The sequence below is a fragment of the Microbulbifer maximicatervae (SeqCode) genome, from assembly GCF_052467385.1.
The window spans coordinates 206,636-321,978 of record NZ_CP174311.1; the positions used below are offsets into that span (position 1 = coordinate 206,636).

The 115,343-nt window shown below is 48.2% G+C and carries 110 protein-coding genes, 1 other RNA gene and 1 pseudogene (2 of these 112 running past the window's edge); 40 read left to right on the forward strand and 72 right to left on the reverse strand.

The features are described 5' to 3' along the window. Positions 1–160, forward strand: the 3' portion of a protein-coding gene (locus ACJJIR_RS00955; RefSeq protein ID WP_413663643.1) for a SpoIIAA family protein. 227 nt of this gene lie to the left of the window's left edge; 160 of the gene's 387 nt are visible here — the last part of the coding sequence; its start codon lies beyond the left edge, outside the window; it ends in the stop codon at positions 158–160. Between the two features lie 89 nt (positions 161–249). Then, positions 250–1,008 carry a TerC family protein gene (locus ACJJIR_RS00960; RefSeq protein ID WP_444906988.1) on the forward strand — a complete coding sequence of 253 codons (759 nt, stop codon included), beginning with the start codon at positions 250–252 and terminating at the stop codon, positions 1,006–1,008. Positions 1,009–1,070: 62 nt separating this feature from the next. Here ACJJIR_RS00960 and ACJJIR_RS00965 read toward each other — a convergent pair whose 3' ends face one another. From ACJJIR_RS00965 to ACJJIR_RS01005, 9 genes are all read right to left on the reverse strand, one after another. Further along, positions 1,071–1,523 carry a phosphate-starvation-inducible PsiE family protein gene (locus ACJJIR_RS00965; RefSeq protein ID WP_282930894.1) on the reverse strand — a complete coding sequence of 151 codons (453 nt, stop codon included), beginning with the start codon at positions 1,521–1,523 and terminating at the stop codon, positions 1,071–1,073. A gap of 55 nt (positions 1,524–1,578) precedes the next feature. Continuing rightward, positions 1,579–2,106: a lipase family alpha/beta hydrolase gene (locus ACJJIR_RS00970; protein WP_444906989.1), complete on the reverse strand. Its 528-nt coding sequence runs from the start codon at positions 2,104–2,106 to the stop codon at positions 1,579–1,581. Between the two features lie 282 nt (positions 2,107–2,388). Next, the gene (locus ACJJIR_RS00975) at positions 2,389–3,318 is read right to left on the reverse strand and encodes an alpha/beta hydrolase (RefSeq protein ID WP_444906990.1); all 930 of its coding nucleotides are present in this window, start codon (positions 3,316–3,318) and stop codon (positions 2,389–2,391) included. Between the two features lie 100 nt (positions 3,319–3,418). Beyond that, entirely contained in the window at positions 3,419–4,246 is an 828-nt protein-coding gene (locus ACJJIR_RS00980; protein WP_444906991.1) for a DUF5694 domain-containing protein, read from the reverse strand. A gap of 246 nt (positions 4,247–4,492) precedes the next feature. After that, positions 4,493–4,954 (reverse strand): YccF domain-containing protein, encoded by a 462-nt coding sequence (locus ACJJIR_RS00985; RefSeq protein WP_282930898.1) that lies wholly within the window; start codon positions 4,952–4,954, stop codon positions 4,493–4,495. Between the two features lie 214 nt (positions 4,955–5,168). Then, positions 5,169–5,693, reverse strand: a complete 525-nt coding sequence (locus tag ACJJIR_RS00990; RefSeq protein WP_444906992.1) for a nuclear transport factor 2 family protein — start codon at positions 5,691–5,693, stop codon at positions 5,169–5,171. A gap of 292 nt (positions 5,694–5,985) precedes the next feature. After that, positions 5,986–6,216: a hexameric tyrosine-coordinated heme protein gene (locus ACJJIR_RS00995; RefSeq protein WP_444906993.1), complete on the reverse strand. Its 231-nt coding sequence runs from the start codon at positions 6,214–6,216 to the stop codon at positions 5,986–5,988. Between the two features lie 88 nt (positions 6,217–6,304). After that, entirely contained in the window at positions 6,305–6,682 is a 378-nt protein-coding gene (locus ACJJIR_RS01000; protein WP_282930901.1) for a PH domain-containing protein, read from the reverse strand. Positions 6,683–6,919: 237 nt separating this feature from the next. Continuing rightward, positions 6,920–7,840 carry a LysR family transcriptional regulator gene (locus ACJJIR_RS01005; RefSeq protein ID WP_444906994.1) on the reverse strand — a complete coding sequence of 307 codons (921 nt, stop codon included), beginning with the start codon at positions 7,838–7,840 and terminating at the stop codon, positions 6,920–6,922. Between the two features lie 161 nt (positions 7,841–8,001). On the opposite strand from ACJJIR_RS01005, the gene ACJJIR_RS01010 reads away from it, so the two are divergent. The 3 genes from ACJJIR_RS01010 (at position 8,002) to ACJJIR_RS01020 (ending at position 11,867) form a co-directional block, all read left to right on the forward strand. Next, a complete protein-coding gene (locus tag ACJJIR_RS01010) occupies positions 8,002–9,447 on the forward strand; it encodes an NAD-dependent succinate-semialdehyde dehydrogenase (RefSeq protein ID WP_444906995.1) in 1,446 nt (481 codons plus the stop codon). Positions 9,448–9,573: 126 nt separating this feature from the next. Next, complete coding sequence (aptA, locus tag ACJJIR_RS01015; protein ID WP_282930904.1) at positions 9,574–10,887, forward strand: omega-aminotransferase AptA; 1,314 nt, start codon at positions 9,574–9,576, stop codon at positions 10,885–10,887. Between the two features lie 395 nt (positions 10,888–11,282). Further along, entirely contained in the window at positions 11,283–11,867 is a 585-nt protein-coding gene (locus ACJJIR_RS01020) for an HdeD family acid-resistance protein (protein ID WP_282930905.1), read from the forward strand. A 95-nt stretch (positions 11,868–11,962) separates the two neighbouring features. Here the strand turns inward: ACJJIR_RS01020 and ACJJIR_RS01025 are convergent, their stop codons facing one another. Then, positions 11,963–14,701, reverse strand: coding sequence for a M1 family metallopeptidase (locus ACJJIR_RS01025; protein WP_444906996.1), 2,739 nt, complete (start codon positions 14,699–14,701; stop codon positions 11,963–11,965). Between the two features lie 129 nt (positions 14,702–14,830). Further along, positions 14,831–16,381, reverse strand: coding sequence for a CocE/NonD family hydrolase (locus ACJJIR_RS01030; protein WP_444906997.1), 1,551 nt, complete (start codon positions 16,379–16,381; stop codon positions 14,831–14,833). Between the two features lie 326 nt (positions 16,382–16,707). On the opposite strand from ACJJIR_RS01030, the gene ACJJIR_RS01035 reads away from it, so the two are divergent. Next, complete coding sequence (locus tag ACJJIR_RS01035; protein ID WP_444906998.1) at positions 16,708–18,210, forward strand: hypothetical protein; 1,503 nt, start codon at positions 16,708–16,710, stop codon at positions 18,208–18,210. Positions 18,211–18,437: 227 nt separating this feature from the next. Beyond that, positions 18,438–20,645, forward strand: a complete 2,208-nt coding sequence (locus tag ACJJIR_RS01040; protein ID WP_444906999.1) for a transporter substrate-binding domain-containing protein — start codon at positions 18,438–18,440, stop codon at positions 20,643–20,645. A 76-nt stretch (positions 20,646–20,721) separates the two neighbouring features. Here ACJJIR_RS01040 and ACJJIR_RS01045 read toward each other — a convergent pair whose 3' ends face one another. The 8 genes from ACJJIR_RS01045 to ACJJIR_RS01080 all read right to left on the reverse strand — a co-directional run bounded on the left by ACJJIR_RS01045 (position 20,722) and on the right by ACJJIR_RS01080 (position 32,039). After that, the gene (locus ACJJIR_RS01045; protein WP_444907000.1) at positions 20,722–21,783 is read right to left on the reverse strand and encodes a Kelch repeat-containing protein; all 1,062 of its coding nucleotides are present in this window, start codon (positions 21,781–21,783) and stop codon (positions 20,722–20,724) included. A 26-nt stretch (positions 21,784–21,809) separates the two neighbouring features. Beyond that, positions 21,810–22,271, reverse strand: a complete 462-nt coding sequence (locus ACJJIR_RS01050; RefSeq protein ID WP_444907001.1) for a GNAT family N-acetyltransferase — start codon at positions 22,269–22,271, stop codon at positions 21,810–21,812. A gap of 266 nt (positions 22,272–22,537) precedes the next feature. Continuing rightward, positions 22,538–25,231 (reverse strand): aminopeptidase N, encoded by a 2,694-nt coding sequence (gene pepN, locus ACJJIR_RS01055; protein WP_444907002.1) that lies wholly within the window; start codon positions 25,229–25,231, stop codon positions 22,538–22,540. Positions 25,232–25,370: 139 nt separating this feature from the next. Further along, positions 25,371–26,711: an omega-aminotransferase AptA gene (gene aptA / locus ACJJIR_RS01060; protein WP_444907003.1), complete on the reverse strand. Its 1,341-nt coding sequence runs from the start codon at positions 26,709–26,711 to the stop codon at positions 25,371–25,373. A 233-nt stretch (positions 26,712–26,944) separates the two neighbouring features. Beyond that, on the reverse strand, positions 26,945–27,508 hold the full coding sequence (locus tag ACJJIR_RS01065; RefSeq protein WP_413663623.1) for a phosphoribosyltransferase: 564 nt from the start codon (positions 27,506–27,508) through the stop codon (positions 26,945–26,947). A gap of 11 nt (positions 27,509–27,519) precedes the next feature. Continuing rightward, complete coding sequence (locus tag ACJJIR_RS01070) at positions 27,520–28,881, reverse strand: NCS2 family permease (protein WP_413663622.1); 1,362 nt, start codon at positions 28,879–28,881, stop codon at positions 27,520–27,522. Between the two features lies 1 nt (position 28,882). Continuing rightward, entirely contained in the window at positions 28,883–29,668 is a 786-nt protein-coding gene (locus tag ACJJIR_RS01075; RefSeq protein ID WP_444907004.1) for an outer membrane protein OmpK, read from the reverse strand. Positions 29,669–30,431: 763 nt separating this feature from the next. Beyond that, entirely contained in the window at positions 30,432–32,039 is a 1,608-nt protein-coding gene (locus tag ACJJIR_RS01080) for an ABC-F family ATPase (RefSeq protein WP_282930917.1), read from the reverse strand. A gap of 502 nt (positions 32,040–32,541) precedes the next feature. On the opposite strand from ACJJIR_RS01080, the gene ACJJIR_RS01085 reads away from it, so the two are divergent. Then, the gene (locus tag ACJJIR_RS01085; RefSeq protein WP_444907005.1) at positions 32,542–32,958 is read left to right on the forward strand and encodes a VOC family protein; all 417 of its coding nucleotides are present in this window, start codon (positions 32,542–32,544) and stop codon (positions 32,956–32,958) included. Positions 32,959–33,033: 75 nt separating this feature from the next. Here ACJJIR_RS01085 and ACJJIR_RS01090 read toward each other — a convergent pair whose 3' ends face one another. The 4 genes from ACJJIR_RS01090 to ACJJIR_RS01105 all read right to left on the reverse strand — a co-directional run bounded on the left by ACJJIR_RS01090 (position 33,034) and on the right by ACJJIR_RS01105 (position 37,747). Further along, positions 33,034–33,954: a DMT family transporter gene (locus ACJJIR_RS01090; RefSeq protein WP_444907006.1), complete on the reverse strand. Its 921-nt coding sequence runs from the start codon at positions 33,952–33,954 to the stop codon at positions 33,034–33,036. Beyond that, positions 33,951–34,541 carry a cysteine hydrolase family protein gene (locus ACJJIR_RS01095; protein WP_444907007.1) on the reverse strand — a complete coding sequence of 197 codons (591 nt, stop codon included), beginning with the start codon at positions 34,539–34,541 and terminating at the stop codon, positions 33,951–33,953. The genes ACJJIR_RS01090 and ACJJIR_RS01095 overlap by 4 nt, the downstream gene beginning before the upstream one ends. A gap of 87 nt (positions 34,542–34,628) precedes the next feature. Next, positions 34,629–36,155 carry a cryptochrome/photolyase family protein gene (locus ACJJIR_RS01100; RefSeq protein WP_444907008.1) on the reverse strand — a complete coding sequence of 509 codons (1,527 nt, stop codon included), beginning with the start codon at positions 36,153–36,155 and terminating at the stop codon, positions 34,629–34,631. 32 nt (positions 36,156–36,187) lie between these two features. Then, positions 36,188–37,747 carry an ABC-F family ATP-binding cassette domain-containing protein gene (locus tag ACJJIR_RS01105; protein ID WP_444907009.1) on the reverse strand — a complete coding sequence of 520 codons (1,560 nt, stop codon included), beginning with the start codon at positions 37,745–37,747 and terminating at the stop codon, positions 36,188–36,190. Positions 37,748–38,096: 349 nt separating this feature from the next. Here ACJJIR_RS01105 and ACJJIR_RS01110 point away from each other — a divergent pair, with 349 nt between their 5' ends. Next, positions 38,097–38,780, forward strand: coding sequence for a glycine-rich domain-containing protein (locus ACJJIR_RS01110; protein ID WP_444907010.1), 684 nt, complete (start codon positions 38,097–38,099; stop codon positions 38,778–38,780). Between the two features lie 39 nt (positions 38,781–38,819). Here the strand turns inward: ACJJIR_RS01110 and ACJJIR_RS01115 are convergent, their stop codons facing one another. From ACJJIR_RS01115 to ACJJIR_RS01130, 4 genes are all read right to left on the reverse strand, one after another. Beyond that, on the reverse strand, positions 38,820–40,016 hold the full coding sequence (locus ACJJIR_RS01115) for a CaiB/BaiF CoA transferase family protein (protein ID WP_444907011.1): 1,197 nt from the start codon (positions 40,014–40,016) through the stop codon (positions 38,820–38,822). A gap of 53 nt (positions 40,017–40,069) precedes the next feature. Next, entirely contained in the window at positions 40,070–41,218 is a 1,149-nt protein-coding gene (locus ACJJIR_RS01120; protein WP_413663612.1) for an acyl-CoA dehydrogenase family protein, read from the reverse strand. Between the two features lie 105 nt (positions 41,219–41,323). Next, positions 41,324–43,480 carry a 3-hydroxyacyl-CoA dehydrogenase NAD-binding domain-containing protein gene (locus ACJJIR_RS01125; protein WP_444907012.1) on the reverse strand — a complete coding sequence of 719 codons (2,157 nt, stop codon included), beginning with the start codon at positions 43,478–43,480 and terminating at the stop codon, positions 41,324–41,326. Positions 43,481–43,490: 10 nt separating this feature from the next. Further along, a complete protein-coding gene (locus ACJJIR_RS01130; RefSeq protein ID WP_444907013.1) occupies positions 43,491–44,699 on the reverse strand; it encodes an acetyl-CoA C-acetyltransferase in 1,209 nt (402 codons plus the stop codon). 385 nt (positions 44,700–45,084) lie between these two features. Between ACJJIR_RS01130 and ACJJIR_RS01135 the strand changes: the two genes are divergently transcribed. After that, complete coding sequence (locus tag ACJJIR_RS01135; protein ID WP_444907014.1) at positions 45,085–46,329, forward strand: OmpA family protein; 1,245 nt, start codon at positions 45,085–45,087, stop codon at positions 46,327–46,329. Between the two features lie 93 nt (positions 46,330–46,422). Here the strand turns inward: ACJJIR_RS01135 and ACJJIR_RS01140 are convergent, their stop codons facing one another. After that, the gene (locus tag ACJJIR_RS01140) at positions 46,423–47,457 is read right to left on the reverse strand and encodes an AraC family transcriptional regulator (RefSeq protein ID WP_282930930.1); all 1,035 of its coding nucleotides are present in this window, start codon (positions 47,455–47,457) and stop codon (positions 46,423–46,425) included. Between the two features lie 364 nt (positions 47,458–47,821). On the opposite strand from ACJJIR_RS01140, the gene ACJJIR_RS01145 reads away from it, so the two are divergent. After that, the gene (locus ACJJIR_RS01145) at positions 47,822–48,154 is read left to right on the forward strand and encodes a helix-turn-helix domain-containing protein (protein ID WP_413663608.1); all 333 of its coding nucleotides are present in this window, start codon (positions 47,822–47,824) and stop codon (positions 48,152–48,154) included. Positions 48,155–48,179: 25 nt separating this feature from the next. Here the strand turns inward: ACJJIR_RS01145 and ACJJIR_RS01150 are convergent, their stop codons facing one another. From ACJJIR_RS01150 to rpiA, 3 genes are all read right to left on the reverse strand, one after another. After that, positions 48,180–48,557, reverse strand: coding sequence for a DUF4168 domain-containing protein (locus ACJJIR_RS01150; RefSeq protein WP_282930932.1), 378 nt, complete (start codon positions 48,555–48,557; stop codon positions 48,180–48,182). Positions 48,558–48,870: 313 nt separating this feature from the next. Further along, positions 48,871–49,497, reverse strand: a complete 627-nt coding sequence (locus ACJJIR_RS01155) for a transglycosylase SLT domain-containing protein (protein ID WP_282930933.1) — start codon at positions 49,495–49,497, stop codon at positions 48,871–48,873. 17 nt (positions 49,498–49,514) lie between these two features. Beyond that, complete coding sequence (gene rpiA / locus ACJJIR_RS01160; RefSeq protein ID WP_282930934.1) at positions 49,515–50,186, reverse strand: ribose-5-phosphate isomerase RpiA; 672 nt, start codon at positions 50,184–50,186, stop codon at positions 49,515–49,517. 207 nt (positions 50,187–50,393) lie between these two features. On the opposite strand from rpiA, the pseudogene ilvA reads away from it, so the two are divergent. Then, positions 50,394–51,911 (forward strand): annotated as a pseudogene (gene ilvA / locus ACJJIR_RS01165) (threonine ammonia-lyase, biosynthetic); the annotation flags it as partial. 244 nt (positions 51,912–52,155) lie between these two features. Continuing rightward, on the forward strand, positions 52,156–52,293 hold the full coding sequence (locus ACJJIR_RS01170; protein ID WP_192879435.1) for a hypothetical protein: 138 nt from the start codon (positions 52,156–52,158) through the stop codon (positions 52,291–52,293). Between the two features lie 92 nt (positions 52,294–52,385). Here ACJJIR_RS01170 and ACJJIR_RS01175 read toward each other — a convergent pair whose 3' ends face one another. The 4 genes from ACJJIR_RS01175 to ACJJIR_RS01190 all read right to left on the reverse strand — a co-directional run bounded on the left by ACJJIR_RS01175 (position 52,386) and on the right by ACJJIR_RS01190 (position 53,791). Further along, a complete protein-coding gene (locus tag ACJJIR_RS01175) occupies positions 52,386–52,964 on the reverse strand; it encodes a 5-formyltetrahydrofolate cyclo-ligase (RefSeq protein ID WP_444907015.1) in 579 nt (192 codons plus the stop codon). 28 nt (positions 52,965–52,992) lie between these two features. Beyond that, positions 52,993–53,173: non-coding RNA, 6S RNA (gene ssrS, locus ACJJIR_RS01180), on the reverse strand. 85 nt (positions 53,174–53,258) lie between these two features. After that, a complete protein-coding gene (locus ACJJIR_RS01185) occupies positions 53,259–53,588 on the reverse strand; it encodes a cell division protein ZapA (protein WP_413663605.1) in 330 nt (109 codons plus the stop codon). After that, positions 53,588–53,791: a TIGR02449 family protein gene (locus ACJJIR_RS01190; RefSeq protein WP_108734784.1), complete on the reverse strand. Its 204-nt coding sequence runs from the start codon at positions 53,789–53,791 to the stop codon at positions 53,588–53,590. The genes ACJJIR_RS01185 and ACJJIR_RS01190 overlap by 1 nt, the downstream gene beginning before the upstream one ends. 208 nt (positions 53,792–53,999) lie before the next feature. On the opposite strand from ACJJIR_RS01190, the gene ACJJIR_RS01195 reads away from it, so the two are divergent. The 11 genes from ACJJIR_RS01195 to ACJJIR_RS01245 all read left to right on the forward strand — a co-directional run bounded on the left by ACJJIR_RS01195 (position 54,000) and on the right by ACJJIR_RS01245 (position 64,319). Beyond that, on the forward strand, positions 54,000–54,554 hold the full coding sequence (locus ACJJIR_RS01195; protein WP_413663604.1) for a UPF0149 family protein: 555 nt from the start codon (positions 54,000–54,002) through the stop codon (positions 54,552–54,554). Continuing rightward, positions 54,554–55,906 carry an aminopeptidase P N-terminal domain-containing protein gene (locus ACJJIR_RS01200; protein WP_444907016.1) on the forward strand — a complete coding sequence of 451 codons (1,353 nt, stop codon included), beginning with the start codon at positions 54,554–54,556 and terminating at the stop codon, positions 55,904–55,906. Before ACJJIR_RS01195 ends, ACJJIR_RS01200 begins: the two co-directional genes overlap by 1 nt. A gap of 64 nt (positions 55,907–55,970) precedes the next feature. Continuing rightward, positions 55,971–57,209, forward strand: coding sequence for an FAD-dependent monooxygenase (locus ACJJIR_RS01205; protein ID WP_444907017.1), 1,239 nt, complete (start codon positions 55,971–55,973; stop codon positions 57,207–57,209). Between the two features lie 50 nt (positions 57,210–57,259). Beyond that, on the forward strand, positions 57,260–58,498 hold the full coding sequence (locus ACJJIR_RS01210) for a UbiH/UbiF/VisC/COQ6 family ubiquinone biosynthesis hydroxylase (protein WP_282930941.1): 1,239 nt from the start codon (positions 57,260–57,262) through the stop codon (positions 58,496–58,498). A 148-nt stretch (positions 58,499–58,646) separates the two neighbouring features. Further along, entirely contained in the window at positions 58,647–59,588 is a 942-nt protein-coding gene (locus ACJJIR_RS01215) for a rhomboid family intramembrane serine protease (RefSeq protein ID WP_444907018.1), read from the forward strand. A 5-nt stretch (positions 59,589–59,593) separates the two neighbouring features. After that, positions 59,594–60,709, forward strand: a complete 1,116-nt coding sequence (locus ACJJIR_RS01220) for a CNNM domain-containing protein (protein ID WP_444907019.1) — start codon at positions 59,594–59,596, stop codon at positions 60,707–60,709. Between the two features lie 268 nt (positions 60,710–60,977). After that, a complete protein-coding gene (gcvT, locus tag ACJJIR_RS01225) occupies positions 60,978–62,066 on the forward strand; it encodes a glycine cleavage system aminomethyltransferase GcvT (protein WP_444907020.1) in 1,089 nt (362 codons plus the stop codon). A 66-nt stretch (positions 62,067–62,132) separates the two neighbouring features. Then, positions 62,133–62,519 (forward strand): glycine cleavage system protein GcvH, encoded by a 387-nt coding sequence (gene gcvH, locus ACJJIR_RS01230; protein WP_282930945.1) that lies wholly within the window; start codon positions 62,133–62,135, stop codon positions 62,517–62,519. Positions 62,520–63,218: 699 nt separating this feature from the next. After that, positions 63,219–63,365 carry a hypothetical protein gene (locus ACJJIR_RS01235; RefSeq protein WP_444907021.1) on the forward strand — a complete coding sequence of 49 codons (147 nt, stop codon included), beginning with the start codon at positions 63,219–63,221 and terminating at the stop codon, positions 63,363–63,365. Positions 63,366–63,381: 16 nt separating this feature from the next. Further along, positions 63,382–63,858: a type II toxin-antitoxin system YafO family toxin gene (locus ACJJIR_RS01240; RefSeq protein ID WP_444907022.1), complete on the forward strand. Its 477-nt coding sequence runs from the start codon at positions 63,382–63,384 to the stop codon at positions 63,856–63,858. Beyond that, on the forward strand, positions 63,852–64,319 hold the full coding sequence (locus ACJJIR_RS01245) for a hypothetical protein (RefSeq protein WP_444907023.1): 468 nt from the start codon (positions 63,852–63,854) through the stop codon (positions 64,317–64,319). Before ACJJIR_RS01240 ends, ACJJIR_RS01245 begins: the two co-directional genes overlap by 7 nt. 665 nt (positions 64,320–64,984) lie before the next feature. On the opposite strand, the gene ACJJIR_RS01250 is transcribed toward ACJJIR_RS01245, so the two are convergent. From ACJJIR_RS01250 to ACJJIR_RS01285, 8 genes are all read right to left on the reverse strand, one after another. Then, positions 64,985–65,644: a hypothetical protein gene (locus ACJJIR_RS01250; RefSeq protein ID WP_444907024.1), complete on the reverse strand. Its 660-nt coding sequence runs from the start codon at positions 65,642–65,644 to the stop codon at positions 64,985–64,987. Positions 65,645–65,814: 170 nt separating this feature from the next. Continuing rightward, complete coding sequence (locus ACJJIR_RS01255) at positions 65,815–66,207, reverse strand: DUF7674 family protein (RefSeq protein WP_444907025.1); 393 nt, start codon at positions 66,205–66,207, stop codon at positions 65,815–65,817. 72 nt (positions 66,208–66,279) lie between these two features. Next, positions 66,280–66,438, reverse strand: a complete 159-nt coding sequence (locus ACJJIR_RS01260) for a hypothetical protein (RefSeq protein WP_444907026.1) — start codon at positions 66,436–66,438, stop codon at positions 66,280–66,282. 649 nt (positions 66,439–67,087) lie between these two features. Then, on the reverse strand, positions 67,088–67,825 hold the full coding sequence (locus ACJJIR_RS01265) for a DUF1963 domain-containing protein (RefSeq protein ID WP_444907027.1): 738 nt from the start codon (positions 67,823–67,825) through the stop codon (positions 67,088–67,090). Positions 67,826–67,885: 60 nt separating this feature from the next. Beyond that, positions 67,886–68,848 carry an alpha/beta hydrolase gene (locus ACJJIR_RS01270; protein WP_444907028.1) on the reverse strand — a complete coding sequence of 321 codons (963 nt, stop codon included), beginning with the start codon at positions 68,846–68,848 and terminating at the stop codon, positions 67,886–67,888. Positions 68,849–68,887: 39 nt separating this feature from the next. Next, positions 68,888–69,301, reverse strand: coding sequence for a hypothetical protein (locus ACJJIR_RS01275; RefSeq protein ID WP_444907029.1), 414 nt, complete (start codon positions 69,299–69,301; stop codon positions 68,888–68,890). A gap of 88 nt (positions 69,302–69,389) precedes the next feature. Further along, positions 69,390–69,554, reverse strand: coding sequence for a hypothetical protein (locus tag ACJJIR_RS01280; protein WP_444907030.1), 165 nt, complete (start codon positions 69,552–69,554; stop codon positions 69,390–69,392). A 2-nt stretch (positions 69,555–69,556) separates the two neighbouring features. After that, positions 69,557–70,000 (reverse strand): hypothetical protein, encoded by a 444-nt coding sequence (locus ACJJIR_RS01285; RefSeq protein WP_444907031.1) that lies wholly within the window; start codon positions 69,998–70,000, stop codon positions 69,557–69,559. A gap of 1,099 nt (positions 70,001–71,099) precedes the next feature. Between ACJJIR_RS01285 and csrA the strand changes: the two genes are divergently transcribed. Continuing rightward, positions 71,100–71,288: a carbon storage regulator CsrA gene (gene csrA, locus ACJJIR_RS01290; RefSeq protein ID WP_444907032.1), complete on the forward strand. Its 189-nt coding sequence runs from the start codon at positions 71,100–71,102 to the stop codon at positions 71,286–71,288. Positions 71,289–71,381: 93 nt separating this feature from the next. On the opposite strand, the gene ACJJIR_RS01295 is transcribed toward csrA, so the two are convergent. From ACJJIR_RS01295 to ACJJIR_RS01305, 3 genes are all read right to left on the reverse strand, one after another. Then, positions 71,382–71,744, reverse strand: a complete 363-nt coding sequence (locus ACJJIR_RS01295) for a hypothetical protein (protein ID WP_444907033.1) — start codon at positions 71,742–71,744, stop codon at positions 71,382–71,384. A 93-nt stretch (positions 71,745–71,837) separates the two neighbouring features. Then, entirely contained in the window at positions 71,838–72,638 is an 801-nt protein-coding gene (locus ACJJIR_RS01300) for an MBL fold metallo-hydrolase (protein WP_444907034.1), read from the reverse strand. 281 nt (positions 72,639–72,919) lie between these two features. Next, positions 72,920–73,090, reverse strand: coding sequence for a DUF6500 family protein (locus ACJJIR_RS01305; RefSeq protein ID WP_444907035.1), 171 nt, complete (start codon positions 73,088–73,090; stop codon positions 72,920–72,922). Positions 73,091–73,466: 376 nt separating this feature from the next. Between ACJJIR_RS01305 and ACJJIR_RS01310 the strand changes: the two genes are divergently transcribed. Continuing rightward, a complete protein-coding gene (locus ACJJIR_RS01310; RefSeq protein ID WP_444907036.1) occupies positions 73,467–74,408 on the forward strand; it encodes an IS110 family RNA-guided transposase in 942 nt (313 codons plus the stop codon). 37 nt (positions 74,409–74,445) lie between these two features. On the opposite strand, the gene ACJJIR_RS01315 is transcribed toward ACJJIR_RS01310, so the two are convergent. Then, a complete protein-coding gene (locus ACJJIR_RS01315) occupies positions 74,446–75,495 on the reverse strand; it encodes an ankyrin repeat domain-containing protein (RefSeq protein WP_444907037.1) in 1,050 nt (349 codons plus the stop codon). A 398-nt stretch (positions 75,496–75,893) separates the two neighbouring features. On the opposite strand from ACJJIR_RS01315, the gene ACJJIR_RS01320 reads away from it, so the two are divergent. Further along, the gene (locus ACJJIR_RS01320; protein WP_444907038.1) at positions 75,894–76,835 is read left to right on the forward strand and encodes an IS110 family RNA-guided transposase; all 942 of its coding nucleotides are present in this window, start codon (positions 75,894–75,896) and stop codon (positions 76,833–76,835) included. Positions 76,836–77,346: 511 nt separating this feature from the next. Here ACJJIR_RS01320 and ACJJIR_RS01325 read toward each other — a convergent pair. Then, complete coding sequence (locus tag ACJJIR_RS01325; RefSeq protein ID WP_444907039.1) at positions 77,347–78,138, reverse strand: hypothetical protein; 792 nt, start codon at positions 78,136–78,138, stop codon at positions 77,347–77,349. 110 nt (positions 78,139–78,248) lie between these two features. Next, the gene (locus tag ACJJIR_RS01330; protein WP_444907040.1) at positions 78,249–78,779 is read right to left on the reverse strand and encodes a hypothetical protein; all 531 of its coding nucleotides are present in this window, start codon (positions 78,777–78,779) and stop codon (positions 78,249–78,251) included. A 336-nt stretch (positions 78,780–79,115) separates the two neighbouring features. On the opposite strand from ACJJIR_RS01330, the gene ACJJIR_RS01335 reads away from it, so the two are divergent. Further along, complete coding sequence (locus ACJJIR_RS01335) at positions 79,116–80,057, forward strand: IS110 family RNA-guided transposase (protein WP_444907041.1); 942 nt, start codon at positions 79,116–79,118, stop codon at positions 80,055–80,057. Between the two features lie 28 nt (positions 80,058–80,085). On the opposite strand, the gene ACJJIR_RS01340 is transcribed toward ACJJIR_RS01335, so the two are convergent. The 13 genes from ACJJIR_RS01340 to ACJJIR_RS01400 form a co-directional block, all read right to left on the reverse strand. After that, positions 80,086–80,619, reverse strand: coding sequence for a hypothetical protein (locus tag ACJJIR_RS01340; protein WP_444907042.1), 534 nt, complete (start codon positions 80,617–80,619; stop codon positions 80,086–80,088). A 122-nt stretch (positions 80,620–80,741) separates the two neighbouring features. Next, entirely contained in the window at positions 80,742–81,020 is a 279-nt protein-coding gene (locus ACJJIR_RS01345; protein ID WP_444907043.1) for a hypothetical protein, read from the reverse strand. Positions 81,021–81,157: 137 nt separating this feature from the next. Then, on the reverse strand, positions 81,158–81,607 hold the full coding sequence (locus ACJJIR_RS01350; RefSeq protein ID WP_444907044.1) for a hypothetical protein: 450 nt from the start codon (positions 81,605–81,607) through the stop codon (positions 81,158–81,160). Between the two features lie 129 nt (positions 81,608–81,736). After that, positions 81,737–82,225, reverse strand: coding sequence for a hypothetical protein (locus tag ACJJIR_RS01355; RefSeq protein WP_444907045.1), 489 nt, complete (start codon positions 82,223–82,225; stop codon positions 81,737–81,739). A gap of 157 nt (positions 82,226–82,382) precedes the next feature. Next, positions 82,383–82,805 carry a hypothetical protein gene (locus tag ACJJIR_RS01360; protein ID WP_444907046.1) on the reverse strand — a complete coding sequence of 141 codons (423 nt, stop codon included), beginning with the start codon at positions 82,803–82,805 and terminating at the stop codon, positions 82,383–82,385. A 97-nt stretch (positions 82,806–82,902) separates the two neighbouring features. Next, on the reverse strand, positions 82,903–83,310 hold the full coding sequence (locus ACJJIR_RS01365) for a hypothetical protein (protein WP_444907047.1): 408 nt from the start codon (positions 83,308–83,310) through the stop codon (positions 82,903–82,905). A 140-nt stretch (positions 83,311–83,450) separates the two neighbouring features. Beyond that, positions 83,451–83,777, reverse strand: coding sequence for a hypothetical protein (locus ACJJIR_RS01370; RefSeq protein ID WP_444907048.1), 327 nt, complete (start codon positions 83,775–83,777; stop codon positions 83,451–83,453). Positions 83,778–83,825: 48 nt separating this feature from the next. Further along, positions 83,826–84,314 (reverse strand): hypothetical protein, encoded by a 489-nt coding sequence (locus ACJJIR_RS01375; protein ID WP_444907049.1) that lies wholly within the window; start codon positions 84,312–84,314, stop codon positions 83,826–83,828. Positions 84,315–84,462: 148 nt separating this feature from the next. Further along, complete coding sequence (locus ACJJIR_RS01380) at positions 84,463–84,792, reverse strand: hypothetical protein (RefSeq protein ID WP_444907050.1); 330 nt, start codon at positions 84,790–84,792, stop codon at positions 84,463–84,465. Positions 84,793–84,895: 103 nt separating this feature from the next. Beyond that, a complete protein-coding gene (locus ACJJIR_RS01385) occupies positions 84,896–85,234 on the reverse strand; it encodes a hypothetical protein (protein WP_444907051.1) in 339 nt (112 codons plus the stop codon). Between the two features lie 900 nt (positions 85,235–86,134). Next, positions 86,135–86,428, reverse strand: coding sequence for a DUF5076 domain-containing protein (locus ACJJIR_RS01390; protein WP_444907052.1), 294 nt, complete (start codon positions 86,426–86,428; stop codon positions 86,135–86,137). Between the two features lie 638 nt (positions 86,429–87,066). Continuing rightward, positions 87,067–89,319 (reverse strand): phosphoenolpyruvate--protein phosphotransferase, encoded by a 2,253-nt coding sequence (gene ptsP / locus ACJJIR_RS01395; protein WP_444907053.1) that lies wholly within the window; start codon positions 89,317–89,319, stop codon positions 87,067–87,069. A gap of 108 nt (positions 89,320–89,427) precedes the next feature. Further along, complete coding sequence (locus tag ACJJIR_RS01400; protein ID WP_413665896.1) at positions 89,428–89,934, reverse strand: RNA pyrophosphohydrolase; 507 nt, start codon at positions 89,932–89,934, stop codon at positions 89,428–89,430. Between the two features lie 338 nt (positions 89,935–90,272). Between ACJJIR_RS01400 and ACJJIR_RS01405 the strand changes: the two genes are divergently transcribed. Further along, entirely contained in the window at positions 90,273–90,941 is a 669-nt protein-coding gene (locus ACJJIR_RS01405; protein ID WP_413665895.1) for a histidinol-phosphatase, read from the forward strand. Positions 90,942–90,983: 42 nt separating this feature from the next. Then, positions 90,984–92,168: an imelysin family protein gene (locus ACJJIR_RS01410; RefSeq protein WP_413663580.1), complete on the forward strand. Its 1,185-nt coding sequence runs from the start codon at positions 90,984–90,986 to the stop codon at positions 92,166–92,168. Between the two features lie 68 nt (positions 92,169–92,236). Here the strand turns inward: ACJJIR_RS01410 and mepK are convergent, their stop codons facing one another. The 5 genes from mepK to ACJJIR_RS01435 form a co-directional block, all read right to left on the reverse strand. Beyond that, positions 92,237–92,770, reverse strand: a complete 534-nt coding sequence (gene mepK, locus ACJJIR_RS01415) for a peptidoglycan L,D-endopeptidase MepK (protein WP_282930973.1) — start codon at positions 92,768–92,770, stop codon at positions 92,237–92,239. An 861-nt stretch (positions 92,771–93,631) separates the two neighbouring features. After that, complete coding sequence (locus tag ACJJIR_RS01420; protein ID WP_444907054.1) at positions 93,632–94,810, reverse strand: L,D-transpeptidase family protein; 1,179 nt, start codon at positions 94,808–94,810, stop codon at positions 93,632–93,634. A gap of 56 nt (positions 94,811–94,866) precedes the next feature. Further along, positions 94,867–96,090: a L,D-transpeptidase family protein gene (locus ACJJIR_RS01425; protein ID WP_444907055.1), complete on the reverse strand. Its 1,224-nt coding sequence runs from the start codon at positions 96,088–96,090 to the stop codon at positions 94,867–94,869. 187 nt (positions 96,091–96,277) lie between these two features. Continuing rightward, positions 96,278–98,230: a L,D-transpeptidase family protein gene (locus ACJJIR_RS01430; protein WP_444907056.1), complete on the reverse strand. Its 1,953-nt coding sequence runs from the start codon at positions 98,228–98,230 to the stop codon at positions 96,278–96,280. A 414-nt stretch (positions 98,231–98,644) separates the two neighbouring features. Continuing rightward, complete coding sequence (locus ACJJIR_RS01435) at positions 98,645–99,466, reverse strand: NRDE family protein (RefSeq protein ID WP_444907057.1); 822 nt, start codon at positions 99,464–99,466, stop codon at positions 98,645–98,647. 88 nt (positions 99,467–99,554) lie between these two features. Between ACJJIR_RS01435 and lgt the strand changes: the two genes are divergently transcribed. From lgt to ACJJIR_RS01485, 10 genes are all read left to right on the forward strand, one after another. After that, positions 99,555–100,406: a prolipoprotein diacylglyceryl transferase gene (gene lgt, locus ACJJIR_RS01440; protein ID WP_444908395.1), complete on the forward strand. Its 852-nt coding sequence runs from the start codon at positions 99,555–99,557 to the stop codon at positions 100,404–100,406. 6 nt (positions 100,407–100,412) lie between these two features. Beyond that, the gene (locus ACJJIR_RS01445) at positions 100,413–101,246 is read left to right on the forward strand and encodes a thymidylate synthase (RefSeq protein WP_444907058.1); all 834 of its coding nucleotides are present in this window, start codon (positions 100,413–100,415) and stop codon (positions 101,244–101,246) included. 9 nt (positions 101,247–101,255) lie between these two features. Further along, entirely contained in the window at positions 101,256–101,765 is a 510-nt protein-coding gene (locus ACJJIR_RS01450) for a dihydrofolate reductase (protein ID WP_444907059.1), read from the forward strand. Positions 101,766–102,052: 287 nt separating this feature from the next. Further along, the gene (locus ACJJIR_RS01455; RefSeq protein WP_413663573.1) at positions 102,053–102,835 is read left to right on the forward strand and encodes a DUF3450 domain-containing protein; all 783 of its coding nucleotides are present in this window, start codon (positions 102,053–102,055) and stop codon (positions 102,833–102,835) included. Next, positions 102,832–104,202 (forward strand): MotA/TolQ/ExbB proton channel family protein, encoded by a 1,371-nt coding sequence (locus tag ACJJIR_RS01460; protein ID WP_444907060.1) that lies wholly within the window; start codon positions 102,832–102,834, stop codon positions 104,200–104,202. Before ACJJIR_RS01455 ends, ACJJIR_RS01460 begins: the two co-directional genes overlap by 4 nt. A 14-nt stretch (positions 104,203–104,216) precedes the next feature. After that, on the forward strand, positions 104,217–104,744 hold the full coding sequence (locus ACJJIR_RS01465) for a MotA/TolQ/ExbB proton channel family protein (RefSeq protein ID WP_108734755.1): 528 nt from the start codon (positions 104,217–104,219) through the stop codon (positions 104,742–104,744). Between the two features lie 112 nt (positions 104,745–104,856). Continuing rightward, complete coding sequence (locus ACJJIR_RS01470) at positions 104,857–105,258, forward strand: ExbD/TolR family protein (RefSeq protein WP_413663571.1); 402 nt, start codon at positions 104,857–104,859, stop codon at positions 105,256–105,258. Positions 105,259–105,263: 5 nt separating this feature from the next. After that, a complete protein-coding gene (locus tag ACJJIR_RS01475) occupies positions 105,264–105,881 on the forward strand; it encodes an energy transducer TonB (RefSeq protein WP_444907061.1) in 618 nt (205 codons plus the stop codon). 12 nt (positions 105,882–105,893) lie between these two features. Beyond that, entirely contained in the window at positions 105,894–107,246 is a 1,353-nt protein-coding gene (locus ACJJIR_RS01480; protein ID WP_444907062.1) for a tetratricopeptide repeat protein, read from the forward strand. A 224-nt stretch (positions 107,247–107,470) separates the two neighbouring features. Then, positions 107,471–108,115, forward strand: a complete 645-nt coding sequence (locus ACJJIR_RS01485) for a TonB family protein (protein ID WP_444907063.1) — start codon at positions 107,471–107,473, stop codon at positions 108,113–108,115. Between the two features lie 42 nt (positions 108,116–108,157). Here the strand turns inward: ACJJIR_RS01485 and ilvD are convergent, their stop codons facing one another. The 5 genes from ilvD to ACJJIR_RS01510 all read right to left on the reverse strand — a co-directional run. Next, entirely contained in the window at positions 108,158–109,990 is a 1,833-nt protein-coding gene (gene ilvD, locus ACJJIR_RS01490) for a dihydroxy-acid dehydratase (RefSeq protein WP_444907064.1), read from the reverse strand. A gap of 127 nt (positions 109,991–110,117) precedes the next feature. Next, entirely contained in the window at positions 110,118–111,440 is a 1,323-nt protein-coding gene (argA, locus tag ACJJIR_RS01495; protein ID WP_444907065.1) for an amino-acid N-acetyltransferase, read from the reverse strand. 59 nt (positions 111,441–111,499) lie between these two features. Then, the gene (argE, locus tag ACJJIR_RS01500) at positions 111,500–112,663 is read right to left on the reverse strand and encodes an acetylornithine deacetylase (RefSeq protein ID WP_444907066.1); all 1,164 of its coding nucleotides are present in this window, start codon (positions 112,661–112,663) and stop codon (positions 111,500–111,502) included. Further along, a complete protein-coding gene (locus ACJJIR_RS01505; RefSeq protein WP_444907067.1) occupies positions 112,641–113,564 on the reverse strand; it encodes a carboxylate/amino acid/amine transporter in 924 nt (307 codons plus the stop codon). The genes argE and ACJJIR_RS01505 overlap by 23 nt, the downstream gene beginning before the upstream one ends. Before the next feature lie 107 nt (positions 113,565–113,671). Then, positions 113,672–115,343: the 3' portion of a thiamine pyrophosphate-binding protein gene (locus tag ACJJIR_RS01510; RefSeq protein ID WP_444907068.1), read on the reverse strand. It continues 20 nt past the right edge of the window; the window shows 1,672 of its 1,692 coding nt (coding positions 21–1,692); the start codon falls outside the window, past its right edge; it ends in the stop codon at positions 113,672–113,674.

A 115,343-nucleotide genomic window follows, 5' to 3' on the forward strand; every position in this document is an offset into this window, starting at 1 on the left:
GGGTATTGAATACGGTCGGGAGTTTAACCGGGTTGCCGTACTTTCAGATAAACGCTGGCTAAAAGTTGCCGGAAAAGTAGGTAGCTGGTTTATCGGTGGTGAATATCGAACATTTGAATCAGAAACTGAGGCGAAAGCTTGGCTGGAGGAAGATACCTAGATTTTTAAGTGATAAAGCCAGAATAGAAAAATAAAATATTTGTCCATTAAAGGCTTATTAAATAATAAATTATATAAGGATTAGACCGTATGTTTGAGTGGATAGCCAGCCCTGAGGCCTGGATAGCACTGGCCACATTGGCTGCCCTGGAGATAGTGCTGGGCATCGATAATATTATCTTTATCTCCATTTTGGTTGGACGGTTGCCTCCAAAACAGAGAGAGCCCGCGCGCTTTATCGGTCTTACCCTGGCAATGGTGACCCGGTTGGCTCTGCTTTTCTCTATTGTATGGATTATGGGCTTGGTCGAGCCACTATTTAGCATCTATGGCATGGAAATTTCAGGTCGCGATATTATTTTGGTTGGCGGAGGGCTGTTCCTAATCGCTAAAGCTACCCATGAAATTCACAATAGTCTCGAGGGCGAGGAGGAGAGTGCATCCTCTCTCGGTAGTGCGGGATTTTGGATGGTGCTACTACAAATTGCACTATTGGATATTGTCTTTTCCTTGGATTCTGTAATTACCGCTGTCGGATTGGTCGACGAGATCTCAATCATGGCAATAGCGATTATTCTGGCGGTAATCGTTATGTTGGTAGCGGCTAAACCAATCGGGGATTTTGTTGATCGTCATCCTACCGTGAAAATGCTGGCACTATCCTTCTTAATTATGGTGGGCTTAACTCTGGTGGTTGAAGGGTTTGATGTCCATGTACCTAAGGGATATATCTACTTTGCCATGGCGTTTTCAATGGCTGTGGAGTTCCTCAATTTGCGTATGCGCAGCAAGAAAGTCCGTAAGACCCCATCGGTAAGGTTACATCACGCTCTACGTGAAGATAGTTAATATAGTGAGAGGGTGGAGGTGTTCCTCCACCCCGGATTACTGTCTGGTTTGCAATAGTACCCTTAGTTACTATTTTTAAGCTTCAATATTAAGTAAGTAAGGCCCAGCGCGAGAGTGGCAGTAGATAATCCCAAAAGTTCGCCAGCATTGACCTTATCCAGATCTAAAATAATAAATTTTCTGGATAAAGCCAAAATAGCAATAAGTACGACAACTTTGGTTTGAATAATACTCTGTTGACGTGTAACTACATATTGAAGTGTATGGCTAAATTCCAGTGCAATCAGTAAAGTAATAATCTCGCCAAATATTGTTTGAAATACTTTGTGGTCCAGAGGGTCCTGCATGCCCACCAGTAACATATTGTATACAGAATATCCCAATCGACTGATCGCGACTATTACGATTACAACAATAATAAAAGTCAAAATTAAGGCAATCAGGCTTTCAAATTTTCGATAGTAGTTGTGAATTGCCTTATCTGTAATCGAAGTTTTTTCTTCTGGGCTGTCCATGCCTTACTTCTCGTTAAACTCATAAAATTAAAGCTGGTTTCTGTCAGTGAGCTTCTTAATCCAATCCTGATTTAATTTCCTGTTTTAGTAATGAAATTACCTTGCTACTTAGCGGCATCATTCGATGTAGTATCACTGGAACTTCGTAGGATGTTCCCAAGCCCAGGATAGCACTACTATGGGGCATAATGGTTATGTCATAGGGTGTCCAGATTGAAGCCGGCTCGGTAACCTCCAATTTTTGAATGCCTAAGTTCAACGCGCGTAAAAAATCACTGCCGATCCGCAATTGTTTCCCACCTTTGTAAGGAAGAAAGTTTGCCCAGTAACTACCATGGTGGGGAGAGGAAATTGATATAAATTTATGCACCCGCTCCAAACCATTAAGGGCTTGTAAATAATACCGAGCGATTATCCCTCCCATGCTGAATCCCACCAGGGTACAGGTAGTTTCTTTATCTACGATATGCTCCAATTTTGCGAGAAGCTGGGACGAAAGGTGTTCCATACCATGCCAGCCGGAGTTATAGCGTAGGTGGATATAGTGTACGTCATAATTTTCGGCAGCTAATTCGTGCTGCATTCTAAGTAAGGAGGTTCCTCGATCAAAAATTCCAGGTATTAAAAGAACAGTTCGGCTTTTACGTTTCATTCTTGTCGCAGGAGATGTGATGCGTTAGGAAAAGCTTCAATCGCAATAGTTATTTGTCTGCCAAAAACTATTGGGAGATTGATAGAGAAGTGTAGTTGCAGAACTATTGTTGGATGCCACATAGTAGCAAAGTAGTCTTAAGGGATAAGTTGGAATGCCGGCAACTATGTCTTTTATTTATATAGACGCCGGCATCTGAAATAGAAAAGTAATTCAAGCGTCTGTTTGAGGGTTTCCAAATAGAAATATTAATATTTCATCGAGTCTAGAATTCCATGATTTCTCATCATGGGCATGACCCTCAAATACTTGGGTTTGCCAATTTGAAGAGGAATACCCTTTCTGGCGCATGATTTTATCCACAGTCCGTTGCAGAGGTGGGTAATAAGCATCCAGGGTTTCTGTACCATGGTCAAAATAAAATCGGTGACTTCCAGGCTTAGGTAAATTTGCCTCTAGATAGTCGCGAATAGCCTCAGCTATCGGTAGTTTGTCGTCGGGGTTAATCCCTGGCCAATGGGTGGATATAGCTGCAGCCGTAGAGAACACTTCGGGGTACTCTGTGACCGCATAGAGTGATATTAATCCCCCCATACTCGCGCCGGCAATAAAGGTGTCGCTGGGATCACCACTCACAGCGTAATGACTATCAATATAGGGTTTCACCTTGGTCACCAAAAATTGTAAGTAAAGATCTCCACGCAATTCGGCTTGGTTAAATGGATGTTGGACCTGTGAAGCCTCTTTAGGTAAAAAACTACGAGCTTTCTGGGGGAAGTAGTCACCGTGGCGAAGTGTCTCAATGTTATCGATAGCGACAACTATGAAGGGACGTACCTTCTTTTCTGCTATTAACCGAGAGGCGACTTCATCCATGCCCCACTCCTGACCATTCCAGGTGGTTTTACTGTCGAACAGCATCTGTCCATCGTGCATATAAAGGACGGCATAGGGTTTCTGTGTAGGATATTGATCAGGCAGCCATACATGAATTGGGCGCTCAGCAAGTCCTTCCAGTGTCAGGGAGGGCAGTATTTCAAGCTTTCCTGCCGATACTTGTACTTCTTTAGGGGGTTCTTCAGCTGTACACGGTGGTATTAGACTGAAAAGAATACCGAATAATAAGGTCTTATAGATATCCATAGCGCCCTGCCTTTGGGGTGTAGATAAAGTTCTACTCTATCTATAAAACCAGTGGCAGGGCTCCTCCCCCTAAGGGGCTGACTTTGGTGTTGAGCCTTCTTTAGAAATAACTGCGGACATCCCAGGTTTCACGTTTATCATCCAATTCGAGCATCGGTCTCATTATAGAGCTATGCCCCTGTCCACCTAGAACGAAAACTTTGGTACCCGGTTGGGCGACGGCTTGGATATTGGCATACATACGGAAGTTTCTGGACCACCATTTGGAGGATAGATCGGCCCCTATAAAGTTATCACCTTGACCAACGTCATTGAGCATTATATAGGAACCCACGTTCATTTTATCCTCAGCGGGGTCATTGTGCTTGTCCAGAATTTCCTCCAATGGCAGTGAGGCATGCATCTCATTAAATCGAATGCCCCAAGCCTTCAAAAATTCATCAGTTATTTTTTTTCGCTCGGGCGAATTACTTTCTAGATAGGATAAAAGTTCGCCATAGGGGAGATCTTGGCTAGCATCATAGCAGATGACTTTAGGCAGGCCGGCCTTCTTGGCTACTCTGAATCCCAGCTGTTCGCTTTCTCCTCTATTTAGCTTGTGCTCACCCTTGACATATTTGGCAAAGCGCTGATTCATTTTACTTTCGTCATTGGTGTGGCATTCCAGAAGAACATGTGTTGGCGAGTCGGCGGCAATCCGTGAGGATAGGTCCTCCAAATACCTTTGACTTTCTTCGGTATAAATATCAATAACTTGTGTTTTCACCACATCTTTACTGGGTTTGCTGAAGTGGCTAAAGTGAAAGCTACCAAAAAGCATAACTTGTGCGGGTTCTGTACTTTCTACTGGCTCTGCATAGGCACTTAGACCAACAATTCCCAAATAAAGCATAATTGAGCCAGTGATTTGTCTTGTTAGGTTTTTCATTTAATATCCTTATTTTATTATTTAGCTTCTATAGTTTGGCTAAGTACTACACGAAATGAATAAGTTTGAATTTGACAGCGATAAAACAGCTTTAAATTGGTAATGCCTGCTTATAACAAGATAAATAAAGTGATTTTTCTGATCTGAAAAATTTTTTATTAATTTATTGCGCTGGGACTTGAGAACTCAGGGCTATTTTAGTAATAGCCCCAAGTTGGTACGGTATCATTGTTAATGTATGTTTACTTAAGTACCACTTCTTAATCTGGTCACTTCAACATCTGCATTACGCATTTTAGCTGAATGGGCTACTTCCTTGCTGACAATAGTCTTTCCTATCGGAGAGAGTGAAATTGCCGCAAGCTTAAGGTGCTGCAAACCAAAAGGTATACCAATAATGGTAATAAAACAGGCAATAGCATGCAGAAGGTGGCCAATAGCAAGCCAGATACCAGCCAATAGGAACCAGATAATATTTCCGACTAGACCAAAGCCACTTGTCCCAATATCACCGCGCAGGGTGAGTTCTTCTCGGGAAATTGCCTCCTTACCGAAAGGGAAAAAGGAAAATTTGCCGATTACAAAGCAGGCTCTTCCCCAGGGAATACCAATAATACTGATAAAGGCAATCAGCGAGCAAAACCACCAGCAGAGTCCCATAATGACACCGCCAAGGATAAACCAGAGGAAATTTCCAAGTGTTCGCATAACTACCCCTACCAATTCGGTAAAATATATTAGTGAAAACGGTAATCTACTGATGTTACCGCAAATCCTAATCGCTATATCATTTATTTAAATTACAGTAGTTAGACGCAAGTCCTCACGTTTTAGATTCAGTTATGGATACTTTCCTCAGCCTGAGCGTGACCAGTTGGTCAGTCTGGATGTTGGCTTGGATTTTGCCCTTTGGGTATGAAGGTTACGGTATCAGCTCATTTGCCGGAGCATTACTATTTAGCAAACGATGACATTGACTACTTCCTGTTACCGGTAGACCTGACTGCAATATACCCAATTGATCCAAGACAGTCGCTTGGTCCCAGTAAATATGCTCAGAGCTGATTTTTCTATTGGAGAAGCTAATAATTCCCACATGGGGGACTGATAGCTTCTTCCCTGTTGCTTCGATACCAGGTGCGAACCAATCCATACGAATAGAATGGGTAAAGTGAAGAATAAACTCATCCACTAAGCTGTCTTTGCCCACGGTGCGGGAAAGAAGCTGTAAATTTATATCCGCTGGCATTTGAGGAATAAATATTTCCCTATAAAATTTTCGCAGGGGTTCTTTTCCCGTTGCGCCGGTATTAACCGGTACATGAATTAATACGGGATTTTCGGTCATGGTAGCAATTGCGGCATCGGCATCTTTTAGATCGAATTCGGCCTCGGTATGGGTTTCCCAAAGTTGAATTAAGTACTTTTCATCGTCATTGTATTCCATCTCTTCCACCTTCCCATTTGAGGCGCAATATTACTGGTCGTTGAGTTAATCCATCTTGTGCCAAAGACAGTATCTCGATGTTTATAAATATCAATAAGGTCGAGAGCGTCAACAGTGAATATGACGATCTCGCAGCTACCTATAGTGATGGCTAATTTTTAGTACAGAATCAGAGTGTTTGTAGTGCTAAAAGATCATAAATTATTGAGGAGGAGATGAAGGGAAATTGTTTGAGTGTTTTCAGATCTAAAATGCGTTACCCGTTCTATAAAGATAACGCATTCTTAACCCTTTAGCTGCGCCAGTAATTATTGGCTGCTGCAACGGTTTGGAAATTAATGGCAACAACCTGAGAGGAGGCGATCAGGCTGTCTGCATTTTCCTCATAGGCGGACCTCAGCTTACCCCGTACTTCATCTGAAGGCTGGGTGTATTTAACTCCCATCCTGGATAGTTTCATTGCAAGTTCAAAGCCTTGTTGTGCATTTTCAGTAATTAGGCTTTCTAACCAGATTTGCGACATGGACATCCCTCTCTACTATCGGGTTGATTAATAAAGTTGTGGGGGCTGCTGAGCCCCAGTTATTTTGTATATTTACTAAGGGTTGATATCAGTCCAATATGTATTGGCTAATATATTTGTTGAACTGAATAAGATCGAAAGAACCTCTTATTTCGAACCTTACCTTACCGATCTCGCTTAAATAAACTTCTATTTCACAGTCCAGATCAAAAGTGCCAGCGGTCTCAACAGAGAATGCCTGGATCTTGCTGAAAGGCAAAGAGGTGTAGTCTACTTTTGAGCCCGTGATACCCTGAACATTGGCGGCAATAATGCGTTTGTTGGTGAAAACTACCTGATCGCGAATAGTTTTAAAACCTGCAAAAATAAACTCCCCCTCGATCAGGAACTTATTAAAGTCATCCCTGGATTCAGAGATATCTATAGGCTTGAGTTTAAATACTGGTGAGTTTTTAAAATCTATCACGGGTTATCCCTGTAATTCTATTGGAGGAGGAGATTACCACTGTGGCGCATTAAGTTACAGATGATTTGCTTTTTGGTTGTGTTTTTATGTTTAAATTTATTTAATTATTATGACAACTTCCACAATAGAGGATCGATCATAAGTAGTTGGTAATTTTTGAGATGCTTATCTCTCTATTCACTGGATTCTTGACTCGATTATTTCAGTATCACTAGGGATAAATAGCAGTGGGTATATCTATCTATTGATTTGCAAGGCTTCCAAAAAAAGCTGCACAGCGGGATGAGTTGTTGCACTTTTTTTGAAGGTGACAGCATTTTGTATTTGGTAGTGAAACTTCTCAGGTAGCAGGGGGAGCAGGGTTCCTTCCCCGACATATCTGCGGGCCAGGTATTCCGGTAGGAAACCCACAAAGCACCCAGAAAGTATCATCGCCAACCTGGCCGCCATATGGTTGGCTGTGGATCGCTTGGGAAACAATCGATACAGGTGCGCCGCACCAGAGAGAACAGTATGACTGGGCGCAGCTAACTCCTGCTGGGTGAGTAGCTCCTCATCAATAGCTGACACCTGGGCACAGGGGTGGCTGTTACTGCAATAGAGAATCGATTGGTGATAAAACAGGGGTTGGTACTCCAGCCCCGGTCGACGTGAGTGCAGGGGGTTGATACCGATATCGGCGCGGCCTGCGAGGATTTCCAACTCGAGTTCCTGAGGGGCGGCCAGTTGTACTTCCAGGTGGAGTTGCGGGGCCTTCTCACGCAGTTGTGCAATAGTTCCGGGCAAGTTCAGTTGCGGTATTTCCAATACATCGTCGGGCATTACCAGGCGCAGGGTACCGGTGAGTTGGGATTGGATTGCATTGACCTGGCTTTTGAAGGTATCCAGGTGCCCATCGAGCTCCAGAATAGCCCTATACAAGGCCTCCCCCTCCGGGGTTAGTTTGAAGTCGGCCCTGCCTCGAGAGCGCAAGCACAACTGCATACCCAGCCGTGTCTCCAGGTCGGAGATATGCACACTGATCGTGGAGCGGCTGATATTCAGGGTGACTTCGGCAGGGGTGATGCCTCCGGCGTGCACAACCTCGCGGAAGACGCGCAACAGGCGCAAATCCATATCGCTGAGGCGGCCTCCCAGGGCGTTTTTGGTTTTGCTCATAGCTGCACTTCCTGGGGCGCTGAGATGGTTTCTGGCTGTAGATATAATTAAAGTTTGATAAATATAAACTTTAGTTGGAAAAATACTACTATTCTCCTCAGTCAGCTGCGGCCAGAATCGCCGCATACTACTAATAACATCTATTTACTAGGAATTTTCCTGTGAAACTTGCAAATTCGGACCTGTTGAAATTTCAGAACTATATAGCGGGCGAATGGCGTGACGCTGCCGCCACTGTAGATGTATGTGACCCGGCAAATGGCGAGTTGCTGGGCCGTGTGGCCGACGGTACCGCAGAGGATGCCGAGGCGGCGGTGGCAGCGGCCAGTGAAGCCTTCCCCGCTTGGAGCCGCCGTACAGCCGGTGAGAGAGCTGCGGTGCTCAAGCGCTGGTACCAGCTGATCGTGGATAACGGCGATGATCTGGCAATGATCCTTAGCCTGGAGCAGGGCAAGCCGGTAGCGGAAGCGAAAGGCGAAATTATCTACGGGGCTTCCTTTATTGAGTGGTTCGCGGAAGAGTGCCGTCGGGCCTATGGCCAGACGATCCCGACTCACAACCCGGCCATGCGCCTGAATACCATCCGCCAGCCGGTGGGTGTGGTGTCCTGTATTACCCCCTGGAACTTCCCCAATGCCATGATCACCCGCAAGGCGGGTCCGGCACTGGCGGCGGGCTGTACTGTGGTGATCAAACCGGCCCTGGAGACGCCACTATCTGCTCTGGCGCTGTGTCAATTGGCGGAAGAAGCGGGCCTGCCCAAGGGGACTATCAATGTAGTTACCGGCAGTGATTCTCCAGGAATCGGCAAGGTTCTGACCCAAGATCCCCGTGTGGCCAAATTCACCTTCACCGGCTCCACTGCTGTGGGCAAGCTGTTGATGTCCCAGTGCGCCAGCACCGTGAAAAAAATGTCCATGGAGCTCGGCGGCAACGCGCCGTTTATCGTATTTGACGATGCGGATATGGATACCGCAGTCAGCGCCTGTATGGCGACCAAATTCCGCAATGCGGGCCAGGTGTGCGTGGCCACCAACCGCATTTACGTGCACGAATCCGTGCACGATGAGTTTGTGGAAAAGCTGCGCGAGCAGGTTGCCGCCCTGAAGATCGGCCACGCTACTGAGGAAGGGGTTAATATGGGCCCGATGATCTTCCGCAGGGCTGTGGACCGGGTTCAGGGGCTTGTACAGGACGCGGTTGAGGCCGGCGCAAAAGTTGAAATTGGCGGTGAGCAGCTGGCCAATGGCGATAACTTTTTTGCGCCAACCATCCTCACTGGAGTTACCGATACCATGCGTATCGCTCAGGAGGAAATTTTTGGCCCTCTGGCGGCGATACAGAAGTTTTCCGATGAGGAAGATGTGGTTCGCCGTGCCAATGAAACGCCCTACGGCTTGGCGGCTTACGTGATGAGTGAAAACATTCGCCGAGCCAATCGTGTGGTAGAGGCGCTCGAGTACGGCATGATTGCCTGTAACACCGGGGTTTTCTCCACCACTGTGGCACCCTTCGGTGGTGTTAAAGAGTCCGGTATTGGCCGCGAGGGCGGTGTCGAGGGTATGGCCGAATTTTACGAGACCAAATATTGCTGTTTCGGGGCCTGAGTCCCGGTCTGAACACAACTGGCCTGCGCTTGTCCTAGGTGACAAGCGCCCGAACAGATTTTCGGGAGCCTGTGGCTCCCCTACTTAAGAGTTTGAAACTTCAGGGAACTTGCGGAGATTAATACTATGTCTGAGATGCAAACCGATGCTTTCTGGATGCCGTTTACCCCCAACCGCACCTTTAAATCTGCACCGAGAATTGTAGAGCACGCCGAGGGGATTTATCTCACGGAGAAAGGCGGTCGCCAGGTTATTGATGCGACTGCGGGTTTGTGGTGCAGCAATGCGGGTCACTGCCGTTCTGAAATTGCAGAGGCAATTTACCAGCAGGCAAAAACACTCGACTACAGCTCTATTTTTAATTTCGGCCACGAATTGGGTTTCGAATATTCCGAGCGCCTGGTAAAGCACACTCCCGATGGCCTGGACCATGTGTTCTTCGGTAATTCCGGTTCCGAGGCAGTTGAGAGCGCCCTGAAAATTGCCCTGCAATACCAGCGTGTACGCGGCAAAGGCACTCGCACTATGTTTATCGGCCGTGAGAAGGGTTATCACGGAGTAAACTTCGGCGGTATTTCTGTGGGCGGTATTCCTCCTAACTACCAGGGTTTTGGCCAGCCGGTGAAAGCCAACCATATGCGCCACACCCTGGATATCGAGCGCAATGCATTTAGTCGTGGCCTGCCGGAGCATGGTATTGAGTTGGCTGAAGACCTGGAGAGACTGGTAGCTTTCCACGGTGCCGACCAGATTGCCGCTGTGATTGTTGAGCCATTTGCCGGTGCCGGCGGTGTGGTACTGCCTCCCAAAGGCTACCTGCAACGCCTGCGGGAAATTTGTGATAAGCACGACCTGCTGCTGATTTTTGATGAAGTCATCTCTGGCTGGGGCCGTACCGGTTCTGCATTTGCCTCCACGGAGTTCGGTGTGACCCCGGATATGATCACCTCCGCAAAGGGGATTACCAATGCCACAGTGCCCTTGAGTGCGGTATTTGTCAGCGACGAAATTTATAAAACCGTGATGAATGCGGCTCCCGATGGTGCGGTGGAATTCTTCCACGGTTATACCTACTCAGCACATCCGGTTGCCTGTGCGGCGGGTATGGCGACTCTGGATATTTACGAGCGCGAAGGCCTGTTGACCCGCGCTGCCGGTGAAATTGGCCAGCACTGGGAAAATGCTCTGCACAGCCTGGCTGACCTGGACAATGTGATCGATGTGCGCAATTACGGTTTGGTCGGCGCTATTGAGTTGCGCGCGCCGCAGGATCTGAAAGGGAAATACGGAGCTAAAGTCTCTGGTATGGCCTGGGAAGCTGGAGTGATGGCCCGTGGTATTGGCGATGCCCTGTGTATGTCCCCACCGTTGATTATCGAGAAGCACGAGATCGATGCTGTTGTGGATAAACTGCGTGGCGTGATCGGCGCTCTGGCCTGATTATGCTATTGCGGCAGCCCATTCGGGCTGCCGTTCTCTCCAAATTACTCTTGTGTCAGAAGGAAAGAATACACTTCTCTCGAGACGCGCCGTGTATACATCCCTGTAAACTCATAATCGGCATCCATGCCTCATACGGCCCCGAGTGCAGTCTTGCCTTATTAGTTTTCTCCCTTCCTCTCCTTTCATGACCCGCAGGGCAGTTTGCGTAACTTCCCTATTGTCGTTTAGAGCTACACTGAAAATAGTGGTCTGCGGCGCGGTCACAGTCTTTGCAGAGTCGACTGCCTGGCCGCGCTCGTAGGCTGCCTTTAAAAGCCGCCGGGGAAAAATTCAATTCCCTGATGGTAAGGGACTCTTCAATATGGAAAGTTACTCAACCTGGGGACTTTTCTATGCCCGCTGACACTCCTCCCCTGGCGACCGGACCTATTTTGCAGGTGTTGTCTGCAAACTGGTGGCTACTCCTACTGCGCGGTATTGTCGCGGTGATTTTTGGCGTGCTGACTTTTGTCTGGCCGGGATTGTCCCTGTTGACCCTGGTGTTACTTTTTGGGGTTTACGCTTTCCTGGATGGTATTTTTTCCCTGGTTGCGGCGGTGATGGGGAGGCATAAGTCCACTCCACTGTGGTGGTTGATTGTCTCGGGGCTGATCAGTTTGGCTGCGGGAATTGTGACTTTTATTTTCCCGCAGGTTACCGCTTTAGTGTTGGTCGTTTTTATCGGTGCCTGGGCCCTGGTGCGGGGTATCTTTGAAATTGTCGGCGCTATTCGCCTGCGCAAGGAAATTGATAACGAGTGGCTGCTGATCGCTATTGGTGTTCTCTCGGTGATTTTCGGAGTTGCGATTTTAGTCAGCCCCGGGGCTGGTGCTCTGGCGTTGCTCTGGGTAATCGGTGCCTATGCGATTATTTTGGGACTGCCATTGATCTGGTTATCTTTCCGACTGCGCAAGCATAATAAATCCGCTTCTTCATAACCGTTTAACTCAAATACGCTCAGTAATAAAAAGGCCGGTATTACCAAGTAATACCGGCCTTTTCGAATTGCTATTTAAATAACAGCTTCTGTTTTTTATTGTTTAGCAGCGAGATTGACTGCCTTCGGCAATGCCCCCATTAACGCTTTGCCTTTTTTCTCCAGTGCCATACACAGCTGGATTCGCTCCTCGGCTTGGGCGAGGCTGCGCTGGTATCCGGGAGCTAAATCACCTTGCTGGGCAAAGAGTTGTTGCAGTTCGCCCAGGTGCTGTTTATCGCAGAAGGCAGCGGCAAGTGATGGGGTGCGGCGGCGGATCTGGGCCGGAATCTTATTTACCACCTTGTCAAAGTTCTGTTGCAGCCACTCCCAGTGCTGTTCCTGAACCCTAGGTTGGGCCAGGGCGTAATGGATCAGGCCAAATGATTCTCTCGGCCCCATTTCGTCGCTGAGCGCTAATGCTTGAATGGTTTCCACTTGCTTGGGATTGTTGCTGGTGCCGATGGCATTGGCACTGGCATTTTCAAAGCGGGGATCATCCAGCTCGGCGCGGACTTTGATCAGGTGTGCGAGGAAATCTTCCCCTGCATCCTGTACTGCCACACTCAGGGCTGCCTGGTATAGGTCAGAGCTTAACGCCTTCGCATCCCGTTCCTGTTTAAAGCCGGTAAAGGCGGTTGCCATTTCCTGTAACTGCTTGCGCGAGTCAGGATCTTCTGCAACTTGCGCCATAAAGGTTAGCAGGTCGCTGTGCAGCATCTGCTGGTCGCTATCACTGCTATTGGCGCTGCGATTTAGTATCGGCAGGTATAGGTTCTGGGCAAAGTTCAGGAATGCAGAGCGCTGGGATTCACCCAGGTAATTATCCCGGTACTTCTGCAGGTAGCGCAGTGGCATGGTGATAACCTGGCGCTTGTCCGCCACTGCGGATTTGCGCACTACTTCCAGCAGTGGTGCCGCAGTGAGATTGCCGGCCTCGAAAGCTGAGAAGGCGCTGTCGATAATGGACAGCTGTTCAGTGGCAGAGAACTGGGCAAATTGTTTAATCAGTGCCTGCCACTGCGTCTTGGGAAGGTTCCAGCGGTAGTAGCCGCTGCCCTGAGCATTGGGCATTACCCAATTTGGGCAGGCACCGCCGGTAATCTCCAGGATTTCCCTTGGCTCAGTCAGGATCTGGCACTGCTGCACGCCGCTATCGGTGCTGAAGCAGAAGGGGATGCTCCATTTATCGCTGGCGTCGGCGATAGGGGAGCCGAGTGGCTTGTAACGGCTCTGCTGAACCACCAGCGAGGCCTTGCCGTCGCTATTGCAGTCCATGGAGATATCCAGTTGTGGAACCCCTTTTTGCTCGACAAAACTGCGGAAAGTCTCGGTCAGTTCCGGGGTGTTGGTTTCCTGGCCGATCACTTTGTAGAAGGGTGGTGAGTCGGCCACGCTGTCGGAGAAGGTTTCCAGGTAGCGCCCCAGTGCCGGGCGGAAGTTTTCCGCTCCGAAATAGGTGTCCACCATGTGGATAACGCCCAGGCTCTTCGAGTAGGTGATCGAATCGTAGGCGTTGCGAATATTGTTGTTGTCCGCGATGGGCTCACGAATGGCGCGGGTGCTGGCCAGGGAGTCCAGCTGCATGGCGCCGATCGCATAAGTCGCTGCGTTGAGGTCGTGCCCCTCTTCAGGTTCCATAATGGTGAGGGCCAGCGCCTCTCCCCAGGTAGCAAAACCTTCCTTCAGCCATAGGTCGTCCCACCAGGGAGGGGTGACCTGATTGCCAAACCACATATGGGCAATTTCGTGCGCATGAACTTCTACGAGAGCCAGGCGGGTGCCGGGAGCGGGGTTGTCGCCCACCAGGATACGCTGTTCGCGATAAGTAATTGCCGCGGACAATTCAGTAGCGCCACTGGGCCATTGGGGTGCGGCAATAATGTCCAGCTTCTTGAATGGGTAGGGGCGTTGCAGCTGGGTCTCGAAGGTCTCCACCATTTTGGGGGTGATATCGAGGATGTAGTTCATATCCTCACCGCGACCTTTACGGGCGAAGCCGCGCAGGGGTATGGGGTCTTTGCGGTACTTGCTCGGTGGTATGGCTGGGCGCTCAACCTGGTCAAAGGGGCCCACTGACAGAGACAGCAAATAGGTGGACATCGGTGGTGTGGTGGCGAAAGTGACTTTCTCCATGCCGTCACCTGCCGCTTCGCGTTTCAGCTCGGGCCCATTGCTAATCGCTGCGTAGCCTTCGGGTATTGTCAGGCTGACGGTAAAGGGCGCTTTCAGGCCTGGCTCGTCGAAACCGGGTAAATACTTGCGGGCCTGGATCGATTCGGATTTTGCCAGGGCATAGGCATCGCCCTGTTCCTCGACCTTAAAAAGCCCGGCCAGGTTGCGATCAAATGCAGCACTGTAGTCGATATGCAGTTTGAAAGTGCCCGCATCGATCTTCTCCGCAAACTCTACTGCGGCAACACCACTGTCCAGTACTTCCCGGTATTCGGCCGGAATCTGGCGGCCGTCATCGAGCTGTGCATAGACTTCGCGCACATCCAGGTTTTTGCCATGCAGCCAAATATGTCGGGCTCCTTCCGCCAGCTGGATATCGATATCCACCTTGCCGGTGAAGCTGTCTTTGCGCGGGTCCAGCACCAGTTCCAGCTGGTAATCCAAGGGGGTAGTGCCCTCGGGCAGGCGCCCTTCGGGAGCCTTATCAAAATCGAGGCCTTTAGCCTCGACTTCCTGGGCAGTATTGGTTTTTGCTGGTTCCGATGCTTTTTCTGCGGGGTTACAACCTGCTACTGAGAGCAGGGCCGCAGTTAGCAGGGCGAGCGGGATGTTCTTTTTCATGGTAGGGGGAGCACTCAGCCAAAAGGCTGATTGTACCGCTTTGGAGAAAAATTACGCGATGCAAATAGTTGGGCTGAGGGGAAGGTGGGAGGAAACCCGGCAGTGGATGCCGGGTTTCTGTGGGGAGACTTACAGGTGCGGTACGGTCAGGCTAGAGACCTTGCTGCTGCTGTAGGGCACTGTGATGGTGTAATTGGTATTTTCCGGCTTCTGGTAGATATAACCCTGAGTATCGATGGCTAATACTACACGGTGGCCAACCGGGACATCGTAGCTGGTGGTGAAAAAGTCCACTTCGAACTTTTGTTTTTGCCCAGATTTGTCTGAATGCAGGGTAATGGGGGCGTGAGTTATCAGGCGCCCCAATCCCAGCGGACCCACATCGTAGAGGTGCACGTTGAGTTGCACTTCTTTTTTGCTGGGTTCCACCCACATTTCGAGTTTGGGTTCGCCGCGAATCTTCAAGGTTTCCCACTGAATCGGTGATTTGTACTCGATGGCGTAGTAGCCGTTGATAGCGATCATGGGCGCGTAAACGGGGATACCGAAGCCTTCCAGTGCATCGGAAACCAGCGGGATACCGGTGCCTGCAAAGGTATCTGAGTCGCCGTGGAATTCATTACTCCAGCTCCAACCGTCGTACTTGTCGCTCTCCATTTTTGCATTGTTGAACATGGTAAAGCGTGGCTGCAGGTACCAGGTGGTGCTTTCGTCTGTTACCGGGTAGTCCTCGAATTGCTCCAGCTCATTGCTGATACGCACAGTCATATCCACCTTGGGTTCGGTGTCGATCCCGTTGTCCTCGCCTTTAAGGTGGTGGTCGAACCAGCGGAAACTGGTGGACCAGATATGGCCATTGTTACCGGTAAGAGTCTCGGTAATCGCGTGGGTGCCGGGGTTTAGCATGAGTTTCTTGGGCCCTTCGAGCAGGGAATAGAAATCGGTCATGCTATTCGGCTTAAACAGGTAGTCGGCGAAATTGTTTGAGAGCAACACCGCTGTGCCGTTTTGATTGATTTCGTCCACGTAACTCATTGCGGAGCGCTCAGCACCGAAATTAATTACCTGTTCCATATTTTCGCCGTCGCGCAGGTTGCTCCATACCTGCTCGAGTTCGGCCTCTTTCTGGAAGGCCGTAGTAACAAGCAGCGTGCCCCAAACCAGGTTGACGGTTTCATTGGGGTACAAAGCTTCTACTACATCTGCCCAACCGGATAGCGCAGCTACTGCATCGACGCGAGGGTGCTTGGCAGCACTCAGTAGTGAAATTCCACCGCCGTAGGAAATTCCGGCCATACCCAGCTTGCCCACCGGGTAATTGGTTTCCAGCCAGTCGATCAGGACTCCCACATCGTTAAGGCTGTTATCCCCTGCGACGTCAACAAGTCCTCCTGAGTGCCCAAATCCCCGGGTGGAGTAGCTGAGCACCAGGTAGCCGTTTTCTGCCAGCTCTTTGGCCTGGAAGTGGTACTGGTGCTTCTCCAGCCCCCAGCTGTTGGTAAAAATAACGGTGGGGTAACCGTCTGCTGGTGCGGGCGTCTCCGGGATAAATAAGTTCGCATCCAGGACCGTACCGTCAAAAGAAGTAATATCCACGTCGGCGATATATTCCGGTGCCGACCAGGCATGAGCAGACATTAGGGCGCCGCCAAGCAGCGCCAGTAGTGGCTTGGTATTCATTAGTTTTCTCTCATCTGATGAAATCATTATTATTTTTTTGACCAGGATTCCCTCCTTGGTCGACCCCGTACTATAGGAGTTCATCCTAGTTTTGTACGTAAACAGGGCTAAATTTGAGACGTTTGTCTCGCTTCATGTCGCAATCTGCTGCAGAAAACTATCTATGAACAGCTATCTATTTTGTGTCTTTCCGGTCACACAAAAACAGGCGAAAAGCCGTTTTGTGATCAAATTGATCTTTTTTTGATCAGTGAAAACCGGTACTGTGTCGTCTTCGCTAATCAGCTAGGGAGGGCTTCAGCAACAATGACTCGGTGGCCCGAACTATGGTTTCTCGTTCAGTTGTTCTATTAGTACTTTGTTTCGGATTTATCGCTTCAGCCTACGCCGCGCCGCGCAGCTTGGGGCAGGTGACCTGGTATGAAGTCGACAGTGATAATTTTCGCGTGATTACCGATGGTGATCCCAACGCAGTCAAAAGTCTGGTAGCAGACCTGGAGCGCTATCGCGCAGTGGCCTTGGAGTTACTCGATGCAGATCCAAAAAGCGAGCGATTAACTATTTATGCGGCCGCAGACCGGGACACCTATGCAAACCTGGTGGGTGTTGAGCTGGCGGATATGACCAACGGTTTGTTCGATACCTCTGCGGAGGGTAACTATGCCCTGGTAAACCTGGATGGTCGCAGCGTTGAGAGGCAGCTCAAAGCGCGCGAATTCCTGTTCCATGAATACACTCATTTTCTGAGCTATAACGGCAACACCACCCACTACCCCTATTGGTATAGCGAGGGGTTTGCTGAATTTATGGCAACCATGTCATTCCCGGAAAAAGGCACCTACGAAATTGGCTCCATTCCCAGCGAACGGGCCATGACCCTGATGTATACCGGGCTTATGCCGCTGGAAGACCTGTTGCGCGCGACGGTGTACAACACCGATGCGGACGAAAAGGCAGATGTATATGCCGGAGGTTGGATTCTGTCTCACTGGTTGATGATGAAAAGCGGCAAGCAGGATAATTTCGATAATTTCGTCAAAGCCTATAACGATGGTGCCGACCCAGTACTTGCCCTGGAAGAAGCGCTGGGGATGTCGGTGAAAGAAATTGAAAAGGCCTATGTCGCCACTTATAAGGCGGATAGCTTTGAACATTTTAGTGGTGCTATCCCCGCGGACTTTAAAGAGGCCAGCCCTACGGTTAAACGCCTCAGCAAAAGAGAGTCGGTGAGCATCCTGGCTGGATTTATCGCCCAGTCCGGTTACAACCTGCTGGCTTTGGATGAGTTGATTGAATATGCCTACAGTACGGGTATTTACAGTACTGAGCTGGCTGCGATTAAAGCGAGTGCCGATCTGCGATTGGGTAATTTCCCCCAGGCTAGCCACCTTTTGGCCAGTGTCCCCACTAAGGACCGGGGCCAGCTCTGGTACTTGAGTGCCCATGCTTGGTTAACGGTTAATCAGCAGGCGGTGGCGCCCGGTAGTAAGCGGGATCTTCGCAGCTTGAAAATGGCGCGGGAAGAGTTCGACTTCCTGGTGAAGGAAGAACCGAAAAATGCATCTCACTGGTTTGGCCTGGCGATGGCTATGGAGATGCTGGATTACCCCCGAGAGGAATATCTGGAAAAGCTGGAGCAGGCTTACAAGCGTGCCCCCCGTGAGCTGCATATTGCCCAGTGGCTGGCAGAAGAGCTCTACCAAAAGAAAGATGCGGAGTATTTTGCCCGAGTGGCGAAGCCGCTGATGTTCGAGCTCCCAGACGAGGAGCAGAACAAAGAAATAAAAATGAGGTTGGCAGAGCTGAAGGGCAAACCCAAGTCATCATAGCAACCATAAGAGCGCTCACTGAATAAAAAAGGCTTGTCACTCTGTGTAAGAGACATCCGACATTCGCCAACGTATATTTGCCCGGCAATTGACTTTGCCGGGCTTTTTTTTAGGGGATAATTTCCCTGCAAACTGGTACGATTTCTGTAACAGCGGCAATTCCATATTGCGAAGCATAGCGAGCGCGTTAAGGGTAATGCTTCTCATAGAATAAGAAAGGGTGCACTGTGAGCAGAAAACGGTTTTTCGTTATATTTCCGCTATTTGTCTTAATATTGCTGCTTGCCGCATGCGAGAGTAATAGAGATCCTGTTGTAGAAAACTCAAAGGTTTTAACGGAATCTCCCCAACAACCGATACCAACGCCGCAGAATAAACAGCCCGCAAAGCCGCAGTTTGAAAATTATGTAGAGCAAGGAGATCTGCCAGCCCTGTTAGAGCGAGGTGTATTGCGCCTGTTGGCTCCAAGGGGCCCCCAGGAGAGCGCCTTACCACGAGAAGGACTACCTGCAACAGAGTGGCGAAAACTTGCGGAAAATTTTGCTCGTAGCCGGGGATTAAAGCCTCAGTGGGTTTACGTAGATAACTTTTCCGATTTAATTCCGGCGGTTATTGATGGACGTGGGGATGTAATCGCCACCAATTTTTCCCGCACCGAAGAACGCAAATTATCACTGGGTTTTACCCGCCCATTACAATATGTTGATGAGTTGCTAATTACTCATAAAGAGTTCGAGGTGGAAGAGGCTGTGCCCTTGCAAGTTGTGCTGCGGCGGGGCAGTGCATTTGCTGAAACCCTGGAGCAGCAAGTCGATAGGGAAAATTACAGGATCACTTACCTCGATAAGCCGGTTGCAACCAGCGAGCTTATCGGGGCTGTAGCAGCGGGTGAATACCCCGCAACAATTATTGATAGTAATTTGGCCGATGTACTTCTAACTGATTACCCTCAACTCACAGCCACCACAGAACTCGATTCCCGCAGGCCTATAGCCTGGGCTGTACGCAAAGGTGCTATCGCTTTGAGGCGTGAGTTGAATGAGTTCTTTACCGCAGAATTGGTATTGGCCAGTCAGAACCGAGAACAGCCACTGAGAGATTGGCAGGCAATAAAGGAGAGCGGAACTTTAAGGGTGCTCACTCGCAATCACCCCGCTTCCTACTTTATCTGGCGCGGTGAGTTGATGGGGTTTGATTACGATCTGCTAAGGAAGTTTGCTCGTGACCATAAATTACGCCTGAGCATGGTTGTGCCCGATAAGGACCAGGATTTGGTCGAGGCATTGAATGATGGAATGGGGGACATGATTGCTGCATCCCTTACTGTTACCGAGGCCCGCCGCCAGCAGGGATTGGCATTTTCCAAGCCTTATATGACAGTTACGGAACAGGTAGTAGCCGCAAAATCAAAGGTGCCTGATAAAGAGCTACCCCTTCCAGAGAACCTGCTTTCTGGGCAAACAGTAGTGGTTAATCCCACCACGAGCTATCACGAGAGTCTGGTCAAAATAATGGAAAAGCAGCACGGGCAAGATATGGTGCCGCTACAGATCCATCGTCTAAAAGGCGCTACCAGTGAGTTTCTTATTGATGCAGTAGCCAGGGGTATTTTTCCCTATACCGTAGTTGACTCACACTTGGCCGCCATTGAGAGTACTTACCGGGATGACTTTACTGTAGTGGGGGAGTTGCCAGGGGAGCGAGATATCGCCTGGGCCGTTCGAACTGGCCAGCCGGTATTACTGGAACAACTGAATAACTTTCTGAACAAGCACAATCGGGACCTGTTCTTTAACGTTACTTACAATAAATATTTCAAGGAACAAAAGCGTATCCTCCGACATCAAGGGCAGCGCCTGCGCAGCACTGATGAACTATCGCCCTTTGATCCCATAGTAAAGAAATATACTGAGGCTACCGATCGGGATTGGCGTATGGTGGTTGCGCAGATGTACCAGGAGAGTCAATTTAACCCCCAAGCGCTCTCCTTTGCCGGTGCTCAGGGCTTGATGCAGGTATTACCGCGGACAGCACGACAGATGGGAGTTAAGAATTTGTATGATCCTGAAAACGGTATCCGCGCAGGTGTATCTTATTTGGGGTGGCTGGATAAACGTTTTCCTGAAAATATACCCCTAGAGCAGAAGATCTATTTTACCCTGGCTGCATATAATGCGGGTCACGGTCATGTCAGGGATGCCAGAGCGTTAGCCCGACGACTGGAGTGGGACCCTAACCAGTGGTTTGGCCATGTTGAAGAGGCCATGTTGCTGTTGTCCCAGCCTGAATACTATCGCGATAGTCGTTTTGGTTACGTGCGCGGCAGGGAGCCAGTTAATTATGTGCGTGAGATACGGGATAGATATATTGGATATTTAGGAGTTGAGCGCCATCAGAACTATACAGATATTGATGGCAGCATTGCTCCCGATTAATTAATGCATCCCATCAGTGGGCCTCTGCAAGCCAGAGGCATTGTGGGTTTGCTCAAGGGTACTTTATTATTGCCCTTTAGCTCCAGCGCAGCTGTATTGCGGAGGCGAGAGTTTCTTGCGGCCCAACTTTAGAGGCTCCACCAATCAAGTAGAGGCTTTCTCCTAGGGCTACTGCTCCGTGACCGTGCCGTGCCTGGGGCAACTGACCCTGATTGTTCCAATCATCTGTGACTGGATCGTAAATCCAAATATTGTTAAATGCTGTACCAGTCTTCCAGTTGCCATTGGGGCCAAATGCCTCACCGCCGGTAACTATTAATTTATTATTTAATGGGGTTACTGTGAGTCCGGCAGCAGCCTGGGGTAGGGGGCGGATCTTTTCCCATTTATCCAGGCTGGGGTCATAAACTTCGGCATAAGTTAGATTCCTGGCCTTGCTACCATTGTCGCTAACCTGGCGGCCACCAACAACATAAACTCTGTTATTTAAAGTTGCCCCACCTGCGGAGTTTCGCTTGATACTGGCTGGCGCTACTTGCTCCCAATGATCCCCTCTTGTAAGCACATAATGAGAATTGGTATCTCTATTTTTAGACTGTTCGTTGGGGGCCTTGCCGCCAATGACATGGATGTTCTCCCCAATGTTGGTGTAAATAGATTCAGCCAAGGGCCGGGGGAGAGGGCTGGTTTCTATCCAATGCTTATATTCGCCGGAAAGTTTATAAACTGTATTTCGGGCTTGCCAAGCGCTATCCGAATCGCCAAAAAACCCACCGATGCCATATAGACTGTTGGAGTTACTGGCCATACCGAGGTGATGCCTTACCTCAGGTAAATTGGGCCCATGCCTCCAGTTTTGTTCCCTTGGAGAAAAGATATGTGTTTGTTTAGTTGGAGAGAGACCGAAGAAAACTGCCGTATCCGATGGGATAAATCCCCCTGCTACATAGATCTCACCAGAAAATACTGCGGGGTAAATCTCCTGTAAAGGTATTTCCAGGCTGGGAAGATTTGATATAGATAGACTGGAATTAGCCTCTTTAGCGGTTAGATTGACTCCACCGAAAGTAAGGGAAGCTAAGCTGGAATATTTAATAAAGGATCTTCTGGATAGCGCCATGGTAACAAACACTCTCATACTGACTGATAAGGGATACCTATTGACTATAATTTTTTACCTAAAAATAGGCTAAAAGGGTCATTTTTATAGTGACTGAAAGGGGCGCAATCGTCAAATCCATAACGGCGATAGAGAGCGATTGCGGGAGCAAAAGCTTCAGCGCGACCTGTCTCCAGCTTTATCTCTTTATATTTACGCTGCTTTGCCTCCTCCAATATTCTTTCTATCAAGGCGCGGGCAACGCCTTTGCGCAGGAATAGAGAATGAGTTTTCATGGATTTTATTTCGCCCAAATCAGGGTTGATCTCTTTTAGGGCACCACAGCCGGCCAAAACTCCATCAATTCTCGCTCCCCAAAAGGTAATCATGGGGTCATTTAACTCATCAGGATTTAGTGCGTGAACGCTTCCAGGTGGGGAATGTCGGTACATTTCCCGTAGATGAGCTTCAAGAAGATTGTTAATGGAGCCATCGGACAGGTCGTCTAATTTTACTGATATATACATCTTTATTTGATTGTCTTTCTTTTTAAAACAATGGTTTAAGTAGGGACGCCCGTTAATTTTTTGGGCTTTGAAATGTCACTGTAACAAGATTTTTAGAGAAGAATAAGTATAAGTTAGCTGGTGCAATAGATATGCTTTATTCGGGGGCATTTAGATAAAATATGCAACGTTTTATTACGCGTAATACCCGGCCAAAAGCCTGGTAAGGGAAACTAAGGGCTGGATATTGCCCTTAGTTCAACATTAATAGCTAGTTTAAAGAAGATCTAGAGTAATCGCTTCCCGATATTGATACAGCGTTCACCGGAATAGCGATGATTTTTTAGTGCTTTTACCAATATGGGCTTAAGTTGTGGTTTTTCTTTTAGTGACTTAGTAATCTCATTTACATTTTCTCTAGAACACATTAGCGGTAGGGCGTAAGCATAAGCAGTAAGCAATTCCTGAGATTCATCTTCATTGACCTGAGCCAGTGAGTCAAAAATCGGTTGGCCGTGGATGTTAAATAGCTCTATTTGCTCTGGTGCAAAAAGGGACTCTGTAATTTTTCGAATTTCGCTTAACTTGAATTTGTCTCGATTAGATATAAGGTTAGCTACCCACTTTGATTTATTTTCGGGTTGGGGGCGAATAACTTCAGCAGAAAGTGCGTTGAGTTTAGATCTGTCGGAGTTATCTTTTTCCAATTCTCTTGTGATTGCCTGCTCATAATCTGAGAACAGATAACGATTCTGCAACTTGATAAGTTTCCAGCGCATATCAGGATCGAGTTCCAGTCCTTTAATGGCAAACTCTCCCATTAATAGGTCTCTAGCATGACTTAATGCTGGAGTGGAGTGGGCGATATTGGTAAAAACACCAAACCAGACTTTTTGTTGATCACTACCTTCAGCCGCCTCTAGTAGTTGACCCCAGACAAAGCTCTCAACGGTCTGAGTAAGTTCGTTACGGCGCTTTGTGCTTAGGGGGATTTGAGTCAGAAAATCGTAAGTGAATTCAATATATCTGGCATTCAAACGAATAATATTGATGTCCTTTTCGTCGGCGCCATTATTCACTATAAAACTAATATACTCATCCAGAGGGAGCTTTGCGTCATAGGTGCTATCAAATAGACTTTGCCAGAACATTAGTCGTGCAAACGGTTCTTCAATATCATTGATATGCTGAGCCATATTCTTGATGGTAACTTCATCCAGATTTACCTTCACATAGGCCCAATCTTCTTCATTGGGGTATAGCCCCTCTGGGCAGGGTAGCCCCACGGCTTCTTTTACTTCGGTTCTGGCACCACTATAAAGCACTGGAAGGGTTGCAACCCGTTTCATACTTCCAGCTTTCATTTGGTAAAACCCCAGCTGTGTGCGCTGTTCCCTTAATATCGGATATTCCTCTGGTGCTGTTTGCTGAATTACCAGATGATTGATTTGGTCATCATCGCACTGGAAGCTGGCTTCAATTGTGTTGAGGCCGGCCTGGTAAAGCCACTGTTGCTGCCAGGAATTAAGATCTTTATCCGCAGCTTTGCCCAGGTGGTTGATAAAGTCATTGAGGGTTGAATTGTCATAAGACAAAGCCTTTAAGTAATTACTGACGCCTTTGCGAAATTCTTCTTTGCCCAAATAGTAGGGCAATTGCTTGAGTATTGAGCCGCCTTTGCCATAAGTAATTCCATCAAAATTGGCAAAGGCTTCGTCAGTATTGTTGACTGGTAGTTGAATAGCGTGGGTAGTGGGGCGTTGATCAGTGTGGTAAGCCCATTGCTTGGCGCCTAAATAATAGTTCTCCCAAGCGGTAGTGAATTCGCTATTTTCGGCTAGAGCCAGATTGGCCATGTAAGTGGCAAAACTCTCATTGAGCCAAAGGTCATCCCACCAATTCATGGTGACCAAATTACCAAACCATTGATGGGCCAGCTCATGGGCAATAACATTGGCGAGGCGCATCCGCTGGGCCTGGGTCTTTTTTCCTCGGGATATGTAAGAATCGTTAAATGTTACAGCCCCAACATTTTCCATAGCGCCGGCGTTAAAATCAGGTACTAGTATTTGATCATACTTTTTAAATGGATAATCAATTTCAAAGTAGGGCTGAAAGAACTCAAAGGATTGTTTGGTGAAGGTAAACCAGTCTTCTGTTTTTACGTAATTTGCCAGGCTCTGTCTTGCCATTAAGCGAAGGGGAATATCTCCTGCCTTGTCTTCCCAGATGTGGTAAGGACCTGCATGTAAAGAGAATATGTAAGATGAGAATTTCTTGGTTTGAGGAAAAAACCAGTGGTTTGATTTTCTTTTCTCTTCTACTCTCTCCTCTCTTTCCGCGCTAACTACTACCCAGTCTTTTGGAGCCTTTACATCCAGGGTGTAGCGCGCTTTCAAATTGGGTTGGTCAAAATGTGGGAATAGGCGATTGGCATCATAAGGTTCAAAGTCCGTATATAAATAGACCTTTTCGTCTTTGGGGTCTTTAAAGCGATGTAATCCTGAGCCATTGTTAGAGTACGGGTGTTGATAATTCACCGTAATCGTGTGGGATATTTCTGGTAGATTTTGATAATCAATAGAAATAAAGTAGTTGTTGTACTCAAATGGAACAGATCTTCCATCGACCTGGATTGAATCAACCGCACCACCGGAAAAATCGATAGTGAGCGGCTGTTCAAGTATTTTTCTAAAATTGATATCTGCGTGCACAATTCCGGAGAAGTTCTTAGCTTGACTATCCAGATTGATGCTCAGCCGATAGTCCACTTCAGCAATTTGCTGACGACGAATGTCAGCATAAGATTCTGAAAGTCCTGGGGCTGTGGTTCTAATAGGAGATGAAATTTTCTTTGCTGGTAAGCTTATTTCTTGCTTAGTAGTTCTTTGCTCACAGGAACTTAATAAAATACCACATAGAATCGCTATAACCACTTTGTACTTTAGTAATACCTTTGTAAGGCGAATATATTTGTTCATGGCGCTATTTTTAATATAGAGTTATTGAATTACTATTTGCGATTTACTTTGTATCATTAAAGATAGCTAGGCGGCGATATAAATTTTCCGTATCAGTAGGGGGAATCTTTTATACAGAGTGAGAAGGAATAGGTTCTGGCTACTGGCCGTTTGCGACCTCAGTAATTGATTCCGCTAATGCGTTGATAACTCCGTCAATCTCCTCTGCCTGTGCTATAAATGGGACGCCGATTTGCAATGTGTCGCCGCCGTAGCGAATATAAAAGCCTTTTTCCCACATCTTCATAGCAATTAAGTAAGGCCTGAGTAATGGCTCATCTGGAGCTGATTCGATTGTCAGGCCTGCGGCAAGTCCACAATTACGAATATCTTCTATTAACGGTAATCCATTGAGTTGATGGATATGGTCTTCCAGGATATGGGCAAGCTCCGCAGATCTCTCAAATAAATTTTCTTTCTTTAAAATATCCAGTGTCGCCAATGCCGCTGCGCAGGCTAGTGGGTGCCCAGAGTAGGTATAGCCGTGGGGAAGCTCCAGTTGGTATTGAGGTCCTCCATTTTCCATGAATATCTCGTAGATATCTTGACGCACAGCCACAGCGCCCATGGGAACAGCGCCATTTGTAAGCTGTTTGGCTGTATTGAGCATATCCGGGGTCACTCCAAAAAACTCTGCTCCGGTGGCTTTCCCCATGCGTCCGAAAGCGGTAATGACTTCATCAAATATCAACAATATGTCGTATTGAGTACATATTTCCCTAAGGCGATGGAGATAGCCTTTTGGTGGGGGCAATACTCCCGCAGACCCCGCTACGGGCTCGACAATAACAGCGGCAATGTTTTCAGAACCGTGCAGTTTGATAAGTTCCAGCAACTCGTCTGCCAGGAAACTTCCCTGTTCAGGCTGTCCTTTAGCAAAGCGGTTGTGGGGTAAAAGGGTGTGGCGAAGGTGGTCAGAATCTATAGATGAGCCAAAGATTGCTCGATTAGCGCTAATACCGCCCACACTAAGACCGCCAAAATTAACTCCGTGATAGCCTTTCGCGCGTCCGATGAATTTTGTTTTCCCTGGAGCGCCCATCTTCTGCCAGTAGGCTCTAGCTATTTTTAGAGAGGTTTCTGCGGATTCAGAGCCGGAGTTTGTAAAGAAAATACGATTGAGCCCCATGGGCATCATCTGGCTGACACGCTCCGCTAGTTGGAAGGCTCCCGGGTGGCCATATTGGAAAGCGGGGGCATAATCCAGAAGGGCTGCTTGCCGGGTAATGGAGTCAATTATCTCCGGGCGGTTGTGTCCGGCACCACAGGTCCATAAGCCAGAGAGACTATCGAATATGGGGCGGCCATCAGCACTACGGTAATAGCAGCCGTCGGCTGAGGTAATAATACGGGGATCTCTTTTGAATTGACGATTCCCGGTAAAAGGCATCCAGTAAGTATCGAGCTGCGATTTACTAAGTCCCGCTGATTTGTCGTTCATTTTTATTTTCCGACATTTGGCCTTATCGCATTAATTTTGGACCAACTTTTCTACTTTATAAATTGATTCTCACTAACTTTAGTTTCATAAGTGGGGTTTATTAATAGGGTATTGAAGTATTGCCTATGGCAGGAGTTGAGTGCCGGGGGAGGGTTTGCCGGAATGGCCTAAGGGAGAGAGGGAGATGAGAGGAGAAGAGAACCGGGGGCATTAGCCCCCGGTAATATTGCTGATTAAACAGCAGTGGCGATTCTGTCCACATAGGGGGCGAGTTCTGGTTTGTTCTCCAGAATCTCCTGCCGGGACAGACCGTCGATCTCGTGGGGGAATACCAACCACTCTTCGGTCTTGTGGATAAAGTAATCCGGCTCGCGCTTGGCCTTGTTGTTCTTCGGCTTGTAGTAAGGGGTCGCGATACGAATCTCCGGCGTGTTCTTCTTACAGGCAGCGCGCAGGTCTTCGATAGTTTGCTCAATACTCAGGCCAGAGTCGTGCACATCGTCCACGATCAACAGGGAGTCGTGGGACTCCAGGCGCTTGATCAGGTAGTTCAGGCCATGCACGCGCACTTTCTTATCGCGCTCACCGATACCGAGATAGGAGGAAGTGCGGATAGCGATATGGTCTGCATCCACTCCCATCACGTGCAGCAGCTCTTGTACAGCGATGCCCACAGGAGCGCCACCGCGCCAAACACCGACAATATAGTTTGGGCGAAAGCCATCCTTATAGATTTGCTCGGCGAGAGCATAAGAGTCTATCAGGAGCTGCTGTGCGCTAATAAAGTGCTTTTTCATCAATGTACCCCTCAGAAAAAGGCAAACTTGGCAACAAAGAGTGCCGCTAACACGTAGACACTGATGCTGACGTCTTTGCTACGTCCGCTCAGCGTTTTAATAACTGCGTAGGAAATAAAGCCCAGGGCGATTCCGTGCGCGATCGAGAACGACAAAGGCATCATCACTGCGGCGATTACTGCCGGTGCGGCCTCGGTAATGTCATCCCAATCAATAGATGACATACCGGAAGTCATCAGGACGCCAACATACAGCAGAGCACCTGCGGTTGCATAGGCCGGAATCATACCGATTAGGGGCGAGAAGAAGGTCGCCAACAGGAATAGCCCGGCGCAAACCACAGCGGTCAGGCCTGTGCGACCACCGGCGGTAATTCCTGCAGTACTCTCTACATAACAGGTAGTAGTGGAGGAGCCCAGCACAGAACCAACGACAGATGCGGAGCTGTCGGCCATCAGGGCCTTGCCCATTCCAGGCAACTTGCCATCTTTATCCAGCAGTTTGGCGCGATCAGAAACGCTTAACAGGGTGCCTGCGGTGTCGAACAGGTCGACAAACAGGAAGGCAAAGATCACGCTGATCATGCCAACTTCGAAGGCGCCAGCGATATCCAGCTCCAGGTAAGTCGGTGCCAGGCTGGGAGGTGCGGATACCAGACCGGTGAACTCTACCTTACCAATTGCCAGGGCGATGACGGTTACCGCAAGGATACCGATCATCACTGAGCCCAGCATACGGCGGTAGGACAGGGCCACAATAATAAAGAAGCCCAGTGCTGCCAGGATCGCCTCAATTGACTTGAGGTCGCCCAGGGTTACCAGAGTAGCGGGGCTGGCCACAACGATACCGGCACTCTTCAGGGCAATGATCGCCAGGAACAGGCCGATACCCGCTGCCAGGGATTGTCGCAGGGAGAGGGGGATACTATCGATAATCCACTCTCGCAGCTTGAAGATACTGAGCAGCAGGAAGATTACCCCTGATATAAACACCGCACCCAGGGCTACTTGCCAGCTGTAGCCCATTTCACCGACGACAACGTAGGCGAAGAAGGCATTGAGGCCCATACCTGGCGCCAATGCGATGGGGTAGTTGGCGTAGAGTCCCATAATCAGGCAGCCAATAGCGGCTGCAAGGCAGGTCGCCATAAACACAGCGCCCTTATCCATACCCGCTGCAGCCAGGATATTGGGGTTCACAAAGATGATGTAGGCCATCGTCAGGAATGTGGTAACGCCGGCAATCACTTCCCGGCGAACATTCGTCTGGCGCTCTGAGAGCTTGAACAACTTCTCCAGGAATGAGGCATTGCCTCCCACCTGTGGGATGTCGGACCCAGGGGTCGCCGATGTTTGGATATCAGTGGGTTTCATATCAGAAGTGGTACTTTACTAGCAGGTTAACGTTGCGCTCGTTGGAATCGACACCATAAGTGCCATCTTTGATTCCGAACTTGTCGTTCCAGTGTACGTACTCAATACCCGCGTACAGGGTCTTGGGTTCACCCCAGGTGGCGCCGGCATCCCATTTCAGCTGGGAGGTAAAGTTAGTGCTCGGATGTGAATCTTCAGAAGCACTGGTCCAATCGATAAATCCGTCGTAGACAAAGCTGGCATCACCCAGGGTAAAAGGCATGGCCCAAACCAGGGTCAGCTGCTCGTTGCTGGCCTTGTCATCGTTATCGCGGTGGTAAACATTCGCCTGTACAAAGGAGAAACCGGGAACCGCGAGATCAAAGCCCACACCTGTCAGGTAATTGGTGAAGTGGGGGCCGGTTGCTGCCAAGTGGTCTGGATCATCCATATTGCCCAGCTCAACTGCTGTGGCGATCAGTACATCGGTAACCGGTCCGAAAGCCAGTTCACTGCCGCTGAGCTTGCCTAAGCTCAGGCGGGGAGAAATCTCACTATACAGTTCTTTGGAGCCATCTTCCGAGTCCAGGTAGTCGGCAAAAATAAAGAGGTCACCCCAGCTGTGGCCACTGGCGTGCTCAAAAGTTACTACGGATCTCTCAGAGTCATCCGTGTTCTTGCTGTAGTTGACTTTGTAATCGTGGCCGTAAAGAAGGCTCAGGCTGTTGTCACTCCAGGTCATCTCAGCTTGGGCAGCTACGCACAACAGGCTAGAGGCCAGCAGTAGCAGGGGCTTGGTTGGTTTCATTCTATTACCTCTGTTACAGCGACAGGCGAATTTCGCACTGGCGGCCGATGAGAAAATCGGCAGTTGGTTAAAAAATAGTCGCGGAATGTACCAGAACTTAACCCCTGTTTTCCAGTGTTTTTTCTCGGCATTTACGCTTTTTTCCGAGCTTTTTAAGTAACTCTGCACCAAAAAATCACGCTTGGGGAAAACGAGATACTCATTTATTGGTTAGCGATGGGTCGGTGTAGCAAAAAAGTATTGTTTAATTGGTTTGATAGTAGGGAATCGCTACATTGCAGGGGCAAATTAGGTAAATAGTCCAGAAAGTCGGCATCTGCTCCCCAGTGGTGCTTGCACAGGCAACATGAATACTTTTGGTGCTTTTAGGGTTCGCGATAATAGATGTTGTTTAACTTTGATGACACAGGAAGTCATCCGCTTGGTAGCAGAATAAGGATGGTTGAAATGTATCTTCTGAGCGCTTTCCTTATATAGGCAGGCATCGGCCTGAGGTCGATGGTTATAGTTGGGAAAAGTAAATCGACTTTTAACCTGTATAAAAATTATTTGGCTGTTTGGTTTTTTTGCTAGTTCGTAGGAAATTGGCCCAGGAAGGAGTCTGGATGGGATTGCAGTAGCGGGGGGGCGACTTTAGGGGGACGCAGGTAATGCCTACCGAGCCCCGTATTATCTGGTGGTGATTGGTTACACTTGCAGCTTTTGAGACCTGGGGCGAGTACTGTTATCGCCCCAATATGCCTTTTCCGATTCGAGTTTGGAGTCAGGCTACCTGCTGTTCTGTACCTGACTGGTGCGCCAGGTATTCCTCGTAAGTGCCTTGAAAATCGATCAGTGCTTGGTCTTTGATTTCAATAACTCGGGTTGCCAGGGATGAGACAAACTGACGATCGTGACTCACAAAAATAAGTGTGCCCTCATATTTCTCCAGTGCCTTGTTTAGGGCTTCGATGGCTTCCATGTCCAAGTGGTTGGTTGGCTCATCCATGATGAGCACATTGGTGTCCATCATCATTAGCTTGCCAAACAGCAGGCGATTTTTCTCGCCGCCAGAGCAGACCTTTGCCTTTTTATTGGCATCATCTGCGGTAAATAATAGTCGGCCCAGAATACCCCGCACGGCCAGATCATCGTGCTTGGGGGTGCGCCATTGGGACATCCACTCAAATATTGTCAGGTCACCATCAAAATCTGCACTACTGTCTTGCGGACAGTAGCCGATAGCGGCATTTTCTGACCACTTGACGACTCCGCTGTTTGCTTGGATCTCATTGACAAGACAGCGCAGGAAGGTTGTTTTACCAACGCCGTTCTCACCGATAATTGCCAGGCGCGCACCGGCTTCCAGCAGCATTTCGCCACCTTGAAATAGCGTTTCACTGTCAAAACCATGGGTAAGCCCCTCAAGAGTCAGCGCCTGACGGTGCAATTTTTTACACTGGTTAAACGTAATATAAGGGCTGACCCGACTGGAGGGTTTGATTTCGTCCAGCTTGATTTTTTCCATCTTCTTCGCGCGGGAGCTGGCTTGCTTGGCTTTGGATGCATTGGCAGAAAAGCGGTTCACAAAGCTCTGTAGCTCGTCCAGTTCGGCACTTTTCTTGGCATTCTCTGCGTGAAGTTGTTCTTGTATTAGCGTGGAGGCCGCAACAAAGTCCTCATAATTGCCGGGGAAAACCCGCAATTCACCATAATCTATGTCGGCCATATGGGTGCAGACAGAGTTCAGGAAGTGGCGATCGTGGGAAATGATGACCATTGTGCTTTTGCGTTGATTCAGTACATCTGCCAACCACTTGATGGTGTGGATGTCCAGGTTATTGGTCGGCTCATCCAACAATAAAATATCCGGGTCGGCAAATAGCGCTTGGGCGAGTAATACACGCAATTTCCAGCCGGGAGCTACCTGTTTCATCAGGCCAAAATGCAGGGATTCGTCGATGCCAGCTTCAAGCAGGATTTCTCCCGCACGGCTCTCTGCACTATATCCATCCAGCTCAGCAAATTGGACTTCAAGCTCGGCTACGCGCATGCCGTCTTCTTCGCTCATTTCCGGTAGCGAGTATATGCGGTCACGTTCCTGTTTAATTTCCCACAGGCGGACATCTCCCATGATGACCGCATCGACGACGGTGTACTCTTCAAATGCAAACTGGTCTTGGCTCAAAGTACCCAAGGTGCATCCAGGCTCAATGGATACGTTGCCGGCCGAGGGCGCCAAGGCACCACTCAGGATCTTCATAAAGGTTGACTTTCCACATCCATTGGCCCCGATAAGGCCATATCGGTTGCCATTGCCGAACTTTACAGAAATGTTTTCAAACAGTGGTTGGGCACCAAACTGCATGGTGATATTCGCGGTGGAGATCAAGAGCGTATTCCTGAGGATTACAAATGGGCTCTGGTAAGCCAGTTTCGCCAAAATAGGAGGCGTGATGTGGGGGCCGCACTATAAGGATTTGGCGCTGAAGTGTCGAGGAGTACGTTCAATAACTAAGCAGTTTCTCCGCGGGTTCGATATTAGAGATTGAAATATATATGTTAAAGTGTACTCCTAGGCTAGGAGGATATTCCATTTCGGGGTGGGGTGCGATGATATGCATCTGTATACTCCCTGAGTTCGGGCTCTTTAGCTAAAGCTATGGGCCCTAATATTAGGAATATTCCCGGTATAAGTTGCCAGCGCGTAAAGCGGCCACTTTTATTTAAATAATTAACGGGATCACTTGATCTTATTTGTATCCTTTGGGTGGCTCCGACGGCAAAGTAAATGTTAATGCTGTTAGGGGGGAGGGTTGAAGGGCTAATGACTAGCAGATGTCAGTCAATCAATTTTTGATCTCTATGAGGAGCTAGCAAAGGCTGGAGGCTATATGAAATCGAATTGTTTGCACCTTGCGATTCCGGCAGGGGACCTGGAAACCGCCAAGAAATTCTATTGCGATGTCTTAGGCTGCAAGACCGGCAACAGTGAAGAAGGTCGCTGGGTAGATATCGACTTTTGGGGTAACGAACTCACCCTGCACCAGAGTGAGGAGAAGCTCCCCAATGTTCGCCACAAGGTGGATATGGGAGAAGTGGCTGTTCCTCATTTTGGCATTCACCTGCCGGAAGATGAGTTTCAGGCACTAAAAGGCCGTATCGAAGATGCCGGGCTGGAATACCTGGACAAGCCCTACCGTCGCTTTGTCGGCAATGAATATGAACAGGAAACTTTCTTTATCGAAGATCCAAATGGCAACGTTCTGGAAATGAAAACGATGGTTAATCCTGAACTGATGTTCAAGTAATCGTCTGTGCCCTGCAGATAATTGAATCTGTGGGGCTGAGTTTCTCCCGCTATTCCCTGTTCTCGCTTATCTTTGCTAAGAATGAGATGCCTTAATCTGGGGTTGAGTTCTGATTGCCTGAATAATGCCTCCTATTACTATCAGTAAGCTGCCGGCATAAGTATTCCAGGTAGGGAGTGTGTTATAGACCAACCAATCCAATATGCCGGAGAAAATCAGGCTTGTATATAAATAGGGAGATAGGCTGGCAGGTCTGTTTACCCGACGATAGGCTTTAGTGCGCAAGGATTGATTACTGATTGTCGCCAGGCTAAAAGCAATAATCACAATCACAAAACTTACCGAGTCCGATAGAGATACCGCGACTTTCGTAAGCTCCCCAAGATTTCCTTCAATCAATAAAATGGCAAGCATATAGAGGCTGGATAGGCCGAACATCTTGGTGGTTGAAGATATCGTATTTTGCTTCTTTGATGAGTGGTGCATTACAAACTGTGAACAAGCTCCAAAGAAGCCCGATAGCAGGCCCACTATCATATAGCTATCAAAGCCAGCAGTTGGCTTCAATATAAAAGCAACGCCGATAAAGCTGATTAAACAGGCCGCTAATGTCTTCTTTTTTATCGGATCCTTTTTGGCAAACCGGGTAATAAAAGGGAGAAATAAACCTGACGTTGAAAATAGAAGGGCGGCGACAAGTAGAGAGCCTTTGGACAAATAATAAAACAGGCAATACTGAGCGAGACAAGTGAATAACGCCCTTGCACCATCAATCCTGTCTATTCGATGAGTCACAGGGTTTTCATCAAAAACAACGAGGCAAATCCAGGTTAGGAGTAAAAATGGGGCAAAGAAACGAATAAAGACCACCAGGGATAAGGAGCTAAAAGTAGTTAGTTCTTTACCAAATAGCCCGGTTAGCGACATACAGCTGGCCGCCAGAATTGCGGTAATGACACTGAGGGCAAATTCTCTATTGGAAATGCGGGTACTCATGGTTTACCAGCACCCTCACTAGCAATAATCTCATCGACTGTTTTTACACTGGCTATCTTCGTGAGGAAGTTCAGGCTATTCTGTTTATTGTTTTCCGTGTCAGACTCACAGGCATCTGAGGCAATGAGTACTGAAAAGTCTCTATCGTGAGCTTCCCTGGCCGTCAGTTCGACTGTATTCTGTGTTGATACCCCACAGAGAATAATCCTTTCTATATTGTGGCTAGCAATAAGTACTGGGAGTTCAGTCCCATAGAAGCCACTGACACGCCTCTTATAAATAGATATATCGCTATCAGTGATATTGAGATCATCAATAAAAGCAGTGCCCCAGCTTTTCTGACGGAGGGCGCCTATATCTTTGATATAGCTGAAGAGGGGAGAGTTAGAGGAAGATTCCCTGTAGTCGGTGGAAAAAGCGACCCTGATATGGCAAATAAGATGACGTCGTGCTCTTCCCCACGCAAGGAGTTTATTGGTGTTCTCAATAACTCTATTCTTATGGACTCTTGGGGCCGCTGCTGATATTTGTCCCTTTGGATGACAAATATCGTTGATAAAATCGAGGGTAATGATTGCAGTCTTCATGACCAGAGTCTATTGAGGGGAGTATTGGCTTAGTTTAGTAATGATTAAGGAAGCCTTCGATAAAGGATTTTATGATCTATATAGGGTTTACGATTTCTTCGTCATAAATTGCTTTGCCCTTTTTTTTATTGCTGCCACTTCACTCTTCTCAAGCTTATCCAGAAGGCTGAACATCATTGTCATTCTATGATTGCCCTCTAGCACTTTTCTTTTTTCAATTAAGAAATTCCAGTAGAGACTGTTAAATGGGCAGGCCTTCTCTCCAGTTCGTTGTTTGACGTCATAAATACAGTCGCTGCAATAGTTACTCATTTTGTTGATATAGGAGCCACTACTAATATAGGGCTTTGTTGCAACCAATCCACCATCGGCGAACTGGCTCATTCCCCGGGTATTAGGCATTTCAACCCACTGAATAGCATCTATGTAAATACCGAGATACCAACTTTCCACCTGGTCAGGGTCAGTTTGTGTTAATAGCGCAAAATTACCGGTAATCATAAGCCTTTGGATATGGTGAGCATAGGCATTTTCCAAGCTATTCCTGATGGTGTTGTGAAGGCAGTTCATGGACGTTTTGGCATCCCAGAAAAAATCTGGCAAATTATTTTTATTCTTCAACTTATTCTGATGCTCATAACTGGGCATAGACATCCAGTAGACACCGCGCATATATTCTCGCCAGCCCAATATTTGGCGTACAAAACCTTCAATCTGGTTTAGTCCTATTGGAATTTTTCCATCTTCCCAAGATTTTATCGCTGTATCGATAACCTCTTTTGGAGATATGAGTTTACTATTTAGGGAGAAGCTAATTCGGCTGTGATAAAGAAAGGCTTCATCTGGATCCATTGCGTCCTGAAAATCGCCAAAATTAGCAAGTAGATGTTTACAAAAATGACGAAGTAGTTTTATAGATTCCTCCCTGCTGGTTGGCCACATAAAATTCTCTGGATCAATCTCTCCAATACTCTTAACTCCAGACTTTTTTATACGGGATAAAGTTGAAGTGACATTGCTTGTTATTTTTCCCTGCTTGGGTTTGCCCAGCTTTCCATTCCATTTCTTTCTATTGCTTTGGTCGAAATTCCATTTTCCCCCTTCAGGTTTTCCATTGTTCATCAGAATGTCATGCTTCTTCCGCATATAGTGGTAGAAGCTTTCCATAAGTAGCGATTTTTTCCCTTGGAAGAAGTCTGCCAGCTCTTTCCGGGTGGTCAAAAAGTGCTCAGTGTCGTAGGCTTGAAACTCTATTGATAGTCTCTTCTCTATTTGTAGCAGCTGCTGATCTAGTCGGTACTCATCGGGAAGCTGATACTCAAATTTTTCAATTTTGTGTTTTCTAATAATATCTTCGATATTTTTTGTGAGGTTTTGTTTGTTGTTTTTATCATCTATTCGGTAGTAGATGACATTGCAGCCCCTATTTTTAAGCCACTCTGAGAAAATCTGCATAGCTTCAAAAAAGGCAACGATTTTTTGGATGTGGTGAACAACGTAATCGGTCTCTTGGCGCATTTCAGCCATAAAGTAAATCTTATCCTCCTGGTTACCTCTAAACCAGGAGTGTTTTTGGTTCAATTGATCTCCTAATAGCAAGCGCAGCGTTTTCACATCTCACTTCCTTTATTTAGGTCTTAATATGCCTATAGATAGACCTTTCTATTCACTCCCACATTTTCTACAAAAGTAGAGTCATGGGAGATCAATAAAAATGTTCCGGGGTATTCTACGAGCGCAATTTCCAGCGCTATACGCGACTCTAGATCCAAGTGATTGTCCGGTTCGTCCAGTAGTAGCAGGTCTGGTGCCTCAGTGCCACGAGTAGCGGCAAGTAAAGCAACCTTTAGTCGCTCCCCTCCACTTAAAGTATTGGTAGAGCGAAGTGCAGAATCACCTCGAATATTCATTGTGGCTAGGGCTGTGCGCCAGAAGTTGGTATCTTTATCAGGGTGCAGGCGGGATAAAGTTTCCAAGGCAGATAGATTTCCATTTAGTTGACTTAGGTTCTGATCCAGATAAAAACAGCTGCCAAAAGTTTTACACAAACCGCTGCGAGGTTTAACTCGACCAGCAATGATCTTTAGTAGCGTTGTCTTTCCGCTACCATTGGCGCCACAAATATGCCAGCGATCGCCACTGTGCATAGTAAGTGATATGGGATCACTCTGAATTCCGTAGGGCAGTTTGAGATCCTCAACATGCAGACGAATACCACCCGTTAGCCCTGTTTTGCTAAGTTGCATATTTGGGAGCTTATGACTCTTATAGTCCTTTTGGCAACTTTCTAAATCTAGCTTTAACTTATGGTGCTGACGATCCAGGTTTCTAGTCAGCTTGCCTAAACTTTGCCCTGCACGATCTTTTTTCGCATCTAGTAGCGATTTACATTGTGAACCTTTTAATTTCTTACCCTGGTTTTTTCTGGTTGTAGTTTTTTTAACAGAACTTTGCTTAAGTTTGTTTAGGCTTTTTATATTCTTTTTGGTACTTTCAATTTTCTTTTCTACAGACTGTCTCTGTACCTCTTTTTCTTTCTTGTAGTGTGAATAGTTACCACCATATGTGCGTAGTTTTCCTGAATCTAGTTCCACTATCGTGTCAGCTTGTTGGAGTAAGCTTCGATCATGACTGACCATTAGAATTCCGGCAGAATGGTTTCTAATTTTCTGCTGTAACCATTTTCTACCGTCTGAATCTAGGTGATTACTAGGCTCATCCAGTAGTAGGTAGTGTTTTTTATGAGAGAAGGCATTGATTAAAGCCAGTCGGACTCTTTCACCACCGCTAAGATTGCCGATAGGAGTGTCTAACGTGAGATTTATTCCGGTGCTGTATAAATGCTGTTGCCAAATTATAGGTAGCTCCCATGAATCTGAGACACGCATCAGATCTTCCTCACTCTGATTGCCAGATTCAATACGTGAAAAACAGTCATAGAGGCCCGTAGGGTCGAATATATCTACAATTCTCTTGTTGGAATTGCTGCTCACTTGATCCACTTTAAGGTAGTCCGTATACCAAGTAATACTTCCCTGTTCAGGCTTTAGTTTCCCAATCAAAGCCTCTAAAAAAGTCGATTTCCCACTGCCATTATTTCCCACTAAGCCAGTAAATCCCGGAGGGAAGTCAAGATGGATCCCCTTAAATAGAGATTTCTTAGGGATGTTTAAGTAAAGATTTTTTATAGAACAAATGCTCTGCATGTCACCCTCCGGTAGTCGGAATAGGTGGCGCAATACCATGATCTTGAGAGAAAGTTGTAGAGAATGGAGTACGCCACTTGCACGGAAATTGATGGCCTCTTAAGAAACCGGTTTATCTCCAGTGTGTGCAAGGCTTAATTCATTGGCGTAGATAGCTCCAAAAAGAAAAGTTGTTAAGTGTTAGCTTAATAAAGATTCAAAAATACTTCAAGCCCTAACCTAAAAGCTCTCACTTGGTACTCTCAACTCTTAAAATAGAGTGGTATAAGAGTATTATTGATATTACATTGAGATGATGTGTTTTTACGACTTGATTTAGAGCAATAAGTGTTTAAAAGCGGGGGTTACTATGGTATCTGAAGGTTTTATAGTAATTTGTCTATTGATCGTAAGTACAATGCTTTTTTTCTTTTACCGAAAATCACAGCGGGAACGATTTTTAAGAGACTATCAATTCCATCGGTCTCTCAAACAAAGAGTGAAGAACAAATACCCTCATCTCAGCGGCAAGCAGCTGGGTATGGTACTCGATGGGTTAAGGGAATATTTTATTATCTGTCAAACGGCTGGTAGACAAATGGTCGCTATGCCATCTCAAGTGATTGATGTCGCTTGGCATGAATTTATATTAAGCACACAGATGTATCGCAATTTTTGTAATAAATCTTTTGGACACTTTCTGCACCACGCACCCAATGAAGTTATGCCAGATAAGGATACAGCTAGTGAGGGGATTAAGAGAGTGTGGCGAATTGCTTGTGTTCGTAGTGGTATAAGTCCTTCCAAGCCAAAATCGTTACCTCTGATTTTCTCAATTGATAAAAAGTTGGGGATTAAAGATGGATTTCATTATTCGCTAAACTGTCGTTCGAGAAATAGTCCCGCTGCGGATCACTGTGCCAGTCATATTGGTTGTGCCGCGAGCTGTCAAGGCGGAACTTCCGGCAGTGCCTTCTCTGGAATTTGGGGTGGTGGCTCCTCTTCAGATTCTGGAAGCAGTTGTGGTGGGGGCTGTGGCGGGGGTGGCAGCTAGAGGCAGCTATCACTGCTCTAGCAACCCTGTTCAAGGTGATTAATGAGTGACACCCTGAACATCGCAAAGCTCTTCAATTTCTTCAGCGCTAAAGCCGAGCTCACCCAGCACAACGTGATTGTGTTCTCCCAGAGCTGCCCCTCGGTTAAATAAGTGGGGCTTTTGGCCGTTAAATCTAAAGGGTGTGTTGATCTGTTTAATGTCTCCATTCACAGAGCAGATCATCTCTCTGGATTGGATAAGATCGCTATCAGCAGCTTCTGTAAAATTAAGTACGGGTTCAATACACGCATCAATATCCTGAAATATATCAATCCATTCTTTCTGGCTTTTTGTGGCAATAATTGCTGCAATATCTTTCTTAAGTATTTCTTGTTGTCCGTCTTGGACAATGCGAGTCAGCCACTCCTTTCGGCCTATTTTTGTTAAAAATTGCTCAGCAAATTGTGGCTCTAAACTTCCCACAGAAAGATAGCGGTTATCTGCCGTGCGATAGTAATCATAATAACTTCCACCGTTTAGCAGTTCGGATTCCAGCTTGGGATCGGTATTTAAAGCCAGTGCATTGGCCCCACTAATTGCGTTTAACGCGAAACTACAGTCCGTCATACTGATATCGATATAACTGCCTTCCCCAGTTCTCTGGCGATGATATACCGCAGCCAGTATCGACATAACCGCATGGTGTGAACCGCCGGCGATGTCTGCAATCTGTGTGCCGCTCAGGCAGGGGCCATGGTCACGGTTGCCGGAATAGCTGGCCAAGCCAGATAGTGCGAGATAATTGATATCGTGCCCAGCACGTTGCTTTAATGGTCCAGTCTGGCCATATCCGGTAATCGAACAGTAAATAATGTCTGCGCGCTGTTGGCTTAAGCTTTGGTGGCCAAGGCCCAGCCTATCCATCACTCCGGGGCGGAATTGCTCGATCACAATATCGTACTGCTGAAGCAATCGGTGAATCACCACTTGCGCCTTTGGATTTTTTAGATCGATCGCCAGGGAGCGTTTGTTGCGGTTAATGGTTGCGTGGGCGGCGGATAGGGAAGCCGTGTCATCGACTAAAGGGGGAAAGCCCCGTAGTAAGTCTGGCCGTGTGGGAGACTCGATTCTTAGTACTTCTGCGCCCATGTCTGCCAATAACATAGTGGCATAGGGACCGGGAAGTAGGGTAGAAAAGTCGAGTACTTTTAGCCCCTCAAGAGGGGCGCAGTGATTCTTCGTTTGCTGTTTCACTTTTTATTTCATTATTTTAATTGAGAACAGAAATTTCAATCTAGCACTTTAATTTAGTCATCGCGCAGGAGGTCTCGGGAAATAATTAATTTCATAATTTCATTGGTTCCGGCATAAATACGTGCTACACGAGCATCGGCCCAAGACCGGGCGATGGGGTATTCCCACATATAGCCATAGCCGCCATGTAACTGAACACATTCATCCAAAAGTTTGCATTGGAAATCTGTACTCAATAACTTGGCTTTCGCTGCAGTTGCAACGTCGAGTTCCTTTTTATAGTGAAGCTCCAAGCAGCGATCGATAAATACCCGAAGAGCGGTTAACTCACTATCCAGCTCAGCCAGCTTGAATTGTGTATTTTGGAAGGCAGAGATGGGTTTGCCGAAAGCCTTTCGATCCCGTACGTAATCAATCGTCCATTGCAGTGCTGCTTCTGCATTAGCTATTGCATAAATTGCCACACTTAAACGCTCTTGAGGCAATTCCTGCATTAAATAAATAAATCCCTGTCCCTCTCCACCGAGAAGGTTTTCCGCAGGGACTTTGACATCATCAAAGAACAGCTCTGAAGTATCCTGGGCCTTCATGCCTATTTTTTCTAGGTTACTGCCTCTCTTGAATCCAGGGCTATCTGCTTCCACAAGCAGCAAACTGACTCCAGAGGCCCCCTCGTGAGGGTCGGTTTTGGCCACGACAATAACCAGGTCTGCCTGCTGTCCATTGGTAATAAAAATCTTGGAACCATTGAGCAGATAGTGATCCCCTTTGCGCACAGCTGTGGTTCTCACGCCTTGGAGATCCGATCCTGCACCAGGTTCGGACATGGCGATAGCGGTGATCATCTCACCACTAATGCATTTGGGTAGGTACTTTTTCTTCTGTTCTTCCGTGCCGTAATTAATAATGTAGGGCACTGCAATATTAGAGTGCAGGCCCCAGCCAATACCGGAAAGTCCCGCTCGGGCTACCTCCTCATCAATAATGGAGTTGTAGCCATAGTCCAGCCCCAAGCCACCATACTTTTCATCAACTTGTGGACACAGAAAGCCCATTTCTCCAGCTTTATTCCACAGTTTACGATCTACCTGACCATCTTTTTCCCACTGATGGTGGTAGGGTACAGCTTCATTTTCTAAAAATTTACGTAAAGTTTCTCGAAACTGTTCGTGATCTTCGTTGTAAACAGTTCTTGGTACCATCCTTACACCACCGCATTTTATTACTGAAAAATTGAACTAGTGTTTTGATTGGCGATGTAAACAGCGAGATTTTAAAAGCCTGTTTACATCGCTCAAACCCCTGGGTTAAGGGTTGTCCGCCAGAGCTTTTCCTGACTCTGCCAGATCCAGCAAAATTGCTGGCGGGGCAAATCGATCCCCATAGGCATCAGCCAGTTGCTGGGCGCGTTGGGTAAACGCTTTCAGGCCAAACTGGCTGATGTATTGCAATGCACCACCGGTCCAGGGTGGGAAGCCGATACCGAAGATAGAGCCAATATTGGCATCTCGTACGCTGCGTAGCACATCCTCTTGATAACAGCGAAGTGTCTCCAGAGCCATAATAAACAGCAGCCGTTCCTTCACATCTTCTATCGGCAGTGCCTCTTTGGCGGGAAACTCCTTCTCAAGGCCACTCCATAAGTGCTTTTTCCCGCCCTCAGGGTAAGTATAGAAGCCGCCACCTGCAGCCTTACCAGCGCGACCAACTTCAAGCATTCGGTCGATCACTCCGTCGGCGGGATGCGTGGGGGCGGGTTTACCCTCTTTTTGCAGGTCGTTGATGGTCTGCTGGCGTATCCGGCTCATCAGCGTTAGGGAGACCTCGTCACTAACAGCTAGAGGGCCGACTGGGAAGCCAGCTAGGGCTGCGGCATTTTCAATGGTGGCGGGATTAACCCCTTCGCTAAGCATGCCGATACCTTCATTGGTAAAGCAGCCGAATACCCTTGAGGTGAAGAAGCCACGGCTGTCGTTAACAACGATAGGAGTCTTGCCAATCTGCAATACAAAGGCGAAGGCTTGGGCGAGAGTCTCATCACTGGTTTGCTCCCCACAGATAATTTCCACCAGTGGCATCTTGTCGGCAGGGGAGAAGAAATGTAGACCGATAAATTGCTGGGGACGGTCGGAAGCTTGAGCGAGCCCAGTGATCGGCAGTGTCGAAGTGTTGGAGGCAAATACTGCATTTTTCGGCAGCTGTGCTTCGGCTTCCTGGGTAACTTTACGCTTGAGTTCCCGGTCTTCGAAAACTGCTTCTATCACCAACTCACAATCAGCCAGGTCGGTATTGCTGTCTGTGGGCGTGATACGGGAGAGGATCTGATTGACCTTGTCCTCGGTAATGCGACCCCGCTGTAAGCGTTTTTGCAGGGATTTCTCTGCATATTGTTTGCCGGCTAAGGCACCTTCCATGGATACATCTTTTAATACGACATCAACACCTTTACTGGCACAGGCGTAGGCAATGGCTGAGCCCATCATGCCGGCGCCGAGTATGCCAATTTTTTGCATGGGCGACGTTTTATGATCGCGGGCGGCGGCGGGCAGTGATGCTCCGGCTTTGACCTCATTGAGTGCAAACCAGAAAGTACCGATCATGTTTTTGGCAACCTGCCCGCAAGCGAGGCCTACAAAATGTCGGGATTCAATTCGCGTAGCAGTTTCGAAGTCGACCCGGGACCCTTCGACAACGGTTGCCATTATCGACTCTGGCGCCGGCAGACATCCCTTGGTTTTTTTCTCCAGCATTGCTGGGGCGATCATCAGTAACTGCGCATTTTTAGGGTTCTTTGCGTCCCCTCCCGGCATCCGGTAATCCGGTTGATCCCAAGGCTGAGCAACAGGTTGCTCACTATTCTCTCGAATATAAGTGACAGCCTTCTCTAGTAATTCATTTTCACTGGTAACGAGCTGATGTACCAGACCGGCTTTGAGAGCCTGTTGCGGCCTCACCTGTTTTCCTTCCAGTAAGTAGGGTAGAGACTCCTGGATGCCTAAAAGGCGGGGCATACGTACACAGCCGCCACCACCAGGTAGTAAGCCTAATGTGACTTCAGGCAATCCCAGTTTTATTGCGGTGCTATCGATAACAATACGCTGATGGCAGCTGAGGGCGATTTCCCAGCCACCGCCCAAAGCTGTGCCATTAATCGCAGCAACGACCGGTTTACCCTGGGTTTCCAGCCAGCGCAGGTTGGCTTTCATTGATTCGCAGGATTCGAAGAAAGGTTTAGCTTCTTCAATTTTTGCCGCAAATAAAGATTTGAGGTCGCCGCCGGCAAAAAAGGTATTTTTTGTGGAGCGAACAATAATTCCAGAAAATTCTTGCTGCTTGAGTTGTTCAACCGCTGCGCTCAGTGACTCGGTAAAATCCCGGTCCATCACATTGGCTGAGGCATTGGGGTTGTCCATGATCAGGTGGACAATATTGTGATCGTCTTTTTCCAGGCGAATGGATTTCATAGTCTGCCCCCTAAACTCTTTCGATAATGGTTGCTACACCCATACCGCCGCCCACACATAGTGTGACCAGGCCGTAGCGAAGTTGCCGTTGTTCCAGCTCATCCAGTACTGTGCCGATCAGCATTGCACCGGTCGCGCCGAGGGGATGGCCCATAGCGATTGAGCCGCCGTTAACGTTGAGTTTTTGTGGGTCCACGTCTAACTCGTGTTGGAAACGCATCACCACTGCCGCGAAGGCTTCATTCACCTCAAAGAGGTCAATATCCTGCACCGTCAGGCCTGCGGCCTTCAGGGCTTTGCGAGTGGCGGGCGCGGGGCCTGTGAGCATGATAGTAGGCTCAGTGCCCACTACCGCAGCGGAGACAATACGGGCGCGGGGGCTGAGCCCCAGATCCCGCCCGGCCTGTTCACTGCCGATCAGCAGGGCGGCTGCGCCATCGACGATGCCTGAGGAATTTCCCGCAGTGTGAACATGGTTGATTGATTCGACCTGTGGGTAACGGGATATGGCAATGCTGTCGAAGCACAGGTCACCCATCCCGGCAAAGGACGGCTTGAGTTGTGCCAGGGCCTCTATGGACGCATCTGGGCGCACCAGCTGGTCGTGATCGAGAATGGTCAGGCCATTTTGGTCGCGTACGGGAATCACAGATTTTTCGAAAGCACCGCGCTTCCAGGCGGCTGCCGCCTTGTGCTGAGAGTCCAGCGCAAAGTTATCCACATTCTCGCGGGAAAATCCGCCGAGTGTAGCGATCAAGTCCGCGCCAATGCCCTGGGGTGCAAATCCAGTATCTATTGCTGTGCGTGGGTCCATCGCCCAGGCGCCGCCGTCGCTGCCCATGGGCACCCGCGACATGGACTCTACACCTCCGGCCACTACCAGATGCTCCCACCCGGAGCGAACTTTGGTAGCGGCGAGATTGACCGCTTCGGCACCGGAGGCACAGAAGCGATTCAGAGTTACGCCACCGATATCCCAGTCCCAATTGGCAGCTAAAGCTGCAACTTTTGCGATATCGGCACCCTGATCTCCGATCGGTGTAACACAGCCCATAACGATATCGTCCACTTTGGCAGTGTCGAATCTATTGCGGGTCTGTAATTCTTTCAGGAGATCTGAAAGCAGGGTGATAGGTTTGACTTCGTGAAGGGCACCGCTGGATTTGCCTCTGCCCCGCGGGGTGCGGATAGCATCGTAGATGTAGGCTTCGGTTGGCACGGTTTTAGCCTCTTTTTATTTTATGGTTTCGCTTATTACCATAGTGCGGTGCAGCTTGGGTTCAATGATAAAAATTGCCACGGAAGATGACTCAGCTTCCAGGTACTACCGAAAAATTCCTAGTCAAATATCTTTTTATTTATTCCAAATTAACCTAACCATGTGGAGGTACTGCCGTACACTCAAGTAAGGCGCCTAAATCTATTGAAATTTTGGCACGGTAAATTGGCACTTAAATTATCTTTGCGGCTGGAGGAATTCCATGTCAGGCAGGGTAATGGGTGATTCAGGGCAGCTGAGAAAAATTTGAATGGGTAACACACGGGTGACCCCGGACAAATAAATGTACTTTGACGGTCCCTGAGGTGGTGAGCGAGGTTTGGCTATGGCGGATAATGTTTTGGATATGGCTACCGGCCAATTGGGCTCCGGGGGTATTGATGCGCTGACAAAGGCTTTGAATTTGCCGGCAGGGCAAGGTGAAGCTGCACTCTGCTCAGGCGTTGCTTACATACTGGCTGGTATGTTGAACAGGGCCAGTAGTAAAACAGGAATGGGTTATTTATTTAATTTAATTTCTGAAAGTGAAGCGCTGGATTTGTCTAAATTCGCCACCGCTATTTCCTCACCAGAAAAGTTGAAGTCAATTACAGACATCGGTGAGAAAATGCTGGAAAAAATTTTCAGCAGCCGTAAAAAAGAGGTCCTGGAAGTTGCAGCGAATAATTTGGGGAAAGAGGGCGGAGATCTATTGAGTGTATCCGCACCGATAGTTACTTCGTTGATGCAAAGCCAGGCCAAAGCTCAAAAAATGGATGTTTCCGACTTGGCTTCATTCCTGATTGGGCAGCGGGAGCATTTACAGGGGTATATACCGGATAACCTTCTTCAAGCAATCGACGTTCCAGATTTTGGGAAGTTGGGAGACGCTCTGGTTACCCATGGCCACGCCAAACCCCAGGAACCTCGGGCTACAGCAATTCAGGGGCCCGAAGAAAAACGTAAACCGGTTAGTTTCAGTAGCTGGTTTTTTCCTTTGCTGTTGGTACTTGTGGTTCTCTACGCATTGAATATGTGTATGTTGAAAGGAAAAAAGGAAAATTCAGAAAGTAATCCTTCCATGACCTCCCAGGAAGCGAGCTTTATGGAGTCCGCTTCACAGCCGGTAGGGGATTCCCCCCTTGAGAAAGCGGAAGAGGAAGCGCAACTGGGCCCCGATAACTTTTCCAGTAATTTACGTGATTATCTCAAGAGCTTTTCAGACAATCCCGACCGGGAATTCCCCATGCGGGTGAACTTTGAAAAGGGAACCGCAAAAATCACCAACCCTGCAGCTGAGGATATCGATGCTCTGGCAAAAATCATGCAAGACAACCCCAACTTAACCATTGCGATTGAAGGGCATGTTAAAGGTGAGGGCAATGAAATTGCAGAGCAGGAAATTTCCCAAGAACGCGCGGATGTAGTGAAAGAACTTCTATTGAAGAAGGGGATAGCGGCAAATCGTATCACTGCAACAGGAATGGGCTCGGCTAAGCTTGTCCCGGAAGACATGTCAGAGAAGAGGGACCAAAAAGCCCTTAATGTTGAGCGAGTTAGTATCCGGGTAGTGACAAACTCTCAGGAGTAGCCGGGATACGGGAATCCCTTTGAAGGATATTTTCCAAGGTAGATTTCATTTATAAAAAATCCCGGTCTTTTGACCGGGATTTTTAGTGTCGCCTTAACTACGGAATTTATCCCTGTAAGCTCCGGGGGCTAGCCCCGTCCACTTTTTAAATGCGCGATTAAAAGCGCTGGGTTCGGAAAAGCCCAGGCGCTCGGCAATTTCAGCTACAGCAGTTTCCTGCTGCTTCAACTGGTAAACCGCCATATCCCGCCGAACAGAGTCTTTAATATCCTGCCAGCTGTTGCCCTCCTCTTTGAGGCGGCGGCGCAGCGTCTGTGGAGATGTGTATAAACGTGCGGCGACATCATCCAGTGACAGATTTTCGATACTGTTTTGCTGTTGCAGCATACGGCGAATACGACCGGTGAAACTGTGGTCGGATTTGTATTGGGTCAACAGGCACTCGGGGGCGCGGGACAGGAAGTCTGCCAGCTGTTGCTCATCGCGTACCAGGGGCATTTGCAAATAGCGAGTGTTAAATACCAGGCAGGTTTCACCTTGGTTAAAGTAGTGCCTGCAAGGGAACATATCGCTGTAGTCTTCGTTGTAGTCGGGCGGGGGAAACGCCAGAAGAACGCGCTCTAATAAAATGGTACGGTCGATCAGCCAGCTAAAAAAGCGCAACCAGATTACCGCGATAGATTCGACGAAAATTTGGTTGGGCAATTTTTTTTCATTGGTGTGGTGAATGATCAGTCGAGCTTCTTCACCGTCCTCGACCAGCTTGATGTGCAAGTCGTCACTCACCATGCTGATAAAGCGGCTAGAGCGAAGCAGAGCTCGGCGCAGGTTGGGACAGGTGATACAAGCGTGCCCCATCATGGCAAAAGTGCCCGGCAGCCAAGGGCGCGCCAGGAATCCTCCTGACTCATCGTTCAGAAAATCCCACTCAAGGCGTAACAAGTTGGCCATCTGCTCCCGGCCAACGCGGCTATCGGGATCATCTAGCTGGGCGGGGGCGATTCCGCTATCGATGAGTAGTTGTTGGCAATCCAGTCCGGTCGCTTGTGCACCAACCAGATGGGCCTTTACCGCAGCGGCGGGAATACCTAGCCCCGCTTCGCGGAGTTTGGGGTTTTCATTGTCCACTCTTTCAGCCTCACAATTATTTTCTGTCTGCTGCTGTATTACGGTATGGATTATGCGCAAACAGAGAGAGAAAGTCAGGCTTCTGCTTAATTTATATGCAACTGCCTGTGCTTTTATTAGTGGTGACAGTTTCGAACTTGATGGGCTTATGGAATAAAAGTTGTCTATTTCTGTCTTTTAATGTGTATTTTTTGCGTTAACGACTGAAAATCCCAGTTTTGCTCTCAACAATTTTCTATGCTTGTTCCTCTGTGGACTGACAGTTCTTTTAAAGTTTGATAGCGATAGTGAATCACTATTTCCTCGACCTGTAAGTCATATTCGTCAACAATAGGAAAAATTCCGTTAGTGAAGGACTGGTCAAATGTCACCGACGTCTGTTGCAAGTCTGTTAAACCCGACCATCTGCCGGCGAATGTTGATTGCTTACCTGATCGAGCATATTCCGCGTCCCAATAATCCTACTTTGGAGGAGGCAACTGGATGGCCTCGCCGTACGGTGCAGGACATTATTGCGAAAGGATTGCCGGGGCATGGCACAGTTGTAGAGTTCATTCAGGAGGGCGTGCGCCACAATGACGGCTACTACCTGCTGCGTGATTGGGGGTCTTTTGACAAGAATTGGGTGAAAACCAATTTGCCGATTATTTGCCAGGTGTTAGATGTAAAGCTGGATTTGAGTGACGCAATGAGCTGATCAGAGCGCCACTCACAAAGTTGGATTACTGCTGTGGCGCATGGCTTTGCTGAAGAATTTTGTTCACTTTCTCCAGTAGGGCGGGATTCGATTTAATGCTGTTGGCAATTTCCTGGTATTTGGTTTTGGAAAGGCCGGCTTTTTCAATTGCGGCGATCATTTTTCCCTGTGCTTCTTTGTTGATCGCTTCCGCTTCCTTGATATCGGCAGCCGCTTTCAGTTTGGGAGCGTATTCTCGACTCAGCATCACGATAGAGCGATAGGCGTTGGCAAATTGCTTGAGCTGCGGTTCGCTAAACGAAGCTTTGGGGGCGGTTGTTTGGCTGGTAGCAGGTTGTGCGAAGGTCATCGGCACGCTGAGTGATATTGCCAATACAGCCAGGTATTTCAAAAAGAGCTTCATCGGGCACTCCAAAAAGTATAAGGACGCTTTTGCTTCTCAGAGGGAGCACCCAGCGTCACGTTGGGGCTGTAAATTTATGCTTGTGGCGGAGCTTTAGTGACCTGTACCAAGTCTAAAGCGGGTAGCTATTAGTCTTCAGCGTAGTCAGTTTCTGGCGCCTTGTAGCGCCTTTTTCCGCCAGCAAGGAGAATTTTTCCTGGAGTGGTTGTGAGGTCATAAAATTTAGCGAGCGGCTGTCGCCGCTCATAATGCAGGAAAACTGCACCGGATTTAAACCGAGGTGGGCCTTGCGACTAACGGTCGTTGTGATCAGCTAGAAAATCCAGAGAAATTTCTTGCGTTTTTTCAGCGACTGTTCGCAGCTATTGAGTTGTTGCTGATATTTTTGCGCCCTGGCAGATACCTTGTGGGATACATTCTTTAGCCAGGCTTTATTCTGGAAAGTGCGCCGATTAAAACCACCGTGCCCCTCGTGGTAGGCGAGGTAAAGGCTGTAGGTGTCATTGGCGCGTATCTGGCACTGGCGTGCACTGGTGTTGTTATACCAGCCGATAAAATCGATGGCGTCGCCAAAATCATCCCGATCGGCACCGTAGTTAAAGGAAGACCTTTGGTAGTGGCGCCAAGTGGTCCCCAGAGCCTGGGGATAACCGTAGGCATCGGAAGGCCTCGGGCCGGGGATAAAGCCCAGGATCTTGGTGCGCGGGGGCTTGGCATCATGCACAAAACGGGATTCCTGGTGCATGATTGCCATCATCACTGCAATTGGAGAGCCCCATTTTTCCTCCGCGTCTTTTGCTTCGCCGTACCACTTCTTTTTTTCCTGGAAAATAGAGCAGACGTTGTCGAGATTACTTGGAGGTGCGGTTGCACAGCCGCTGCTCAGTGCAACAGCACTGAGCAAAACCAGCAGTCCGCATTTTTTATTTTTTTTGTGCATAACTATTTACGACATGTTTAAACGGTAATGGTCTTCACTCCGGCACTGGTGCCAAGCAGTAAAATATCGGCGGAGCGCTTGGCAAAGATACCGTTGGTCACCACACCGGTAATGTTATTGATGGTTTCTTCAAGGACAGTGGGGTGTTCGATACGCAGATTGTATACATCGAGAATGGCATTGCCATTATCTGTGATCACACCTTGACGATAAACCGGATCACCGCCCAGTTTAACCAGCTCCCGGGCAACCAGCGAGCGTGCCATGGGGATAACTTCAACCGGTAGGGGAAACTCTCCCAGGACTTTTACCCACTTGCTCTCATCGGCAATGCAGATAAATTCTTCAGAGCAGGCCGCCACGATTTTTTCTCTAGTCAATGCAGCACCACCACCTTTGATCATTTCAAGGGCCGGATTCACTTCATCGGCACCATCCACATAGAACTGGATGCTGTCGACGGCATTAAGCTCATAAACGGGAATGCCGTGGGATTTGAGTCGCTGTGCGGAGGCTTCAGAACTGGCCACAGTACCGTCAAAGGTACCTTTGATCTCCGCCAGGTAATCGATAAAGAAGTTAGCGGTGGAACCGGTACCTACGCCGACAATGGAATTGTCCTCCAGGCGCGGGGCGATATAGTCGATAGCGGCGCGAGCTGTCGCCTGTTTCAATTCATCCTGGGTCATACTCTGGATAGTTTCCTTTGCAATTATTTCGCCTTAATTTGTATCTGACGATAAAAAAAAGCGCGTCTGGTTGTTTTTTGTGGCAAATGTGCTTCTCAAGGCTTAGACTGTCATGCCGGTGCTGCGCTTCACACAGGGCCTTTGTAACCCTGCTATTAGTCTACGCTGAGTCGCGCACAGTAATTAACCGCTACGGCCGTCAAACACGTCATGCCCAAGTCCTATATCAAGCGCATTTTAGACGCACGTATTTACGATGTCGCTACCGAGACGCCATTGGAGCAAATGCGCCAACTCTCCCATCGGTTTAACAACCGGATTCTGTTGAAGCGCGAAGATCTGCAGCCGGTGTTTTCCTTCAAGATTCGAGGGGCATACAACAAGCTCCTGCAGTTGCCCGCCGAGGAGCGGGCCCGGGGAGTGATTGCTGCATCGGCGGGTAACCATGCCCAGGGGCTTGCCCTGAGCGCTGCCCAAATGGGAGTGCGCGCCACTATAGTGATGCCCAAAACCACCCCGCAAATTAAGGTGAGTGCTGTGCGCATGCGCGGTGCCGAAGTCGTGCTACATGGGGATACTTTTGATGAAGCGGCGGCGAGGGCTCGCGAGCTGGTTGAAGAGCGGGGGCTGGTATTTATCCACCCCTACGATGACCCCGATGTAATCGCCGGCCAGGGCACCGTGGCTATGGAGATGCTGCGACAGCACTCGGGTAACCTGGACGCGGTGTTTATTCCGGTCGGAGGGGGTGGTTTAGCTGCGGGTATGGCCGCCTATATCAAATATGTACGTCCGGAAACCAAAGTCTACGGTGTAGAGCCGCAGGATGCTGCCTGTCTGGAGGCCGCGCTGAAAGCCGGCGAGCGCGCTCGGCTAGCGGAGGTGGGCTTGTTTGCCGATGGTGTTGCCGTTGCACAAATCGGTGAGGAGACCTTCCGGGTTCTGCGCGAAACCGTGGATGGGGTTATCACTGTTAGTACCGATGAAATCTGTGCGGCCATTAAGGATATATTCGAAGATACACGCTCTATCGCTGAGCCGGCCGGGGCCGTCGGTTTGGCGGGGCTGAAGAAATATCTGGAGCAAAACGACAATCGCAATGGCACCTTCGCCACAGTGTGCAGTGGAGCCAATATTAATTTTGATCGCCTGCGCTACATTAGTGAGCGCACTGAGATCGGTGAAAAGCGCGAGGCGGTCCTCGCAGTAAAAATTGCTGAGCAACCGGGAAGTTACCTGCAGTTCTGCCGGGATTTAGGGGACCGCTCAATTACTGAGTTTAACTATCGTTTTGCCAGTGATAACGAAGCGCATATCTTTGTGGGTTTGCAGGTGGTATCTGAGGAAGACCGCAGCCAATTGGTCAGTCAGCTTGAGTCCAAAGATTATCAGGTTACCGATCTTACCGATAACGAAATGGCGAAACTGCATATTCGCCATTTAGTGGGAGGTAGAGTGCCGGGCTTGCCCGACGAAGTCATTTACCGCTTTGAATTTCCCGAGCGCCCGGGGGCCTTGCGCAAGTTCCTCGAGCATCTCGCCGGGCGTTGGAATATAACGCTGTTTCACTATCGCAATCACGGGGCAGCTTATGGGCGTGTTCTTGTGGGATTGCAGGTGGAGCCGGCAGCGAGGGACGAACTACAGACACTATTACACCAGCTTCAATTTCGTTTTTGGGATGAAACACAGAATCCGGCTTATCGGTTATTTTTGGGCGCTTAAACCATCGCTTCCCGATACCTGAGAAAGACGTCTCATTTATCGAAACGTGTATAGACTGCAAATCCTGTTTTGTCGAACTTGCTTGTCTAATTTTGAGACAAAAAACTCATAAAATATCCAATAAACGGTTACTATTACGCCGCTTCTTGAGTATTGTCTATTCGCGTGGAACTTTTGCTGTGGCTCTGGTCATAAGCGGGGCGAAACGCATATAAAAACAAAATTATCGTACAGGATGGTCCCAATGAAAGCCGATGCGCTGACAATCGCTGTGGTTGTCTTTGTCGCGGGCGTTCTGTTGAGTACCAGTGGTTTATCTGAGGTATTTTCTTCCGAAGCTGAACCGCCGGCTGCTCTGCAACAGGGAGTGGTTACCCGTTAGGCTGATGCCGGGGGGCGCTCTGCCCACGAGCAAACACAAAAAAAGCCGGACATTTAGGTGTCCGGCTTTTTTTGTGCTCCACTATCCACTTTTTAGCGGCAGCGGTAAATCCTTTGCTCTGTAACCACCATATCCAGTGGAATATCCCAATTGTCTGTGGGCAGGTTATCCACACATTGTAGATGGTGCGCCGCGCCGATAAGTTGTGGTCCAGTGCCTGGTAATAACTGTTTGCGCTCAAAAGTCCGATCGTAGAAACCGGCCCCCATACCCAAGCGCGCTCCGCTGGGGTCGAAGGCGACCAGAGGAACCAAAACAAGATCCAGGAGCTTGGGAGCGCGGTAAGTTGTGCGCACAGGCTCCGGAATGCGATAGCGATTGCGAAAAGCCAGGGGTTCGCCTTGCCAACGCCTGAACCGGAGGTGGGGGTGTGGTTCTGCCGGCAGCTGTGGCAAATAAAAATGTTTTTGTGGAAAACGTTGCAGCAGGTAGCGGACATCCAGCTCGCCATCAGTCGGCCAATAGATACCGACATGAGCTGCTCGATTCATTTGTGGGATACGGCTCAGGAGAGTGATGGCTGCACGGCCATGCAAACGCTGTTGATAGGCGCTGAGTTCCCGTCGCCCCGCGCGCATACGGCGGCGCAGTTGCGTTTTGGTTTCAGTCATTGTGGGAAGAGAAGAGCGTGAAGAAATAGGGTACCCCGAGTGTGCGGCTGTAGACGGAGCCTTGAACCGTAAGGTTCAAGGTGGTGGGATCCGGAGTACATAAGGCTTTCCGCTACAAGGCGGACTTGCTCACCAGCACCCGCTGGAAACCACCGGGGTAAGATTATCGGCTCAAGGACATAGTCTGCTGGCCAACACCCCAGGGTATGAACCAATTATAACTTGTAGAGCGGGGGGCTGTTAACCAGAAATTTAAATGAAGTGACCGGTAGCAGAAAGTGGCTTCTTGTCACCTTACTCCTGAAGTTTTTCTTCCGAGTCTATTTCGCCCAGTGCACTTTGCACCTTATCAGTAAGTCGCTCCAACATTTCCTCTTGCAGGGGAATGGAGCTGAGCTCAGCTTTCGCCTGGATAAGCTCGTGGGCAATATTAAGCGCTGCCATTACGGCGATACGCTCTAAGCCGATGACAGTACCTGTTGCGCGGATGCGGGACATGCGTTCGTGTAGCAGGTGTGCCGAAGCCTGTAGTCCGGCGCGCTCGCTTTCCGCGCAGGCGACACGGTACTCTTTATCGAGAATAGAAACAGTTACAGTTTCGGAGGGTGATGCGGTTTCAGACATCAGGTATCTTGCGTTAGCCCCTTAAGACGGTTAATCATAGCTTCTACCCGCGAGCGGGCGGCCTCGTTATTTTTTATCAGGCGCTGGCGTTCACGCAGCCAGTCGGCTTCCTGCCGGCGTAATTCACGATTGTCATCCGCCAATTGTTGACAGCGGGCAATGAGTGAATCCACGGTGCTTTCTAGCGCTTGCAGCTTATCCATATTTCCTGCATTTGAGGTCGACGTCTGAGTTCGCAACACGACAGACTGCGAGGGATTCCGCTACTATATTGCCGGCGTATTGGTGGGTCAATCGCTGCACCTGCGCGGACAATCACAAAATTGTCTCTTAATGCCTCAAATTCCCGGTTTGGCACCAGTGTGACGGCCGGATTGAAAAGCCTAATTTACAAAAAGCTGTACGGTAACCATGACTTCTGAAGCTAGCCGATTTGAACTCCTCGCCAATGCCATTCTCTCAGCTGGGGGGCAGGCTGATCCCAGTGAATTGCACGGTTTTATCTGTGGCATTTTGGCGGCGGGCGAGCGACCGGACAAACAGCGTTGGCAGAATGAGCTGGCCGGATTGCTCGATGTGGAGGCGGTGCCGGCAGATCTCAATCGGGATTTTTTCCAGCTGACTGAGGAAAGCCACAAGCAGCTCGACGGCTCTAACTTCGATTTTCAGTTAGTGCTGTGCGATGACGAAGATGTTGTCTCCCGCGCTCTGGCGCTGGGTCATTGGTGCGATGGATTCCTGCATGGCTTTGGTGTCGGCGGGGCCCGGGAAAAATTGATGCCCACCAGTGACGAAGCTTTAAAAGATATTAGTGCCATCGCCCAATTGGATGCCGAACATGTTGAAGAGGGTGAGGAGACTGAGCTGCAACTGGTGGAATTGCAGGAATACGTGCGCGTAGCCGTACTCAATATATTTACTGAGGTAAAGGGTAAGGACTCCAATAGCGAGCCCACCATTCACTGATGTCTAAGACCCCGAAAACCACAGCGGGAATCAGTCGATCTGAGTACGCCCGCCGACGCAACCGCCTGATGGCAGAATTGCCCGCAGGTAGTTTGGCAATCGTGTCATCTGCTGGGGAGCAACTGCGTTCCAGGGATACTTTTTTTCCGTTTCGCCAGGACAGTGATTTTTTGTATCTCACTGGATTTGATGAACCGGAAGCGCTGCTGGTTTTGGTACCGGGACGAACACAGGGAGAAACCCTGCTGTTCTGTTGCGAGCGCGATGCGGAAAAAGAAAAGTGGGATGGCCCGCGCCTGGGGCCGGAGCGCGCGATGCAGCAGTGCGGCTTGAACGATGCATTTCCCATCGGTGATCTCGATGATATTTTGCCGGGGTTGCTAGAAGGGCGCGAGCTGCTCTATTTCCCTATGGGCCGCTACGCCCATTTGGATAAGCGAATCCGCAATTACCTGGAGCGGATTACCGCAGCGCCGGATACCGGGGGTGCACCGGAAATGGTCGACCTCGATTACCAGTTGCGGGAAATGCGACTGATTAAGTCGGCCCAGGAAATTCGCTTAATGGAGCAGGCGGCCAAAATCAGTGCCGAGGCACACAGCCGGGCTATGACCCGATGCCAGCCGGGCCTTTACGAATATCAGCTGGAGGCTGCCCTCCTGCATAGCTTTGTCGACTCCGGAGCCCGGGAAACAGCCTATCCCACTATCGTTGGGGGTGGTGGCAATGCGTTGGTGATGCACTATTGCAGTAATAATGCCCAGTTGCGCGATGGGGACTTGGTGCTGGTGGATGCGGGGTGTGAGTACCGTGGTTATGTGGCCGATATTACTCGCACCTATCCGGTTAATGGTTCATTTAGCGGACCGCAGCGCGCACTTTATGAGATCGTTTTGGCGGCACAGCAAGCGGCGATTGAACAAATTTCAATAAACAATCACTGGGATCATCCCCACGCTGCCAGTGTTGAGATAATCACTCAGGGGTTGGTCGATTTAGGACTGTTGCGAGGTGACACCCAGGGATTGATAGAGTCTGGCGCTTATCGGCAGTTTTATATGCACCGGGTTGGCCATTGGCTGGGCATGGATGTGCACGATGTGGGTGATTATCGCATTCATGGAGCTTGGCGCCAGCTGGAAGCCGGAATGGTAATGACGGTCGAACCCGGAATTTATGTCCCGGAGGACGATGAGAGTATTCCCGCAGAATTTCGCGGGATCGGGATTCGAATCGAAGATGATGTCGCACTTACCAATAGAGGGCCTCAGATCCTCTCAGCAGCGGCTCCAAAAGCGATTGAAGATATTGAATACACCATGCTTCACGGGCGGGACTTACTGACCCGTTAGAAGTGATTGTTGGATTGTTCGGCCAATAATATTTCAATGCCGAATAATCAAAGGGGGAATTGGGATGGGTGAGTCGGCGCGTAAAGTAGATGTGGCCATTGTCGGTGGCGGTATGGCGGGAGCCAGCCTGGCATTAATGTTGTCACATTTTTGTCCTCAACTCAGTGTGGCGCTCCTGGAGCAGAGAGCACTGCCGGATGCCGCTGCCAGTATTCAGTTGCCGAGTTTCGACACGCGAGCCACAGCCATTGCCGCAGGCAGCTTGCAGTTGTTTGCGGAGCTTGGACTCTGGCCTGCTCTGCAAGCCTATAGCGCCCCGATTGATCGTATTCATGTGAGTGACCGGGGGCATGCATTTGGCGCCTCCCTCTCGACCCGTGAGGGACAGGGAGTCAACTTTGAGGGCATTCTGGGCACAGTGATAGAAAATGCAGCGCTGGGCCCGATTCTCCACAGTGCACTGACTAGCACTTCCACCCAATTATTAGCGCCGGCGCAGGTTACTGACATTACCATGACCTCTGCGGGCGCAAACCTGTTGTGGCGATCCGAGGATAATTCCCCCGATCAGGCACTGTCCTGCGGATTGGTGGTCGTTGCCGATGGGGTGAACTCTCCCCTTTGCCGCCAGCTGGGAATAGAAATCAGCTCGGTTAAGTACTCTCAGAGAGCGCTGGTCGCTACGGTCGCTCTGCAACAGCCTCACCAAGGTGTGGCTTACGAGCGCTTCACCCGAATGGGGCCCATGGCACTTTTACCGCTGCCAGATAGAAAAGGGCAGCACCGCGCGGCACTAGTGTGGGCTTGCGAGGAAGCAGAGGCTGAGCGTGTCGGTGTAATGCCTGAGGCTGAACGCCTGAAAAAACTCCAGCAGGTATTTGGCTGGCGTGCCGGACGTTTTATTAAGGTTGGAGCCGTTCAGGGGTATCCACTGAGTTTATCGATCGCCCAGGAACAGTGGCGCCGGAATGTGGTGTTGATGGGCAATTGCGCCCACTTTCTGCACCCAGTAGCAGGGCAGGGTTTTAACCTGACTCTGCGGGACTGTTATGGATTGGCACAAGCCCTGTCGACAGTGACGTCGGATACACTGCCAGGGCGGCTCGATTTCCTGCAGCAATACGGAGAAATGCGCCAGCTGGACCAGCAATTGACGATTGGATTCAGTGACCGTATTCCCACACTGTTTTCCTCTTCCGGTTGGCTGCAACAGGGAATTCGTCAGTTGGGAATGCTCGGCCTTACAATGGTCCCGCCGCTGCGCCGGGAATTTGTCAGTCAAGCGGCGGGATTTGGGCTTTAAAAGGTGCAGGGTCGGGGACGGCTGCTGCCACTTCAGCGGAATTGGCTTTTATGAACAGACATCGTTTGGATTTTGCCATTGTGGGTGCGGGCATGGTGGGCATGGCCCAGGCAGCGCTGCTGGCAGTTCGGCACCCGGGCATGCGTCTGGCCTTGCTGGAGGCGTCCCCGGAGACAACGCCGCAATTGTCACCGCAGTATGAACCCCGCGTGGTGGCTCTGACACAGGCCTCCCGCGAGCTGCTCGAAGAGGTGGGAGCCTGGGATGATATTGCCAGCCGCCGCGCCTGCCCCTATGTGGAAATGCGGGTTTGGGATGCAGATGGAACCGGCTCAGTAAGCTTTAACAGCCGCGATGTGCAGCTGCCGAATCTCGGTCATATCGTCGAGAATAATGTCATTGTCGCCGCGTTAAGAGCACGGCTGGAAACCCTGCCCAACGTGGAGTTGGTCAATGGTTTTCGCCTGGAGAGCTGGTGGCGCGACTGCGGACTCTGGCATTTACAGCCTCGCGGTGAAGACCGCTTAAATGAAGAGGATGGCCTGCGCGAGCAACCTGAGATAGTGCGTACCCGCCTGTTAATCGGTGCCGATGGCGCCCGCTCTAAAGTGCGAGACTTACTGCATATCCGCTCCCAGGATACCGATTACCATCAAACTGCGTTGGTGTGTGTCGCGCGCAGTGAGAAATCTCACCGTCACACCGCTTGGCAGCGTTTTTTACAAACGGGTCCACTGGCATTTTTACCTCTCGCGGGGTTGGGGGATGACAATCACTGCGCCGTGGTTTGGTCTGCGGATGAAGAGCTGGCGCAAGAGCTATTGATGCTGGATGACCAGGCCTTTGCCCTGAACCTGGAAAAAGCCTTTGAGAGCCGTTTGGGCAAAGTGGAATCCGTCAGTGAGCGCTTTTCCTTCCCCCTGCGCGCGCGCCATGCGGAACGTTATCGCGGCCCTGGCGCTGTATTGGTGGGAGACGCCGCCCACAGTATCCACCCCCTCGCGGGCCAGGGTGTAAATCTTGGGCTGCAGGATGTGCGGGTGTTGGCAGATGAAATTGACCGCGCTATGGCGCGCGGCCTGGAGCCCTCTCACTCTTCAGTGTTGGCCCGCTACGAACGCCGCCGTCGCGGCGACAACGCCGCCACTATGAAAGCGATGAGCGCCTTTAAGTCTTTGTTCGGTGCTGGTGATGTGCACTGGCGCTGGCTGCGTAACACTGGGTTGAGCATGGTAGATGCCAGCCCCATGTTAAAGAAGCGGATTATTATGCGGGCTATGGCTGTTTAAATTTGCTATTCCCGCAAAACGGATCGGGAGAAAGTGCTCGGTGGGGGTGTCAGAGAAGTTGCTGGTGTTTGCCTATCTACTTAGTGGCTTTTCCCAGAGGCAGAGGGGAATTAAAAGCCTTGCCGTCGGTAAAAAAGGTTAATTTCAATTGAGTCACTGGATTACTGTTTACTCATTTCCTATATCAAAGGATCTCAGCGCGCTTTTTCGCTTAATACAGCGTTACCAATTGCCATTGAGAATTGCTGAGGAAAAAAATCAGCAGGCGTTGTTGACGACAGATTCAGGGATAGCTGAATTGCTGAAGCCGCTTTTGCAAGATTGGGAGCGGGGATTAGTTGATCTGGACAGAGTTCAGCTAACAAAGGCAGAACCAGCGGCCGGCGACCATTTACCGGGTGAAGAGGGACAAGCACCAAAGGAGAAAGCACCTGTAAGCCCCTCATTTTTACCGACTTTCCCAATGGATAAAACACCGATTAGTTTACTGCTTATCGGCCTGTGTTTTTTTGGTTGGTTTTTACATTCCAATAATCTGTCTGCACCGCTTTTAATATATCCAGATACCAGTGGTGGCCCACTTTTCTCACAGTCGTCTTTAATGTGGCACTTGGAGAGAGGGGAGTTTTGGCGATTGTGGACCCCTGCAATCATCAACTTGTCTTTTCAGCATGCCCTGTTCAATGCTCTGGCTATCTGGATACTTGGGCGTCCATTGGAAGCACGCGGAGGGCCATTTATTTATAGCCTTCTAGTGTTGCTCGGCGGGATTGCAGCTAATTTATCCCAATATGCCTGGAAGCCCGAGGTGATATTCGCTGGAATGTCGGGTGTTGTATACACGCTGGTCGGATTTGCTGTGGTGATGCAGCGTTGGCAACCGGCATGGAGAGATATACCCCCGGGTATTATTACCCTGGCGATTGTGTGGATGATATTGTGCGTTCTTGGAGTGATTACCTATTTTACTGGGATCGGTATCGCCAATGCTGCGCATTTAGGAGGCTTTTTTGCCGGTTTTTTGATTGCGCTGGTTTACTGCGTTGCTGGTGGTGCGCGAAAATTTAACTCTTATCCCGCTTCAACCTGAATTATATGATTTTACTGATAACCTACGTTTTTATTGCCCTTGGCTTTTCTTTCCTGTGTTCGATAGCAGAGTCAGTTATTCTCAGCGTAACTACCCCATACGTGCGCCTGATGGAGCGGGAGGGGCATAAAGCGGGGTCTTTGCTGCGCAAATTAAAATCCGATATTAATGCCCCCCTGGCCGCTATCCTCACCCTGAATACCGTCGCGCACACAGCGGGTGCTGCAGGTGCCGGTGCCCAGGCAGCAGCGGTTTTTGGCAATGAGTACCTGGGTATCGCCTCAGCGATCCTGACCCTGTTGATCCTGGTTTTTTCTGAAATTATTCCCAAGACACTGGGAGCCGTGTACTGGCGCCAATTGGCCCCAAGCACCGCTTATGTATTGCGCGGCCTGGTTTGGTTACTCCACCCGTTTGTAAAAATGTCCGAGTGGTTGACCAAAGGCCTGTCCCACGGCCCAACCCTGACGGGCTTCAGCCGCGATGAGTTCGCCATTATGGCGGAAATTGGCGAGGCCGAAGGGCAGTTGGAGCAGCGGGAGTCCAGCATCCTGCGCAACCTATTCTTCACTCTGCGGGACCACTCCGTACGCGAGGTGATGACTCCCCGCACGGTGGTCTTCTCCCTGCCGCAGGACATCACTGTGGAAGAGGCCTACGAGGATGCAGAGAAAGGGCGTTTCTCCCGTATCCCGGTCTATGAAAATCGCGACCCGGATTGTGTGGTGGGTTTTGTATTGCGACAGGAGCTATTGCTGGCCTACGCCAAAGGCGAGCACCAGAAAACTCTGGCGGATTATCGCCGTGAAATGTTGATCCTGCCGGAAACAGCCACTATCTACCAAGCGTTCCAGAAAATGCTGTCCCGCCGCGTGCAGATTAGTGCGGTCATGGATGAATATGGCAGTCTCGAGGGTTTGGTGACCCTGGAGGATCTGCTGGAGACCCTGCTCGGCGAAGAAATTGTCGACGAAGCAGATAAAACACCCGATCGCCAGGAGCTGGCTAAGCGTTTGTGGCGCTGGAGGTCGAAGAAGTACGGCCTTAAAGTCGACGAATCTGCAAACACAGAAGAGAACGCGGAAGAGGCTGGTCAAGGGCGCGACCGGGGCAGCGACTGATAAGAGCTTCATTGGTTGAAAAATGATCATTTCTGCGCTAGCCCAACACAGTGGGTATTGGGTATTGCCCGATTCCATAACGCGAGCGAATGCAGGATAGAGCGCCAGCGGAATCTTTGACGGCCTCTGTGAACCTGGACAGGTTTTACTACCAATGCCTGCTAGGCTTGCAGAGCATATATATTGCCGCGCCTGCCCCGCTGGCAAGGCCGGTGCCCAAGCCGCTAGAATACGCCGCTTCGGAACCTGACGGACTGAGATTTTAAAAATGGGAAATAGAACTCCTCTGTATGACACGCATGTCGCTATGGGCGGCAAAATGGTGGATTTCGGTGGATGGGACATGCCGCTGCACTACGGTTCGCAGCTGGATGAGCACAACAAGGTGCGCACCGATGCGGGGATGTTCGATGTCTCCCATATGACCGTGGTCGACGTAGATGGCGCCCAGGCCCGCGACTACCTGCGCTACCTGCTGGCCAATGATGTGGCCAAGCTGGATGGCAACCCGGGTAAGGCCCTTTACACCGGCATGCTCAATGACAGAGGCGGTGTGATTGACGACCTGATCGTCTACCTGCGCGATCCCGGCTACCGAGTGGTTGTTAACTGTGCAACTCGCGAGAAAGATCTGGCGTGGATGCGCAAGCAGGCAGAGTCCTTCGATGTGACCCTGACAGAGTGCCCGGATGTAGCGATGGTCGCTATCCAGGGCCCCAATGCCATCGAGAAAACTAAAGAGGTTTTGGGCATTGATTGGACTTCCGCGATTGATGCACTGAAAGTTTTCCAAAGCGTTGCCCGGGGTGGCTGGTTCGTAGCGCGCACCGGTTACACCGGTGAAGATGGCCTGGAAATTATGTTGCCGGGTGAAGACGCCAGTGGTTTCTGGCGCGCCTTGGCCGAAGCGGGCGTTTCTCCATGTGGACTGGGTGCACGCGACACCCTGCGCCTGGAAGCGGGTATGAACCTGTACGGGCATGAGATGGACGATGAGACCTCTCCGTTGGTTGCCAACATGGCCTGGACGGTTGCCTGGGCACCGGAGAGCCGCAACTTTATCGGCCGTGGTGTTCTGGAGCAGGAAAAAGCCGATGGCGTTAAGCACAAGCTTGTAGGCCTGGTGCTTGAAGAGCGCGGTGTATTGCGCGCAGGTCAACCGGTAGTGGTAGACGATAGTGATGACCGGGGTATCATTACCAGCGGCACTTTCTCCCCCACACTGGGTTACTCTATCGCCTTAGCACGAGTTCCGGTGAGTGTTGGTGATACCGCACAGGTGGAAATCCGTAAGAAACTGCAGCCAGTCAAGGTGGTTAAGCCCTGCTTCGTACGCAACGGCAAGTCAGTTATTTAAGCGTCGCCCAGAGGTGTACGCGTCACTAAGACAATAAACTTAGATGCTTAATCAAGGGATAACAGCATGAGCGAAATCCGCAATGAATTGAAATACCTCTCCAGCCACGAGTGGGCACGCCTGGAAGAGGACGGCACCGTAACCATCGGCATCAGCGATCACGCTCAAGATGCCCTGGGTGATGTGGTTTACGTTGAGACTCCAGAAGTGGGCACCAACCTGGCTGCTGGTGACGAGGCAGGTGTAGTTGAATCCGTTAAAGCTGCCAGCGATATCTACTCCCCGGTTTCCGGTGAAGTTGTTGCTGTCAATGAAGCTCTGGAAGAAGCTCCGGAAACTGTAAACTCCTCTCCTTACGACGATGGCTGGTTCTTCCGCATCAAGCCCTCCGACGTGAGCGAGCTGGACAATATGCTGGATGCAGACACATATCGCTCAGAGTCTGAAGACTAATAGAGCGAATGTGCTGAAAAGTATATTAAAAAAAGGCTGTGGGTAATCCCCACAGCCTTTTTGTTTGTCATGAGTTTTTCTAGTTAGAGAATTTAATTTCTACTGTTTATATCTACCAATTGACAGGGTTTTCCTTTTCCAGCCTATTCTGTACCCGTAATTACTTTTGTATAGAGTGCCCTATCAGCCAAAGCATTAAAGCCTGGCCCCTTACTCTAAAGAACTTATCCTTGTTAAAAAAATCTATCCAATATTAAGGAAAATAAAAATTATACGGAGTCAAAACACAAAAATTTGACAGTGCTTTTTCTGTGAGTGAGGGTGACACTGTTTTCATATAAATGAGTTTCCGAGCTCTTTTATGTGTTTAGCCCTGACTGTATCAGAAACAAAATAAAAATCTGTAGTATTGCATTAATGAAATAAATTTATTTAGCGGCAGTTTGCCAAGTTAACCTTCTATTTTCTTTTCCAAATGTGATTACACTCTATAACATACCGCATTTTATCTGGTGCAAAATGATAACATTATTCAATCTAGCGTATTATTTGATGAAAATAATATTAACCAGATACATTTATCAACTTGCATTCATCTGGGTGCGCCATGAATCGTATTATTAATGCCTAACGTTATAGCCAATTGAAGAGTTATCAAGCACTAACGGTTGGTTCGTTTGAAATTATAAAGGTGACAAAATGGAAAAAAAACCTTCCTCAACAAAAACTCCACCTCTGTTTAATCCTACATCGGAAAATGTGAAAAAAGTAGCTGATGCCTTTAAGAAGACTCATTCTGAGGAAAAGCAAAAAACAAAGAGAAGGTGGGCTATGACCGTAATTTGAGAAAAGGATTTTTATTGTGAGTAAAACAACTAAAAAAGTATGGATGCTGGAAAATATACAAAGAAAAATGGAGTATATTCCAGAGCTAGAAAATTTAATAAAAGATTTTATAAGATATAAAAAAGGTGAGCTTGCGTATAATAATGGTGTGGCCTATATCAATGCTAAATATTTAATTGGTAAGGATGTTCCCTACGATAGGCCTCCAATGGATCTAAAAGATGATGGTGTATTTCACGCCCACATCCTTGAAAATGGATCAGCTGATCACAAACAAGCTTCAAAAAGGTTCAATTTTAATCGTCAAGAGCGATGGACAAGCAACTGCTTTTTGGTATATTGCACCCACTGGAGCAATGAAGACTACATTGGAATTTTTGATTTTGATGAAAATGGCCACAGCTTTTCCCGACAAAAAAAGGATCAGTTTATTGAGTGGATTGAAGAATTCGAGTCAATGATTGATGATGGTGAGGAGGTTAAAGTATGGTGATAAGTTCAGAAACAGCAAAATGGCAAAAAGGCAAGCCGGAGTCCTCTGGTGGATATTATGCTGTTGCAGTGGAGTACCCTAATGCAATGGTTTATGACATCTCGTTTCTTTCCAGTGACCCTACGGAAGGGCTGTACTGGAGCCCGTCAGATGATAGTTATGCTGGATCGGTCAGAGCCTATATACGATTGTATGAGGTTTTGGAGACGCTTACAGGAAAAAGTGCACCAGAAAAAAAATTAGAAGAGGGTGATGTAGAAGGGTTTAATTGGAGCTTTGGGGAGCCACCTAAAGACCAGTATGTTCTAGTATCAACTCCTGTTGAATACAATATAATAAAGTGGTGCCCAGATAGTGGCTGGCCTAGCTATATGTCTCATGTTGAGGGATACGTAACAGTTAAAGATTTACTTTTAGCCATTGATAAACATATACCTTTTAAAAATAGAGGAAACATATAAGTATTTTTAATGGCAGCTTATAAATCTATTTGTTGGCAAAGTGTATTAATGAATATATCTTGCCAGCAAATAGACAGATTATATTTAACAGGCCCTAAAGTTAATTAAAATCGTGTTTTAAGCGAGAGTAAGGAGCTATTCTAGGACTGGCATGTCAAGCCAGCTACTGAATATATAGCCTACAACGATCTCCATTTAAGATGAAAATAATCTATACTATGCTTGAGTTCAAATTTCTGGTTAGATAATAATCAGTGTCATTTACTAATGGCAGTTTAATTAGATCTACAGTCTTTAAGCATTCGCTCAAAGTTTTTAATTGGGTCACGGTTAGAAATAGATTTATTGATTACATTGTAAAACTTTCCCACTAATTAATTTTTAGCTCTGTTATAAGCACAATCTAAACTGGAATTAAATATATACCCGAGAAAGTTAACTATCGCAAGTATCGGCATTAGCGATCATTAATACTATGCTTTATGTGACGTGGTTTACGGCAAGATTTCAGAAGTAAGTGATCTGGGAAATATACTAGTTGCAGACACATATCGCTAAGAGTCCGAATACTAATAGAGCGAATGTGCTGAAAAGCATATTAAAAAAAGGATGTGGATAATCCCCACAGCCTTTTTTGTTTTATAAGCGCCTAAATCAATTTCCGCTTATTGATCAAACGATACTGCGTTGCGAACTTCCTCATCATTCACAATCTGATCTAGCTGAGCTTTATAGGCCCGCAAGATATTGTTTTGTGGAGATTCACTAGCCTGCTCATCAACGACATCCCTTTCAGCAATATTCTTGGCAAGTAACTTCCCTTCTTCCAGGCTGTATACGAGAATGTCAGTATTCGTGTCGAAGTTGAATGCTGAAACCCAGTTCAAGTTAACACTGAAATACCACTCGTTAAGCACGAGGCTAATCATTTTTTCGGTGTTATTTTCTTCCATCAAGGCTTTGATGGCTTCATCACTCGGCACTTCATCTAAATCTACTGCTGTGGTATTCCAGCCCGTTTCATTCAAGCCGTGTGTCAATCGGCTTTGTAGAAACTGAGCCAGATTCTTTTCTTTATCTCCCGGCTCTGTTGCAAGCACCTGATTAACGTGCCAATCAACCGGGATGCCAAATGAAACGTGGGCTTTACCAATAAAGTTCTTTTCTTTCCCTTCTTGAACACGTTTGCGCTGATCAATAACAGAAATTAAAACAGGCTCTTTAGTTGTGTACTCCGCTTTTGCGGACTGCTCCTGTAACGGAATAGGTGAAACACAGGCAGTGATCATTGTAGCTAGTGCGAGAAGCGCTATCTTTTTTAGCACGATTTCATTCCTTGTTTTATATGCGTTGGTTCATCATTGCGCACAAACTTCTAGTGAGTTTTAAACAAATGGGCGCCTTTATAGTGTATCACTGGGGCTAGATAATTATTTGAAATCATTTGGCAAGAAACTGGTACGTTAGACCTAATATGTATAGTAAGTATTGCTCATTACTTGTTATTTAGACTTTCGAACGCCTCACTTAAGTTGACAAGCGCACAATAGGATCGTTCACGCAACCAGTGCTTATGATTTATGGGAGATAGATTTTCATGTGATCCGACGAATAATATACCTTCTAGAAACCCAATTAATGCAAGCTCCGATGTTTCTGGATTCCCTGAGTTAAGACCAAGGTCAACAACTAAGGCAACATTTTCAAGATCCTGAAAGTCATTATTTCTATATTTTGAAAGTACGTAATGAACGATTACGCTTATGTCATTATAGAATCCAGGAATATCACCGTCCCAAAAATCAAGGTGCTCCTGCCATTCCGAGTCGATATCAGGGCAGGCTTCTAAAAGACTATTGATAAATTCATGTGGAGTCATATGATCCATTTGGCATAGCGTAGTGATAAACGGCAAATAGTCTACTGGGAGTTCAGAGTGGCTTGTGTACGGTTTTTCAAATTAGGACTCCGAGTCATTGTATGCATATTTTTTAACAAGCGATTGAAGCTCTAAATACATATTTTTATCAATTTTGTATTCTTCACCCAGTTCTTGAGCTAATAGCTCAGGGTGGACTTTCCATATTGGATCAAGTATTTGCAAATGAGCTTCTCTCATTACCTTTCCGAATTTTTTACATATACTTATAAATTATTTTTCATCTAAAACTTCTTTGAGATAGTACAAGTGTGAATCCATAATCATGCTTGATTGCTGAACTATCAAAGCAGTTTTTTCTGCGACATCAGTTTTCATTACTTACCTAAATTTTCAATTGTCTTGGGACAAACTTATTTTATGTGCTATTCCCCAGTAAAGAGGAAGCTTAGTTGCGTAGCTTTACAAAAAAAGAGGCGCCCTGCCAAAGAGTAGTGCCAATCACAAATCCCCCTGTAGTTACTACTAAAGAATAAAGCAGGCTCCACAGACTCACACCAAAAAATGGAAAAGTTAAGATAGGTAGAAGTAACCCGGCAATTCCGCCAGAGATTACAGTGCTAATGAAAGGAGCCTGAGGGCTACGTTTTACCACCACTATGCCTGAGAGAATGGACGATAAAACTAGGAGTGCCCCTGTAGCGCTAAGTGGAACGTCTAGAAAATTTATCATCAGAGTCAGCATGACCCAAAGAATACTGAAACTAATCAAGCCCCAGGCTATAGCTTTCTTGTTCAATTTTGTATAAAGCATTCTGGTCTTTCCAGTAAGGTTATAATAATATTTTGTAAATAGCTTTGTATAAAGGGCATCGTATTAATTCCATTATTAACAGCAAGCCCATGCCATTGCTAATTGTTCCTTATGTTCTGTGCACTGTGAAATATGTGCGCATCCAGAATCTCCAAACATATAAGGAATATTTCCTGAGGAGTCTATTTGAAAGATAAACTGCATTTGTTTATTACATATCTTGCAGGATTGATATTCAATTCCCTGCACCCAATGCGGCCACCCCAGTAACTTTTCACCTGAGAATGGAGCTTCGTCTTCGCATAGAAAATCTTCTTCGTCTTCTGATAGCTCTACACCTAACTCCTCGAGCTCAAATGTATCTGGGTAGTCTTCTAACTCTTCCCAACCAGTTATTTTTAATTCTGGATAATCTGAAGAAGGGATTAATGTAACTTCTGTTTGAGCCGGAGTATTTAGTGGCAATATCCTTAATAGTGTAGCTTTTGAATTTGCAGCCCACGTATCACAGTCAGCCTCGCAGCTTGAATTTTCGTTAGCACAATAGAAAACTTGTAATATTCCATCTCCAAAAGGGGTATTTGAAGCCTCTGGGAGATCTTTAGAATTCAATTGTACAAAGAGCTGCATAGGTTCATTGCAATTTCCACACTCAGGCCAGCCTTCTGCTGTAAGTAGTGGCATTCCACAAAATTTAGAATCTGATATTTCAGTCACTTGCTCTTGTGTTTGAGGTTCCCACGCGATTTTTCTATAGGGGCTGAGTTTGCTTTTTAACTCTTCCCAATATTTCTCCCAATCAATTTCAGACAAAATTTAATACCTCATGCAAGTTATAAGAATCTTATTAATAAGTCAGTCAGATTGTAAGCATCACTTGGATTTGTGTGTTAGCTTACCAAACCAGTGAATTAACTCCCGACTTTCATTGTTACCAATTATTGACATACTTGGATGGTTTCGGTCGTCAACTTTTACAATTGAAACACCATTCGATGCTAGATTGCTATAGCTTCTGTATGGAGCAATAGGGTCTGAAGATGATGCAAAAATAATTATAGGTACACTAGAAGATCTAATAATTGGCTTAATGTCCGTCTGTTCAAGGGTGATATCGGCTCTAACTAAACTATCTAACGCTCCTTGCTTGATGCTTTTCTCTGAGAAAAGCATTGTCATACTCGGAAAGTTAGCTTTAGTATAATTTAAAACTGCCTCATCAAATCGAAGCATTGGAGCTTGTAGTATTATTCCATCAATGTCATTTCTTAAAGTAGAAATGTGCATTGCAGTTGTACCACCCATAGAGTTACCAACAATATACAGGGTTTTAGTTTCATATTTATTGATAATTTCGTTAACTAATTTACTATCACCAACACCGTATTCTTTATCCTCATCAGACTCACCATGCCCTAATAAGTCAGGGACTATAACTCTAAAGCCTAACATTCTGAAGTACAGAGCCGAATTCAGCATAAACTCTTTAGATGCCCTAAAACCATGTATAAGAACAACTGTTCCTGAATGTAATTCAGGTAGTGAGCTTTTTAAAATGTCTAAACTAACAGTGCTTTCCGCACCGCTAAATGATTCCAGGGAAACCGTATAACGAAGTTTCTTGTTTTCAAGTGGGTCCCCTAGAAGGTAATTTGTGCATACTTTATGCTCTATAGAGCAATGCCTGTTGTTTTTAAATTCATAAGTTTCAATAGTGTCGAAAGAAACAATCTCTTTAAAATCAAAGCTATTAGATCGCTCAATATATTCTGTAACTACTGTGGAAAAGCCAATAGCTATGCTGCTCACAAATACTAATATCAATTTCTTAATCATAATCTTTAATGATAGAGGGAAAGATAATGCTTTTACCTGTTACACCTGATGCCAAAGCTCAATAGATTGTGTGGTTGGGCCTTCTCCCCACCTTATTGTGATATTACCCCTACCGAGAATAGATGGAGTATTAATAAAGATAACCACTTTATTGTCAAAGCTACATGTCTCTAGATACAGCCAGATAGATTTCGACCTTACCCGAATAAGAGTTGGATTAATTGTATCTGTAAATACAGCCGCAATCTGATCGCCTTTAAGTACTATATTTTCAGAGTTATCCATAAGCTCTAGTGCCGAATGATAAAGAGATGCTAACTGTTCATTAGTCAAACTCTTTGCTGCGACCACTTTGTCAGATTGTGCTGTGCACGCGCTTTCACCACAATTTATAATTAAAGCGGTACATACCACAAGAACTAGAAATTTGAGTTTTACAAATTTACGTGGCAATTGAGATTGGACCCTATTGCTAATAAAAATACATCTATTGACAAGTTCTCAGTGCCGGTTGAACTAGCATCTAAGACACTATTTACACTTACTTCTGACTTTTCAAAATTAAATACAGGTCATAAAAATTTCCATTAAACTCTTTAATAGCTATCGATGGGTTAATCTTAGATTCTTCAATAGTGGCTTCAATACGCCCAATCAAGCGCTCGTAGAGTTCTTCACGAATGAAATTTTCTAGTAATACACCCATTGTTAGGCCTTTCCGCTAATTAGGTTCCACCTCTGTATTAAACCAAGCGAATAGGTTAAGCCGAGAATTAAACATATGCCTGAGCTGGTTAGCCAGAAAGTTAGCGAATTATCTGGAAAGGCTGGCATTATGAAATAAAAACCCAGCGCACGAGCCAAAAATATCGTTGAGATTAGTATCAGAGCAAGCCGAATCAGCGGTAACCTAACAATTAAACCCGCCCCAGAAAAAGCGTAGCTAGCCCAAAGCAGCAGAACGGCTGAAATTACGCTAGTTACAATAGTTGGATAGGGGTGGCCACTTTCAGCTAGTTGAGCCATATGCTCGCCAGCACCAAGAAACCGATACCAATCACCACCAAATACTATACACCCGATATGAACTAAAGCAGCCAATACTGTGAGTATCCCTGCTACCTGCAAATAATTAATTCTCTGACTGACCATTTTCTCTCCTTGGCTGGTCTATTCGTTTATTAGAAAGTGGACGAAATCATATCACTTATCAGCATGCCCAGAGAATGGAAAACGACTCAAATCAGAGAAAGATACCCACTAATATACTAACCAGTATCGATTGAAGAATTTTCCAGTGGCCATATCACGTGTACAGTATATTCGCCTTGAGCCCTCTTTTAGAGTGAGGGAAAATCGTTATAAATCAATTAGTTAGGATGCTTGCTGCAGTATTTAAAATATCAGAATGTATGATAATTAGCACTCAGCCAAAACAGACGGCTCAAGAAGAGTAATTAATGAGTTTTCAGGGGCACTGAACTTGTAAATAGGTACGATCATGCAGGATGTCTCCCCTAAATTCCTGGCGGAAAATCAGAGTGCCAATACCAATGGGTAAGCCACATAAAATCCACGGCATTATATCCAATATTTGCAAGATACTTAGCCTTATTCTTTTGAAATGAGGAGTTCGTTCACGTAGCTATTTTTTATTATCAAGTGCCTTGAGGTTCTAATATAAGGACTATTAAAGATTGCAAATCTAATTGGCTATTTTCTACATACTCCGATATTTTCCAAAGCGATAACCTAAAAAATAGGCACAAAAATGATCTTATTGAAATTTATTAAGTTTGTTTCAGTGTCAAATCTGCGTAAAATCGATGGACATTTATTGGTATTTTGGTCGTAAATAGGACACTTTTTGAAGGCCTATAACCAAGAAACTCAATAGAATAAGATTTTTATAAAAGATCCACCCTCTCAAAGGAGAACGGTAGCGTGACGTAAGAGTAAGTAAAAGGCGCTGACCCAAGGTGCGGGAACACCTGGGGCCAGCTAACCAAATTGATACCTTAACTATCAAAATGGCTGTATGGATCATACGCTAGAAACCCGCTCGTCTCCAATAAATTGGAGTACATCCAGCGGCTTGGAGAGACTCCCCAAGCTCTGGCAGCGTCGCGTCCGCCTTTTCTTCTTCTATGCCTATCGTTCTCGCGCTCCCCCTGCATTCTTCAACAGATTTGTTTCTCGCCGTCCATCAATAAAAAGTCTACCCATGGCTTGAAAAGCAGAGAATAGAAATATGTTGATCTTAAAGCGCAGAACTGGTGAAAACCTAAGGATCGGAGCCAATGTCTCAATCACAGTATTGGAAGTTAAGGGAAATCAGGTAAAGATAGGAATACAAGCTCCCAGATCACTTCCAGTTCACCGTGAAGAAATTTACAAACGTGTCCAGAAGAGAAGGGTGCAGGGGAATAGAAACTGTTGAGAGCTTGGTCCTAATTGTGGAGCATCCAAAGCATCGGCATCAAAACCTTAGCAGAACCGCGGTCTTGGTGCCAGGTGCCGTTGCTAGTTACGTCTATTCACTTGATGGTACCACTTGATAAATACCTGCCTCATCTAGTAAAACGCCATTGGACATCATATAAGCAAAAATTAACATAGATAAGATAACTACAGCTAAATGAACCTTCGTTGCTGAATTGGCGTACTTAGAAAGATAACCCAGGCCATTCTTTTGGCCTGAAGTGGCTGCAATGGCGAATGGTAATAATACAACTATTGCTAGTCCAGCTAAAAAGAAGTACGAAAGATATTCCTCATAATAAGGGAACCATGACTCATAGAAAGCTGTAAAAGTAAGGTAATATGCAGCAAGTGCAAGTAGGAGTGTGATGGTAAAAATCAATAGTTTCTTTAAATCAAATACCAAGACTTTCAATAGAGCGTAGGCTCCTGTAGTTAACAAGTTTTACAGTGAAGGGTTCTTCCTCAGAAGAATAATAACAAAAGATGGGTGCTAAAGCTCACCCTATCAATGAGCTTGTTGCAAACTCTCTTCATTATCTATCACGGAGATTGTTCTCTCTATGAATCTTTTGTAAGCCTTTTCAGGTATAAATGTGGCTTTATCGCTCGCGTTGAATTTCTGTAAAATACTCTTTAATTGTGTATCCGCCATTATTTTCTCTAGATCTGATTCTTTATGATAAAGTTCTCGAACTCTATTTATCCATGAAAAAGTATTTTCTCTAAATTCAATTAGAGATGATTTATTGGCAGTAACACCATGCCCGGGTATGATTAAGCTTTGATCATCACCCATATTTAAAATAGTATCAACTGCGCTGCTGAAGCCTTTAACTCCACCAGCATAAAATGTAGGATGCCAGCTAGTATCGAAAATATCACCAACAAATATTGCGTTACTTTCCTTATGATAAAATATATTGTCAATCGATGAATGAGACTCAACTTTAATATGAGTAAACCCTTTCAGGGGAATGTCACCCTCTATTAGCTTTCCACCTTTATTTTCAAAATACTTATTGCCTCCAGTGTGATCAGAGTGTGCATGTGTATTTAAGATAAAAATGATAGGCTTATTGTAGATCGACTGAATTACTTGGTCTAATTCGGTCAGGTGATTATCTCCCGGCATCGGATCAATTAATATCAAGCCATTTTCTGCAGCTATTAAACCGATATTAGTGCCATATTCCTTTCCACTTAAGATATATAGTTGTTCAGATATTTTCATCTTAACTATGCTTGATGAAGCAGTGGTGCTGATGAGTATGAATATTATTGAAAGCAAAATTTTAAAAATATTCAAAGCTAATCCTTTTGCATTTTAGTTAAATTTTATCGGTATGTTAAACACCGTAAGACATGAAAATCAATATATCGTGAGCTTTGAATCCTAAGTTTTGCTTACCTTACGTAATTTAGATGCACCTTTGTGTTAGGGCTAAATCTAACTTTACAGGGTGTCTACTAAACGTGATTAAAAGCCCACTGTAAAGACTGGAAGTTCTTCAGCGCCGGAGTTAAGCCCGTAGGGCGTCGTTGACAGTATTGTTATGGCGTTGGAGACTTTGTACGGAAATCACCATGTTAAACACCAGCCTTGATCATAGACTTGATTTTTTCTGCCTTTTCAAAGTGATCAAGTTGGTGTGTTTCTATCCACCATCTCGCAGCCTCCATTAGAATTTCTGGTTGATCATTCTTGTTTTTAAAAAATGCATAGAAAGATACACCTACGTTGCTGCCTTTCTTTTCCATCTTTTAATTACAAATATCAATGATCTTTTTTCTAAGCTCTGTCCTCATCAAATTTTTTCCTTATTTTCTCTTACTCCATTCAAAATGGTAGGCGTCTACTCAACGGGGGAAGGTTTCCAGCCAGCTTGGCTGGCGATGCTGCTTGGCCTTGTATGGTTGTTCTTGATCGATTCTGATGTTGAAAATCCTTTTCGCTAACGGGTAAATTGAGACCCACCTTCGGCGGCCACCGAAGGCCTTGTTTATCACAGTTCGCTGCCTGGCCGGTTCGTAAAAGACCGATAACAAGTATGAACGCGATAAGCACTCACTAGGCATAACTCGGATAGTCATGTGGGCCTCGAGCCCGAATAGCAAGGCGGAGATAGCTTATCTTATGGAACCTCAAGAGATCAATGTCGGTATCGATACCAGCAGTAAACAACTCGATATTTATGTGAGACCTACTGGCCAATTCTTTAGTGTTGCCAATGATAAAAATGGCATTAAGGATGCCATTAAACAATTACAACCTCTTAAACCTCAAAGAGTATTAATAGAGTCTACAGGAAGACTTGAATTAGAGTTTGTTTGCGCCGCTGATAAAGCAGGATTACCTGTTGTTGTTTGCAACCCTTCACAGATAAGAAGCTTCGCTAAATCCACAGGGCGCCTCGCCAAAACTGACAAGCTAGATGCAATAGATATTGCACATTTTGGTGAGGCCATGAAGCCAAGGCTGTCGGTGCTAAAGCCAGAAAAGCTTAGGGAGATCAGTGACTTACTGGCGGTAAGAAGTCAGTGTTTAGAGATGAGTACAATGCAAAAGAATCGGCTTCAGAGAATGCCGAAATCAGTACACAAACCTATACGGACCATTCTAAACACCATCAAGAAAGAGCTACAAGGTATCGACAAGCAACTAGATAAACTGGTTAACAGTGTGTCTGAGTGGCAGCAAAGGCGCGACTTATTGTTGAGTGCTAAAGGGGTCGGAAATGTATTGGCTTATACGTTGATGAGTGAACTTCCCGAGCTAGGAAAATTGAACCGTAAAGAAATCGCTGCACTTGTCGGTATCGCCCCGATGAACCGTGATAGCGGCAGCTTCCAGGGAAAGAGATATATTCGGGGTGGAAGGCATCGTGTACGAACGGTTTTGTTTGTTTCCATCATGTCGGCCATACAGCATCATCCCAAACTAAAGCCGATGTACAAGCGATTAGTCGACGCTGGCAAACCTAAAAAGGTCGCTCTGATTGCCTGCATGAGAAAGCAGATTACGATACTGAATACGATGGTGAAAAATAACACCTACTGGGATGAAAGTATGGCTTAATAACTTGACGAACAACCATAGTCACTTGTTAAGTGACTCAACGATCATAACTAGGTTTCCCCAGCTTAATTGGATTTATGTTTTCTGAAACCCATTTAACAGCATATTTTTGAAGCTGACTCGTTTCATCTATTAATATATCAATGTCAGATATCAACTCTTTTAGAATAGATATCTCGTCTTCTTCTAGTGAGTTATGTGATGAAATATGCTTAATGTAGGCATTGCACATCTGACGATAAGCTCCATCCCAATTTCCACCGCCGTTTCTTAACAGTTCATCTGCTACCCGGCCTGCAATACGGATAACTTCACCCTGCACGGTCAATGCTGGCCCTTTGGACGGGATTAGATAGTCCCACAAGTTATCGTAATTCTGTTCCCAAGTGTTTCCTGTAAGTTCAATAGTAGATTTTCCATCATGAACTATGCGGGCTTGTACCGGAGTAACGTGGAATAAGGAGTATAACTTCGTTAAGGCATTACTATATTCATCTACGCGATCTTTGTTGAAGCTATCCCTATGGAACTCGAATCTCTCTCCAATGGCTTTAACAAACTCAAGCATTCTAGGCGTTATTTCCGCGCCACGTTTAAGGAATACCTCTATCAATTCACACATGCGAGGAATATCGATATTGTTGCAACGCTGTAAACCATATTCCAGCGGATTCAACCCAGATGAGTTAACCGCATTAATATCAGAGCCCGCTGCAAGGAGGATTTCTGCATTTTCCGGTTTTTGATAAGCTGTAGCGCTATGTAGCGGAGTATTCCCACTTTTATTTCTATAATTTACATCTGCACCAAGCTTTATCAGCATATCCAGATTTGGATATCTAGAACTAGCTCTTAGGTGAAGCGGGGTATCGCCATAAGTATTTAAGAAGTGTATGTCAGCACCATTACCTACAAGCCACTCCGATAGCTCATCGGGGCAGTCATTAAAGCCAAGAGCTGATTGTTTCCCATACCCACCATAGGCATCAATTTCACATTTATTGAAGATGGCTTTTAGCGTAGCAATATCATTTGATTTGATAAGTTCATCGAAATCCTTAGGTAGTGTTTTTCTTTTCTTTGGCATCCTTGATCTCTCTACTCCCCGGTGGATATTTTTTTACTTAACGCCCACAGCAGGAGCGGCTTACCTTATGCGCGTTTTGCGCGAAAATAGGAGCGCAGCGACCGCGCAAAACGTGCATAAGGTAAGACGTCCCGCGGAGGCCCGAAGGGCCGGAGCTTTACTGCCTGTGCTTGTATGGTTGTTCTTGCCCGATTCTGATGTTGAAAATCCTTTTCACTAACGGGTAAATTGAGACCCACCTTCGGCGGCCACCGAAGGCCTTGTTTATCACAGTTCGCTGCCTGGCCGGTTCGTAAAAGACCGATAACAAGTATGAACGTGATAAGCACTCACTAGGCATAACTCGGATAGTCATGTGGGCCTCGAGCCCGAATAGCAAGGCGGAGATAGCTTATCTTATGGAACCTCAAGAGATCAATGTCGGTATCGATACCAGCAGTAAACAACTCGATATTTATGTGAGACCTACTGGCCAATTCTTTAGTGTTGCCAATGATAAAAATGGCATTAAGGATGCCATTAAACAATTAAAACCTCTTAAACCTCAAAGAGTATTAATAGAGTCTACAGGAAGACTCGAATTAGAGTTTGTTTGCGCCGCTGATAAAGCAGGGTTACCTGTTGTTGTTTGCAACCCTTCACAGATAAGAAGCTTCGCTAAATCCACAGGGCGCCTCGCCAAAACTGACAAGCTAGATGCAATAGATATTGCACATTTTGGTGAGGCCATGAACCCAAGGCTGTCGGTGCTAAAGCCAGAAAAGCTTAGAGAGGTCAGTGACTTACTGGCGGTAAGAAGTCAGTGTTTAGAGATGAGTACAATGCAAAAGAATCGGCTTCAGAGAATGCCGAAATCAGTACACAAACCTATACGGACCATTCTAAACACCATCAAGAAAGAGCTACAAGGTATCGACAAGCAACTAGATAAACTGGTTAACAGTGTGTCTGAGTGGCGGCAAAGGCGCGACTTATTGTTGAGTGCTAAAGGGGTCGGAAATGTATTGGCTTATACGTTGATGAGTGAACTTCCCGAGCTAGGAAAATTGAACCGTAAAGAAATCGCTGCACTTGTCGGTATCGCCCCGATGAACCGTGATAGCGGCAGCTTCCAGGGAAAGAGATATATTCGGGGTGGAAGGCATCGTGTACGAACAGTTTTGTTTGTTTCCATCATGTCGGCCATACAGCATCATCCCAAGCTAAAGCCGATGTACAAGCGATTAGTCGACGCTGGCAAACCTAAAAAGGTCGCTCTGATTGCCTGCATGAGAAAGCAGATTACGATACTGAATACGATGGTGAAAAATAACACCTACTGGGATGAAAGTATGGCTTAATAACTTGACGAACAACCATAGTCACTTGTTAAGTGGTTACTCGATGTTACGGCCAAGCACCCTTGCCAGGGAGCTTACAATACCTTGCTCACCATTGCTTGCGTAACTGTTTGCGAGATAGTTACGAAAGCAAAAGTAGACACCGACTATTCCGCAGGCGATGCCAAGCCACTGAAACCAGTGGACTCGACGGCCGAATACGACTTCTAGGATTTGGTGAAACCGATTCTGTTCTAAGCCGTTTAGCTTTGCTTCCAGCCATGCTGGAAATAGAAAGTAGAAGACTACGAATGAAACACAGCCCAAAAGTAATGCGCCCCACGAGGGTAAACGAGCTCCGATGCTCGCAGTGTCCTTCAATATAGAGCTCGCTGCTGACTTTCTTTTGTATCTACGTGCCATAACTTGCTCTTACACTTAACGCCGCGCTTTGTGTATTTTATGCGCTACAATGGAGCGAAGCGACTGCGCATAAAATGCACAAAGTAAGCCGTCCCTTTGCAGCGCATTGCTAGAAGAAGAAACCATAGACTGCTGAAGAAACCCCGATAATTCCTGTAACTAATGCAAACACCCAATGCTTTGCTATAAATTCAAGGATAATTTTTGGATGAACGCCATGCCTGTCTCGCCACGTAGCATTTGTTTTTAGGCTTCCATCTATAAGACGGCCAAGTATATTGGCTAAAACATCTACCTTTCTAAGCGTTGACTGATGGAGTTTTACAAACTCTTTGGTTTCAAATGCTTCTGCTTCACCAGGCCCATCAAGCAGATCTCGGGCAGTTATGTGATTTATCTCCATTAATTTAATTAAGCGAGGATGCCCAATATACTTGTTACCAAATATAGCGACCAATGCCCTAGCCAAATCAAACTTTCGGCTTTCATCTAGTTCCTCGGGCTTTCCTTTGAGAACCTTAAACCTATGTTCCAAGGCCGGGAAGCCATAATTGATATCGCGCATATTCCAGTGAACCCAGTCATAAGTCTTGTGTTGAGACATGAACTGATAGAACTCTTTAAGCATTTCTTTTTCAAGCCGATCATACTCTGCGTCAATGTCGCCAAATGCCACACCTTTTAGTTCCGCGACTTTATGGATAGAGAATGAAGAAGTTTGGCCACTAGCGTAATTTCTTACCGCAATAGAAGTTACCCGAAGCGTTTGCCCTTCTGGGCGATCATAAAAGCTCTCACAGGAGTAGTGAATGATTAAAACGTGTTCTTCTTTGTTAGAAATATCTTCTAGTTGCTTTAAAGCTTTGTTTCTCTTTGCGAGCTTCTTTAACTCAGACGGCATATTTTTCCTATAAATCTACTCATAACTTTATTATTGGGCTGTTCTAACGCCTCAATAACCGGAGCAGCGTTGCTGCATCCGGCGCTGAAGGCGCGAAGTTGATTGACTTGTTATGTTTTGAACCATGCAGATAGCCTTGATATAACACTGACTTTTTCAGGTTCTCTTACAGGTTCCTTACGAAACTTTGCGGGAGTGATTTCTACCCCGTGAATCAGTGGTTCTTGAGAGTTTAAGTGAAGAAACATACGGCCGATAATTGTTCGGTTGTTTCCAGCTGAAATATAGTAATCATCATTAATCTTGTAGAATGACCAATGTTCCTTGTTTTCTCTACTAAAGTAATATTCAGGATTCCGCTCTAAACTCTGGACATTACCTATCGCTCTCTTTAACGGCTGAAAAGCAACATTTCTATTGTTCATGAAATCACCTTTGGATGTTCCAGGTATTGGTTTTAATTGCCCCCAAGTCTTGCCCTGGTAATCTGGGTGAGTAGTTCCTATTACCCTAGTAAGATCAACAGCTCCCACTTTACACTCGCCCACTTCGATACTTTGTGTATCCAGATATGACAATTCATCATTAGCAAATGGGATTTCTTCAAGATTCATTTCTTCAATTAATGTATTCCACGTCATCTGTGTTCACTATTCCCTGAAACATAACGCCTGCCACAGCGGCCGACAAACTTGGCGCGTAGTTGCGCAAGCAATTTAAGTGACACTTTTGGCGGTCCGTTGCTGGCACTTGTATGGTTGTTCTTGCCTGATTCTGATGTTGAAAATCCTTTTCGCAAACGGGTAAATTGAGACCCACCTTCGGCGGCCACCGAAGGCCTTGTTTATCACAGTTCGTTGCTGCGCCGGTTTATAAAGACCGTTAACAAGTAGGAACGTGACAGACACTCACTAGGCATAACTCGGATAGTCATGTGGGCCTCGAGCCCGAATAGCAAGGCGGAGATAGCTTATCTTATGGAACCTCAAGAGATCAATGTCGGTATCGATACCAGCAGTAAACAACTCGATATTTATGTGAGACCTACTGGCCAATTTTTTAGTGTTGCCAATGATAAAAATGGCATTAAGGATGCCATTAAAAAATTACAACCTCTTAAACCTCAAAGAGTATTAATAGAGTCTACAGGAAGACTCGAATTAGAGTTTGTTTGCGCCGCTGACAAAGCAGGATTACCTGTTGTTGTTTGCAACCCTTCACAGATAAGAAGCTTCGCCAAATCCGCAGGGCGCCTCGCCAAAACTGACAAGCTAGATGCAATGGATATTGCACATTTTGGTGAGGCCATGAAGCCAAGACTACCGGAGCTAAAGCCAGAAAAACTTAGGGAGATCAGTGACTTACTGGCGGTAAGAAGTCAATGTTTAGAGGTGAGCACAATGCAAAAGAATCGGCTTCAGAGGATGCCTAAATCAGTGCACAAACCTATACAGGCCATTCTAAACACCATCAAGAAAGAGTTACAAGGTATCGACAAGCAACTGGATAAACTGGTTAACAGTGTGTCTGAGTGGCGGCAAAGGCGGGACCTATTGTTGAGCGCTAAAGGGGTTGGAAATGTGTTGGCTTATACATTGATGAGTGAACTTCCCGAGCTAGGAAAATTGAACCGTAAAGAAATCGCTGCACTTGTCGGTATCGCCCCGATGAACCGTGATAGCGGCAGCTTCCAGGGAAAGAGATATATTCGGGGTGGAAGGCATCGTGTACGAACGGTTTTGTTTGTTTCCATCATGTCGGCCATACAGCATCATCCCAAACTAAAGCCGATGTACAAGCGATTAGTCGACGCTGGCAAACCTAAAAAGGTCGCTCTGATTGCCTGCATGAGAAAGCAGATTACGATCCTGAATACGATGGTGAAAAATAACACCTACTGGGATGAAAGTATGCCTTAAAAACTTGACGAGCAACCATAGTCACTTGTTATGCATTTTCTCCAATACTGTAAATAGCTGAATCTCCTTGATGGAACCCATTCCAGCTATAAACATCAATAGTTCTTTCTATGATAGAACAGACAAAAATGTACTTTGCTTTTACCAGCTCTCCAAACCCTGCAAACAGTTCCTCAGGGATACTCACATATCCGTCACGATAAAAGTCATATCCTGACTTTTTGGTATTTGATTTCCCGGATGATGTTTTATCTTTTGGAATTAAGACTCCAAGCGCGATGATTTCATTGTGCTCTTTACGAAAAGAACTTGCCTTCCCATGCTCTTTTAGTAATTGGCCAAAAATTTTATGCCTAGTGTTATAAGCATCTTTCGATTCATGACTTTTTGCCTCAATTATCAAATATTCTCCAGATTTGCTTAAATACTCAACATCTGAGCAGGTCGCATTATCATCACCAATATTAATAGCTTTCTGAATTCCAAATCTTGAGTCTGAAGATACTATCTCTTTAAAGCTCTCAATTAATGGTGCCTCGTGCTTTACTTTTTCTTGCTTCAAATTACTATCTCAACTTTCCTAGTGCATAACGCCGCGCACATGGGCGGCCGAAACAGAGCGAAGCGGCGTGTAGGCCGTCCCAGCCCGCGCTTTTGGCGGGCGAATGCTGCGCTTTGTTATGTTTATGATTCTTGATAATGCGCTTGCTTCCAAGTATTGATATCAGACTGCCCCAAAACAACATTACTTACAAAGGACTTCATGTTGCGATCAGGTCTTGCAAGAATGAACCGTAGATAACTTACACAAACTTCAGGGCCATGCTCAGATAGCTTTTTGAAGTTGTTCATGTGCAGCTCACTTATTGATTCATATGAGCTGACTGCGCTCTCCTCGAACACACTAAGCTCTCTTCCTAAAATATCCTGTATTTTTCCTAATATCTCTTGTTGCTTGCTCATCCTATACCTTTTATATCTTTGCAGCTTCGTGCACGAAAACATAACGCTTTTATAACCGGCCGCAGTGTAGGCGCGAAGCGCCGGAACGGAGGTCCAGTCCCAGCGGCTTTTTGCTGGGGCGATGGTTGATAAACTTGTTAGAAGTTTGCACGTCTCTGCTCCTTGTTCGGATTATGAGGGACGCAATAACTTACTGAAGATGCCGTAAACTGCTTGCCTAAATCGGATGTTAGCTTTGCAGAAATACTGCACTGCATCAACTGCTGCCCCCAAAAGCTATAAGATCGTTTTGGGTCAGTGGAAAAGGTGAACTCGATAGTAACGCTTTGAAGCCAACTAGTGTTGCCACCCATGCGTTTTACCATTTCAGATAAGTACGCCCAATAGGTTTGAACGAACGGAACCAAATTGGAATTATTACATTCGACTGCATCATGTGACGCTCGGAGGGACAATTTGTCTACTTCCATTTGCTGAGCAATGGTTAAAAGCTGGCCTAGTGACCAATAACCTTCATAATCATTGTTGCGACTTGCTAAGCGTTTAGCAAAACCTCTCACGATGCTTTTAAATTCCTTTCGTCGCACTTTTACTCTCTTACTTCTAATGCCGAGCTCTGGGGCAGTCTACTATATGCACCGTTTTGTGTGAGAATACGAGCGCAGCGAGCCACACAAAACGGTGCATATAGTAGACTGTCCCTCAGCAGCGAATTGTTAGTCAGTTGTTACCCCGGCAGCCTTTAAGGCTTCCGCCATAGCCTTATTCTTTGTAGGCTTATTCTTTGCAGGCTTAGATGAGTTTTTTTTCTTAACGTTTCTCTTGGGCTTTCTCTTTTTTGGACTTTTTGAGTAAAAAACACTCAACTCTTCCTTCAACTCCGACTTCTCTTGAAGAGTTATCCTAAGTCTCCTTTGCTCCTGTAAAAGCTCGCTTTTACATTGAGCCAACTGCTCTTCTAAGGAAATTATTCTTGCCTTCCTTGCTTCTAGGTCGCCTTCTAAGTCAACAATTTTACTTGCGGAAAACTTGTCATCTTCGCTCATTGAGGAAGTCAGTTCATCGAGTCTGCTTAAATGATCATGAATCCTATTAAACATCCCCTCCAGCCTTTGACCGGTTTTGCTATCAACTGATTCTCGAAAATGCTGGACTTCACAGTGAAAACGATTAAGTTCATCTTCTAATTTACTTGAGAACCCCATGTGGTACGACTCTCTATATGACTAACGCCCACAGCAGGGGCGGCTTACCTTGTGCACCTTTTGCGCGAAAATGGGAGCGTAGCGACCGGCGCTAAAGGTGCACAAGGTAAGACGTCCCGCGAAGGCCCGAAGGGCTGTAGCAAACTGCCTGTGATTGTTAGGGTTGATATCCACTTATCTTGATTATTTTTCTGACGTACTCAGCTGCACTGATGTCTTTTCTTTCAGCCCATTCAAACTGAAAAGGCAGTACTAATGTACATAAATTGAGACTCTTATTGTCAAGGAAAAATATGTACTGCCCAGAAATCTCCAGAGGAGGCGAATTAGAATCTCCGATAAGTTTTAGATTTTCATCAACTTGTCCTTTAAGGTTAGTAGACACGTTCAAGTCATAGCTAAAACTCTGATCATAACTATTTTCAGGCGAATAAGCTGCTTTCATAACCCGGGCTATAAATACATGATCACGCACATTCCAATGTTTTTCGATGTCATATGAATTATCTACATCAAGACACTCCCAGCCGTACACTTGAAGGCTTAGAAATATCAGTGCGAAAGCAGAGAATATTTTCATGACTAGCTTAAAACCCTAACGCCCACATAAAAGGCCGACTGAAGCGCAGCGTAAGGCGGTCCAGCGGAACAAAGTGGAGCGGTTTTTGATGTGCTTGTTAGGCATTTGGAGCCACTACATAGGTAGTGCCATGCTCATTAACCATTGTGCCTACTTTGAACTGCTCTAGATCAACCAGCTTGGACAACGCCTCATTATCATTTTTTCCCCACTCTACACCCTCGAAGTCGTAAGGGAATGGGGTGCCATTTTCGTTGGGGCTGTGCAAATACACCGCATCATCATAAGACTGCTCGTGAATCAACCACCAACTTTGAATTGGGCCACTTACTGTGGATTTGAATTCTTCGGCCATATTGAGAATTTCATAACCCAATGCTATTGATGATTCACGATTTTCCGGCCGCTTATCTCCCTTGCCTTCCCAGTCAATATGGCAATGCCAGTAATCGAACCAACCAGAGGAATCAAGATTGGAAAAGCTATTACCAGCGTAATTCCTCATCTTGCCCCAGTATCGATCCATTCTTTTTTTGTATCTGCGATCCATGATGTACTGATGCCTAACATTGCCAGCAAGGGCAGCCGAAGCAGAGCGTAGGCTGTCCAGCCCAGCCCCGAAGGGGTTGGGCGAGCTTGACTGGCCTAGTTAAAACTCTGCACTGATATTTTAAAGAATCCATAAATTAAAACACCAATAAGTACCAACCAAAACATAGGCAAACGAAAAAACCATGTTTTACCTAAAAGCCGATAGCAATCGTCGCACCATGCTCCTGTGTAGGGAGCCGGACCTGGATAATGGCGCGTATGGCCATTAGCACCACACCGCTCACACTTTCCACAGAACCCTTCTGGCAGGCCTTGCTCTATTAGGTATTTTGGTGCCTCTTTATTATCCCAGACATCGCAATAACACCCTCTTTTTTCTGCTTTTTCTCGATAGCTCATTTCAGCTTTTAACGCCGCCAACAGAGGCCCGCGCTTGTGCGGGTCCTGTTGCTTGGCCTGGTTAGAAGGTTACTTACGCTGCTGGAGTACAATTTTTTGTTCCTTGTCTTGTGCTTTTACCAGATAAGTATTTGTACCCCACCCTCCGGCCTGTAAATAGTCTTGTACTTTAAGATCGAAAGAAACTCTTTCTCCCGTATACGCTTGATCTTCCTTCACGCCTACAACAGGAGTCAAAATAACTTCCCCAGTATTTCCTTTGAAGTTTTCAGGATTACCAAGCCAGCGCTCACTAAGGAATACTGATTTTATATAAGGTTTCCACATTGGTTTGTTTTTGATAGTTCCTCTCAATCTGTACTCGATAACAGCCTTGGAATTAAATAAGTACAAATTGGAGTATATTTCTTTGGTTTCCAATACGTCGATTACTAGGTCGTCTTGGTAGCCCCACCATCCAATTTTATACGTTATGGGTACATCAGATTTTGGTTCAGGTATTTTAGGCTCTAGCGTTTTAATCAGGAACCAGTATGTGGCAGCAAGTAGTGCTGCCACTACGCACGCTATAACGATCGTGATTTTGAGTTTTCTCGACATTCTCAAAGCCTTCTAACACCCTGCTAATGGGCAGACGCTGCGCAGCAGTGGCTGTCCAAGCCAAGGTTTCCTTGGCTGATCATTGAGCAGTTTGTTATGAGTTATTTTATGGCAATGTAACATGTTTCACCCACAGATTAGCTGACCACCCGATGAAGCCACCGATAATTGCAGTATAAATGAGAACATTGGCCGCTAAGCTAAAAGCTAAGCCAGCTAACACACCTGCAATGGCGCCACAAACCAACTGAACTAGCCACGCCTTTTTAAAAACTTTGGGGTCAATTTCAGGAGCTGCCAGAAAACCAATGAACAACCCGAGAGCACTAACGACCAATAAGCGATTCCAATCACCGAAGTAGAAAACTAGTGAAGCGACTGCGCAAAATAATGCACATGCCGAGCCGCTAATAGATAGTAGTTTTAGTTGCTTCATTTATGACTCATAACGCCGGCCACACAGGCGAGCGAAACGCAGTGTAGCGAGTCCAGCCAAATGCGCTTTTTGCATTTGGCGATTGTGCTGGCCCTTGTTAGGTTTATAGCTTTGCAAACTTTCGCAACCCGAATGGCAATGAGAACTTTGTAAAATTTAGCACTTTAAACTCACCTCTTGGCAGTGCCTCTATGCTCAACGTTGCACCTGATTCCATCAGCTTTCTTTTACCGCACGGCTCGCCATCAGGGGTAGTGTTATTCCCTATAAGGATATCGGCACCGTCTTCTGAAATACCCCACTCATAATTAAGGACGATTTCGTCTCCACCAACTACACACCCAGTGCCATTTTCATGGAAATGCAGCTGTTTATCATTCGAGAGATCTTCTTCAAAAGCTGTATTTAAGCTCCACTTTCCGATTATTTCTGCTCTATCCATACTGGGGAAACCTAACGCCGCAAGCAACGGCCGAAATGTAGCGGCGAAGCCGTGGAATGTAGGTCCAGCCCACGTAGTGGGCGGTGTTGCCTTGCTTTGTTAAGCATGATGGCCTCTCTTATAAAATGCATAGGCACACAAAGCCAGCCCTACGGAATATACAAAATCAAAAGACATTACGGAAATAGCAGTGTAAGTGGGTGAGCTAGATAATAAATCAGGGTAAGTAGCCGACAGCCACTCCATTGTAGGAATTGCTAACATGCTAGGCAGTAGCATTATGGTGAGGCCAATGATAAACAACCCGGAGGAGGACGAGCTTTGCTTTAAGATGCTGTATCCGGCGACTATCGCAACCATAAGAGACGGCCAGGTAGAAAGCAAAGTCATTGTAATTATTTCGTAGATTTCCACTCGATCCCTCGTGATGCTTAACGCGGCTAGCAAGGGCAGCCGAAGCAACGCGTAGGCTGTCCAGCCCAGCACCGAAGGGGTTGGGCGAGCTTGACTAGCCTGGTTATGTGTTGATGCTCAAAATACACGAGTACCCTCGGGTATTCGATTTTTAATGTTACTTTCTTCTTCTGTTAAGCAGTGGCACGTATTGCCACCAATACCATAACGCCCGCTTGGGGTATAACGAAAATCAGGGAACTCTTTTTCGAGGCAGATATTCCCACACTTATTCCGACCTTTGCTTACGTCAGAGAATATAAGAAATAAACCAATGGCAACTACAGGAAGAAATACCCACTTGAAGATCTTTAACTCGAATGATGTTGGCTCCTTGTCTGGTAGACGTTCGTACAATTCTAATTTCCTATAGACACATAACGCCCAAAGCAGCGGCGGCGAAGCCGTCCAGCCCGAAGGGCGATGCTGCCTTTGCTGGTTATGCTTTTAATCACGAAACTCACCATCAGGCTCATCTGTCGGGGAAGAAAGCTCTGCTACAAACAATTCTTTTATTTGTTGAAGAATCTCTTCTTTTTCCTTGCCGGTAGTTTCAGACAATGCATTTGATACATGACCCGCAACATCGGCTAACAGTATTCCCCATGTTTCAGGAGAGTCCTCCCATATAGTAGGTAGAAGCGAGCAATGAAGCTTTCCATCAATAATCCAGCTACGAAGTATTTCTGTAGCATTCTCCGCTTCTGATGCGCTTGGTGGAGCTATAAGTTCTTTAGTCATCTATCTTCCTTTAGAGCATAACATTTATATAGTATTCATTCCGACCACTTTTATCATGATTACTATTTCGGAATCAATTTTCCCGCTGTAATGGAAGTTTTAAATTAAAATCATAGGGTTAGATGTAATTGCTACAAAAGTGCAAACTACAAAAATGATCACTTTGACTACTATCCCGGTTTTTAACTCAACTTATAACTTGCTGATTTGTAAAGTATTTTTATACATTCTATGTAAAGCTCAAAAATAACGGTCAAAATGACCATAATTACCAGAGCTGGCACTCACTAACTTGTCAGAATTATCGGAAATTTGGAAGTGTGATGAGGCCAAGGCTTCAGGGGTGAGTGTACTAATTGAGTATCACTAGTTATTTGTTTTTTCTTTGGGGGGGGATATTCTGCTATTCCATTGACACACTTAAAAATAAAGTGAGATTGCCATTTCTGAAAAGCAGCTTAAGGGTTAGGAAACATTGAGAAGTTATTTAGTGGGTCAGAATAATGTTGAGCAATATAGCTCTTCATTAGTCGCTTGGGCAAATAGCCCGCTGTTGCGAGGGACCAACAGTTTGGTTGTTAGCTGTTGAGCCCAGGCTTTATAAAATTGGGTAAATTTAGATTTAAATACCTCATCATTTACGGCTGCAAAGAGACCTTCAACCCTGCCTCATTAAGAAACCCCTTCACGGTACTTTCAATTTGCTCGGGGCTATTCATCTGCAAAACCTGTTGCAAGAGCTGCTCAATATCGGCTCGGCTAACGGCGCGCAGCGTAGCTTTTATTCGCGGTAAGTTAGTGGCGTTCATCGATAGCATATCGTAGCCCATGGCTACTAATAACAATGCACCACTAGGTTCTCCTGCTAGTTCTCCACAGATCCCTACTTTGGTACCAACGGCATGGGCTGCCGTTACGATTTCCTGCAAAGCTCGTAGGACTGCCGGGTGCAGGGCGTGGTAAATATTGGCTACGCGGCTGTTATTGCGGTCCACCGCTAGGAGATACTGGGTTAGATCATTACTGCCTACCGATATAAAGTCTGCATGCACGGCGAGTTCCCGTACTTGGTAGACGGCGGAGGGCACCTCTACCATTACCCCGAGAGGGGGCATGACAATTTCATAACCTTCCTCAAGCAGCTCCCGGTAGGCTCTTTCCACCAGTTTGCGCGCGGCTTCGAGCTCGTTCAGGCCGCTGATCATGGGGAGCATAATCCGTAGGTTATTTAGCCCCAGGCTGGCTTTCATCATAGCGCGCACTTGCGCCAGGAATATTTCCGGGTGGTCAAGAGTTACGCGAATACCGCGCCATCCCAGAAAGGGATTGGTTTCCTCGATAGGGAAATAGGCCAATGCTTTATCGCCGCCGATATCCAAGGTGCGCATGGTGACGGGCAGGGGGGCAAAGGCTTCCAGTTGCTCCCGGTAAATTTCCCGCTGCTCTTCCTCGGAGGGGAAGCGGTCTCGCAATAAGAAAGGTACTTCGGTGCGGAAAAGTCCTACTCCTTCTGCGCCGCGCTCCAGGGAGCGAACAACATCGGCCATCAGCCCGGTATTTACCATCAGGCGAATGCGATGGCCATCGGAGGTGATTGCCGGGAGTTGAGCCAGGTGGTCCAGGTTGCGGGCCAGTTGCTGCTCTTCTGCAACAATGTCGTCGTAGCGGCGCTTGAGTTCTGCGCCGGGGTGAATATGTAAGTCGCCCCGGTAGCCATCCACCACCATATCGACACCGTCGATGGTTTCGTAAGGTAGGTCCTGGACTCCCATGACAGCGGGCAGTCCCATGGCTCGGGCAATAATAGCCACATGGCTGTTGGAGGAGCCTTTAACGGATACGGCTCCGATCAGCTTTTCCCTGGGCACTTCTGCCAATACCGCTGCGGTTAGCTCTTCGCCGATCAGGATGGTGTTATCGGGGAAGTCCCGGTCGCTCTGCTGCTGTTGCCGCAGGTGCATCAGCACTCGGGCGCCCAGGTCGCGAACATCGGCGGCCCTATCGCGAAAGTAGGAGTCGGACATGGCTTCAAAGCGCCGCACATGTTCCAACATGACTTCGGCCCAGGCCCGCTGGGCACTGAGCTGCTGTTGGATGCGATCGCATACCTCGACGGCGAGGGAGCTGTCATCCAACATGCTGATATAGGCATCGAATAGCGCCCGTTCCTCAGGGCTGAGGTCGCTCTTCAGGCGCTCACCGACTTCGCGAATTTCCTCCTGGGCAGCGCTCAGGGCCTGTTGAAACAGGGCCAATTCAGTGTCCACATCCTCGCATTCGGAGTAGGGCACTGTGCCGAGATTCGCATGCGGGGTGACAATATGTACCCGCCCGATAGCCACACCGGGGGATGCGGCAATGCCAGAGAAGTGAGTTTCCCGTTGTTGCTTGCCAATACAGGCGAGAAGACCGGTGGCCTCAGCGTGGGCGATAACGCCGGCGAGCTGCGCTGAGAGTGTGACCAGGAAAGCTTCCTCCCACTCGTCGAATCGGCGCTTCTCTTCTTGCTGCACAACCAGGACACCCAGTACGGCGCGGTGGTGAATAATCGGTGTGCCGAGAAAGGCGCTAAAGCGCTCTTCTCCTGTAGAGGGGAAATATTGGAAGGCGGGGTGGGCTTCAGCTCTTTCCAGGTTAATTGGTTCTTCGCGGGTGACTACATTGCCTACCAGTCCCTCGCCGGGGGCCAGGTGGACTTGGCCAACCGCTTTGGGGTTGAGGCCATCGGTGGCCATAAGGACATAGTTGCCGTGTTGCTTGTCGCGCAGATATACGGAGCAGACGCGGGTGTGCATGATTTCCCGCACGCGATGCACAATGATTTCGAGCACCGCGGTGAGGTTCCGGGCGGCATTTACTTCCTGAACGATACTGCGCAGAGATCCGAGCAATGGCCTGTCCTCGCCAATCAACGGAGAAATTCGATGGCCCCGGAAAGTAGAATTTCGATGCTGATCGGGGCCATTTTGTGAAGATTCGCTGCTAACTACCCTATGCGGTCAGCTTTCCTGTCCGCGCAGCCAGCGTCTCTCCAGCTGTATTTGTTGTGGGGCCAGCTCGGTTAGTGCGCGCCGGTATACTTCACGCTTAAAGGTCACCACCTTACTGAGTGGATGCCAGTAGCTTACCCAGCGCCAGTGGTCGAATTCAGGTTTGTAACCATTGTCGAAGCTGATAGAGGCCTCTTCTGCCTCGAGCCTCAGCAGGTACCACTTTTGCTTTTGCCCGATGCACAGTGGTTCGGAGCGACGTCGAATCAGCCTTTGAGGCAGGCGATAACGCAGCCAGCCTCGAGTACAGGCAATCATACTGACTTGATCGCGAGTAAGGCCTACTTCCTCGTATAGTTCCCTATATAGCGCCTGTTCAGGGGTTTCGCCCGGATTAATACCACCCTGGGGAAATTGCCAGGCGTCCTTGCCACCTACCCGCCGCGCCCACAGTGCCTGACCGCGGGCGTTGAGCACGATAATACCGACATTGGGGCGGAACCCCTCGGCATCGATATTGCTGCTGCTCTCGCCACTCGTGCCCCGGTTCTTGTTACCGGCCGGGGCTTTATCATTGCGATTCGAATGCTTGGCGGGCTTACGGCGGTTCTTTCGTCCGGCCTGTGCCGGCTTGCCGTCGCCCAAAATACCATCCTCAATACTGTTGTGTGCGGCCGTGCGCTGCACTTACTTGTTCTGCATTGTTCCACAGCGGGGGGTTTACAGCAATTCAGTGACGCAGTCCGTGTGCTGTCGTGCGGCGCAAGGTAAAATTAGCGGCCGCGCAGGGGACGTTTCCGGCTTCCTGGCGGTCAAATGCTTATGGGGAACCTATAGTTATGGGAGAGTCGACGGTGCACTTGGCAATCTTTGATCTGGATAACACGCTGATAGGTGGTGATAGCGATCATGCCTGGGGCGAATTTCTGGTGGAGCGTGAACATGTCGACGGGACCCGTTACCGCTCGGCTAACGATCGCTTTTATCAAGATTACCAGCGCGGTGAATTGGATATTTTTGCCTACCTGGAATTTGCCTTGGAGCCCCTGGCTCAGCTTTCCCGTGGTCAATTGGATAACTTGCAAAGCGAGTTTATGCAGGAAGTTATCAGTGAATTGTGGCTGCCTCGGGCCCAGGAGTTAATCGGCGAACACCGCCGCAAAGGCCATCACATCATGATTATCACTGCGACCAATCGCTTTGTGGTTGAACCCATTGCCTCGCGCCTCGGTGTCGATACCCTGCTGGCCACTGAGCCAGAGGAGGATGAGGGGCGGTTCACCGGGAAGGTCGTTGGTGAACCCTGTTATCAGGGGGGGAAAGTTGTCCGGTTGCGCCAATGGCTGGCCCACAACCCGGAATACGCCAACAGTGAAAAGTGGTTCTACAGTGACTCCATCAATGATCTGCCCTTGCTGGGCGAAGTTGAGCACCCAATTGCGGTGGACCCGGATGATCGTCTGCGTGCAGAAGCTGAGGCTCGCGGCTGGCCGGTGATCAGTTTGCGGGAAGAGAGTGAGTAGGTGCTTGCCAGTATTTGTGAAATGCACAAGATGGGGAATTGAGTGAACGGATCTATTATCCAGTACCGGGCCCTGGCTGTTTTAATTGGGGCCCTGGCCGGACTTTCTGCCTGTGAACAAAAAGCGGTAGAAAAACCGCAGCAGGTATCGCAACAAAGTATTGCGCCGCAACCTGTGAATGAAAAGGCTGCGACCGAGTTGTCCCTAGCAATTTGGCAGGCGGGTGAGGCCCAGGTTATCCACGCCCATGCCGCTGTTGAAACGTTGCAGCGTGAAGTGGATGGTCTCCTGGCTCAGCCGAATGAAAATAAGCTGGAAAATGCCAGGCTCGCCTGGCTGGATGCCCACAGGGAATTTGCCGCTGCGCTGCCTTATATCCAGTTGGCTTTTTCTTCGGGAGAGTTGCGCAGCCAGGGTAGAAAATTACTGTTATCAGTAGATAGTTGGCCGGCCCAGGCGGGCTACCTGGATACAGTGCCGGGTTATTCTGAGAGCGGTATCGTTAACGATACGGCCATTGATCTGACTTTAACGAACCTGCGCAAGCAGCACCGCCTGACGGCACATGAAGAGGCCAGCACCGGTTTTCACGCCCTGGAAATTATGCTCTGGGGGCCCACCAGCGAGCGGGTTGCGGAGCAGTTTTTGGCTAAGTCCGATGGGGAAAAACCCGAGGCCCTGGCTGTCAATCGGCGCCGTGAACTAACCCGCTTGATCGTCAAAGGTGTGGAAGAGGATATGGCAGGCTTGGCCCGCCGTTGGCCGACGGCAGCCAACAGCCTGTCGCGACCCTATTTATCCCTTGGACCGGTTGCCCGATTGCAGCAAATCCGTGCATCGCACACCCGGGTGATTGATGAGCAGCTGTTGCGCAGGTTGCCGGAGAGTTCCGAGAGCGATGTGGAAAGTAGCCGTGCTGCCGATTCAAAGCAGGCGATATTGGCAATTATGGCAACTCTCCAGTCAAACTGGATTCCCACTGGTGGGGGCGGCTTAGCGGAGCTGTTGCTGGATCGACATCAGGTGACGGCTTTAGAGCAGGCTTTTGTGGATTTCGAGAGCTTGTTGTTGCAAATGGAAGACCCGATTGAGCTGGCGGAGCTGACCCAATTGGCCCAGGCACGCAAACTTCTGGAACGTATCGCCGGGTTGATGGCAGGTACTACCCAAGTGCCAGTATCCGATCAGGATGTGATGCCGGTTAGTTTACCGGTTGATGGTGAATAAATCTTGCTCTCACAGGCATAACAAAAAACCCGGCGGCTGCCGGGTTTTTTGTATCTATTGGGTGGGGATTACCAGCGACGTACAGGGCCAGTATCCACGTGTACGAAGTTACTCTTCGGGTAGTATCCGACACCGCCCGCTTTCAGGTTGAGTGCTGCCTGGCGCAACTTCGACAGGGACACTCCCGGCATACGGATATCCAAGGCCATACCACGTGTGTGGTAACTGCGTTTCGCTACGCCTCGGCCAGCTGCACGCAGCTTGGCATTGGTTTTAGGTGAACGGTATCCAGAGATAATCTCAATGGTGCCGTTGTAATTGAACTTCTCCTTCAGCTTGTAGACGATATCTAGAAGCTTGGGGTCCATTCGGGTCACTTCGTTGGCGCGGTGGTCACGAAGCAATTTGTTGAACTGCTTCAGGCCTCCGCTGCTGTAATCTCCGTTAGTCCAGTAGGCGGCCTCCAGCTTCTCCCCGGTGTGCAGGTTGCGCATTTTCAGGGTGCGGGAGCTACCTACTTTTGCGAAAGTCGGTCCGGCGCTGACGGCCGCCGCAGTTGCGCAGGTCACTGCCAGGAATCGACGTCTGGATGGATTCTTCATAATTCCGCCTCGTCGTTAAATCTCTCGTCGGTTTGCCTTAGTTGGCGCAACCGGGTACGGCGGAAAATGTACAAAAAATAACCAGTTGTTACAAACCTGAAGCTGCTAATTCGGAAATAATTAGATGGCCCCGGTGGTATATTTTTTCTTTTCTGCTACCTGAAACCGGAATTTTTATTGCTGATCAGTCGACGGTGTTGGATAGGGAGGAGACAGCGTTGTCATTGCACGCTAATCACTAAAAAATTATTTTTCTGCGACTTATAAGTTTTATCGGGCTGTTTCGTCAGTGTACTTGGGAGCTATCCGATCACCTCTTCGGTCATGAGCTTGATAGCCTTCTTTATTAGTGGATGGTTTACCCATCTATATACAGAAGACAACCTAGATATAGAGAAGATAAGAATTTGTATGTACATGTATATACATGTGGCTTAGGTGCTGCTAGCGTAGTATTTCTCCGGACATTCAGCTGTTTAGGTTATCTGGCAGACCCTGGACCGCCCTATATTTGGGGGCGTATTGATCTCGATTTCCTGGAGCCCTCCAGTAGAAGCGGGCGATAAAAAGAAACCTGGAAAAATTAGATCCGGCCAGTATTGCTACCACGGTTGTGAATATGGCAAAGCTCTAATTTTGTGATGATAAGGATGTAGTTTCCAAACCAAAGCCAGGGTTTAAATAGAAGTGTGAGTAGTGCTTTGAAAATTAAATCAAACTTGCTTAGGTGGTTATTTTGACCGGTGTCTTTCAAGTTCTATTGTTTGGAGAACTTTAGCGTTATAGAGCGCTGCCAGCGAAAATGAGAACAGGCAAAGTCCTTTATCGATACTTAGTATTTTTCACTTGCCGATAAGCTCCCTAATTTGGATAAGGCAGCTCTTTGTCACGATGATAAATATCAGGGCGGAATTGGGGGCGCCCATCCCTATCTATCCATGCTGTCATATAAACAATGTAAATACGGGGTGACCCCTTAACCTTTACATTCAGAGCATCATGCCCATTCGCTGCCTGTGCTACCCGAGTTCTATCCCAACCCTGGTCACGGAGAAGAAAGTACGCTAATTCTTCTGGTGCTTGTAGCCTTATGCATCCGTGACTTAATGCCCGCTGGCGAAGTTTAAACAGGCTTTGAGCTTGGGTGTCATGGAGAAAAATAGCCTGCTTATTGGGGATAACAAATTTCACTTTTCCCAGAGTATTCTCAGGGCCACTTAATTGCCTCAAAGTAGCGTGCCCACCGGCTGCCTTGGCAATAGTCTCCTCTGTAATAGGGGACGATTTACCGCTGCGATATTGCACTACTCGATAACCTCGCTTGTGCATGGCTGTTGGGTTGTGTCGTGCCTTGGGCAAAAGCTCGGTGACAAGAATACTTCGGGGGACAGTCCAGGTTGGGCTGAAAACAATATTGGTTATTCGCGTGCGCATATCCGGTGTGCGCGTGCTGCTTTTTCCTACGACGGTTTTCATATCGAGAGCAACTGAACCATCTTCGATAAGCTGTAAGCGATAATCGGGCACATTAACGATTACGTAGCGATCATCCTCCGGGAGCTTTAGTTTCTCCCATCGGGATGCATTCAATTCCATTTGCTGAGCGCGCTCCATTGGAGATACGGCCAAGGCTGCAAGTGTGTCTTCATCGGCGATGCCGGTAACGTTCAATCCGTGACGCTCTTGAAAGCGCTCCACTGCAGCTTGGAGCGCACTGTCAAATCTTCGGGGGTCTTTTTGCGGAGCGGAAAGCGGCCCGGGCTGACCGTGATAATCCTTATACATTGCCAGTAAATTACGTAGTTGTAGGACACGAGGGCCTTTGTCTCCGGGCTGTAAAGTTTTTCCCTGGGTAATCGGTCGCCAGTTTTTCGCTAACACTCGGTAGGCCTGAGCGGTATCGCGCAATTGCTGGGTCGAACTGATTGGCTCAATAATGACATCGGTCTGCCCAGTGAATGAAGCATTCAAAGGGCTGGCCGAGGCAATTACGAGGCTTATCAGTGCGGCGATGCCGAGCTGGAATGGGCCATTTGCCATACTGATAACTCAGTAGTCCCTATAGCTCTTTATCCGCTTCACTCCGCTATCTCCTATTACTGATCCCGGTTATAGATATCCGGCCGAAACTGAAGCTGCCCATTTTCATCGATCCAGGCAGTCCAGTAAGCGATATAAACCGGTAGGGGATTTTTAAGGGCAACGCCATGGGTGCGACCACTTCCCAGCGCGCGATTGATACGGGCATCACTCCACTTGTTTTGCTGGGCTAACATCATGCGAGCAAACTGCAATGGTTTTTCCAGGCGAATACAACCGTGGCTAAAGGCTCTTTGGGATTTTTTGAATAAATGCTTGCTATTTGTGTCGTGGAGAAAAATGGCCTGCCGATTGGGGATAACAAATTTCACTCTTCCCAAAGCATTTCCCGGCCCGCCTTTTTGTTGCAGTGAAACTTGTCCTCTACGCACTGCAGCCACATTTCCACGAGTAAAAGGCACCGATCTGCCCCGATGATTCATTAGGCGATAACCCTTAGCTCTCAGTGCGGAGCTGCCCTTGGGTAAAAGTTCACGCAGCGCAATACTGGGCGGGACACGCCATACAGGATTAAATTCCAGTCGCGTCATACGGGTAGCGATTTGCGGTGTTTTGTGTTTTGGTTTTCCCACAACCACACGCATACGGAACTGCTCTTTATCGCCTTCAATTAGGCGCAAATTAAATTCCGGGACATTCACGATGATATAGCGAGGCCCTAAATCCTTGGGAAGTTGTTTCCAGCGTTCAATATTCGCTGCCAGAATTTTGGCAACTTTATCTGGCGGGGTATTGAGTCGACTCCGGGTTCCCTCATCAACCAGTGCCGTTTGCTTTAATCCGTGACGTTTCTGAAACCGTTTAACGGCCTGCTGCAGTTTTTTGTCGTAGACATCTGCTTTAGAAGTATCTGCTCCGTACTCTTCGGGGTGGTGATCACCATAGAGCATTAACAGGCTTCTCAATTGCGCAACCCGGGGACTGCGACTGCCCGGTGCGATAGGTTGTCCAGCACTGAGCGGTTTCCAGTAATTACCTTGTGCCAGGGTTTGGTAGCGTGCTAACGCTTCGCTGAGTAGGGAAAATTGCCTGCCCTGAGGTAAAAAAGGATCGCGACTGCCGATCAAGTCAGGTTCGACGGTATCTTGAGCTTCGGCGAGTATTTGTGGTGAGTGAATGCCTAGCGATATTGCTATGGCAATCGCAGCGGCACTCGCCCTGAGGGAGGTTAGTTGGTTGCGTGGCAAAAAAGCGCAAAGTGAATTGTTGGCAGCACCCATAAGTCACCCCTGCAAGCACTGAGAAATCAGTGAGATTTATCACTGTGCTCACATTGATAACTTGTGACTGATAGTCTTTAAATAATTTTCAGGAATGGCGCTGCTTAAGAAAGGCTAATTAATGGAATAACACGCTCAATAATTCCTTGGTTATAACCGGGGCGACGTATAGCCGCCCCGGTTTCTTTTAAAATTGATTATCGGTCAGTCCATCTTTGCCATAAATATCCGGGCGGAAGTTCAGGTTGCCCTGACCATCGACCCAGGCAGTCCAGTAGGTGATATAAACCTTCACCAATTGGGACATATCCACTTCCGTGGTTTCCTCTCCTGTGGTCAATTGATCGATACGCCACTGATCCCAATCCCCTTGGGGACGAAGCAGCGCTTCGGCCAAGTGGCGGGGTTTTTCCAGGCGGATGCAGCCATGGCTATAGCCCCGTGAGGTCAGGGAAAAAAGTTTGCGCGCGCGCGTATCGTGCAGGTACACGTCGTGAATATTGGGGATTTCAAATTTGACACGTCCCAATATGTTTTCCTCACCGCCCATTTGGCGCATAAGGTAGGAACCCGAACCTGCAGCAGATAGGTTTTGCGGAGTCAGGGGCAGTTTTTCACCCCTACCGCTAATCACCCGGTATCCCATTTTTTCCATACCCGCAGGGTTTTTACGAGCTTTGGGGAGTATCTCATTTACCAGGATACTGCGCGGTACTGTCCAAGTGGGGTTAAAGACTACCTTGCTGACGCGGGTGGTTATTTCAGGCGTTGCGTGTTTTTTCTTACCGACGACCACATTCATCGCCAGTTTGACCTGATCGTTTTCCACGTATTTGAGACGATACGCGGGAATATTGACCTGGATAAAACGGCTGCCCAATTGTTCCGGCAACTCTTCGCGGCGCTTGATATTCATTTCCACAATGCGGGCGCGTGCAGCTGGGGATAAGTTCAGGCGCTTGCGAGTTGAGCGACCGACAATACCATCTGCTCTCAGGCCGTGACGTTTCTGGAAGCGCACCACCGCTTGGTGAAGGCCCCGATCGAAGCGATTGCGATCAGTGCCGCCGTAGCTGTAGTAAGACTGGTAATCACCGTATAGGGAGAGCAGGTTGCGCAGGAGGCCCACATGTGGGTGGCGTGCACCCATGGTCATGGCAGGGCCCGCCGGGATCGGACGCCAGCGACCGCTGGAGGAAATCTTGCGCAGCCGTTGCAGCTCACCGCGCAGCGCTCTTACATCGTTGCCATAGGGCCGGTTTTCCTCGTAGTAAGGCCCCTCACTGTTTTCAGATCTCACCGGTGGGGCGGCAGTATTTGACCGCCCCTGGTTGTAATAAACGCGACTGCCGGAACCCGAGCCACTATTGTTGTCCCGGTAGGAACGGTATCGACTGCGCTCATAGGTGCGAGTGCTACCGGAATAATTGCGTCCTGAGTAATTGCCGGAAGTATCCGCATTGTATTCCCGCGAGTAATAGCGGCTGCGTACATTGCTGCCGAGATTGGCTGCGCGATCATATCCGCGGAAGTACTTGCGCCCGCTGGGTTCACTGGAAGCCTGCTGTTGAGCGGTGCTGGTCGCAACCAGGCGGAAACCTTCGCTATCCCGCAGAACCGGTGTGACACCCCGGCGCGGGCGGGTTTTGGGCTTGAGCCTGTCCAGCTGGGTATCTTGCGCGTAGGAAACAAAGGCATCGGTCAGTAAGATATCCAATACGGCTGCCATCTGCAGACGTTGAGGCGTATCGCGGAGGGTGCGATCGAAGTACCCCAGGTGGTAGCGGTAGTCGACCATGCTGCTCGGATTGCCGGAGCTGGCAGCTGTGAGTTGTTTCAGCAGGTCATTGGCACTATCACTTAGGCTGTAGTTATCGAACCAAAGCAAGCGGTAATCCGTGCGCTGGTAGATCTTGCGCACAGCGGCGGGGTTAAAAATGGGGTCCTGGGCTGGCCAGGCATCGGGGTTTTCCTCCAGCCAGTGCACTAAATGAGGGCGAACAGCGTTCTCCGGTAAAACGGGTACGGTCTTCTGGTTTGCTGCGAAAGCATAATAAAGAATGAAGACACAGAGACTACCCAGTGTCAGCAGTGGAAGTACAGATTTGCGTCTACGATGCTCGGGGTTGAAATACGACATGGTACCTCAGCGATTCTGCGGGGGCCCGGTGCGATATTTTGGAAAATGCCGGGCGCCAGATCGTTCATACCTTCCCAACCTGTGGCGAGCCCATCCAGATACTCAGGGATATTATCGGTGACTCGCACGTGTCATGCGTCCCGCGCGACTTCCTTTTATTAAGACTGCTGTCGGTGTCCTGCTTGCGCGAAACTCAACCAACTTCAGTCTGTGAAAGTAAGTATGGCAATAAATGCAAAATTTGCTTGGCGCTTCATTCTTTTTAGAGTAAGGATTTGCGAATGATGAGTTTTGCGTCAAATATTTCGCTCGTGGGTGAAAAAGGGGCGTGTTTACTGGGGCTTATTTGAATATGGTGCAGAGGCTTGCACAAAAAGTTATGCACAATTTCTCTGCCATTAGCATTGAGCCTGCTTAATTGGGCGACTGGGTAGTGAAGTAGCGCAGGGGTCCATTTTCATTGCCCTGTATAAAAGTCTGCTCCCAAAGTTGGCCACACCCCCTCTGGTCGATGGTGATCACGGTACTCGCGCGGGTACCGTAGCCTCCATTGCGAAGCATTGGTTCTGTCGCCGAGCTATCGGCATCAATTTGAATGAATATAGGAGAGAGCGCCCGCTCAATCTCCAGTGGTAGCCCGGTATGGGGGAGTTGTTGGTCCGGCGCGGGGGTGCGATCTTTGAGCAGTGCCAGTGCTGGCTCCACAAAGCTCTCGATTGTTACCAGTTGGTCGGCCGCAGGTATTATTTCTGCCAGCCCCGCTTTGCCCCTCTCCACCTTTGGCCAGGGTTCGTCCGGTGCGCCGTTGGAGATACCGTGAATACCCGGTTCAAACGTAAATGGCTTGTGCCGGTTTCCGGCACAGAAGAGAGTGTTTTGATTCTCAACATCAAACAGCAGGGCGTTAAAGCCCCGGTACTGCTGGGATTCCAGGTAGTGGATGAAAAGCTCAGGGCTAATTTGTTGGCTGAGGAATTTCTGCGGTATTTCCCCGCGGGATAGCGCTCCTACAGGTTCCGGTGTCCCAGGCTCCCGGATATTGGTTACAGCGGCGACCCGACCGGGGGAGACGCCGGCCCAGGTTCCCTGGGCTTCAAGGTCTCTACCCGCAATTAGCTCGGTTCCTGGCCAGCGCGCAGCTGAGGCGGCTGGCCTTTGATAGAACTCATCCCGATTGGCGATCAACAGCAGCGGGTATTTAGGGTGGCATTGATAGGCGAATAGCAGTAGACACATTGGGATGTTCCCTAGGGGCAAGCTGCCCTTCCACAGCGGGGGGCTTTACGACCATAATACGCCCTTTATTGGCAATCGCGATTCCCCCATGCTGACCTATCCCGAAATTGACCCGGTAGCCTTTGCAATAGGCCCCTTAAAAGTGCACTGGTATGGGCTGATGTACTTGGCTGGCTTTGTCGCGGCCTGGTGGTTGGCATTGCGCCGAAGTGCCAAACCCTGGTCGCCGGTTATTAAATCCGAAGTTGAGGACTTGATTCTCTACTGTGCCATTGGTGTCGTTATCGGTGGCCGCTTGGGGTACATGTTCTTTTATAACTTCCCCCAGTTGCTCGAAGACCCGATATCACTGATTCGGCTGTGGGAAGGGGGGATGAGCTTCCACGGCGGGCTGATTGGGGTAATGTTGGCCACGGCACTCTACGCGCGTAAAATTGGTACAACCTTCCCGGCTCTAATTGATTTCGTTGCTCCTCTGGTGCCCATCGGTCTTGGGCTTGGGCGGATCGGTAATTTTATTGGCCAGGAGCTTTGGGGGCGTGAAACTGAAGGCCCTTGGGGCATGGTCTTTCCAAAGGACCCGGACCTTCTGGTCCGGCACCCATCCCAGCTGTATCAAGCCTTCCTTGAGGGACTGGTTCTCTTTGCGCTGCTCTGGTGGTTCTCCAGTAAGCCGCGCCCTCGACTCGCGGTGGGTGGTATGTTCGTGATGCTCTACGGTGTATTCCGCTTCCTGGTGGAGTTTGTCAGGGAGCCCGATGGGCATATTGGTTTTGATTTATTTGGATGGATGACTCGTGGGCAGCTTTTGAGCCTGCCGATGATTATTGCCGGCATCGCATTGCTGGTGTGGAGTTATAAAACTCAGCCGCTTCCCGAGGGGCGAACTGAGCAGAAAGGTAAGAAAGCAGGGTCTTCCCGAGTTAAAGGCGGAGCATAGCAGTAGATGAAGCAGTATCTCGATCTAATGCGCCATGTGCGCGATAACGGCACCGCTAAAGGTGACCGCACCGGCACTGGTACTCTCAGTGTGTTTGGCTATCAAATGCGCTTTAATTTGGCGGAGGGTTTTCCGCTGATCACCACTAAAAAGTGCCATTTACGCTCGATTATTCACGAACTTCTGTGGTTTTTGCAGGGGGATACCAATATCCGCTATCTGCAGGACAATAAGGTGCGGATTTGGGATGAGTGGGCGACAGAGGACGGTGATTTGGGCCCTGTATATGGCCATCAATGGCGCTCCTGGCCCACTTCAGATGGTCGCCAGATCGACCAGATTGAGCAGTTGGTACACCAGTTGAAAACCCGCCCGGACTCCCGGCGCCTGATGGTTAGTGCCTGGAACCCTGCGGATCTGCCAGATGAAGGTGTTTCACCTGCTGATAATGCTCGTGAAGGGCGCATGGCCCTGGCTCCCTGCCATGCCCTGTTCCAGTTCTATGTCGCTGATGGCAAGTTGTCCTGCCAGCTGTACCAGCGAAGCGCAGATATTTTCCTCGGGGTGCCTTTCAATATCGCCTCATACAGCCTGCTGACCCTTATGCTGGCACAGGTATGCGGTTTGAAGCCCGGCGATTTTATCCACACCTTTGGTGATGCTCACCTCTACTCCAACCATATGGAGCAGGTCGAACTGCAATTGCAGCGCGACCCTCTGCCTCTGCCACAAATGCACTTGAATCCAGATGTGAAAGATCTGTTTTCTTTCCGCTTCGAGGACTTTGAACTCAAAGGTTACGAAGCCTATCCACATATTCCGGCACCTGTAGCGGTTTAAGGGGCAGTAATGACGGTTTCTATTGCTTTGATTGCGGCAGTTGCCCGCAATGGTGCTATCGGCAAGGATAATGAACTCCCCTGGCGCATCTCCGGCGATCTGCAGTTTTTTAAGCGGACCACTATGGGAAAGCCAGTAGTAATGGGACGAAAGACCTTTGAGTCTATTGGCCGCCCACTTCCGGGGCGTGTCAATATTGTCATTACGCGTAATGCTGACTGGGTTGCGGATGGTGTTGAGGTGGTCCAGTCTCTGGATAAAGCCCTGAGTCTGGCCCAAAGCTGCGCTAAGGACAGCGGCGCCACTGAAGTGATGGTTATTGGCGGAGCACAAATTTATCGCCAGGCACTGCCTCTGGCTGCCCGTTTATATGTCACCGAAGTTGACGCAAATATCGACGGGGATGCATACTTTCCCGACATGGGTGACTCGTGGGTCGAGTCGGCACGAGAGTGTTACCCGGCCTCGGACAGGAATGAGTACAACTACTCATTAGTCCAATATGACAGATTTAAATAAAAACAATTTGATCAAAAGTTGATCGATCTGTTAAATTCTCCAACAGCTTACACAAGGAACGTCGCCGCTAATGTGTGCAAGTAACCCGGGAATGTTACCCAAGTGTTACCTTGCTACCCAAGCGGGCCGATGCTGGCAATCGGCATTTGAATAATCAAATCGGCTGTTTACAATGTGCGGCTCTTAGCTGTCTTCTAACCAATGTTTTTAAAACAAAAGGACACCGCGTTGTGGCAGCTAACTCATCGCGACCATGTTGTGAAATATTGAACCCACTGGGGGGTCTAATGAAAACCAAGCGATTCATGGCTGTGGCGCTGACCACTGCGCTGTCTGCCGGCGCGCTCTACGGCAGCGTAGCCACTGCGGATACTCTCGATAACGTACTCGCCGTCGGCCAGCAGAAAACCACTGCGGCCCAGGCATCGCAAAAACGCATCGACAAGATTGCCGACGAAACCAGCAGCCTGCTGCAGGACTTCAAGGTGGTTAATAAAGAAATCGATGGTCTGCGCGTATACAACCGTCAGCTGGAAAAGCAGCTGGCCAACCAGCTCGAAGTTATCAATGAGCTGGATGAGTCTATTGCCAACGTTACTGTCATTGAACGTCAGATTCAGCCGCTGATCCTGCGTATGCTGGAAGGTCTGGAGCAGTTCATTGAGCTGGACGCACCGTTCAAGCTCGAAGAGCGTATGGCGAACCTCAACGGTGTTAAGAGCACCATGGACCGTTCCGATGTAAGTGTTGCGGAGAAATTCCGCCAGGTACTGGAGCTGTACAACTTCGAAGCGGAATACGCCCGTAAGATCGACTCTTACCGCGATACTTTGACCGTTGCCGGTCAGGAGCGCGAGGTGAGCGTTCTGCAAATCGGCCGTATCGCCCTGTTGGCTCAGACTACTGATGCAGAAATTGCCCTCGCATATGACAAAGCGCAAAAAGCGTGGGTTGAGATCGACGCTGGTGAATACCGCCGCGCTCTCATGAACGGTCTGAAAATTGCCAAGAAGCAGGCCACTATCGACATCATGACCATGCCGATTCCGGCTCCGGAGGCAGCGCAATGAAAACCTCTTTCGCCAAACGCGTTTTAGTAGCGGCAGCAGCTGGTCTGATCAGCTTCTCCGCAGTTGCTCAAGAGAAGGCCACTTCTCTGGACGACCTGCTGAAAATGGTTCAGCAGTCCAAAGTTGCCGAATCCAAAGAACACAAGCAGCGTGAAGCTGAGTTCCGCCGTCAGAAGGCGAACCAGAATGCTCTGCTAAACCAAGCCAAAAATACTCGCACCGCTGAAGAAAAGCGCTCTGCTGACCTGGAAAAGAAATACCAGGAGCAGGAAGTCGCTGTTGATCAGAAGCGTCAGCAACTGGACCAGCGCCTGGGTTCCTTGAAGGAACTGTTCGGCCATATGTCCTCTACTGCTGCCGACCTGCGTGCCAATATCGGTTCCTCTCTGGTTTCCGCTCAATACCCCAACCGTACTGAGTTCATCGATGGTCTTCTGGCCAAAATGAACAGTGCTACCCAGCTGCCGACTATCGAAGAGATCGAGCGTCTGTGGTTTGAAATTCAGCGCGAAACTGTTGAATCCGGCAAGATCGTTAAGTTTAACGCGACTGTGATCAAGCCAAATGGTGAACAGGCTGATCAGGAAGTGGTTCGTGTAGGTAACTTTAACCTGGTTTCCAATGGTAAATACCTGGAAATGAACAATGCCTACAAAATGGCTGAGCTGATCCGTCAGCCTGACGCCAAGTTCCAAGGCATGGCCGAAACTCTGCAAGCTTCTACCAGTGGCTTCAGCGCTTTCGGTGTAGACCCGACTGGTCCTACCGGTGGCTCCTACCTGAAAGCTATGATCAACAGCCCGGACATCGTAGAGCGTTGGCACCAGGGTGACATCGTTGGTTACATCATCACTGCTGTTGGTGTCTTTGCGATGTTACTGGCAATCTTCCGCCTGATCGTTCTGACCGGTGTTGGTGCCAAAGTGAATGCTCAGCTGCGTTCCTCTACTCCGAACACCAACAACCCGCTGGGTCGTGTACTGGCTGTTGCGGAAGAGAACAAAGGTGTAGACGGCGAAACTCTCGAGCTGAAGATGGAAGAAGCAGTACTGAAAGAGCGTCCGGCAATCGAATCCGGCCTCAACCTGCTGAAAATCATCGCCATGGTTGCTCCGCTGCTGGGTCTGCTGGGTACCGTTACCGGTATGATCGTAACCTTCCAGGCGATCACTATCTTTGGTGCGGGCGATCCTAAGGCAATGGCCGGTGGTATTTCCTCAGCCCTGATCACTACCGTTCTCGGTCTGTGTGTTGCTATCCCGACTGTACTGATGCACACCATCGTAAATGCCCGTGCCAAGCGTGTTCTGCATATTCTTGAAGAGCAGAGTGCTGGTATCGTGGCAGAAAACGCCGAGCGCAAATAAGAGGAGGCGGCAACATGCACGCATTAATCGACGCATGGGCCGCCGTCAACGCCTTTATGGCGTCGGGCGGGCCAGTACTGTTCCTGATCGCCGGCCTGACCTTCTTTATGTGGACGCTGATTTTTGAACGTGTTTTCTACTTTAACAAAGGCTTGAAAAGTGACGTTCAAGGTGCGGTAGACCAATGGGAGGGGCGCGGTGAGCGCAAATCCTGGGCTTCGCACCAGATCCGTTATGCGATGATTTCCCGGGTATCTGAGAAAATTCAGGACAATATGGACATGATCCAAGCCTGTGTCGCCCTGGCCCCTCTATTTGGGCTGTTGGGTACGGTTTGGGGCATGATCAACGTGTTCGACGTTCTCGCGATTACAGGTGGTGGTGACGCCAAGCAGATGGCCAGTGGTGTATCCATGGCAACTATCCCGACAATGGCGGGTATGGTTGCGGCTCTGTCAGGCGTATTTGCCAACACTTACCTCGCCCGTAAAGCTGAGCGTGAAACCCAGCTACTCGAAGATCATCTGACGATGGATCACTAAGCACACACCAGCGAATAGGCCAACTTATTTGCTGTGAAGGTTTAGCCAAGCCAGATACTTTCGCCGGGGGCTCCCTGAGCTCCCGCTGAAAAAGTTCGCTAAGAGAGTTGCTATGAGCAAAAGACAAAATACGGCAGAAGAAGAAGCCGGCGCAATTGACCTCACGCCCATGCTGGACGTGGTGTTTATCATGCTGATCTTCTTTATCGTCACCGCGACCTTTATTAAGGAGCCGGGTGCTGATGTTGAGAAGCCGCAAGCGACAACCGCTGAACTCAAGGCCGCCTCTATCCTGGTAGCGATCAACGACAGTGACGAGGTTTGGATTGCCAAAGAGAAGGTTGATGAGCGTCAGGTACGAATTGTCCTGGAGCGTCTCTACTCGGAAAACCCGAAAGGGTGGTTGGTAATTCAGCCCGATAAGGGAGCAAGTATTGAGAAGATTGCCCTGATTGCAGAAGCAGCCAGGAAGATTGGTATCAAGAAAGTTTCGGTCGCTACAGAGAAGAGTTAACAGCTATGAATCCGGTAAGACTTCTTGGGGCAGGTACATTGGCGGTAGCCACGACCTTTGGCCTCATCTTCACCATGCATCAGCTGATTGCGGCAAACATGAAAGCTCCTGAGGATAAGGAAACTTTCAAAGTTGCCGATGTGGTGATGCCTGATACGAAGATTGAAACACAGTACGACACCGCCAAGCCGGTAAAACCTGATGAGCCGGAAACTCCGCCACCGGAGATGCCTGAGCCCGATTTTGAAGAGCCGAATGTTGATGGCAACATCAATATTTCTGCTCCAAAAGCGGGAGGCGGCGTTAAGCTGTCAGGTTTCAGCTTTGGTGAAGGTGACTACCTACCGATCGTAAAAGTACAGCCTCAGTATCCCCGTCGCGCTCTACAGCGCGGTATGGAAGGCTATGTAATCGTTGAGTACACAGTGACGACAAACGGTTCTGTACGCGACCCGATCGTAATTGAGGCGTTTACTCTGCAAGGTAAACCGACCACGGTTTTCAATCGGTCTGCACTTAAGTCCGCATTGAAGTACAAGTACAAGCCGCGGGTAGTCGATGGCAAGCCGACCGAAGTTCCTAATGTTAGGACTAAGATCAGCTTTAACATGGCTAAGGACTAAGGGGGAAGCACTATGAAGTTGACGACCATCACTAAAGGTTTGTCCAAGTTCGCTCTGCGCACGTCAGTGGCGCTACCCTTGGTTCTGGCACCGACGGTCAGCGTTACCGTGCTGGATGCGGTGGGTGTGTCAGCACCTTTCGCATCTGCACAGGCGCAGGAACAAAAAAAGCCGAGCAAGCAAAAAACTCGCAAAGTTCCTGCGATGCGCGAAGTTGCGTATAAGAAGCTGGAGAAAGCCCAAGAAGCTGCTGATGCGGAGGATTGGCCAGCTGCTCTTGTAGCCCTGAAAGAAATGGATGCGGCTAAGAAGCGCTTTAATGGCTATGAAATTGCCCAGATGTACAACTTCTTCGGTGTTGTTTACTACAGCACTGAGCGTTACAAAGAGGCGATTCCCTACTTTAAAAAGGTACTGGACCAGGGTGAAAAAAACCTGCCGGTAGCTTTAGAGGTAGGCACTTTGTTTACGCTGGCTCAACTGTATTTCGTCACTGAGGATTACAAGCAGGCGATTAACTACCTGAACCAGTGGTTTAAGGTTTCCGATCGTATCACTGCTGACTCCTACGCTTTGCGTGCCACTGCTTATAATCAGCTTGGTAACCAGGATAAGGCTCTTGCGGATATCAATATAGCGGTATCCATGTACGAGAAAGAGGGCAAAGTACCAAAAGAAAATTGGTACGGTTTACAGCAGTTCATTTATTTTGAACGCACCGATTATAAGAAAGTGGCCGGTGTTCTCGAAAACCTGGTTAAGTACTATCCGAAGCCCGTTTATTACACCACCCTGGCGGCGATGTATGGCGAGTTAAAGCGCGAAAAGGACCAGCTGCATATGATGGAAGCAGCTTACCTTGCCGGAGCTTTGGAAAAGGATAGAGACCTGTTGAATATGGGGTATCTCTTTATGGGGCATGAAATGCCTTATAAAGGGGCCAAGGTGATAGCCAAGGGTATTCAAGACAAGAAGATCCCGCGTACAGCTAAAAACCTGGAAACCCTAGCTCAGGCCTACCAGATGGCACAGGAGCTGCAGAAAGCTATTCCTCAGCTGGAAGCGGCAGCCAAGCTTTCTGACAAAGGTGAAATCTATTCTCGTTTGGCCGGTATTTATCTCGACCTGGATCAGAATGAGAAAGCCATTTCCATGGGTAAAAAAGCCCTGGCAAAAGGCGGGATCAAGCGTGTTGATCAGCTGCATATCGTGATGGGTATGGCTAATGCCAACTTGAAGCGTTATGACGCAGCACTAAAGAGCCTCAAGCTTGCACGGAAAGATGAGCGCTCTGAGAAGTTCGCTAACCAGTGGATCTCTTTTGTTGAGGGTGAGCAGGAGCGTGAAAAACAATTGGCAATTTAATACTAGTTAATTGTTTAGCTCCCTGAAAGCCGCGCAGTAATGCGCGGCTTTTTTTATGCTTTTTTCTTTGCTGGCGGCAATACAAAATTTTGAGATAACCTGTATTAACAGACTATTTGCATTTTTTTGTAAATTGGCTAATGATTAATGGTAGCTGATCAGCTTTTCCATTTTCGGCATATGAATGCCGCTTATCGCACCCTAACAATAATAGGAGAGGTGTTATGGACAGAGCTTGCCAGTCGATTTCCAACCCCTTATTTTTCCCCCCACAGTTACTCGCGGGCTACACAAAGAGCCTGGGTTTTGCCGCTGCAATCACAGTTGGATTGATCTTTTTGATGAGTCAACTAATAGCTACTGATATCGAGGAGCCCAAACTCAGCCTGTTGCCTACGATAAAACCGGTACATATGCCAAAAAAAGAGATTGTTACCCAAACTTATGAGGAGCCTACACCGCCACAAGCTGTGCTGGAGCAGCCAACGATGCGGGTTGAGGAAACTGAGGTAACACCGGTTACGATGAATGTAGTGATTGGTACGCCCACTCCTGTTACTTCTACCGGGGTGCAAATAACGCGCGACCCTTTACCAGTTTATAAAGCTAAACCGCGATACCCCAATGCGGCACTGCGCAGGGGGATAGAGGGGTATGCCGTTGTAGAATTCACGGTAACCAAAACTGGGGCGGTACGTGATGCTCGTGTGGTTGGGGGCTATGATTCTAATGGTAATCCCACGAGCGTATTTGACCGCTCCGCTGTAGCCGCGGCAGAGCGGTTTAAGTATCGCCCCCAAATGGAGAATGGCCAACCAGTGGAACGCTACGGGGTACGCAATCGAATCAGTTACAAAATAGCGGAATAAAAAAACGGCCCTTTGGGGCCGTTTTGTTTAGAGCAGTTTTAATCAGTCAATTTCCCTCACCGCCCCGCGGTCTGCACTGGTGGCAAGCATGGCATAGGCTTTCAGTGCTTTGCTGACTTTACGAGGGCGCTTTTCGATTGGCGTCCAGCCATTAGGATTTTCTTCCATTTCCCTGCGCCGCTTATCGAGTTCACTTTCCTCAATAGCGATTTCAATTTTCCTCGCTGGAATGTCAATACGTATAAGGTCTCCATTGCGAACCAGAGCGATGTTACCTCCAGAAGCCGCCTCAGGTGAAACATGTCCGATAGAGAGGCCCGAAGTACCGCCTGAGAAGCGGCCATCGGTAATCAATGCGCAGTGCTCACCGAGTCCTTTGGACTTTAAATAACTGGTGGGATAAAGCATCTCTTGCATTCCAGGTCCACCTTTAGGCCCCTCATAGCGGACGATAACAGCCTCACCTTTACTGACCTTCCCTTCGAGGATATTGGAAACCGCCTCTTCCTGGCTTTCTACTACGTGGGCGGGGCCTTCGAATTTCCACAGCGACTCATCGACGCCGGAAGTCTTCACTACACAGCCATTGGGGGCCAGGTTACCAAAGAGAACGGCGAGCCCTCCCTCAGAGGAGTAGGCGTGCTCAGCAGAACGGATACAGCCACGCTGGCGGTCTGCATCTAAAGTGGACCAGCGGCATTCCTGGCTGAAAGCTGTTTGGGTGGGAACACCTGCGGGGCCCGCGCGATAGAATTCCAGTACAGATTGGTCGTCCGTGCGGCAAATATCCCAGCGTGCCAGGGCATCGGCGAGCGAACCACCGTAGGCGGTTGGTAGTGAAGAGTCGATAAGACCTGCGGCCTCCAACTCCCCGAGGATAGCCATTACACCGCCAGCGCGGTGTACATCTTCTATATGGTATTTCTCGGTATTGGGGGCAACTTTGCACAGCTGTGGAACCTCACGGGAGAGGCTGTCGATATCTTCCAGGGTGAAGTCAATCTCACCTTCCTGAGCGGTTGCCAGCAGGTGCAGGATGGTATTAGTGGAGCCTCCCATGGCGATATCGAGTGCCATGGCATTGCGGAAGGCTGTACGGTTGGCGATGTTGCGCGGCAGGGCAGTTTCGTCATCCTGCTCATAGTAGCGTTTGGTCAGGGTTACGATCTCGCGGCCAGCGCGGAGGAATAGCTCCTTGCGGTCGGCGTGAGTCGCTAGCATGGTGCCGTTACCAGGGAGTGAAAGCCCCAGGGCCTCGGTCAGGCAGTTCATGGAGTTCGCTGTAAACATACCTGAGCAGGAGCCACAGGTCGGGCAGGCAGAGCGCTCATACTCAGCAACTTCCTCGTCGGAGGCCGTATCTGTAGCGGCGATCACCATAGCATCTACTAAGTCGAGCTTGCGGTCAGCCAGTTTGGTTTTGCCGGCCTCCATCGGGCCACCGGAGACAAAGATAACTGGAATGTTCAGGCGCATGGCTGCCATCATCATTCCCGGTGTGATCTTGTCACAGTTGGAGATACAAACGAGGGCGTCGGCACAGTGGGCATTGACCATGTACTCCACTGAGTCAGCGATAATTTCGCGGCTGGGCAGGCTATAGAGCATGCCGTCGTGACCCATTGCGATACCGTCATCCACAGCGATCGTATTGAACTCCTTGGCCACGCCGCCGGCGCGTTCAATCTCCCTTGCGACAAGCTGACCCATATCTTTTAGGTGTACGTGTCCGGGGACAAACTGGGTAAAAGAGTTTGCGATGGCAATGATTGGCTTATGGAAGTCCTCGTCCGTCATACCGGTGGCACGCCACAAGGCGCGGGCTCCGGCCATATTGCGACCGGCGGTAGAGGTGCGGGAGCGGTATTGGGGCATAGTCACAGATTCCAGCTGGCAACAATGAATGCGCCAGCTTAGCAAAAAATGGACTTTCCTGGGATGTTTTTGCGCCCAAACTACCCATTAAAGGAGTATTAAGGATGGATATTTCAAATTTCTATGACTAAGTGGACTGACTTTTCCCCAGGCGTTTACGCAGGATTCTCGAATTGCGCTGAATGTTGTACAGGGACTTTCGCGCGGTAGGCAGCTCACTGATACCGACTTGTTCAAAGCCCTGCTCGATAAACCAGTGCTCTGTCTGGGTGGTGAGGACGTAGAGCTCATCAACCTGGACTGTTTGCGCCTGTCTCTCAAGGTGGCGCATCAGCTTGGCACCACGCCCGCCACCGCGAAATTCCGGGTGGCTTGCAAGGCAGGCAACTTCGGCTGCTGTGGTAGTGCCCTTATCATCCTTAATGGGATACAGAGCTGCACAGGCAACTGGAGTACCATCCACTTCCACAAGCGTGAAGTGTTCGATTTCTGCCTCGAGCTTCTCGCGGGAGCGCCGTACCAAAACGCCATCTTTCTCTAACGGGCGGATCAGTCCAAGAATGCCGCCCACATCGGTAATTCGCGCTCTGCGCACAACTTCGTAGCTGTCCCGGTAAATCATGGTACCGGCCCCTTCACGGCGGAACAGCTCCTGAATTAAGGCGCCGTTTTTACAAAAGCTAAGTAGGTGTGTACGGGCGATTCCTGCATTACAGGCTCGAATGGCGCAGCGCAGGGTTGCGCTTTGCACTTTGGGTGAAACCTGCTCTGCCTGCAAAATACTTAACTCGTGTACCGGATTTCCGTCCACTTGAAGTTGCTCAGGTTCGCGGAATAGCACTAGTTTCTCAGCGCGCAATACTCTGGAAGCCTCAGCGGCAAGATCCAGGTAATTGATATTGAAAAGCTCCCCGGTCAGGGATGTGCCCAGGGGAGAAAGGAGTACCAAGGAACCCTGATCCAGGTTTTGCTCCAGAGTGCCGGTGTCCATGCGCCGAACCGTGCCGGTCCAGCCCAGGTCTACGCCATCGAGCACGCCACTGGGGCGGGCGGTAACAAAATTGCCTGAGACCACCTTGAGGGCCGAACGCGCCATCGGTGAGTCTGGTAGTCCCTGGGAAAAAGCAGCTTCAATATCGAAGCGCAGTTTGCCCACGACGGACTTAACAATTTCCAATGTCTCTCGATTGGTAATACGCTGGCTCTCGTGAAATCGATTTTCAATGCCGCGCTCATCCAGGGCTCGATTAATTTGTTCCCGCGCGCCGTGCACAACAACCAAGCGAACCCCCAGGCTGGCAAGCAGCGCCATATCGTGCACCAGATTGCGGAAATTGGCGTGCTCTAAAGCGTCGCCGGGGATACCAACTACTAAAGTGCGACCGCGCAGGTCGTTGATGTAAGGTGCCGCGTGGCGAAACCAGTTCAGGGAGGCGTTATCGTCGCTCACTAATTCTTACCGTGTGCAAGTCTTGTGGTGTTAAAGCCCCGGAGGCTGTCGCAGGCAGATTAAAGGCAAAAGCGGCCAATCAAGTCGCGCAGAATATTGACCATAGGGTTGATACGATCCAGGGCGAGAAATTCATCCGGCTGATGAGCTTGGTCAATATCGCCGGGGCCGAGCACGATAGTGTCAATATTCAAACTCTTCAAGTAGGGCGCTTCAGTACCAAAGGCAACACTTTCAGCGGGATGGCCACAAAGTTGTTCTGCAACTTTTACTAACTCTGAATGGGCATCCTGTTCAAAGGGCGCAGTGCCGGGGAACAAAGAGGCCACTTCCACCTGAATTTTATTGTCTTGTGGAATGGTTAGGATACGTTTGTTTAGTTCTTCCCGTAGGTCCGTAAGCTGCATTCCTGGTAACGGACGAATATCAAACTGGAGTTCTGTATGGCCGCAGATCCGATTGGGGTTGTCACCCCCATGGATACAGCCTAAGTTCATCGTGGGTACTGGAACGGCGAATCCGGGGTTATTGTATTTTTGCTGCCACTCTTTTCGCAGTGTTAATAGTTCACCAATAACTTTATGCATGGCCTCGAGAGCGTTGGCCCCCAAACTGGGATCTGATGAGTGGCCGGATTGCCCAGTAATACGCACTGCTTCCATCATAACCCCCTTGTGCATACGTATCGGGCGAAGCCCGGTGGGCTCACCAATTACCGCGTAGCGCGCTTGGGGTTTGCCAGCCTGCACCAGGGCGCGGGCACCACTCATACTTGTTTCTTCATCGGCTGTTGCTAAAACAATCAATGGTTTTTGTAAAGGCTTGTCGAGAAAAGTCTGCGCAGCCTCGATAACCATAGGGAAAAAACCCTTCATATCACTGGTGCCGAGACCGTATAAGCGGTTGTCGCGCTCTAAAACCTTAAAGGGGTCCGATTGCCAGCGCCCCGCATCAAAGGGGACTGTATCAGTGTGTCCGGATAGAACGAGCCCGCCTTTATCACCACTTTTACCTCCGAGAGTAGCAATCATATTGGCTTTGTTGGGAGAGCCCTTTAAAGGCATTATCTCTACATTGAAACCAAGTCCTTCCAACCATCCACCCAGTAGCTCAACCACCGGGCGGTTACCCATATCCAGGGAAGGATCGGTTGCACTGATACTGGGGCAGGCTATCAGTTGATGTAATTGGGTCTTCAGGTCAGGTACTGCGATACTCGCCATGGTGACTTTCCCTACTCTTGTTGCGCCATTCATTCAAGATAACAGCGGCTCCGATCAGTCCTCCCCCAAGGGCGAGACGGGTTAGATCGGCATCCCGATTCCAGATTAACAGATTTACCAATAAGCCAGCGGGAATCAGTGCATTATTCATTGCGGCCAGGGTACCAGTAGAGACCTGCGTAGCACCCTTGTTCCACAAAAAGTACCCCAGACCTGATGCCACCAACCCCAACCAGAGTAGAACACCCCATTGCTGTGAGCCCTGTGGGTACTGCGGTTTCCCAAGCAGGAGCCAGGCAATAACAGTGATCAAGCTGGCGCCTACAAAAAACCAAGCGAAGGTTTGTCTCGGGAGGGGGCCTTGCTCTCTGGACATCAGGCGCTTGTATGCCACCTGCCCCACGGCAAAACATAGGTTGGCACCCTGGACAACTGCAAACCCAATCCAAAAGTCGTTACTGGGAGAGCCCCAGCGAATAGTGGCGGCTCCCAATACGGCTATGGCTGCGATAGTGAGGTTCCAGACAGAAAAGTGCCTGTTAAGGAAGTCCTCAAGGGCGGTGATATACAGGGGAGTGAAAATAGTAAATAACAATACTTCGGGGATACTGAGCAGTAAAAATGACTGGTAGTAAAACAAGTACATCAGCCCCAATTGTACCGCACCGATCACAATTAAACGTATTGCGGTACGGGGAGGGCAACCCTTCCATTTCAGCATGGGTAGAAATACCGCTGTGGCAAGGAGCACCCGTGTCATTGCGGAAAAATAGCTATCCACCTGTCCGGCCAGGTAGGCGCCTATCAAACTGAAGGAAAAGGCCCACAGAAGAGTGACAAACAACAGTAATGGCATCTGGATAAATTCGCAGGCAGCAGTAAATTGGTGGGGCAGGCCCAAGTTATGACTCCGAATACTACTGTTGCTTGTAATAAATAGATATGGATTTGGAGTTCCAAATCTATTTTTAGAGTTAGCTTGGTTTTTCAAGCAAGGTGAGGGAATAATTAAACACTGCGGCTTGGGCGGCTATTGTTCCTAGCTACCTGGTTTCCCCATCTAAGCAAATTTACGTTGCAATCATTGCGATCGATAATTACTTCTATCAGGCAAAGTCCATCGTGCTTTAGGGCATCTTTTATTGCTTTATCCAGCTCCCCCTCAGTGGTGACTTTACAACCCCAGGCGCGACCCTCTCCTGCACTGAAAACCTCGACTAACTGCGCGTACTCCCAGTTTTTAATATTGTTGTAGGGTCCATCGTGAATTTCTACTTCAATGGTGTAGCCACCGTTATTTATCAAAAAAATAATTGGATTAACGTTGTAGCGGATCATTGTGGAGATTTCCTGGGCGGTCAGTTGGAAAGACCCATCCCCAATACAGGCGATCATGCGCCCTTTTCCCATACCCAAGCTATAACCGAGAGTTGCTCCTACAGACCAGCCGATACTCCCATATTGCATTTGTATTTCGAAGCGGGCTCCATCTGGTAGCGATAGTTCCATACCGTTAAACCAGGAGTCCCCGGTTTCCACTAGCAGGGCGGTATCGCTTTCAAGCACTTTTTGGATTCGGGCAAACAGTTGTCGAATCGTTAAAGCATCGCCTCGCTTGCCTGGTTGTGGGATATGTTTTGGACTACTGACCCGGCGGTAGGCTTTTACTGCACCGTTATTGGGGTTGAGCTTATTGACCAGGGCTTCCAATAAGTCATTCATATGGACATTGCTGTAACAGGTATCTCCCAGTTGTACAGATGCTGGTAATGCAATAACGGTCTTGCTTTTGTCGAAGCATAGTTGGTGCCCGGTAGTGGTGTAATCGGTAAATATTGGGCCGGCAAAGAGCAGTGCATCGGCGGTATCAACAATTTCACTGCACCCCGGTGTACTGACTGGTCCCCAGTACATACCCATAAAATTGTCGTGAGTCTCTGAAAGCAGTCCCTTGGCATCGGCCATACAGGCTACACCGTAGCGGCTGCTCGCAGCTAGTTCCCGCAGGGATTCCTCAGCAGAGGCTGCACGTACTTTTCCCCCGGCAATCAACACTGGCCGCTCGGCAGTATTGAGGAATGCGGCAATATGATCTACCGCAGCAGCGAGTGAGTCCGGGTCGCTCGTGGCACTCCGAGCAAATCCCCGGGGGATAGGAGCTGACGTAGGAGCGCTGGCAATATTGGCTGCAATTTCGATATAGACCGGCTTACGCCGTAGCATCGCAGTATCAATTGCTCTGTCTATTGCCGCAGGAGCGAGGGATGGGTGGTGGATAATTACAGTCTCGGCTGTGACCCGTGAATAAATTTCGCTCTGATAGCTGTAATCGACCTTACCTAAAGTGTGATGCAAATACTCCCACTCAGCCTCAGAGTTCGTATTTGGTCCGCCAGAGATTGCAATTAAAGGGAGGTCTTCGGCAAAAGCACCGGCTACTGCATTAATCATGCTGAGGCCGCCGACGGAGAAGGTGACTACTGCCGCTGAGGGGCCACCGGTTGCGCGGGCATAGCCGTCGGCGGCATAGCCTGCATTTAGCTCGTTACAGCAGCTGATCATTTTGAGATCTGGGTGGAGTAGTAATTGATCCAGTAACACCAGATTGTAATCGCCAGGCAAGGCGAAGTAGTGCTCTATGCCTGCGTCTTTTAATCTTTGTGCCAGGTAGGTTCCCACT

What these genes read in the sequence shown, in the direction of transcription:
- ACJJIR_RS00960 (WP_444906988.1), top strand. Translation starts at nt 250, where the DNA reads ATGTTTGAGTGGATAGCCAGCCCTGAGGCCTGGATAGCACTGGCCACA.
- ACJJIR_RS00965 (WP_282930894.1), bottom strand. Translation starts at nt 1,523, where the DNA reads ATGGACAGCCCAGAAGAAAAAACTTCGATTACAGATAAGGCAATTCAC.
- ACJJIR_RS00970 (WP_444906989.1), bottom strand. Translation starts at nt 2,106, where the DNA reads ATGCAGCACGAATTAGCTGCCGAAAATTATGACGTACACTATATCCAC.
- ACJJIR_RS00975 (WP_444906990.1), bottom strand. Translation starts at nt 3,318, where the DNA reads ATGGATATCTATAAGACCTTATTATTCGGTATTCTTTTCAGTCTAATA.
- ACJJIR_RS00980 (WP_444906991.1), bottom strand. Translation starts at nt 4,246, where the DNA reads ATGAAAAACCTAACAAGACAAATCACTGGCTCAATTATGCTTTATTTG.
- ACJJIR_RS00985 (WP_282930898.1), bottom strand. Translation starts at nt 4,954, where the DNA reads ATGCGAACACTTGGAAATTTCCTCTGGTTTATCCTTGGCGGTGTCATT.
- ACJJIR_RS00990 (WP_444906992.1), bottom strand. Translation starts at nt 5,693, where the DNA reads ATGGAATACAATGACGATGAAAAGTACTTAATTCAACTTTGGGAAACC.
- ACJJIR_RS00995 (WP_444906993.1), bottom strand. Translation starts at nt 6,216, where the DNA reads ATGTCGCAAATCTGGTTAGAAAGCCTAATTACTGAAAATGCACAACAA.
- ACJJIR_RS01005 (WP_444906994.1), bottom strand. Translation starts at nt 7,840, where the DNA reads ATGAGCAAAACCAAAAACGCCCTGGGAGGCCGCCTCAGCGATATGGAT.
- aptA (WP_282930904.1), top strand. Translation starts at nt 9,574, where the DNA reads ATGTCTGAGATGCAAACCGATGCTTTCTGGATGCCGTTTACCCCCAAC.
- ACJJIR_RS01020 (WP_282930905.1), top strand. Translation starts at nt 11,283, where the DNA reads ATGCCCGCTGACACTCCTCCCCTGGCGACCGGACCTATTTTGCAGGTG.
- ACJJIR_RS01025 (WP_444906996.1), bottom strand. Translation starts at nt 14,701, where the DNA reads ATGAAAAAGAACATCCCGCTCGCCCTGCTAACTGCGGCCCTGCTCTCA.
- ACJJIR_RS01030 (WP_444906997.1), bottom strand. Translation starts at nt 16,381, where the DNA reads ATGAATACCAAGCCACTACTGGCGCTGCTTGGCGGCGCCCTAATGTCT.
- ACJJIR_RS01035 (WP_444906998.1), top strand. Translation starts at nt 16,708, where the DNA reads ATGGTTTCTCGTTCAGTTGTTCTATTAGTACTTTGTTTCGGATTTATC.
- ACJJIR_RS01045 (WP_444907000.1), bottom strand. Translation starts at nt 21,783, where the DNA reads ATGAGAGTGTTTGTTACCATGGCGCTATCCAGAAGATCCTTTATTAAA.
- ACJJIR_RS01050 (WP_444907001.1), bottom strand. Translation starts at nt 22,271, where the DNA reads ATGTATATATCAGTAAAATTAGACGACCTGTCCGATGGCTCCATTAAC.
- pepN (WP_444907002.1), bottom strand. Translation starts at nt 25,231, where the DNA reads ATGAACAAATATATTCGCCTTACAAAGGTATTACTAAAGTACAAAGTG.
- aptA (WP_444907003.1), bottom strand. Translation starts at nt 26,711, where the DNA reads ATGAACGACAAATCAGCGGGACTTAGTAAATCGCAGCTCGATACTTAC.
- ACJJIR_RS01065 (WP_413663623.1), bottom strand. Translation starts at nt 27,508, where the DNA reads ATGAAAAAGCACTTTATTAGCGCACAGCAGCTCCTGATAGACTCTTAT.
- ACJJIR_RS01070 (WP_413663622.1), bottom strand. Translation starts at nt 28,881, where the DNA reads ATGAAACCCACTGATATCCAAACATCGGCGACCCCTGGGTCCGACATC.
- ACJJIR_RS01075 (WP_444907004.1), bottom strand. Translation starts at nt 29,668, where the DNA reads ATGAAACCAACCAAGCCCCTGCTACTGCTGGCCTCTAGCCTGTTGTGC.
- ACJJIR_RS01085 (WP_444907005.1), top strand. Translation starts at nt 32,542, where the DNA reads ATGAAATCGAATTGTTTGCACCTTGCGATTCCGGCAGGGGACCTGGAA.
- ACJJIR_RS01090 (WP_444907006.1), bottom strand. Translation starts at nt 33,954, where the DNA reads ATGAGTACCCGCATTTCCAATAGAGAATTTGCCCTCAGTGTCATTACC.
- ACJJIR_RS01095 (WP_444907007.1), bottom strand. Translation starts at nt 34,541, where the DNA reads ATGAAGACTGCAATCATTACCCTCGATTTTATCAACGATATTTGTCAT.
- ACJJIR_RS01105 (WP_444907009.1), bottom strand. Translation starts at nt 37,747, where the DNA reads ATGCAGAGCATTTGTTCTATAAAAAATCTTTACTTAAACATCCCTAAG.
- ACJJIR_RS01110 (WP_444907010.1), top strand. Translation starts at nt 38,097, where the DNA reads ATGGTATCTGAAGGTTTTATAGTAATTTGTCTATTGATCGTAAGTACA.
- ACJJIR_RS01120 (WP_413663612.1), bottom strand. Translation starts at nt 41,218, where the DNA reads ATGGTACCAAGAACTGTTTACAACGAAGATCACGAACAGTTTCGAGAA.
- ACJJIR_RS01125 (WP_444907012.1), bottom strand. Translation starts at nt 43,480, where the DNA reads ATGAAATCCATTCGCCTGGAAAAAGACGATCACAATATTGTCCACCTG.
- ACJJIR_RS01135 (WP_444907014.1), top strand. Translation starts at nt 45,085, where the DNA reads ATGGCGGATAATGTTTTGGATATGGCTACCGGCCAATTGGGCTCCGGG.
- ACJJIR_RS01145 (WP_413663608.1), top strand. Translation starts at nt 47,822, where the DNA reads ATGTCACCGACGTCTGTTGCAAGTCTGTTAAACCCGACCATCTGCCGG.
- ACJJIR_RS01150 (WP_282930932.1), bottom strand. Translation starts at nt 48,557, where the DNA reads ATGAAGCTCTTTTTGAAATACCTGGCTGTATTGGCAATATCACTCAGC.
- ACJJIR_RS01155 (WP_282930933.1), bottom strand. Translation starts at nt 49,497, where the DNA reads ATGCACAAAAAAAATAAAAAATGCGGACTGCTGGTTTTGCTCAGTGCT.
- rpiA (WP_282930934.1), bottom strand. Translation starts at nt 50,186, where the DNA reads ATGACCCAGGATGAATTGAAACAGGCGACAGCTCGCGCCGCTATCGAC.
- ACJJIR_RS01170 (WP_192879435.1), top strand. Translation starts at nt 52,156, where the DNA reads ATGAAAGCCGATGCGCTGACAATCGCTGTGGTTGTCTTTGTCGCGGGC.
- ACJJIR_RS01175 (WP_444907015.1), bottom strand. Translation starts at nt 52,964, where the DNA reads ATGACTGAAACCAAAACGCAACTGCGCCGCCGTATGCGCGCGGGGCGA.
- ACJJIR_RS01185 (WP_413663605.1), bottom strand. Translation starts at nt 53,588, where the DNA reads ATGTCTGAAACCGCATCACCCTCCGAAACTGTAACTGTTTCTATTCTC.
- ACJJIR_RS01190 (WP_108734784.1), bottom strand. Translation starts at nt 53,791, where the DNA reads ATGGATAAGCTGCAAGCGCTAGAAAGCACCGTGGATTCACTCATTGCC.
- ACJJIR_RS01195 (WP_413663604.1), top strand. Translation starts at nt 54,000, where the DNA reads ATGACTTCTGAAGCTAGCCGATTTGAACTCCTCGCCAATGCCATTCTC.
- ACJJIR_RS01200 (WP_444907016.1), top strand. Translation starts at nt 54,554, where the DNA reads ATGTCTAAGACCCCGAAAACCACAGCGGGAATCAGTCGATCTGAGTAC.
- ACJJIR_RS01205 (WP_444907017.1), top strand. Translation starts at nt 55,971, where the DNA reads ATGGGTGAGTCGGCGCGTAAAGTAGATGTGGCCATTGTCGGTGGCGGT.
- ACJJIR_RS01210 (WP_282930941.1), top strand. Translation starts at nt 57,260, where the DNA reads ATGAACAGACATCGTTTGGATTTTGCCATTGTGGGTGCGGGCATGGTG.
- ACJJIR_RS01220 (WP_444907019.1), top strand. Translation starts at nt 59,594, where the DNA reads ATGATTTTACTGATAACCTACGTTTTTATTGCCCTTGGCTTTTCTTTC.
- gcvT (WP_444907020.1), top strand. Translation starts at nt 60,978, where the DNA reads ATGGGAAATAGAACTCCTCTGTATGACACGCATGTCGCTATGGGCGGC.
- gcvH (WP_282930945.1), top strand. Translation starts at nt 62,133, where the DNA reads ATGAGCGAAATCCGCAATGAATTGAAATACCTCTCCAGCCACGAGTGG.
- ACJJIR_RS01235 (WP_444907021.1), top strand. Translation starts at nt 63,219, where the DNA reads ATGGAAAAAAAACCTTCCTCAACAAAAACTCCACCTCTGTTTAATCCT.
- ACJJIR_RS01245 (WP_444907023.1), top strand. Translation starts at nt 63,852, where the DNA reads ATGGTGATAAGTTCAGAAACAGCAAAATGGCAAAAAGGCAAGCCGGAG.
- ACJJIR_RS01255 (WP_444907025.1), bottom strand. Translation starts at nt 66,207, where the DNA reads ATGGATCATATGACTCCACATGAATTTATCAATAGTCTTTTAGAAGCC.
- ACJJIR_RS01260 (WP_444907026.1), bottom strand. Translation starts at nt 66,438, where the DNA reads ATGAGAGAAGCTCATTTGCAAATACTTGATCCAATATGGAAAGTCCAC.
- ACJJIR_RS01270 (WP_444907028.1), bottom strand. Translation starts at nt 68,848, where the DNA reads ATGATTAAGAAATTGATATTAGTATTTGTGAGCAGCATAGCTATTGGC.
- ACJJIR_RS01280 (WP_444907030.1), bottom strand. Translation starts at nt 69,554, where the DNA reads ATGGGTGTATTACTAGAAAATTTCATTCGTGAAGAACTCTACGAGCGC.
- ACJJIR_RS01285 (WP_444907031.1), bottom strand. Translation starts at nt 70,000, where the DNA reads ATGGTCAGTCAGAGAATTAATTATTTGCAGGTAGCAGGGATACTCACA.
- csrA (WP_444907032.1), top strand. Translation starts at nt 71,100, where the DNA reads ATGTTGATCTTAAAGCGCAGAACTGGTGAAAACCTAAGGATCGGAGCC.
- ACJJIR_RS01305 (WP_444907035.1), bottom strand. Translation starts at nt 73,090, where the DNA reads ATGGAAAAGAAAGGCAGCAACGTAGGTGTATCTTTCTATGCATTTTTT.
- ACJJIR_RS01310 (WP_444907036.1), top strand. Translation starts at nt 73,467, where the DNA reads ATGGAACCTCAAGAGATCAATGTCGGTATCGATACCAGCAGTAAACAA.
- ACJJIR_RS01315 (WP_444907037.1), bottom strand. Translation starts at nt 75,495, where the DNA reads ATGCCAAAGAAAAGAAAAACACTACCTAAGGATTTCGATGAACTTATC.
- ACJJIR_RS01320 (WP_444907038.1), top strand. Translation starts at nt 75,894, where the DNA reads ATGGAACCTCAAGAGATCAATGTCGGTATCGATACCAGCAGTAAACAA.
- ACJJIR_RS01325 (WP_444907039.1), bottom strand. Translation starts at nt 78,138, where the DNA reads ATGCCGTCTGAGTTAAAGAAGCTCGCAAAGAGAAACAAAGCTTTAAAG.
- ACJJIR_RS01330 (WP_444907040.1), bottom strand. Translation starts at nt 78,779, where the DNA reads ATGACGTGGAATACATTAATTGAAGAAATGAATCTTGAAGAAATCCCA.
- ACJJIR_RS01335 (WP_444907041.1), top strand. Translation starts at nt 79,116, where the DNA reads ATGGAACCTCAAGAGATCAATGTCGGTATCGATACCAGCAGTAAACAA.
- ACJJIR_RS01345 (WP_444907043.1), bottom strand. Translation starts at nt 81,020, where the DNA reads ATGAGCAAGCAACAAGAGATATTAGGAAAAATACAGGATATTTTAGGA.
- ACJJIR_RS01355 (WP_444907045.1), bottom strand. Translation starts at nt 82,225, where the DNA reads ATGGGGTTCTCAAGTAAATTAGAAGATGAACTTAATCGTTTTCACTGT.
- ACJJIR_RS01360 (WP_444907046.1), bottom strand. Translation starts at nt 82,805, where the DNA reads ATGAAAATATTCTCTGCTTTCGCACTGATATTTCTAAGCCTTCAAGTG.
- ACJJIR_RS01365 (WP_444907047.1), bottom strand. Translation starts at nt 83,310, where the DNA reads ATGAGGAATTACGCTGGTAATAGCTTTTCCAATCTTGATTCCTCTGGT.
- ACJJIR_RS01380 (WP_444907050.1), bottom strand. Translation starts at nt 84,792, where the DNA reads ATGAAGCAACTAAAACTACTATCTATTAGCGGCTCGGCATGTGCATTA.
- ACJJIR_RS01385 (WP_444907051.1), bottom strand. Translation starts at nt 85,234, where the DNA reads ATGGATAGAGCAGAAATAATCGGAAAGTGGAGCTTAAATACAGCTTTT.
- ACJJIR_RS01390 (WP_444907052.1), bottom strand. Translation starts at nt 86,428, where the DNA reads ATGACTAAAGAACTTATAGCTCCACCAAGCGCATCAGAAGCGGAGAAT.
- mepK (WP_282930973.1), bottom strand. Translation starts at nt 92,770, where the DNA reads ATGAAGAATCCATCCAGACGTCGATTCCTGGCAGTGACCTGCGCAACT.
- ACJJIR_RS01420 (WP_444907054.1), bottom strand. Translation starts at nt 94,810, where the DNA reads ATGGCAAATGGCCCATTCCAGCTCGGCATCGCCGCACTGATAAGCCTC.
- ACJJIR_RS01425 (WP_444907055.1), bottom strand. Translation starts at nt 96,090, where the DNA reads ATGGGTGCTGCCAACAATTCACTTTGCGCTTTTTTGCCACGCAACCAA.
- ACJJIR_RS01430 (WP_444907056.1), bottom strand. Translation starts at nt 98,230, where the DNA reads ATGTCGTATTTCAACCCCGAGCATCGTAGACGCAAATCTGTACTTCCA.
- ACJJIR_RS01435 (WP_444907057.1), bottom strand. Translation starts at nt 99,466, where the DNA reads ATGTGTCTACTGCTATTCGCCTATCAATGCCACCCTAAATACCCGCTG.
- lgt (WP_444908395.1), top strand. Translation starts at nt 99,555, where the DNA reads ATGCTGACCTATCCCGAAATTGACCCGGTAGCCTTTGCAATAGGCCCC.
- ACJJIR_RS01445 (WP_444907058.1), top strand. Translation starts at nt 100,413, where the DNA reads ATGAAGCAGTATCTCGATCTAATGCGCCATGTGCGCGATAACGGCACC.
- ACJJIR_RS01450 (WP_444907059.1), top strand. Translation starts at nt 101,256, where the DNA reads ATGACGGTTTCTATTGCTTTGATTGCGGCAGTTGCCCGCAATGGTGCT.
- ACJJIR_RS01455 (WP_413663573.1), top strand. Translation starts at nt 102,053, where the DNA reads ATGAAAACCAAGCGATTCATGGCTGTGGCGCTGACCACTGCGCTGTCT.
- ACJJIR_RS01460 (WP_444907060.1), top strand. Translation starts at nt 102,832, where the DNA reads ATGAAAACCTCTTTCGCCAAACGCGTTTTAGTAGCGGCAGCAGCTGGT.
- ACJJIR_RS01465 (WP_108734755.1), top strand. Translation starts at nt 104,217, where the DNA reads ATGCACGCATTAATCGACGCATGGGCCGCCGTCAACGCCTTTATGGCG.
- ACJJIR_RS01470 (WP_413663571.1), top strand. Translation starts at nt 104,857, where the DNA reads ATGAGCAAAAGACAAAATACGGCAGAAGAAGAAGCCGGCGCAATTGAC.
- ACJJIR_RS01475 (WP_444907061.1), top strand. Translation starts at nt 105,264, where the DNA reads ATGAATCCGGTAAGACTTCTTGGGGCAGGTACATTGGCGGTAGCCACG.
- ACJJIR_RS01480 (WP_444907062.1), top strand. Translation starts at nt 105,894, where the DNA reads ATGAAGTTGACGACCATCACTAAAGGTTTGTCCAAGTTCGCTCTGCGC.
- ACJJIR_RS01485 (WP_444907063.1), top strand. Translation starts at nt 107,471, where the DNA reads ATGGACAGAGCTTGCCAGTCGATTTCCAACCCCTTATTTTTCCCCCCA.
- ilvD (WP_444907064.1), bottom strand. Translation starts at nt 109,990, where the DNA reads ATGCCCCAATACCGCTCCCGCACCTCTACCGCCGGTCGCAATATGGCC.
- argE (WP_444907066.1), bottom strand. Translation starts at nt 112,663, where the DNA reads ATGGCGAGTATCGCAGTACCTGACCTGAAGACCCAATTACATCAACTG.